Source organism: Mesorhizobium sp. P2_F8 (assembly GCF_056403655.1).
Genome location: NZ_JBFUFB010000016.1, coordinates 1 through 95,809 on the forward strand (window position 1 = coordinate 1; position 95,809 = coordinate 95,809).

At 62.4% G+C, this 95,809-nt stretch carries 92 protein-coding genes, 3 pseudogenes and 1 riboswitch; of the genes and pseudogenes, 38 read left to right on the top strand and 57 right to left on the bottom strand.

Annotation, left to right across the window (positions count from 1 at the left end; translation table 11 throughout):
* The 5 genes from AC1DZP_RS29665 to AC1DZP_RS29685 form a co-directional block, all read right to left on the bottom strand.
* Window positions 1-137, bottom strand: a 137-nt coding sequence (locus AC1DZP_RS29665) for a helix-turn-helix domain-containing protein (RefSeq protein ID WP_477307430.1), incomplete at its 3' end; no start/stop codon positions are given.
* Window positions 138-225: 88 nt separating this feature from the next.
* Window positions 226-1,842 carry an AAA family ATPase gene (locus tag AC1DZP_RS29670; protein WP_477307305.1) on the bottom strand — a complete coding sequence of 539 codons (1,617 nt, stop codon included), beginning with the start codon at window positions 1,840-1,842 and terminating at the stop codon, window positions 226-228.
* Complete coding sequence (locus AC1DZP_RS29675) at window positions 1,839-2,426, bottom strand: hypothetical protein (protein WP_477307307.1); 588 nt, start codon at window positions 2,424-2,426, stop codon at window positions 1,839-1,841. The genes AC1DZP_RS29670 and AC1DZP_RS29675 overlap by 4 nt, the downstream gene beginning before the upstream one ends.
* Window positions 2,423-4,126, bottom strand: coding sequence for an SIR2 family protein (locus tag AC1DZP_RS29680; RefSeq protein ID WP_477307309.1), 1,704 nt, complete (start codon window positions 4,124-4,126; stop codon window positions 2,423-2,425). The genes AC1DZP_RS29675 and AC1DZP_RS29680 overlap by 4 nt, the downstream gene beginning before the upstream one ends.
* 315 nt (window positions 4,127-4,441) lie before the next feature.
* Entirely contained in the window at window positions 4,442-5,284 is an 843-nt protein-coding gene (locus AC1DZP_RS29685; RefSeq protein WP_477307311.1) for a thermonuclease family protein, read from the bottom strand.
* 398 nt (window positions 5,285-5,682) lie between these two features.
* On the opposite strand from AC1DZP_RS29685, the gene AC1DZP_RS29690 reads away from it, so the two are divergent.
* The 7 genes from AC1DZP_RS29690 (at window position 5,683) to AC1DZP_RS29720 (ending at window position 9,676) form a co-directional block, all read left to right on the top strand.
* Window positions 5,683-6,015 carry a hypothetical protein gene (locus AC1DZP_RS29690; protein ID WP_477307313.1) on the top strand — a complete coding sequence of 111 codons (333 nt, stop codon included), beginning with the start codon at window positions 5,683-5,685 and terminating at the stop codon, window positions 6,013-6,015.
* A gap of 121 nt (window positions 6,016-6,136) precedes the next feature.
* A complete protein-coding gene (locus AC1DZP_RS29695; protein WP_477307315.1) occupies window positions 6,137-6,997 on the top strand; it encodes an ATP-dependent DNA ligase in 861 nt (286 codons plus the stop codon).
* A gap of 231 nt (window positions 6,998-7,228) precedes the next feature.
* Window positions 7,229-7,450 (top strand): DUF768 domain-containing protein, encoded by a 222-nt coding sequence (locus AC1DZP_RS29700; protein ID WP_477307317.1) that lies wholly within the window; start codon window positions 7,229-7,231, stop codon window positions 7,448-7,450.
* A 74-nt stretch (window positions 7,451-7,524) separates the two neighbouring features.
* Window positions 7,525-7,767: a hypothetical protein gene (locus AC1DZP_RS29705; RefSeq protein ID WP_477307319.1), complete on the top strand. Its 243-nt coding sequence runs from the start codon at window positions 7,525-7,527 to the stop codon at window positions 7,765-7,767.
* 451 nt (window positions 7,768-8,218) lie between these two features.
* Complete coding sequence (locus AC1DZP_RS29710; RefSeq protein WP_477307321.1) at window positions 8,219-8,416, top strand: hypothetical protein; 198 nt, start codon at window positions 8,219-8,221, stop codon at window positions 8,414-8,416.
* Window positions 8,417-8,813: 397 nt separating this feature from the next.
* Window positions 8,814-9,275 carry a GFA family protein gene (locus AC1DZP_RS29715; RefSeq protein ID WP_477307323.1) on the top strand — a complete coding sequence of 154 codons (462 nt, stop codon included), beginning with the start codon at window positions 8,814-8,816 and terminating at the stop codon, window positions 9,273-9,275.
* A gap of 32 nt (window positions 9,276-9,307) precedes the next feature.
* Window positions 9,308-9,676 carry a YybH family protein gene (locus AC1DZP_RS29720; protein WP_477307325.1) on the top strand — a complete coding sequence of 123 codons (369 nt, stop codon included), beginning with the start codon at window positions 9,308-9,310 and terminating at the stop codon, window positions 9,674-9,676.
* A 208-nt stretch (window positions 9,677-9,884) separates the two neighbouring features.
* Here AC1DZP_RS29720 and AC1DZP_RS29725 read toward each other — a convergent pair whose 3' ends face one another.
* Window positions 9,885-10,685, bottom strand: a complete 801-nt coding sequence (locus AC1DZP_RS29725; RefSeq protein WP_477307326.1) for a hypothetical protein — start codon at window positions 10,683-10,685, stop codon at window positions 9,885-9,887.
* Window positions 10,686-11,330: 645 nt separating this feature from the next.
* Window positions 11,331-12,605 carry an FAD-dependent oxidoreductase gene (locus AC1DZP_RS29730; RefSeq protein WP_477307328.1) on the bottom strand — a complete coding sequence of 425 codons (1,275 nt, stop codon included), beginning with the start codon at window positions 12,603-12,605 and terminating at the stop codon, window positions 11,331-11,333.
* A gap of 1,407 nt (window positions 12,606-14,012) precedes the next feature.
* Here AC1DZP_RS29730 and AC1DZP_RS29735 point away from each other — a divergent pair.
* On the top strand, window positions 14,013-14,303 hold the full coding sequence (locus AC1DZP_RS29735; protein WP_477307330.1) for a hypothetical protein: 291 nt from the start codon (window positions 14,013-14,015) through the stop codon (window positions 14,301-14,303).
* Between the two features lie 445 nt (window positions 14,304-14,748).
* On the opposite strand, the gene AC1DZP_RS29740 is transcribed toward AC1DZP_RS29735, so the two are convergent.
* Window positions 14,749-15,180 carry an XRE family transcriptional regulator gene (locus tag AC1DZP_RS29740; protein ID WP_477307332.1) on the bottom strand — a complete coding sequence of 144 codons (432 nt, stop codon included), beginning with the start codon at window positions 15,178-15,180 and terminating at the stop codon, window positions 14,749-14,751.
* A 396-nt stretch (window positions 15,181-15,576) separates the two neighbouring features.
* A complete protein-coding gene (locus AC1DZP_RS29745) occupies window positions 15,577-17,259 on the bottom strand; it encodes a DUF6538 domain-containing protein (RefSeq protein WP_477307333.1) in 1,683 nt (560 codons plus the stop codon).
* Window positions 17,260-17,593: 334 nt separating this feature from the next.
* Here AC1DZP_RS29745 and AC1DZP_RS29750 point away from each other — a divergent pair, with 334 nt between their 5' ends.
* Together AC1DZP_RS29750 and AC1DZP_RS29755 are read left to right on the top strand one after the other, a co-directional pair.
* Entirely contained in the window at window positions 17,594-18,274 is a 681-nt protein-coding gene (locus AC1DZP_RS29750; RefSeq protein WP_477307334.1) for a Crp/Fnr family transcriptional regulator, read from the top strand.
* Window positions 18,275-18,738: 464 nt separating this feature from the next.
* Window positions 18,739-20,829, top strand: coding sequence for an O-antigen ligase family protein (locus tag AC1DZP_RS29755; RefSeq protein ID WP_477307336.1), 2,091 nt, complete (start codon window positions 18,739-18,741; stop codon window positions 20,827-20,829).
* Between the two features lie 127 nt (window positions 20,830-20,956).
* Here AC1DZP_RS29755 and smc read toward each other — a convergent pair whose 3' ends face one another.
* The 3 genes from smc to AC1DZP_RS29770 form a co-directional block, all read right to left on the bottom strand.
* Window positions 20,957-24,415: a chromosome segregation protein SMC gene (gene smc / locus AC1DZP_RS29760; protein WP_477307338.1), complete on the bottom strand. Its 3,459-nt coding sequence runs from the start codon at window positions 24,413-24,415 to the stop codon at window positions 20,957-20,959.
* 105 nt (window positions 24,416-24,520) lie between these two features.
* On the bottom strand, window positions 24,521-25,264 hold the full coding sequence (locus AC1DZP_RS29765; RefSeq protein ID WP_095091955.1) for a DsbA family protein: 744 nt from the start codon (window positions 25,262-25,264) through the stop codon (window positions 24,521-24,523).
* 142 nt (window positions 25,265-25,406) lie between these two features.
* Window positions 25,407-25,907, bottom strand: coding sequence for a DUF721 domain-containing protein (locus tag AC1DZP_RS29770; RefSeq protein WP_477307340.1), 501 nt, complete (start codon window positions 25,905-25,907; stop codon window positions 25,407-25,409).
* A 48-nt stretch (window positions 25,908-25,955) separates the two neighbouring features.
* Between AC1DZP_RS29770 and mutY the strand changes: the two genes are divergently transcribed.
* Both mutY and AC1DZP_RS29780 read left to right on the top strand, forming a co-directional pair.
* On the top strand, window positions 25,956-27,089 hold the full coding sequence (gene mutY / locus AC1DZP_RS29775) for an A/G-specific adenine glycosylase (RefSeq protein ID WP_477307342.1): 1,134 nt from the start codon (window positions 25,956-25,958) through the stop codon (window positions 27,087-27,089).
* Window positions 27,082-27,693: an HAD family hydrolase gene (locus tag AC1DZP_RS29780; RefSeq protein WP_477307344.1), complete on the top strand. Its 612-nt coding sequence runs from the start codon at window positions 27,082-27,084 to the stop codon at window positions 27,691-27,693. The genes mutY and AC1DZP_RS29780 overlap by 8 nt, the downstream gene beginning before the upstream one ends.
* Window positions 27,694-27,759: 66 nt before the next feature.
* Here the strand turns inward: AC1DZP_RS29780 and AC1DZP_RS29785 are convergent, their stop codons facing one another.
* Window positions 27,760-28,893 (bottom strand): DNA methyltransferase, encoded by a 1,134-nt coding sequence (locus AC1DZP_RS29785; RefSeq protein ID WP_477307346.1) that lies wholly within the window; start codon window positions 28,891-28,893, stop codon window positions 27,760-27,762.
* Between the two features lie 174 nt (window positions 28,894-29,067).
* On the opposite strand from AC1DZP_RS29785, the gene AC1DZP_RS29790 reads away from it, so the two are divergent.
* Window positions 29,068-29,757: an HAD family hydrolase gene (locus AC1DZP_RS29790; RefSeq protein WP_477307348.1), complete on the top strand. Its 690-nt coding sequence runs from the start codon at window positions 29,068-29,070 to the stop codon at window positions 29,755-29,757.
* A 23-nt stretch (window positions 29,758-29,780) separates the two neighbouring features.
* Here AC1DZP_RS29790 and AC1DZP_RS29795 read toward each other — a convergent pair whose 3' ends face one another.
* Window positions 29,781-30,521 carry a hypothetical protein gene (locus tag AC1DZP_RS29795; protein ID WP_477226035.1) on the bottom strand — a complete coding sequence of 247 codons (741 nt, stop codon included), beginning with the start codon at window positions 30,519-30,521 and terminating at the stop codon, window positions 29,781-29,783.
* Between the two features lie 127 nt (window positions 30,522-30,648).
* On the opposite strand from AC1DZP_RS29795, the gene thrC reads away from it, so the two are divergent.
* Genes thrC through AC1DZP_RS29815 form a run of 4 tightly spaced genes read left to right on the top strand, consistent with a single transcriptional unit; the run spans window position 30,649 to window position 36,856 of the window.
* Window positions 30,649-32,046, top strand: coding sequence for a threonine synthase (gene thrC / locus AC1DZP_RS29800; protein WP_477307350.1), 1,398 nt, complete (start codon window positions 30,649-30,651; stop codon window positions 32,044-32,046).
* Window positions 32,047-32,060: 14 nt separating this feature from the next.
* A complete protein-coding gene (locus tag AC1DZP_RS29805; RefSeq protein ID WP_095091948.1) occupies window positions 32,061-33,353 on the top strand; it encodes a M16 family metallopeptidase in 1,293 nt (430 codons plus the stop codon).
* Between the two features lie 15 nt (window positions 33,354-33,368).
* Entirely contained in the window at window positions 33,369-33,965 is a 597-nt protein-coding gene (locus tag AC1DZP_RS29810; RefSeq protein WP_457155230.1) for a GNAT family N-acetyltransferase, read from the top strand.
* A gap of 2 nt (window positions 33,966-33,967) precedes the next feature.
* Window positions 33,968-36,856 carry an EAL domain-containing protein gene (locus AC1DZP_RS29815; RefSeq protein ID WP_095091946.1) on the top strand — a complete coding sequence of 963 codons (2,889 nt, stop codon included), beginning with the start codon at window positions 33,968-33,970 and terminating at the stop codon, window positions 36,854-36,856.
* Window positions 36,857-36,873: 17 nt separating this feature from the next.
* Here AC1DZP_RS29815 and AC1DZP_RS29820 read toward each other — a convergent pair whose 3' ends face one another.
* The gene (locus AC1DZP_RS29820) at window positions 36,874-37,482 is read right to left on the bottom strand and encodes a YqgE/AlgH family protein (protein ID WP_091576862.1); all 609 of its coding nucleotides are present in this window, start codon (window positions 37,480-37,482) and stop codon (window positions 36,874-36,876) included.
* 169 nt (window positions 37,483-37,651) lie between these two features.
* Here AC1DZP_RS29820 and AC1DZP_RS29825 point away from each other — a divergent pair, with 169 nt between their 5' ends.
* From AC1DZP_RS29825 to AC1DZP_RS29835, 3 genes are all read left to right on the top strand, one after another.
* Window positions 37,652-38,458, top strand: coding sequence for a protein-disulfide reductase DsbD domain-containing protein (locus AC1DZP_RS29825; RefSeq protein ID WP_477307352.1), 807 nt, complete (start codon window positions 37,652-37,654; stop codon window positions 38,456-38,458).
* A 186-nt stretch (window positions 38,459-38,644) separates the two neighbouring features.
* Window positions 38,645-39,127, top strand: a complete 483-nt coding sequence (locus AC1DZP_RS29830; RefSeq protein WP_477307354.1) for a redoxin family protein — start codon at window positions 38,645-38,647, stop codon at window positions 39,125-39,127.
* 72 nt (window positions 39,128-39,199) lie between these two features.
* Entirely contained in the window at window positions 39,200-39,679 is a 480-nt protein-coding gene (locus tag AC1DZP_RS29835) for a DUF2938 domain-containing protein (protein ID WP_477307356.1), read from the top strand.
* A gap of 7 nt (window positions 39,680-39,686) precedes the next feature.
* On the opposite strand, the gene AC1DZP_RS29840 is transcribed toward AC1DZP_RS29835, so the two are convergent.
* From AC1DZP_RS29840 to coxB, 13 genes are all read right to left on the bottom strand, one after another.
* Complete coding sequence (locus AC1DZP_RS29840; protein WP_477307358.1) at window positions 39,687-40,280, bottom strand: histidine phosphatase family protein; 594 nt, start codon at window positions 40,278-40,280, stop codon at window positions 39,687-39,689.
* A gap of 42 nt (window positions 40,281-40,322) precedes the next feature.
* Window positions 40,323-40,853 (bottom strand): ribonuclease HI, encoded by a 531-nt coding sequence (gene rnhA, locus AC1DZP_RS29845; RefSeq protein ID WP_477307360.1) that lies wholly within the window; start codon window positions 40,851-40,853, stop codon window positions 40,323-40,325.
* Window positions 40,854-40,864: 11 nt separating this feature from the next.
* Window positions 40,865-41,827: a homoserine kinase gene (locus tag AC1DZP_RS29850; protein WP_477307362.1), complete on the bottom strand. Its 963-nt coding sequence runs from the start codon at window positions 41,825-41,827 to the stop codon at window positions 40,865-40,867.
* Between the two features lie 5 nt (window positions 41,828-41,832).
* Window positions 41,833-42,843, bottom strand: a complete 1,011-nt coding sequence (gene ispH, locus AC1DZP_RS29855) for a 4-hydroxy-3-methylbut-2-enyl diphosphate reductase (protein WP_457154415.1) — start codon at window positions 42,841-42,843, stop codon at window positions 41,833-41,835.
* A gap of 79 nt (window positions 42,844-42,922) precedes the next feature.
* Entirely contained in the window at window positions 42,923-43,678 is a 756-nt protein-coding gene (locus AC1DZP_RS29860; protein ID WP_167392429.1) for an SURF1 family protein, read from the bottom strand.
* Window positions 43,675-44,061 carry a DUF983 domain-containing protein gene (locus AC1DZP_RS29865; RefSeq protein ID WP_477307364.1) on the bottom strand — a complete coding sequence of 129 codons (387 nt, stop codon included), beginning with the start codon at window positions 44,059-44,061 and terminating at the stop codon, window positions 43,675-43,677. The genes AC1DZP_RS29860 and AC1DZP_RS29865 overlap by 4 nt, the downstream gene beginning before the upstream one ends.
* A gap of 3 nt (window positions 44,062-44,064) precedes the next feature.
* Window positions 44,065-44,556 (bottom strand): L,D-transpeptidase family protein, encoded by a 492-nt coding sequence (locus AC1DZP_RS29870; protein ID WP_477307366.1) that lies wholly within the window; start codon window positions 44,554-44,556, stop codon window positions 44,065-44,067.
* Between the two features lie 140 nt (window positions 44,557-44,696).
* Window positions 44,697-45,578: a cytochrome c oxidase subunit 3 gene (locus AC1DZP_RS29875; protein WP_095091935.1), complete on the bottom strand. Its 882-nt coding sequence runs from the start codon at window positions 45,576-45,578 to the stop codon at window positions 44,697-44,699.
* A gap of 1 nt (window position 45,579) precedes the next feature.
* Entirely contained in the window at window positions 45,580-46,203 is a 624-nt protein-coding gene (locus tag AC1DZP_RS29880; protein WP_477307368.1) for a cytochrome c oxidase assembly protein, read from the bottom strand.
* Between the two features lie 7 nt (window positions 46,204-46,210).
* Window positions 46,211-46,369 (bottom strand): hypothetical protein, encoded by a 159-nt coding sequence (locus AC1DZP_RS29885; RefSeq protein WP_095091991.1) that lies wholly within the window; start codon window positions 46,367-46,369, stop codon window positions 46,211-46,213.
* A gap of 2 nt (window positions 46,370-46,371) precedes the next feature.
* Window positions 46,372-47,316: a heme o synthase gene (locus AC1DZP_RS29890; protein WP_457154103.1), complete on the bottom strand. Its 945-nt coding sequence runs from the start codon at window positions 47,314-47,316 to the stop codon at window positions 46,372-46,374.
* Window positions 47,317-47,393: 77 nt separating this feature from the next.
* Window positions 47,394-49,046, bottom strand: a complete 1,653-nt coding sequence (ctaD, locus tag AC1DZP_RS29895; RefSeq protein ID WP_095091932.1) for a cytochrome c oxidase subunit I — start codon at window positions 49,044-49,046, stop codon at window positions 47,394-47,396.
* A gap of 38 nt (window positions 49,047-49,084) precedes the next feature.
* Entirely contained in the window at window positions 49,085-49,951 is an 867-nt protein-coding gene (gene coxB / locus AC1DZP_RS29900; RefSeq protein ID WP_477307370.1) for a cytochrome c oxidase subunit II, read from the bottom strand.
* A gap of 375 nt (window positions 49,952-50,326) precedes the next feature.
* On the opposite strand from coxB, the gene AC1DZP_RS29905 reads away from it, so the two are divergent.
* From AC1DZP_RS29905 to AC1DZP_RS29920, 4 genes are all read left to right on the top strand, one after another.
* Window positions 50,327-50,932, top strand: a complete 606-nt coding sequence (locus AC1DZP_RS29905) for an invasion associated locus B family protein (protein WP_477307372.1) — start codon at window positions 50,327-50,329, stop codon at window positions 50,930-50,932.
* Window positions 50,933-51,189: 257 nt separating this feature from the next.
* A complete protein-coding gene (tldD, locus tag AC1DZP_RS29910) occupies window positions 51,190-52,602 on the top strand; it encodes a metalloprotease TldD (RefSeq protein ID WP_477307374.1) in 1,413 nt (470 codons plus the stop codon).
* 301 nt (window positions 52,603-52,903) lie between these two features.
* Window positions 52,904-53,197, top strand: coding sequence for a hypothetical protein (locus tag AC1DZP_RS29915; RefSeq protein ID WP_477307436.1), 294 nt, complete (start codon window positions 52,904-52,906; stop codon window positions 53,195-53,197).
* Window positions 53,125-53,595: a transglutaminase-like cysteine peptidase gene (locus AC1DZP_RS29920; RefSeq protein WP_477307376.1), complete on the top strand. Its 471-nt coding sequence runs from the start codon at window positions 53,125-53,127 to the stop codon at window positions 53,593-53,595. Before AC1DZP_RS29915 ends, AC1DZP_RS29920 begins: the two co-directional genes overlap by 73 nt.
* Before the next feature lie 82 nt (window positions 53,596-53,677).
* Here the strand turns inward: AC1DZP_RS29920 and AC1DZP_RS29925 are convergent, their stop codons facing one another.
* From AC1DZP_RS29925 to AC1DZP_RS29935, 3 genes are all read right to left on the bottom strand, one after another.
* Window positions 53,678-56,083: a caspase family protein gene (locus AC1DZP_RS29925; protein ID WP_477307378.1), complete on the bottom strand. Its 2,406-nt coding sequence runs from the start codon at window positions 56,081-56,083 to the stop codon at window positions 53,678-53,680.
* Window positions 56,084-56,268: 185 nt separating this feature from the next.
* Window positions 56,269-57,510, bottom strand: coding sequence for a class I SAM-dependent RNA methyltransferase (locus AC1DZP_RS29930; RefSeq protein ID WP_477226027.1), 1,242 nt, complete (start codon window positions 57,508-57,510; stop codon window positions 56,269-56,271).
* Entirely contained in the window at window positions 57,507-58,271 is a 765-nt protein-coding gene (locus AC1DZP_RS29935; protein WP_477307380.1) for a TlyA family RNA methyltransferase, read from the bottom strand. The genes AC1DZP_RS29930 and AC1DZP_RS29935 overlap by 4 nt, the downstream gene beginning before the upstream one ends.
* A 169-nt stretch (window positions 58,272-58,440) precedes the next feature.
* On the opposite strand from AC1DZP_RS29935, the gene AC1DZP_RS29940 reads away from it, so the two are divergent.
* A complete protein-coding gene (locus AC1DZP_RS29940; protein ID WP_477307382.1) occupies window positions 58,441-58,842 on the top strand; it encodes a GFA family protein in 402 nt (133 codons plus the stop codon).
* A gap of 29 nt (window positions 58,843-58,871) precedes the next feature.
* Here AC1DZP_RS29940 and AC1DZP_RS29945 read toward each other — a convergent pair whose 3' ends face one another.
* From AC1DZP_RS29945 to AC1DZP_RS29970, 6 genes are all read right to left on the bottom strand, one after another.
* Window positions 58,872-59,165, bottom strand: coding sequence for a hypothetical protein (locus tag AC1DZP_RS29945; protein ID WP_477307384.1), 294 nt, complete (start codon window positions 59,163-59,165; stop codon window positions 58,872-58,874).
* Window positions 59,166-59,313: 148 nt separating this feature from the next.
* Complete coding sequence (dxs, locus tag AC1DZP_RS29950; RefSeq protein WP_477307386.1) at window positions 59,314-61,227, bottom strand: 1-deoxy-D-xylulose-5-phosphate synthase; 1,914 nt, start codon at window positions 61,225-61,227, stop codon at window positions 59,314-59,316.
* 149 nt (window positions 61,228-61,376) lie between these two features.
* Window positions 61,377-62,297, bottom strand: coding sequence for a pirin family protein (locus AC1DZP_RS29955; protein WP_477307388.1), 921 nt, complete (start codon window positions 62,295-62,297; stop codon window positions 61,377-61,379).
* 37 nt (window positions 62,298-62,334) lie between these two features.
* Window positions 62,335-62,601 carry a DUF2277 domain-containing protein gene (locus AC1DZP_RS29960; RefSeq protein WP_095091923.1) on the bottom strand — a complete coding sequence of 89 codons (267 nt, stop codon included), beginning with the start codon at window positions 62,599-62,601 and terminating at the stop codon, window positions 62,335-62,337.
* A 113-nt stretch (window positions 62,602-62,714) separates the two neighbouring features.
* Entirely contained in the window at window positions 62,715-62,966 is a 252-nt protein-coding gene (locus tag AC1DZP_RS29965) for an exodeoxyribonuclease VII small subunit (protein ID WP_013532792.1), read from the bottom strand.
* A gap of 3 nt (window positions 62,967-62,969) precedes the next feature.
* The gene (locus AC1DZP_RS29970; RefSeq protein ID WP_477307390.1) at window positions 62,970-63,896 is read right to left on the bottom strand and encodes a histone deacetylase family protein; all 927 of its coding nucleotides are present in this window, start codon (window positions 63,894-63,896) and stop codon (window positions 62,970-62,972) included.
* A gap of 121 nt (window positions 63,897-64,017) precedes the next feature.
* A riboswitch (cobalamin riboswitch) is annotated at window positions 64,018-64,197 on the top strand.
* Window positions 64,198-64,257: 60 nt separating this feature from the next.
* Here AC1DZP_RS29970 and bluB point away from each other — a divergent pair.
* A pseudogene (bluB, locus tag AC1DZP_RS29975) lies at window positions 64,258-64,875 on the top strand (5,6-dimethylbenzimidazole synthase); the annotation flags it as partial.
* 116 nt (window positions 64,876-64,991) lie between these two features.
* Here the strand turns inward: bluB and AC1DZP_RS29980 are convergent.
* Window positions 64,992-65,975, bottom strand: coding sequence for a hypothetical protein (locus tag AC1DZP_RS29980; RefSeq protein WP_477307392.1), 984 nt, complete (start codon window positions 65,973-65,975; stop codon window positions 64,992-64,994).
* 97 nt (window positions 65,976-66,072) lie between these two features.
* A complete protein-coding gene (locus AC1DZP_RS29985) occupies window positions 66,073-66,681 on the bottom strand; it encodes a TetR/AcrR family transcriptional regulator (RefSeq protein ID WP_477307395.1) in 609 nt (202 codons plus the stop codon).
* Window positions 66,682-66,802: 121 nt separating this feature from the next.
* Here AC1DZP_RS29985 and AC1DZP_RS29990 point away from each other — a divergent pair, with 121 nt between their 5' ends.
* Window positions 66,803-68,026 (top strand): MFS transporter, encoded by a 1,224-nt coding sequence (locus tag AC1DZP_RS29990; protein ID WP_477307397.1) that lies wholly within the window; start codon window positions 66,803-66,805, stop codon window positions 68,024-68,026.
* Between the two features lie 54 nt (window positions 68,027-68,080).
* Here AC1DZP_RS29990 and ribB read toward each other — a convergent pair whose 3' ends face one another.
* On the bottom strand, window positions 68,081-69,181 hold the full coding sequence (gene ribB / locus AC1DZP_RS29995; protein ID WP_095091919.1) for a 3,4-dihydroxy-2-butanone-4-phosphate synthase: 1,101 nt from the start codon (window positions 69,179-69,181) through the stop codon (window positions 68,081-68,083).
* A gap of 109 nt (window positions 69,182-69,290) precedes the next feature.
* Window positions 69,291-70,400, bottom strand: a complete 1,110-nt coding sequence (aroC, locus tag AC1DZP_RS30000) for a chorismate synthase (RefSeq protein ID WP_477307399.1) — start codon at window positions 70,398-70,400, stop codon at window positions 69,291-69,293.
* Window positions 70,401-70,673: 273 nt separating this feature from the next.
* Between aroC and AC1DZP_RS30005 the strand changes: the two genes are divergently transcribed.
* Window positions 70,674-70,928 (top strand): DUF1344 domain-containing protein, encoded by a 255-nt coding sequence (locus AC1DZP_RS30005; RefSeq protein WP_095091917.1) that lies wholly within the window; start codon window positions 70,674-70,676, stop codon window positions 70,926-70,928.
* 105 nt (window positions 70,929-71,033) lie between these two features.
* Window positions 71,034-71,756 carry a carbonic anhydrase gene (locus AC1DZP_RS30010; protein WP_477226015.1) on the top strand — a complete coding sequence of 241 codons (723 nt, stop codon included), beginning with the start codon at window positions 71,034-71,036 and terminating at the stop codon, window positions 71,754-71,756.
* A gap of 69 nt (window positions 71,757-71,825) precedes the next feature.
* Here AC1DZP_RS30010 and AC1DZP_RS30015 read toward each other — a convergent pair whose 3' ends face one another.
* The 4 genes from AC1DZP_RS30015 to AC1DZP_RS30030 form a co-directional block, all read right to left on the bottom strand.
* A complete protein-coding gene (locus AC1DZP_RS30015) occupies window positions 71,826-72,422 on the bottom strand; it encodes a histidine phosphatase family protein (RefSeq protein ID WP_477226014.1) in 597 nt (198 codons plus the stop codon).
* A gap of 44 nt (window positions 72,423-72,466) precedes the next feature.
* Window positions 72,467-73,285: an enoyl-ACP reductase FabI gene (fabI, locus tag AC1DZP_RS30020; RefSeq protein WP_477307401.1), complete on the bottom strand. Its 819-nt coding sequence runs from the start codon at window positions 73,283-73,285 to the stop codon at window positions 72,467-72,469.
* A gap of 108 nt (window positions 73,286-73,393) precedes the next feature.
* Window positions 73,394-74,323, bottom strand: coding sequence for a DnaJ C-terminal domain-containing protein (locus tag AC1DZP_RS30025; protein WP_477307403.1), 930 nt, complete (start codon window positions 74,321-74,323; stop codon window positions 73,394-73,396).
* Between the two features lie 100 nt (window positions 74,324-74,423).
* Complete coding sequence (locus AC1DZP_RS30030; protein ID WP_457151485.1) at window positions 74,424-74,885, bottom strand: RT0821/Lpp0805 family surface protein; 462 nt, start codon at window positions 74,883-74,885, stop codon at window positions 74,424-74,426.
* A gap of 40 nt (window positions 74,886-74,925) precedes the next feature.
* Here AC1DZP_RS30030 and pdxH point away from each other — a divergent pair, with 40 nt between their 5' ends.
* Window positions 74,926-75,543, top strand: a complete 618-nt coding sequence (pdxH, locus tag AC1DZP_RS30035; RefSeq protein WP_477307404.1) for a pyridoxamine 5'-phosphate oxidase — start codon at window positions 74,926-74,928, stop codon at window positions 75,541-75,543.
* Window positions 75,544-75,547: 4 nt separating this feature from the next.
* Here pdxH and AC1DZP_RS30040 read toward each other — a convergent pair whose 3' ends face one another.
* Both AC1DZP_RS30040 and AC1DZP_RS30045 read right to left on the bottom strand, forming a co-directional pair.
* Entirely contained in the window at window positions 75,548-76,300 is a 753-nt protein-coding gene (locus tag AC1DZP_RS30040; RefSeq protein ID WP_477307406.1) for a crotonase/enoyl-CoA hydratase family protein, read from the bottom strand.
* Between the two features lie 19 nt (window positions 76,301-76,319).
* On the bottom strand, window positions 76,320-78,089 hold the full coding sequence (locus AC1DZP_RS30045; protein ID WP_477307408.1) for an acyl-CoA dehydrogenase: 1,770 nt from the start codon (window positions 78,087-78,089) through the stop codon (window positions 76,320-76,322).
* 212 nt (window positions 78,090-78,301) lie between these two features.
* On the opposite strand from AC1DZP_RS30045, the gene AC1DZP_RS30050 reads away from it, so the two are divergent.
* Window positions 78,302-78,538, top strand: a complete 237-nt coding sequence (locus AC1DZP_RS30050; protein ID WP_457151481.1) for a hypothetical protein — start codon at window positions 78,302-78,304, stop codon at window positions 78,536-78,538.
* 133 nt (window positions 78,539-78,671) lie between these two features.
* Window positions 78,672-79,784: a glycoside hydrolase family 25 protein gene (locus AC1DZP_RS30055; protein ID WP_477307432.1), complete on the top strand. Its 1,113-nt coding sequence runs from the start codon at window positions 78,672-78,674 to the stop codon at window positions 79,782-79,784.
* Window positions 79,785-79,801: 17 nt separating this feature from the next.
* On the opposite strand, the gene purD is transcribed toward AC1DZP_RS30055, so the two are convergent.
* Together purD and AC1DZP_RS30065 are read right to left on the bottom strand one after the other, a co-directional pair.
* Complete coding sequence (purD, locus tag AC1DZP_RS30060; RefSeq protein ID WP_477307411.1) at window positions 79,802-81,079, bottom strand: phosphoribosylamine--glycine ligase; 1,278 nt, start codon at window positions 81,077-81,079, stop codon at window positions 79,802-79,804.
* Between the two features lie 157 nt (window positions 81,080-81,236).
* Window positions 81,237-82,058 (bottom strand): phytanoyl-CoA dioxygenase family protein, encoded by an 822-nt coding sequence (locus tag AC1DZP_RS30065; protein ID WP_477307413.1) that lies wholly within the window; start codon window positions 82,056-82,058, stop codon window positions 81,237-81,239.
* Between the two features lie 88 nt (window positions 82,059-82,146).
* On the opposite strand from AC1DZP_RS30065, the gene AC1DZP_RS30070 reads away from it, so the two are divergent.
* Both AC1DZP_RS30070 and ubiA read left to right on the top strand, forming a co-directional pair.
* On the top strand, window positions 82,147-83,073 hold the full coding sequence (locus tag AC1DZP_RS30070) for a LysR family transcriptional regulator (RefSeq protein WP_477307415.1): 927 nt from the start codon (window positions 82,147-82,149) through the stop codon (window positions 83,071-83,073).
* A 31-nt stretch (window positions 83,074-83,104) separates the two neighbouring features.
* A complete protein-coding gene (ubiA, locus tag AC1DZP_RS30075) occupies window positions 83,105-84,088 on the top strand; it encodes a 4-hydroxybenzoate octaprenyltransferase (protein WP_184871429.1) in 984 nt (327 codons plus the stop codon).
* Between the two features lie 51 nt (window positions 84,089-84,139).
* On the opposite strand, the gene AC1DZP_RS30080 is transcribed toward ubiA, so the two are convergent.
* The 3 genes from AC1DZP_RS30080 to AC1DZP_RS30090 all read right to left on the bottom strand — a co-directional run bounded on the left by AC1DZP_RS30080 (window position 84,140) and on the right by AC1DZP_RS30090 (window position 87,311).
* A complete protein-coding gene (locus AC1DZP_RS30080) occupies window positions 84,140-84,706 on the bottom strand; it encodes a DUF6101 family protein (RefSeq protein ID WP_095091904.1) in 567 nt (188 codons plus the stop codon).
* 185 nt (window positions 84,707-84,891) lie between these two features.
* The gene (locus AC1DZP_RS30085) at window positions 84,892-86,322 is read right to left on the bottom strand and encodes an FAD-binding oxidoreductase (RefSeq protein WP_477307417.1); all 1,431 of its coding nucleotides are present in this window, start codon (window positions 86,320-86,322) and stop codon (window positions 84,892-84,894) included.
* An 8-nt stretch (window positions 86,323-86,330) separates the two neighbouring features.
* Complete coding sequence (locus AC1DZP_RS30090; RefSeq protein WP_477307419.1) at window positions 86,331-87,311, bottom strand: L-threonylcarbamoyladenylate synthase; 981 nt, start codon at window positions 87,309-87,311, stop codon at window positions 86,331-86,333.
* Window positions 87,312-87,498: 187 nt separating this feature from the next.
* Between AC1DZP_RS30090 and AC1DZP_RS30095 the strand changes: the two genes are divergently transcribed.
* Both AC1DZP_RS30095 and AC1DZP_RS30100 read left to right on the top strand, forming a co-directional pair.
* Entirely contained in the window at window positions 87,499-88,059 is a 561-nt protein-coding gene (locus tag AC1DZP_RS30095; protein ID WP_477307421.1) for a hypothetical protein, read from the top strand.
* 153 nt (window positions 88,060-88,212) lie between these two features.
* Window positions 88,213-88,602 carry a hypothetical protein gene (locus tag AC1DZP_RS30100; protein WP_477307423.1) on the top strand — a complete coding sequence of 130 codons (390 nt, stop codon included), beginning with the start codon at window positions 88,213-88,215 and terminating at the stop codon, window positions 88,600-88,602.
* Between the two features lie 123 nt (window positions 88,603-88,725).
* On the opposite strand, the gene AC1DZP_RS30105 is transcribed toward AC1DZP_RS30100, so the two are convergent.
* Together AC1DZP_RS30105 and glyS are read right to left on the bottom strand one after the other, a co-directional pair.
* Window positions 88,726-89,067: an ATPase gene (locus AC1DZP_RS30105; protein WP_477307425.1), complete on the bottom strand. Its 342-nt coding sequence runs from the start codon at window positions 89,065-89,067 to the stop codon at window positions 88,726-88,728.
* 104 nt (window positions 89,068-89,171) lie between these two features.
* Window positions 89,172-91,292: a glycine--tRNA ligase subunit beta gene (gene glyS, locus AC1DZP_RS30110; RefSeq protein WP_477307426.1), complete on the bottom strand. Its 2,121-nt coding sequence runs from the start codon at window positions 91,290-91,292 to the stop codon at window positions 89,172-89,174.
* Window positions 91,293-91,486: 194 nt separating this feature from the next.
* Here glyS and AC1DZP_RS30115 point away from each other — a divergent pair, with 194 nt between their 5' ends.
* Window positions 91,487-91,663 (top strand): hypothetical protein, encoded by a 177-nt coding sequence (locus tag AC1DZP_RS30115; RefSeq protein ID WP_477307428.1) that lies wholly within the window; start codon window positions 91,487-91,489, stop codon window positions 91,661-91,663.
* 2 nt (window positions 91,664-91,665) lie between these two features.
* On the opposite strand, the gene AC1DZP_RS30120 is transcribed toward AC1DZP_RS30115, so the two are convergent.
* A complete protein-coding gene (locus AC1DZP_RS30120) occupies window positions 91,666-92,586 on the bottom strand; it encodes a glycine--tRNA ligase subunit alpha (RefSeq protein ID WP_477307434.1) in 921 nt (306 codons plus the stop codon).
* A 229-nt stretch (window positions 92,587-92,815) separates the two neighbouring features.
* Here AC1DZP_RS30120 and AC1DZP_RS30125 point away from each other — a divergent pair.
* Window positions 92,816-93,253 (top strand): annotated as a pseudogene (locus AC1DZP_RS30125) (N-acetyltransferase family protein); the annotation flags it as partial.
* An 87-nt stretch (window positions 93,254-93,340) separates the two neighbouring features.
* Here AC1DZP_RS30125 and AC1DZP_RS30130 read toward each other — a convergent pair.
* Together AC1DZP_RS30130 and AC1DZP_RS30135 are read right to left on the bottom strand one after the other, a co-directional pair.
* Complete coding sequence (locus tag AC1DZP_RS30130) at window positions 93,341-95,116, bottom strand: tetratricopeptide repeat protein (RefSeq protein ID WP_457153151.1); 1,776 nt, start codon at window positions 95,114-95,116, stop codon at window positions 93,341-93,343.
* Window positions 95,117-95,529: 413 nt separating this feature from the next.
* Window positions 95,530-95,809 (bottom strand): annotated as a pseudogene (locus AC1DZP_RS30135) (hypothetical protein); the annotation flags it as partial.

Here is a 95,809-nt window from a genome sequence, read left to right on the forward strand (position 1 = left end):
TTGAACTTTGGCTCAACACCGTCAGAACGCAGATATCTGCGAATAGTATTCCGCGACAGGCCGGTCCTGCGGCTGATCTCACGGATCGATAAATGCTCTCGAAAATGCCAGCGTCGGATCACGCTCAATAATGCCATGTCGATCACTCCGTAGCCCCCGCTGCAACACGCAGGGCAAGGTTCAAACATGGGTCAATTCTCGATGGAAATATCCTTCAATGCCGGGTCACTTCTCAGTGGCAATCAACAGCGAGACCGACTGCTCGTCCCGCCGGCGGGCTGTCACCACCCCCTGTCGGGCGGTTGCCGCGTCGGCCATCAACTTGCTTCCCTCTGCGGCGGTTTCCTTCAGGGCGGATAGGCGTTGCGCCAGATCGGTCATCTGGGCCTGGCGCACGGTGAGCTCGGAGAAGTCGTCGGCAGAAAGCTGTGCGTTGGCGGCGCTGAGCAGGTCGCGCTGAGCGGCGGCCAGACGCGAACTCTCTTCGGCCCGTGCTGTCGCCAGCGACTGGAGACGCCCGGCTTCGCTTGTGAGCGATGCGATACTGGCAGCGACATGGGCCGAAAGCGACCCAGCGTCCATTTCGGCGTAGTTGCGGCTGCAGACCGGACACATATCGCCGTCGATATGCGGAACGATGCCGGCGAGTGCGTTCGCGAGCGTCTTTGCGTCTTCAGCCGCGCCGGAAAGGTCTCGGTTGAGCTCGTCGATCCGGGTAGAAGCGCGTTGCACGGTCGCATTCAAGGTCTCGACCTGTGCGCTTGCCGTCGCGTTGGCCGCGAGCAGCCTTCCGCAACGCTCGGCTTCTGCTTGCGCGCGACGCAGCGCCTCTGATCTGCCTTGCTCGGGGCCGTCCTCCAATGAGGGGATGTCGGAGAAATAGGCGCGAACCGCGTTGATCGCGTAATCGAGGGCATCGCCGCTAGTCGACCGCCAGGTGGTGAGCGCGTCGCCCGCCGCCAGATCAGTCCTTTCCCTGCCGGCCTGGTCGCGGCTCAACTCTCGCGACGGGAGCGATCGCCAGCGTTCTTGCAGCCCGCGCAATTCTGAGCGGGTCCGGGTGAGGTCTGTGAGCTGACGATCGCCGTCTCGAGCGGCTTCCAGCCTGGCCTTGAGCTGGCTGAGGTCGGTGGCCTCCGTCACCACCAACGACGCGTCGGCGCCGGCGATTGCGGAGAGGATCTCATTGAGGCGGGCGAGCTGTTCGGCGGCGGTCTTCGCCGCCTCATCAATCGCTTTGTCCTTCCGGCGGCGCTCGTCGTCCAACGAGGCTTTGAGCGCTTCGAGGCGACGAAACTCCGGCACCAGCTTGCGCACGCGCGCGACGTTGAATGCGTGATCGAGCCCATCGACAAGAGCATCGAGCGGATCGAGGCCGAGCAGTTCCTTGACGAACAAGGTCAGCGGCGACGCCGTTCCCGTTTTTTGGTCGTCATAGATTTCTAGCAGCCGCCCGAGTGTCGCCTGCGGCAGATAGCACCGCTCCGCGAAGAAGCGGGCGTTGTCGGTCTCGAGGAGTGGCTTGGGGAGGAAGGTGTCATCAGAATAAGCTAGCGTGCCGCCAATGGCCGCTTTCTCGGCGAGAGGAGCGGTTGTGGTCAACGAGATTGAGCCGCCGCCGGTGTCGAGCGTAGTGAGATACGACTGATATCTCGGCCCCTCAGCCGCAAGATGCGCGATCTTGCCTGTGAGCCCGAGTTCCAGCGCCGACAGCACGCTCGTCTTTCCCATGCCGTTGGTGCCGTGGATCAGCACCACCTGGGCGTCGAGCGGGATGACTACCTTGCCGCGAAGGCTGCGAAAATTTTCGACGACGAGGTTCTTCAGCCGAACGCCGGTCATTCCTCGTCTCCTTTATCGCCGATCGCGACATCGACGGCTTTGGTGATCGCGTCAGCAAGCACAGTTTCAACTGCTTCCTTGCCGCCAGATGCTGCGTTGATTAGGTTGTCCATGAGTTCGCCGTTGGCGGACGCCGCCGTAGCGGTGCGCAGGTCGGTTTCCCAATCGAGCAGCATTTCGACGGCAGGCGGCTGGGTCAGCGGCAACAGGACGGAAAGCCAGTCGCGCACAGCGCTGATCGCGTTAGGTCCAGTTGGTGCGCCGACCGGCAAGACGCGACATACCTTGCTGATAGATTGGACGGTTTCGGTGCGCGGCTGCCCAGAAGTAAGAACCACCGTTACGGGCCGTTTCGACTGCATCACGTCAAGCGCGCGCGTAAGTGCCATAACCTTTCGGACCACCCCGTCATCGACGGTATCACCCTTGATTTCGATGACGATGACGAGGTCATTGGCCCGTTCGCCGGCGACGAGCGCATGCGTGAAGTCGAAGGAAATCGAGCCCACTTTGAAGGGCTTGGGAAGCTGGCGGTAGCCGCCCTCCCGAACGAGAATATCCAGGACGCGGTCGGTAGTGCTCATAGCCCCACCTCGCCGCGAAACTGGTCACGCAACTCGTTCAGGTCGGTAGCGCTGCCGAGCATCGGACCGAATGCGACATATCGCGGCCCAAGGGCGCCACTGCGCATAGCGGCGCTCGGACTGCGCTGCTGCCGCTCCGAAACGCGCCCAGAGCAGATCACCACGGCGTCTTCATCCGTCTCATCGATTGCGCCTGCGTCGAGCAGGCTGGTGACGGTGTCGTCATTCGCGGCGAAAAAGATGCGCGTGCTGGCGTTCGGCGAGGTGAGCCGCAGGGCGCCAGTTCGCGGATCGGCAGGATCGTCAATCGAACTGACCCAATTCGCTGCCTGTTCCTCCAATCCGATAAGACCCAAGGCCACAGCGGCCTCTCGCTGGCCCGAACTTTTCAGGGCCAGCTTATTCTTCATGCGATGCGTCGGTTCGCCGTCGAGCGGAAAATAGGCCTGCACACCTGCGGCACTAACGCCATTCTGTAATTGGTGGCGTGCGCGAGCGAGCCCAGCCGCTATCGCGCGGGCAAGCGCCGGCCGGTCGGCGTCACCTGCATCGGCCACGCGGTCGCGGAGCGCCCGGATCCCCTCGGCAATCGCCGCCCGGGCCGGTTGGTCGAGATTGGCGGCTTGGGCATCACTGGCAAGGACCTCAAGCTTGGCGGCGAGAACATGAAGAAGCAGCCCCAGCAGTAACGGCTTGGCATAGGCTTGGAGCCGCGCCGCTTCGCAGATCTGGTCGCGATGCGCCTCGTAATCAGCCTCACCGTAGGCCCCGATGAGGACGTTCTTCTGATCGTCGCCAAGTTCCTGCGCGGAGAACACGATGGGGGTCGGTTCGTCGGTCCATTTCCAGCCTTTCTGGGCATTCATCGAGGCGAAAAGATGCTTTATGTTTTCATCCTGCGCGGACATGCCGATCATGAGCGTTCGGCTGCGTTGAACGAGGGCGCCAAGTTGATCGCGGACGATCTTAAATGTCTCGTTGCTCTTCCAGCCTGTGATCTGAGCTGTGCGCGCGACAAGTAGAGGGCGATAAGCAGCCTCGTCAGCGATCGCGCGCAAGGCGCAGCCGTGAAACTTGTAGAGGATGGCGGCTGCAGCAGGATTGCGGAGGTCCTCGCCGGTCACGGTGATCCGATAGAAAGTCTCGTCATAGCCGAGCTCTTGCATCGCCGCTTCGAGCAAGCCGTCCCAATTGGCGGTTGCCAGTTCTGTCACGACGCCTTCCAGGGCGAGCATGCCGATGGCTAGATGCTCGGCGTCGGCGGGCTGTGCGCCGAAGGTGTGGGGAAAGTCGACGCCCTCCCACAGCAGGTAGTCGAGTCTCTCGCCCGGTATCTCCACCGACAGCACGGCCGAATATTGCTTCCACAACCGTTTGAGAATGTTCTTCAGGCTGGGCCAGGTCGACGCCTGCTGCGCCATGTCGATCCCGGCGCGTTCGTCTGCGGAGGGAGCCGCCATGTTGATGATCTTCTCGAGCGCCAGGCGATATCCGCAGTTCGCTGCCGCAGTAGCGTGGACACGAAGGAATTCGAGGAGCTTGGCGAGGACTCCGTCAAGCCCGACGACCCGATCGCGAGATATGCCAGACCCCAGCCAGAAGGTGTATTCGCCTTGCGAGGCGCCTTTGCTCAGCCCCGCGAATTCGCCGTCGAAGAGCACGAGCGTTTCCTTGACTGAAATAGAAGCAGCGTCCGGCAAATAGAATCTCCCCTCATTACGTGTTCGCGATGTTATGCAAACACGCGATATTTAGCGATGTCTTCTTGCGCCAGGCTGTAAGGCGGCCACCACAATAACTGTGTCTCTCTGCTGACTGTTGTCCGATGCGTCAAGACCTATATCGGACTGCAGCGAAACGGCACCGTTCGACGTCTCACGCCAACCGCCAAGAAATTGCCGCTATGGTTGCAGGAAATGGTGTGGTCATCTTACCGCCCCTATCGCCTTCGCATATCGTCCGGACGGCTATAGACCACGCACTGCCGTCCCCGCACCGGCACCGTTTCAGGATCGTCATCGTTTCGATCGCCGCCAACCTGCGGCCAGGGCTTCGCCTTCAGAGCAAAACCACCTTTCGCCCTTGGCCTCAGTGATCTTCGTCACGCCATAAAATTTCTGCCCAGGAATGTGATGGATCCGCTCGCCGTCGACCGAAATGTTGCCCTTGATGTTGCACCCACCGTTGCCCGCCGCGAAGAGAGGTGCGCTGGTCGACTGTCCACTGTCGCGATGCTCGGCGCGCCAATCCCACGGCGCCTGAAATGTTCCGACCCATAGTCCGACCTTCCTCGCTTCAGCCTTTAACTGCTGCCCCGCATAGGCGCCATGGCTGTAGCGGGGCCAGTCGAGCGCCTGGCCGTGCTCAACCATCCACGCGGCGACGCTGACGCCATCTGCGCGCCGGCAGTCGCCGACAAAGCGGCCATAGCGATCCCAAGTGATGAATGTGCATTGGACCGGCCTCGAGGCCGCCAGGAAGCCGTCCAGCGCATCGGCAGCCCGGCGTCCGCAGGGATATTCAAAGCCTTTGGCGTCATCGCAATACTGCCGGCTCTCCGGTGCGTCGATGCCGTTAAAGCGGATCCGCTGCCCGTGGATTTCTATCGTATCGCCGTCGATGACTGAGGCGACGCCACCAATCGGCGCGGGCTTCGATCCGATCCAGCTCGCCAGGTTAGTTTCAGGAAGGCGGTCGGTGTGCTGAAGGACGAACTGCGTCATGTAGGCCGCCGTCGCCGCGAGCGTAACGAAGATCAGCCGCTTCGGAATGCCGGCTAGCAGGCGTGCACGCCGCATCTTGGCGCCAGTGCGCCTGCGCCACTGGTCAGACCGATTATCGTATCGGTGTTTGTCCAAGCCCCTCACTCCCCGAAGCAAGGATGCGACTGTTTGGGCTTGGAGTCCAGAAGCGCGCATAGCGATGCGAGCGGTGGAACAAGGTCGGGCTATCCGGTCTGGTTCTGCACTTGCGGCCGCACCCCGACCCGTGCCGGCCATTCCCTACCGTGCGGCTCTCAAAATACCGCTGACGTCCGAATCCAGCCTTAGCCGTATCGTGTTGATGGCATCAATGATGGCGCGGCGGCCTACCCGTCCGCCTATGCTGCGGAGCAGCATAGGCCCCTCGACCGAGGCGGCAGACCGCTTGGTTAAGATCGATTTCCTAAACGACCGACGCGCCGTGGCAACGGAACCAAAGCGGTCGCGCCTTGTTTTACCCCGCGAGGGCAACACATCTTTTTGGAGAATTCGAAATGAAAGTCATGATCCTGAGCGCGTTGGCACTCTGCTTGGCCGCGCCTGCTGTGGCCTCAGCAGACGAAGCCATCGTCATCCAGACCCACCGACATCATCGCCATCACTGGAACGACAACAACAACGACGGTATGGTCATCTATCGGGACGGACAGCGTCTCCATCACCGCCATCATGGCGAGCAGGCGTTTTACGACAATGGCCAGCGCGCCTGGCAGCGCCGGCATCACGGCGGCCGCGATGCGGTCGTCATCACGGGCTCGACCGACCGTCCGATGCATCGGCATCGCCACGTCATCATCCAGCAGGACGACAACAACAACGACTACTGATCTTAGCCCTATGGCCCGGCTGCTCGATCGCGAGAGCCGGGTCATCTCATTCAATTTGCCTAAATTGTTCCGGAACCATTTTAGCGCATGCTAATTGACTCGCGGGCTTGCGAGACAGTTCATGCGTTTGAAGTTCATCCCGCCGTTGATGCCAACTATGGTGGAGAAGCCACCCGAAGGCGAGGGATGGATTCACGAGGTTAAATTCGACGGCTACCGCTCCCAGATCGTTCTGGAAGGCAATATCGTCCGCATCTTCACCCGCCGCGGTCTCGACTGGACGTCGGAGTATCGCGACCTAGCCGCCGCTGCCGCCTTGCTCGAGGTGGAAAGCGCCATCATCGACGGTGAGATCATCGTTTTGAACGACGCCGGCCTGTCCGACTTCGCCGCGCTACGGACGGCGATCACTCGGCGCCAGCAAGACCTCTATTTCGTCGCCTTCGATCTTCTGCACCTGAACGGCCACGACCTACGCGACATGCCTCTTGAAGACCGGCGCGAGAGCCTGGCCGAGATGATACCGCCGGACCTCCACATCCAGTTCAGCCAGGCCCTACCGGGCGCCGCAGCGTCGATCTTTCATCTGGTCGATCAAGCGGGGCTCGAGGGGATGGTGTCGAAGCGCCGCGATAGCAAATACCGAAGCGGCCCTTCGGCCAACTGGCTGAAGGCGAAATGCTACACGGTCGAAGAATATGAACTGCTCGGCGTTGAGCGCGAGCCCGGCAAGCCAGCCTTCGCACTGATGGCCGATCGAGCAACCGGCAAGTATGTCGGTTCTGCCTTCATCAACTCCAGCCGCGCCATCCGCGAACGGCTATGGAAGCGCGTCCAGGAGCACGCAGGACCGCCTCCCAAGGGCATGAAGCGGCCGGCCACGCAATGGGTCAAGCCGGGCATCATCGGCCGAGTGAAGCACTTGCGCGGCGAGGACGATCTGCGGCATGCCTCGCTGCAGGACTTCCGCGAGGAGGATTAATGGTGGTGGACCAAAAAACGATAGCTCAGGCCATCGACCTACTGAAGCAATATCGCCGCATCCTGGTGACGAGCTTTGCGCCCGTCGACGCTGACCCAGGACTCTAGCGCAGAGCGGCGACCCCATGGAAATAGTGGCGTGAAGGACATCGAATTGCTCGATGCGGTGATCGCCGCCATGTCAGACCAACCGCCTGCTGGAACCTAACCGCTTGGCCGAGCTTATGGCTCAGTGAGCACACGCGGCATCAACTTCCTGCATCGGTGGATCCAGAACAACGTTCCGGAGAAGGCAAAGGCCGATGTCATCTCGGTTGACGAACTCACCCACAAGCTGATCGCCGACGCGGCGGTGGTCGGAATTCGGGGGATCGAGATCGGCGAAGAGGTCGACAGCCTCTATCGAACGATTCTCGATGCCATCGTCCACTATGACGCTGGCGTGCCGGAGTGAAACCGCTTGCCGGTCTCATCGAGATCAGGAATATAATCCTCTCGTTGCGGCGACCCTTCAAATGGAGTTCGCCAATGGCTAGATCAAAACCGTCCAAGCAATTATCGCAGGCTGAAATCGAGCGCTTTCTGGTGGCAGCGGAAGCGCTGCACTGGAGCATTGTGAAGCCGTTCATATCGCCGCATTGCCAGCACTACCGGCAGACGCGCGTCTTGCATGAAGTGCTTTTGAAGGCCGTGCGCGAAGTGACAGGGAAGGAAGTCGAATTTATCCCATGGAACACCACGGGACCGGTGCGGCCTCCTACGGCTGGGTAGCGCGCGGGATTGGGACTTCAGTCTTGGTCCCGCCATTAGGCTTAGTTGCTCAGTTGCTAATATGCCCATAGTTTAGGCAGCGCGGGGGACGTCCAAACAAAACCCGCAGTGGCCGGTGCGGCCCGCCACCCAAAGAGCCCAACAGCGGCCATTCACCCCTTAAAGAACGCTGGGAGCCAAGATCCCAACATCTTGATCGAGACATACGACAACAAGTAGATGATCGCGATGGTCCCCGTAGCGAATACGACCCATAAGCCTAAGTTGCTCATGCTCCCTCACTTACCGCCCGGCGCGCTGTTGGGCAAATTGTAGGGGTTGAGAACGCTGGCCCAGGTGGAAAAGTTCCACAAGCACAAGCTAATATAATAGAGATGCGGACGCCCATGGTGTGATCGCGTAACATTAGCGATCTCTACAAGTTTCTGGGTTGCGGCAGGTGGGGGAAGCGATGACCGACAAGCCGGTAACCACCTACGTCGTGAGCGTTTTCGAGGCGCCGCACTGGCGCACAGTGCTGACTACGGAGGCCAAAGCCATCGCTATGGCAAAGGAGATCGGCGACAAGGTGCGGGTCGAGGAGATCACGTCGAAGCTAGAAGCTTCTCGTTTCGCTTTCTGGGCTGGCTTGCGGCAACTCAATAGATGACTGGCGCTTATCTGAACTCTGCAGTTGGCCGGCTCGTAGCTCCATAACACGGAATAGACGCCCGGCTTTGAATATTAGTCATTTCTGATATAAGGCTTCCCCGTAGAGTGGGGAGTAAGGCGTATGTCTGACAAGTCTGTGTTCCCGGATAAGGAAGTTCAGGACTATCTCAAGAGACGCAACGCGGCGACGAGCGGGCGATATGGCCCCGTTGGCAAGATCGAATGCATCCATTGTGGCCAGCCATTCGACCCTATGTTGGCAACTGCTAGCCACCTTGGCCTTTGTAACTACTGCTTCGACAACAAGGACTAGCCTTTCACCGGTCCTAGGTTCAGCAAATTGCGGCTAGGCAGCGCCAGGACGCGCTTGATGAACCGTTCACAGGGGGCAACAGGTGACGCACGAACCAACGAAAGTCACTGGAGGATGTCTTTGTGGCAGCGTTCGATATGAGGCTGAGGTCTATCTTCACAACGGCTATATCTGCCACTGCACCATTTGCCAGCGCAGCACAGGCCAACCGGCCGAGATTACGGTCTTAATTAAGGCCGGCACTCTTAAATATCTGAAGGACGAACCGAAATACTATGTTTCGTCAGATGACGGGAAACGTGGGTTTTGTGGGCATTGCGGGTCTCGGATCGTATGGCAGGCATCTAGGTTGAAGGATGACTGGTTGACGAATATCACGGTGGGCACCTTGGACAGACCGGCCGAGGCCAGGGTCACCAGGCATATCTACGCGGACACTCAGTTGCCTTGGTATCGTGTGTGTGAGGATCTGCCGAAGCTAACTGAGAAAGATGCTGGGAGGCTGATCGAACTTCTCAGGGATGAGTTACGGCCGGAACTGTAAAGTAAGCCTGGCAACGACGGAGAACTCTACGGATGTCGATCCGCGATGAATTGCAGGCACTTTGGGAGGGCTATGTCGCTGCCTACCGTGCCGGAGATGCCGCCGGTTGTGCAGCCATTTTCACGCCTGACGGGGAAGTGCATTCTCCCTACGCGCCTCCGGCTCGAGGTCGCGCGGCTATTGAGGCACTCCACAGCATCTGGACTCAAGGCGAGGTCGGGGACAAAACCCTTGCCGTCGTGGAAGCGAACTCGTCCGGCGACCTGGCTTGGTGCCTCGCTGCCTATTCAGAAGGTGAGGCGACGGGAAACGGAACATCCCTCAGCGTTTTGGAGCGGCAAGCCGGCGGAGGCTGGTTGATACGCATGTGCAGCCTCAACACCACCGACGTTGGCGAGTGAGCGACAAGCCGCTAACGACCTATGTGGTGAGCGTGTTCGAGAAGCCACACTGGCGCACGGTGCTGACCACGATGGTCAAGATCGAGGAGATCACGCCGAAGCAGAAGGGTCGTCCTAGGCGCCCCGCTGGCCGGAGCCAACGAGGCGCGATGAATTGCGATTCTGTTACTCGCCAAAATCCAGCGCCGCTTAGGATGGACTACGATCACTATCCGGCCTGCTTCAATGCGAAGCTGAACATCGATGAGGCCTTTTCGTAGAGTTCGCAGAATAACGGAAACTCGTCGCCAAGACATTTCTTGAGGAGCGCAACCGCGTCAGTAGCTGCAAGTTCAAGGTCGCCCTGCTCGCGCTTTTGTTTTTCTACATCAGCAAACCGTTTCGCTTCAACCTGGGACTGGTTCGTTTTACGTTGCGTGACCTGGTTCGGCGTCTTGCCTGCGTTCTTCAGGACTCGACCCGTCGCTGCCGCCCTCTTTTCCTTCTCGTCGCTAATTCGTCTCAAGACGCTTTTCGCAGTAGGAACGTTTCCTCTTTCGCTTTCAGCAATCACGCTCTCTATGATTTCCGTAGGCGTGCTGGGAGCGGCGAGCAAATAAATTACCGTTGGCGGCAAAAACGAAACGCTTTCGTTTTTCTCCAAGGCCAGAGTCGCGTTCATATAGTTCTGCGCAGTTCGGTCCGTCATGCCAAACTCTGCGGTGATCCACTTGCCGAATGCCCCGTGGGGTAGGTTGGCCTTGATCGCCAGCAGATCGCGGCCGATGGCGAACAAGCTTTTATCGGACGCTTCCTGGTTTGCTTTTATGCGGTCTGCCGCCGCTTTAGCCTGGCCAGCGAGTGCCGGCTCAAGTGCACCGTAGGCGAAGCCAGGCGCGGTAGCGGCCGGGACGATCGCCAACTCCGTCGTGGCTGGCTCCCAGGCAGGAGCGGGAGGCAATGAAGCCGATGTATTCGCGCCGTCAAGATCGAGTTCGTCGATCTCGCGATGAGCATCTGGTCTGGACAAATGTGAGTTTCCCAATTTGATCGTCTCCTTGTCGCCGACAGGAGCGCCGGTCGCTGCTCTATAGCGTTTTGATTTCGCTCATTCTCGAACAGACTGTTCATGATTTGTTTACAGTCTCCAGAAGGATCTTGGCGGCATAGATCGGCTGCGTCGCGCGGGGAGAAGCGTGATCGCGTCGCAGTGCAGGTTGGCTTGCACGATCGTTGCATCGGATTCACCTACATGAAGCGCAAGAGCCAATGCTGGCTCAAAGGGCGCAGTCGGCGCGCCTCGATATGGCGAGGGCAAGCAGATGGCGACCTTTACGGCTGCGTCGATAATCAGCTTCGAATGAAATCTACGCGAGCGTCGCAATAGAAAATTTTTACTCTGTGTAGGCATGATGATAAGTCATCGATTACTAATCTTTTATCTGCTCCTATCGGCAACATTCCTATATGTGAACCGAGTCTGTGGATTTTTCAATTGACAAACAGTTGAAAAATGCTACGACCCATCTGTGGCTCTAGCCACATAGCATTACCTCCAAGACTACGGACTTTAAAGGGCCCAGGACTGACCAGCTTCCTGGGCCCTTGCCACTTAGCGAGCGTAACCATTGACGCTCCCGGATGTTTCCCGACGCTGTCAGCGTTCTTGCCGATCTCAAATTTCTCCGAAATAACGGGCACGAGCCCGCTCATCCGACGGGGCCTCGGGCCCAAGGCCGACTACATCGGGAACACGTGTTGGGTCGGCAGCAAAAAGCGCAAAAGCATGCTCGCGTCGCTGGTCAGCCGCCTCTCCGCGTTCGAACAGCAGGGTTGTTTCCATCGCTTCCAACTGTCGCATCCGACCGTAGAACTCATCATGGTCGCGGCCATACGCCTCCGCTGCCGAACGCCAGTCGACATTCTCCAGCAATCGGTCCCTCAACAGCCGGACGTCGCGTAATGTCCTCGACAGCCCCCTGCCCCAGGCGGGATCGGAGGCAGCGGCCGCATCGCCAATCAACACAACTCCATCGCGATAGGGCCTGTCGACCCATCGGTGCGATCCATCGAAGCTGGCGAAAGGACCTGCCTGCCGTCCCTGGTCAAACCAGTGCCCCGGCGCGCCTACCGCTTGAAGCTGGCGCACCATTTCAGCGACCGAACCGGGACCGGACAGACGCTTCGGCAGGACGTCCTTGTGGTAGATCAGATAGATGCGGTTACGCCCGGGCGCAATTCGCATGGCGATGACCATCCGTGCGGCCCTGGGATCATAGAAGAGGTTGATCGTATTTGCCGGCTGCTGAGCATTGCCCTCGAGCAGCTCCGAGCAATCGACGTCGCCCTCCAGTATCATACCGGCCGTAATGAGTTGCTCCGGGTCGCGCCTGACGTCGAAGCCAAGGAGCGAACGCAGCCGTGAATCCCGACCGTCTGCCAGGACCACCAAGCGGGCTGAGACACCTTTGGTATCGCTCCCGATATGAACGCGTGGCATATTTCCAAATGTCACCGCAGAGACGGGGCTTCCGCGCCTGACCTCGCTTCCCAGGATCTCAGCGTGATTCAAGAGAACCGTTTGCATCTCGGGATGGGGGAATGTCACGCAGCAGGTCTTGCCTGGTGTTGTGGCGAGCAAATCCCGCACTGCGGGCGGTGAGCCAGCCCTGAATCTGGTATAGTAGCCCGCTTCGATGGCGCAGCGTTTGATAAGCAGATCATAGATGCCCAGCCGCTGCGCCTCAAGACTTCCCCATGGCATAAGAACTTCGCCACGGATGCGATCCCTGAACGGGTCCTGCTGTTCAACAATGAGTATCCTGGCCCCGCGACCTGCAAGGGCGATGGCCAGGGAAGAACCTGCAAGACCACCACCAACGATGATCAGGTCGTAGTCAGCCCCACCACGGCCGGACAACGAAGTTTCGCCGCTTTTCCTGTCCGCCATGGCCTACGCCCAAAGGGAAATATTCTAATTAGCTAATATACTGAGCTTGCGCCACCTTTGAGTCAAACGGCGAAGACCATCGCTCCCACTGGTGTCCTAGATAGTGATTTCTCCAACTAGTTATTTACAGAGCTGAGAGTCCCAGGCGGGCTCACTGGAGAGCTCGGGCAACGAATGCTGCTACCTGACACGGCACACCACGGCGCTCTCTGACGGCCGCCCCTGGCAGCGTGGTGAGTGAATTTCGGGGCCTTGCCACTTAATGCACTCTTGCGACACCCCGCTGATCTCCAAGACATCGGATCGTTTACGGACTTCCGTCGACACTGAAAGGCGATGCGGGTGAATGAACGGCCATCGAGATCGAAATTGAATGAGAGAACCACAGGGCATAGATCGCAGCACCCGGCACTCCCTATCGGGGAAACGAAACGGTGAAGTCGCTGCGCCGAGGTCCCGCCTGTCTCTCGACCACGGTTCATACATCTACGCAAATCCGGCTATTTAGGTATGGCCTATCAGAGCCTTAGCGCATCAGCGATCTCGGAACCGGGCAGGACATGAAATAGATTCCCCAAGGTATCGAAGGTCACAGCATGCGAACACCCGGCCTTCAGTCCCGACAGCGCAGCCTCCCTAGGCACGGCCCAGCTCTTGGATCCCGCCGTAGTTGACAAAATTCCAAAAAATCGGATTTCGGCTGGTTCTGTCAACTTAGGGTAAACTTAGTGTAAAGCGTTCTCTTACCGGCCTAAGAGAACGCACGTATTCTGGTTGACAGATTTGCTCCCTTTTAAGGGGTGGCAAGGCCATTCGGTTGACGTTTGTCGTTTCGGACGTTCCGGCGCGACACCCCACACAAAGCGGAGCATTGGCCGAAATATTGCTCCGGGCAACAAAAGGCATCCCCTCGCTCTCACCATGGAAAACCTAGGACTTCCATCTGTGGGGTTCATCCAGTCTCGCGAATAAAGTCGATCGGTTCCTAGGAAACCAGGCAATCGTCGTTAGCCTCCTCTTATGGCATCCAGAACCGAGACCCGATTGCCGTAGTGGTGCACTCGCTGTTGTGCGCCTGCTTCGCGGACCCCACTGGATTAGCGGGACAGACCGAATGTGGTCCATGCTCGCGGTGGGCAGTCGAGCTCGACGCAGTAGGCTCGAAGTCAGCTGACCGCCGCCGATCGCTCAGATGGATGGAGCGTTGCCAGCGGCAAGTCAGAGGACCCAGGCGAAGCTCTTCGCTACTTCTGTGCTTTCCGCACCCTGTGAAATCCCGCCAAGTCAGTTTGCAAATGACGCCCATCGCCCTCGAGGAACTCGCGCATATTTCGTTATATGAGGAATCGCTAATGCATTCGCGATGGCTTACAAAGGAAACCGATAAACGTCACAACGGAGGAAGAGATGCCTTATGGTATAGTTCATCACTTTGCAGGGGGAACGAAGTCACAATATGAGGCATCGGTCGCTGCGGTGCATCCAGCAGGCGGTGGTCTGCCGAAGGGCCAGACCTTCCATGCCGCCGGACCGTCCGCGGGGGGCTGGACGATCGTTGCCATCCATGACTCCAAGGAAAGCTGGGAGAAGTTTCGAGACGGGATCCTGATGCCCACGATGAGCAAGGGGATCAAGGGCGGCTTCACCTCACCGCCCCAGGAGACAGCGTTCGATGTTCAGAGCGTTCACAAGACCTAGCATAAGAACCGCGGAGCGCTCGCAAGGCTGAAGCCCATGCCGGGGCCTCGGCGTCGTTGAGCATGCGCTGGTTCGCCGACGGGCGCATCCCTGCCGGCTCATCGAGGCCAACCGGCCTTCGAACAGCGCACTCGTCGGCGATCTGCACGACCTCGTTGCGGCGGCGAGAAATAGGGCATTTAGCTGCTGGCGTCGGTGGCCAAATCTGCGCCACCGCGTCGGCCTTGGGTCATAGGCGTGAATTTCGGCGGAGGGCGAACGAGCTTCCGCTCAGGGTGGCGAACTCGGTCGGTCACGGTGATCGGGCTTCGAAAGGTTGCGCCTGTGGTCATTGGCACCACGGTTCGCATTTGTTCGCATGCTATAGACAAGGCCTCTCCCGGAACATCGACCAACGGTGTGGGGGCGACCGCCAGTGGGCGAGGTCGGATCGCTCACACAGCTGTCATTGACCCGGGTATGGTCCGATCTTCCCAAAAATCGCGCGCAAGATCTTTGCTCGCTTCGCGGTTAAGGGGGGGTCAGTGTTGTCGGAGGCTTTGCGAAGCGCCTCAATCCATGAAACCTCGTTCTCGCTCACGACAGTTCCGAAAATCTGCTTGATCGCCACCAACGCGCTGCTCTCAAAGTATTGCTCGAGCGCCAGGAGGAAAAGTCTCGCTGGGTCGCACTCCAGCGCTTTCGCAAGTCCAGGGACGCGGTCGAATGGAATCTTAATAGTGCCAGATTTCATCATTGAGAGGACGTTGACGTTAGTGAACCCTGCTTCGACCGCGACGTCTTTCTGGCTTTTCCTGCCCTTTAGTTGGTCGATCCGACCGTTCATGAACTTCGCGATTTTCGTATTCGCATTTGGGCGGCCCGAAGTTATCTTCATGTTAATTTCTCGCTTTGTTTTACACAAGATCATTCATGTCTTATGTATAGCGAGATTATGACGGGATATTCATTATCGTATCGCCTTACGCGCTTATTTACACCAGTATATATATGATAATCTACTTCAAGTTAGCGACTTCGATTGGCGCATCGAGACAGCCGCATCCCCAAGTGGGACGCGCCGCCGCGCGTCGCTTACCGCAGAGAGCGCGTATCGGTGCCTGACGAGTCGATCGTGAGATCGTCCTTCATGCATCGCGCTTTCAACACCCGAGCGTGTTCTCATGGTGAAGGAACGACCCGTGGGTCGCGGGGATTACCAGCGGAAGCGGTAGGGTCGAGCCCATCGGGTGGAGATTGGCTTCGCTCTTGAGCCTACTTGGTGTCGGCATAGCTAGTGGCAGAGATGTTTGATGTTCAAACCTTGATACGAAACCGCCTCAATCATTTCGACACGCTGGCGCAACATGCCTTGGGGCAAGCTGCCATATTGTTCGGTCATGGAATGGGCTTTGTGGCCGATCAGAAACCCGAACTGTTCATCGAGATACTCGGCCCGGCGGAGAGCATCGACGAAGCCGTGCCGGAAGCTGTAGAGCGAGAGCCCTCGCCCGACCTTGACGCCAATCCGCGTCAGGTAGCGGCCGAAGTCGCGTGAGAAGTCGGCGACCATCTGACCACGTTGGTTTCTGAGGGCGTTTGGGAATATGCGTGTCTCACCGTTCGCCTTCATGCCTTCGCAGTAGGCAACGAAGCCGAGCGCGATCAGTTGCGGGTGGACTGGCACGACGCGCATCGAGCCCTTTGTCTTGGTCGATTTGCCGCCGCCGCCTTCGGTGGTGATATGGATTATCCATGAGCGGTGATGCTCGCGCACGTCCTCAACATGAAGCTGTGCGATCTCTGCCGGCCGAGCGCCGCTGTAGAGCATGACAAGCGGTAACCAGTAGCGATGATCGCGGATTTGATAGTCGCCCGGCTCGTGCCAGTCGTCATCGTTTCGGCACCCGGTGAACAGCGGCGATGCAAACAGGGTGTTCATTTGATCAGCGGAAAACGGCTTTTGCGATCGATTCGTCTTGTCGACCTTTTGGGAGAAACCATCGACAGGGTTGCGGTCGAGATAGTCGTTATGAGCGAGCCAATCGCAGAAAGCGCCAAGCGATGAGAGATAACGATTTACCGTGCGATCGGTGATCGTCGGCTTTTTGATCGCGACGTTTGCCTCGATAATCTGCTTCATCGTCATAGCACGGAATACCGCGATCTCGGCGGCCTTGACTGGATAGTCCATCAAGAGCGCCTTCCAGTTGCGAACCGACTTCTTATCGATCTTGGAAGCGGGAATGCTGCCTGTCGTATCGGCAAACAGCTTCACGTCGCGCCGGGCTTGCGTCAGCGTGTCCTGGCTAATGCCCTTAGCGTTCTCCCGCGCGTAGCGGTCATAGAGCTCAATGATGCCCTCACCCGCTTCAGCGGCCTTCGCTTCTGGCTCTACGGCGATCAATAGCGGGTGCGTGGGCTGTCCGGTGAAATCGCCGCCGTCTCGTTCATCTTGTCTGCTCCGGGCTTCGTAGGTGGACGCACAGAGGGCTTGCGCGATGGTCCGCCACTCGGCGCTGCCTTTTGCTGACTGTTTGGCTAGCCCGGCCATGTGATGGCTAACGCGAGCGCCGACGATCTCTTCAAGCTGGTCGTCGGAAAGGATGCCGGAATAGCCATCACGGAAGCGACGGGCTTCGTCATAGTCTACGCCTATTTGGGCGTAGCGGTGGTCCGCGTCCCGTATTTCAGCGTCGAAGGCGATCTGTGATTTGTAGTCGCGCATCGCTATTTGAGCGATAGACAGCGGTTGGCGCTGTTCCTTAGCTATCGCCACCTGTCGGAGCGCTTCGTCGAAAAGGCGGTCCCATTCGTCTAAGACCGGTCGCACAAGGCGCTTGGCTTCGCGTGGGTCTTTCGTGCGCAGGGACCTGTCCATGGTTTTTCTGTTCATGACAGGCTGCAAATCGAGCGGCACGGCGACCTGTGCATAGTAGGTCGAGCCGCGTTTTTTGATGTGCGAAGTTTGGGCCAATTCGTCCGATCTGACGGTGCAACTCAGGTCACCTGCCTAGGTCAGTTATTTGACCAAAACGGAAGAAAAAGCAATAGCTTATTGAAAATCAGCGGGTTATCAGCGACTGGATTAATGTCCTGGCGCCCCAGCCATATTTTTCCGGGTCCATGCTGGAACATCATCATCTCTCGGATAGGGCCGCAGCGATTTATGATCTGTCTGGCCAATGACCAGGGCCAGTTCACACGTGTGGCATGATAGCCGCCGAAGCGGGCTGCCCTCATTAATCCAGGTGATTTTCCGAACGCGCGACCTGCGCTAAAATATCACCTTACCGAAGTTGAGACCCGTCGTGGCCAGGACCGACAAGCGCCCATTCAACGTGAACGTCTTCCTCAATACGGTCGACGGCGGAAGGACTGTGGCGACGTATCGCAAGAATGAGACTGTCTATTCGCAGGGCGACCTGGCGGATGCCGTCTTCTACATCCAGAAGGGCAAGGTCAAAGTCTGCATCGTATCGGAGCAGGGCAAAGAAGCGATCGTCGCTCTCCATGAGAGCGGGGATTTCTTCGGCGAAGGCTGCTTGTCCGGCCAGCCGCTGCGGTTGGCTACAGTTTCCGCGATGTTGGACAGCGTCATTACGCGGCTTGATAAAGCATCAATCACGCGGGTGCTGCGGGAGGAGCCGAAGTTCTCAGAGATGTTCATGTCCTATTTGCTGGCGAGGAACGCCCGCGTCGAAGAGGACCTGGTAGACCAGCTTTTCAATTCGAGTGAGAAGCGTCTGGCGAGATTGCTCCTTCTGATGGCAAACTTTGGCAGGGAGGGGAACCCTCAGCCTGTCATCCCGAAGATAAGCCAGGAGACGCTCGCGGAGATGGTTGGCACCACCAGGTCGCGCGTCAGCACGTTCATGAACAAGTTCCGCAAGCTCGGGTTCATCCATTACAATGGAGATCTGGAGGTTCATAACTCCCTCCTGAACGTGGTCCTGCACGACAATCCTCACCTAAGGGACAGGGACCGTTGAGGACTGTTCTGTGTGGAACAGCCAAGTCACCTGCGCGGATGTTATATTTTAGGGGCGGTCCCACCCTCCGGACCGGACCTACAACCTAAGACCATCTCGGCGAGGCAACGGCATGACTGCCGGCGTACCGACCGCGGTCGTGCGAGTCAGAAAGATGGCTCGGCGTTGTTGGTGACGTCGGCGCGTCCGTCCCGCACCCCCCGCAAGCGGACGCGCCGGCCCCCGTATTTCATAGTCATGCACGGAGGGCTTGTGCATCGTCCGCCCCACTCAGCACCGCCTTTCGGCGACCATGATGCGTGGTGGCCATGTGATGGCTCAAGCGAACTCGGACGATCTCTTCAAGCTGGCCGTCCGAAAGCATGCACATGGCCTCAACAGTATAGCCTTGAACATCTCCCTCTTTTCCATACAAGGTCATCGAAGATTCCACCAAGACGGGTGGCGGTCAAAATGGAACTTCAATGAACCTTCCCATCTTCGCCATCAACCTCGATCGCGAGACCGGTCGCTGGAGCGAATTGCTCGCCAGCGCCGAAGCGGCCGGCCTGACCTTGCAGCGCATTGCGGCTATCGACGGCCGCGCGCTTGCCAAGGCGGACTGGACGGAGATCGATCTTCCAACCGCGCGCAAGTTGAGCGGGCGCGACATTCTGCCCGGCGAATATGCCTGTTACCGCAGCCATATCCACGCGCTGGAAACGTTCCTGGCCGGTGGCAGCGCCTATGGCCTGATTGTCGAGGACGACGTCCTCTTCAGCGAAAACACCATGCGGCGCATCGAGGCCATCATCGCCGCGGTGCCGGATTTCGACGTCATCAAGCTAAACAACCATCGCATGAGCTTCTTCATGCGCGCCGTCGAGACGACGGAAGGCGACGAGATCGGTCGCGCGCTGCATGGCCCGCAGGGCTCGGCCGCGGCCTATCTGGTGACGCGGGAGGGCGCGCAAGGGCTGTTGTCGGCGCTCGCGGTGATGAAAATGCCGTGGGACGTCGCACTCGAACGATTTTGGGATACCGGCCTGAAAGTCTATTCGGTCCGCAAAAACGTGCTCGGCTTCGCCGCCAGCAGCAAGATTTCCGGCATAGCCGGCCCCTCGGGCAGCTACAAATTCGCGCGGCTTGCCTGGCCGAGCCGGCTGGACGCTGGGGCGTTCCGGGCCAAGGACGAGTTGAGCCGCCTGCATCACGTCCTGCTGCGGCCGCCCTTGCCGCGCGAAATTCCGGATTATGCCAGGGCCGACGCGCCGCGCTACACAGTGCTTCTGGTCCTTGCGGTATTCGCCATTCTCGCCATGGCCTCCGCGGTCTGGCGCGAGGCTGACACTTACCGCTTCGCGGGGATAGCGCTCGCCGCGGTCGCAGCCATCCGCTGGTTCAGGCAGGACCTGTGGACCTACAGCAAGCCACTGATCGGATGGGTCGGCGGTCTCTGCCTGGGCTGGTCGCTCTATGTCTTCATCCGACTGGCGATCGTCTATTTCGGCACCCACCAGTTGGGTGCCGCCGAAGGCATCTACCTGTTTCCGCTGTTTTATGCGACGACCGGCTTCGCCCTCTTGCTGTTTGTCAGGCGGCCTGGGCAGCTCGTCCTCTGGTTCATGGTCCTCAGTCTTGTCTTCCTGGCGGCGGACACCGGCTATTCGGACATCCTTCACGGAACCAGACCGGAGCCTTGGCTGTTCAACAATCCCATTCACGCGTCGGTGGCGGCTGGTTTCATCTTCCTTTGCACGCTGCAATTCATGGCATACACGGCCCAAAGAACGGACCTGAACAAGGTATCCAGGATCCTGCACTGGGCGCTGTCGACAGCCGTTCTGCTGTTTGCCTTCGCCAACATCGTTGCGCTGCGGTCGAAGGGCGTCTGGCTTGCGCTCGCGCTCGTCCTGCTCCTGCTGGCGATCATGACGCTGGCGAGAGGTCATCGCCGCGAGCTGATGATCGGAGGCGGCGTGCTGGCAATCGTTGCAGCCAGCGTTGTCGCCATGCACAACATCTTCTGGTCCACCGCCGGCGACACCATGATCTTCGTCAAGAACCTGGTTTCGGATGCTTTGAGCCATGGCGTCCTCCCGGCCTTCGACCGCGCCATCGCGAGCAATACGGTTCCAGTTGCGGCCAGGGAACGGCTGATGCTGTGGGCCGATGCGATCGAGGTCTGGAAACGCCACCCGATCTTCGGAGCCAGTTCCAGCTGGCTCACCGAATGGCAGAACAGAACCTACCACCCCATGATCTTCAACGTCTTCCACAACGGCTATCTGGAGATAGCCGTGCGCTACGGCGTGGTCGGGCTGGCGTTCTTCGGCTTTCTCTACGCCTGGTCGTCCAGGCAGGTCCTGCTGGCCGTGCGGTCCAAGCTTGTCGCTCCGGCCGTATGGCCCTGCTACATCTCAACGTTGGTCTTCTTCGCCCTCACCGTCCTCAGCAATTCGAACAACCGGCTGGCTATCGGCGAGGCCTTCATGTGGCTCGCTGCCGCATTCGGCTTCTATTGTTTCTATCTTCGCCAGCAGAAGAACCTTGTCGAGCCGAGAACCTATTTTTGATGCATGTCGCCCAAAGGCGGCCCCGAGCTTGGGGCAACGACATGCATAAAAACAAAGACTTGAAGCGCGGCGCCTGAATCCGTTTCAACGCGACGCGCTTTAGATCGCCGGCGCGTCGCGCGGCGGCTCAGCTTGCTTCGCGCATCGCTTCGGCGGCCTGCAGGTCGACCGACACGAGCTGGCTGACGCCCTGCTCGGCCATCGTGACGCCGAACAGCCGGTTCATGCGCGCCATGGTGATCGGGTTGTGGGTGATGATGACGAAACGAGTCTCGGTGGTGGCGGCCATCTCGTCCATCAGATTGCAGAAACGCTCGACATTGTGATCGTCGAGCGGTGCGTCGACTTCGTCGAGCACGCAGATCGGCGCCGGATTGGTCAGGAACACGGCAAAGATCAGCGACATCGCCGTCAACGCCTGCTCGCCACCGGACAGCAGCGTCATGGTCTGCGGCTTTTTGCCGGGCGGGCGGGCCAGGATTTCAAGCCCGGCCTCGAGCGGATCGTCGGATTCGATCAGCTGCAATTCCGCCGTGCCGCCGCCGAACAGATGCGAGAACAGCCGCTGGAAATGGCTGTTGACCACGTCGAAGGCGGCAAGCAACCGCTCGCGGCCTTCGCGGTTCAGGCTCTGGATCGCTTGCCGGAGCTTGCGGATCGCCTCGATGATGTCTTCGCGCTCCGACACGATCGTCTCCAGCCGGTCGGAAAGCTCTTTCTGTTCCTCCTCGGCACGCAGATTGACGGCGCCGAGCCGTTCGCGCTCGATCTTCAGCCGGTCGAGCTGACGCTCGATCTCGGCCATTTCGGGCATCGGGCTGTCGGCCTCCAGACCGGTGTGGCGGATGACCAGGTGCGGTGGCGTGTTCAGCGTTTCCTGGATGCGCGCCTCGACCTCCAGCCGGCGTTCGTCGGCCGCGGTCAGCCGTTCTTCGGTGCGGACGCGGGTCTCGCGCGCCTCGGCCAGCGACTGGATGGCGCCGGTGGCCGCCTTGTCCATTTCGGATTGCCGGTTTTCCGCTTCCTGCAGACGGTCGGCCGCCGCCTTGCGCAAGGTCTCGGCCTCCGTCAGCTGTGACAGCAAGGCGCGCCGCTTGGCGTCGATTTCATCGGGCGCATCGGCCAGCCGCTCGCGTTCGGCCTCGGCCTCGGCCTTGCGTTCGCCAAGCGATGCGATCTGCGTCGAGGCGTTCTCGGCCCGCTCCAGCCAGTTGCTGCGCTCGGCGCCAATGGCATTGAGCCGGCGCGTGCGCGCCTCGGCTTCGCGGCGCAGCCCCTCATGCACGGCACGCGCATCGGCAAGCGTGGCGCGATCGCGGGCGACATTGGCCGCGGACTGTTCGAGCTGCAATTGCAAATCGCCTAGATCGGGCGCGTCCTGCAGCAGCATTTCGGCTTCGGCGAAGGCCGCCGAAGTCTCCTCATGGCTGTCGACGATACGGGCGCGCGCCTCATCCAGGGCCGCGCGCCGGCTCGCCAATTCGCCGCCGGCCTTTTCAGCCTCGGCCAGTGCGTTGCGGGCGGCGTCCAGCCGATGCTGGGCGTCACGCCCGGCCTGGCGCGCGTTGCGCTCGGTCTCGCTCGCCAGGCGAAGCGCGTGTTCGGCCTGGGCCAGTGCCTCCTCGGCCTGGCGCAGGACGAGCGTCGCCTGCACCGCTTCGGCATCAAGTTCGGCCAGCCGGTTCTTCTGCGCCAGCCTTTGCGCGGCCGCGGTGGGCGCATCGGCACTGGCGGTAAAGCCGTCCCAGCGCCAGAGCGCGCCCTCGCGGCTGACCAGCCGCTGGCCGGGAGCAAGAAGCGCCTGCAGCCGGCGGCCATCGCCTGATACAACGATACCGATCTGCGCCAGGCGGCGGGCAAGCTGTGCCGGCGCGTGAACGACGCTGGCAAGGCTCCTGACGCCTTCAGGCAGAGCCGCGTCGCCGGGCTGGATCTCGCTTTCGCCCCAATGCACCGGTGCGCTGCGGTCGAGCGGCACGTCGAGGTCTTCGCCAAGCGCAGCACCTAGTGCCGTCTCGAAGCCACGCTCGACGCTGATCTGCTCCAATACCGCCGGGAAGAGATCGCCGCTGGCGGCATTCAGTATCTTGGCCAGCGTGCGTGCTTCGGTCTCGATCCGTGCCAGCTCGGCCCTGGCGTCCTGCAGCGGCGGCCGGGCCGCGCTTTCGGTGGCACGGGCATCGATGACCGATTGCTCGGCCTGCGCCACGGCAGCCTCGGCCTCATCCAGCAGCGCCATCGCCTGTTCGACCAGCATGCGCTTCTCGGCCGGATCCGGCAGGCCGGCGACCTTGGAGAGGATATCAGACAGTTCCCGGTCGACATCGGCAAGCTGACGGCCGAAACGGTCGCGGCGCTCGGCGGTGTCGCGCAGCGTCCGTTCGATCTGGTTGCGCGAGGCGGCGGCCTCGGCCCGCTCGGCGGTCAGCGCGGCGAGTTTGGCTTCGCTTGCCGAAAGCGTCGATGCTGCCTGTTCGAAAGCCGCGCGGGTGCTGGCTTCGCGCTCGGCAGCACCGGCATTTTCGGAATTGAGCGCGGCTTCTTCGGTGCGAAGGCGCTCAAGAATATCCGCATTGTCGCGGACCATGCGTTCCTCGCGCGCAATGTCGCCGTCGAGTTGTTGCAGCCGGCGCTCGAGTTCGCCCTGACGGGCGCGGATGCGGCCGGCTTCCTCCTCGATCTGCGACTTGGCGATCGACAGGCGCTGGAAGGCGGCGGCAGCGGCGGCTTCCGCGTCGCGCAGCTCCGGCAGGCGGTGGGCGCCAATGCCTTGCTCCCTTGCGGCGGCCATCTGGGCTGCGGCGCGGTCACCGACCAGGGCGGTGGCAACAGCCAGCGCCGAGCGCGCCTCGCCTTCCTGTGTCTTGGCCAGTGTCCAGCGCAGATGCAGCAGCGTCGCTTCCGCCTTGCGGATATCGGCCGACAGGTTCTTGAAGCGTGACGCCTGGCGCGCCTGGCGCTTCAGACTTTCGATCTGGCTTTCCAGCTCGCCGACGACGTCGTCCAGGCGCTCCAGGTTCTGCTCGGCCGCCTTCAGCCGCAACTCGGCCTCGTGGCGACGGGTGTGCAGGCCGGAAATGCCGGCAGCCTCTTCGAGCAAGGCGCGGCGCGCCTGCGGCTTGGCCTGGATCAGCTCGCCGATGCGGCCCTGCCCGACCATCGATGGCGACCGCGCGCCGGTCGACTGGTCGGCAAACAGGAGCTGGACATCTTTGGCGCGCGCTTCCTTGCCGTTGATGCGATAGAGCGAGCCCGCCTCGCGTTCGATCCGGCGCGACACCTGCAACTCGTCGGCATCGTTGAAGGCAGCGGGCGCCGAGCGGTCGCTGTTGTCGAGGAAAAGCGTGACTTCGGCGGTGTTGCGTGCCGGGCGCGTGCCCGAGCCGGAAAAGATGACGTCGTCCATCCCGGACGCGCGCATGTTCTTGTAGGAGCTTTCGCCCATTACCCAGCGCAGCGCCTCGACCAGGTTCGACTTGCCGCAGCCATTCGGCCCGACAATGCCCGTCAGGCCGCGTTCGATGACGAACTCGCCGGGCTCGACGAAGGACTTGAAACCAAGGAGGCGAAGGCGCGAAAACTTCATTCGCGCCGCCCGCTAAGCGGATTCAGCAAAAGTGTGCCGCGGTTTCCACGGCAAGGCAAATGGGCGACCGGCGTCGGGCGCGGCCGCTTCGATGCTGCCTGAGCGTCAGAGCAGAGGGTCGATGATGGCCGACATTTCCGCAATCGACATCGCCCCCTTGTAGGTCTTACCGTTGATGAAGAAGGTCGGTGTCGAGTCGACCTTGAATTCATTGGCGCCGCGCTTTTGGACCGATCTCACATCGTCCAGAAGTTTCTGGTCCGTCAAGCAGGCCTCGAAGGACTCCTGTGTAAAACCGGCCAGCTTGGAGATCTGCAGCAGCGCATCCTTGGTATTAGGCACTCCAACCCAGTTCGCCTGCTGCCTGAACAGCACGTCCACCATGGGGAAATAGTTATCCTTGGCGCAACGCGCCAGCATGAATCCGGCTTCCGCGCTCGGATCGAACGGGAATTCGCGCAGGATGTAGCGGGCCTTGCCGGTGTCGATGTACTTGGTCTTCAGGTCCGGAAAAGTGGTCTCGGCGAAATGCGCGCAATGCGGGCAGGTCATCGAGGCGTATTCGACGATGGTCACCTTGGCGTCGTCCTTGCCAAGCTGCTTGTCGGGCAGCGCACCCGGCTTCAGCAGTTCAGCCATATCCACGGTACCCTGGGCTTCCGGTGCAGTCGCGGCGGCCGGCGTGGCCGGCTTCGCAGGCGCGGCCGGGTCCGCGGGCTTTACATCCGCCGCCTTGGCTTGCTCGTCAGAGTCGCTGCAGGCGGCGAGCAGGGCGACCGCCGGAATGGCGGCCAGCGAAGTCAGGACGTTTCTGCGAGACAAGCTTTGGCCAAACGGGGGACGGTTCATACGAATCACCTGACAAGAGTTGGATTTTGCAATGCAAAGGCACGAAAAGGCGAGAGTTGGCGCGAATTAAGGCATCTCCATCCCCAATCCAATCGCCAAACCTGACAGGGGCGATCACGAATGCGAGATATTGACGACAAATCTATGACTTCCTTTCGCCCAGAATGGTGGCGCCAAGCCTTTCCAGCGAAGCGCGCAGCCCATCATCGTCGACCAGGCCGACGGTCGAGGACAATTTCGTCTTCTCGGCCGCGGTCAGCGGCCTGAAGGTCGGTCTGCGCTTTCCTTGGTCCGCTGTCACCGGCTTCTGCAGGATCCTGATCCGGCTGATGGCGGTGAAACCGAGGAAGGCATTGACCCGGTTGATGATCTCGCCGGTCTCGTGCTGTAGGTGCAGCGCCGCCATGCCTTCGCAAGCTATGACCAGCACCGCCGGCTCGAACGGATCGTCTTCATGCATGCGGCGCGGCCACTGGATCTTTTCGGGACGCGAGCGGCTGGCAAGGCGTGGCCCGGCGATCTCTTCCCACGACTGGACGAGACCGATCGAAATGCCGGCCCGCTTGCGCAGCACCGGGTCGAGGATTTTGGTCGCAAGATCGCTGACCGGGACGGGATTGCCGTAGGGCGTTCTCCCTGCCATGTACGTTCTCCAGCCTCACCAGCATCGGCCAAGGCCAATTCCCGATCAATGGCACCAGCAGACCTGACCCGCAAGACCACACCCCCATTCGGTGCCGACATCGCGCCCCGCCTGCTCGGCTGGTACGATGTGCATCATCGCGAGTTGCCGTGGCGCATCACGCCGCGTGAGCATGCGCGCGGCGTGAGGCCCGATCCCTACCGTATCTGGCTGTCTGAAGTCATGCTGCAGCAAACCACTGTCGAAGCGGTGAAGGCCTATTTTCGCGTCTTCGTCGAGAAATGGCCTGATGTCGGGGCGCTTGCCGCGGCACCGACCGAGGACGTGATGAAGGCCTGGGCCGGACTCGGCTACTATTCCCGCGCGCGCAATCTGAAGGCCTGTGCCGACCTGGTGGCCCAGCGTGGCGGCCGGTTTCCCGACACGGAGGCCGGCCTCAGGGAACTGCCCGGCATCGGTGCCTATACATCGGCGGCGATCACGGCGATCGCCTTCGACCGCCCCGCCGCCGTCGTCGACGGTAATGTCGAACGCGTCATCTCCCGGCTGTTTTCGATCACAACGCCGCTGAGCGAAGCCAAGGCCGAGATACGCGCCCATGTCGAGCGTATGGTGCCCGGGACAAGGCCGGGCGATTTCGCGCAGGCGATGATGGATCTCGGCGCCACGATCTGCACGCCACGCCGGCCGCGCTGCATGCTGTGCCCGCTGCGCGAAGATTGCAGCGCGGTGGGTTCAGGGGACCCCGAACATTTCCCGGTGCGGCTGCCCAAGGCCGACAAGCCCCTGCGGCGCGGTGCGGCCTTCGTCGCCGTGCGGGGCGACGGCGCCGTTCTCCTGCGCAAACGGGCGGAGAAAGGCCTGCTTGGCGGCATGACCGAAGTGCCGACGACCGCCTGGACAGCGCGGATCGACGGCGCCACCACGCAAGCGGCGGCACCCTTTCCCGGCAACTGGAAGCCCACGGGGCGGATCGCCCATGTTTTCACGCACTTCGCGCTCGAGCTCGACGTGTTCCTCGCCCACACGAATGGCGAGACGCCGGCCGGCCATTTCTGGTCGCTGCCATCAGACATTTCGGGCGAAGCGCTGCCCACTGTCATGAAAAAGGCAATCGAGGCTGCGATACCCGGCGCGACGAAAAAACCGTCGCCACACAGTGCAAAGAGGCCCCATGACTGAAATCCGCCACATCGTTTTCGACATCGGCAGGGTGCTGATCCACTACGATCCGAATATTCCGTTCAGCCGCCTCATTCCGGATGCCGAAGAGAGAAAGTGGTTCTTCGACAATGTCTGCACGCATGACTGGAACATCGAGCAGGATCGCGGCCGGACATGGCAAGAGGCCGAGGCGCTGCTGATTGCGGAGCATCCCGATCACGCGGAAAACATCCGCAATTTCCGCCGCCACTGGCACGACATGGTTCCGCACGCCTATGACGACAGTGTCGCCATCATGGTCGGCCTTATCGAGAGCGGCCACGACGTGACCATGCTGACCAATTTCGCCACCGACACGCTGGCCGAGGCGCGCAAACGCTTCGATTTTCTCGAACGGCCACGCGGCGTCACCATCTCCGGCGAAGTCGGGATGATCAAGCCGGATCGCGGCATCTACGATCATCACGTCGCCGCGTTCGGGCTCGAGCCGTCGGCCACGCTGTTCATCGACGACAGCCAGAAGAACGTCGACGGCGCCAAGGCGGCCGGCTGGCAAGCGGTGCTGTTCACCGATGCCAAGACGCTTCAGGCAGACCTTGAACGCCTCGGAATCATGGCGTGATTTGAATCGCTTCCGGCGATCCGTTGATACCTTGAGTCAGCGAGAATGGTGGCAATTGGCAGGGGTTCAGGCCCCTGCCCGCTCCATGCCGAGCCGGGCAATGCGGCGAAGCTCGTCGATCGGGGTCAGGCCGCCGCTGCGCTCATAGTGCCAGAAGGTCCAGCCGTTGCAGGCATCCAGGCCCTGCACTTCGGCGCCGATCTTGTGGATCGAGCCGGCACTGTCGCCGATCGCCACGGTGCCGTCGGCGCGCACCTTGGCCGCCCAGCGCTTCTTGGCGTCGTAGAGCGTGGCGCCCGGAGCCATTAGCCCGGTGTCGATGAGGCTGACGAAGGCGACGCGCGGCTCGGCGCGCTTGCCGGTGAGCACGGTCAGGTCGGCGCCGTCCAGCGGCCGCACCGCGTCGATGCGCTCGTTGGCGGCATCGATATAGGCCTGCTCGCGCTCGATGCCGACGAAATGGCGGCCAAGCCGCTTGGCCACCGCGCCGGTGGTGCCTGAGCCGAAGAACGGGTCGAGCACGATGTCGCCCGGTTTGGTCGAGGCCATCATGATGCGAGCGAGCAGCGCTTCCGGCTTCTGCGTCGGATGCAGCTTGTCGCCATTGTCGTTCTTCAGCCGCTCGCCGCCGGTGCAGATCGGAAACAGCCAGTCGGAGCGCATCTGGATGTCGTCGTTCGAGGCCTTCATGGCTTCGTAGTTGAAGGTGTAGCCCTTGCCCTTCTGGTCGCGCGACGCCCAGATCATCGTCTCATGCGCATTCTGGAACCGGCGGCCACGGAAATTCGGCATCGGATTGGTCTTGCGCCAGACGACGTCGTTGAGGATCCAGAAGCCCAGGTCCTGCATCTTGGCGCCGACCCGGAAGATGTTGTGATAAGAGCCGATGACCCAGATGGTGCCATTGGGCTTCAGCACCCGCCGCGCCGCCAGCAGCCAGGCGCGGGTGAAGGCGTCGTAGGCCTCGAAGCTCTCGAACTGGTCCCAATCGTCGTCGACGGCATCGACCTTCGACTGGTCGGGCCGGTGCAGGTCACCATCGAGCTGAAGATTGTAGGGCGGATCGGCGAAAATGACGTCGATCGACTTTTCCGGCAGCCGATCGAGCGCGGCAACGCAGTCACCCTTGAGGATCGTGTCCAGCCATTCGGATTGCTGGGGGGCGTGGGATAGCTCGTCGAGAAGACGCACGGCAGACATTCTGACACCCAAGGCACGCGTTACAGTTTTACTCTCTGTTATGGTTACCGATCAGCGTAAATATTCGGTGAAGGCCACCGCGGATCTCCAAATTTGCGAAGACGGCCCTGTTGGTGTATGCCGCGCCGCCTGAGCCTTCCCAGGCCTCTTCATCCTACCATTGTCCGGATCACCATGCCCCAGCCAGACCTTGTCATCTTCGATTGCGACGGCGTGCTCGTCGATTCCGAAATCGTCGCCGCGCGGGTCGAGGCGGAACTGCTGACCTTGGCCGGCTACGAAATATCGCCTGAGGAACTCGCCGAGACCTACGCCGGACTGACCTTCAAGGACATCATGATGCGGGTCGAGGAGAAATCCAGCATCCCGTTCCAGGCCTCGCTGATCGACCGCGCCGAAGACCTCGTTGATCGCAAGTTGCGCAGCGACGTCCGCGCCATCGACGGCGCGCGCGAGGCGGTCGCCGCGGTCACCGTGCCGCACTGCGTCTGTTCGAATTCGCGTTCCGAGCGGATCGAATTCATGCTGGAGAAAGTGCTGCTGCTGCCGTATTTCGCCGGCCGGATCTTTTCGGCCCTGGAGATACCAAGCAAGAAGACCAAACCGGCGCCCGACGTGTTCCTGTTCGCGGCGGAGAAACTCAACGCCAACCCGGCGAACACATTCGTCATCGAGGATTCCGTGCACGGCGTCCATGGCGCCAGGACGGCCGGCATGCGCGTGATCGGCTTCACCGGCGCCGGCCACAGCTACCCCGGCCATGCCGACGCCTTGACGGAAGCCGGCGCCGAGACGGTCATTCGGCGCTGGGCGGAGCTGAAAAGCGTGATCGCCGCGCTGTCGGAGTGGTCGGCTGACGCCTGAGAGACGTGCGTCTCGACGCGAGACTAGTTCGTCGCGACAGCCTTCTTCTTGTGATTCTTCTTCGGCTTGTCCGTCGTCCCCTTTGGCGCGTTTTCATCATATCCGGCAAAGGCCTGATAGTCCTGCGCCGACGGTTCGGGCACGACGACATTGGAATCTGTGAAGACAAACTGCGTCGCGACCGACGGGTCGGTGACCTGGATCTGATACGGATGGATCTGCGAGTAGAGAACATCCGTGCCATGCATCACCGCGATACGGATCGGCATGGTGATGGTGCCGGGGGAAAATTTCGGTCCGGGCACAACCTTGCCGGCGACCGCGATCTTCATCGTCAACTGCCCGTTGGCGCGCAGGCAATCACGGGTCACGTCGCTGATCGACGCCTGGTAGATGATGTTCGCAGACTCGTCGGGCGCGGTCGCGGCCGCGTCGGCCGCGGCCTGCGCCTCCTGCGCCTGCTGCTCGGCCTCGGCCTGGTTCCTCGGCTTGCGCATGGGCTTCGACTTGGGCTTCTGCACGCCCTTGGCATAGGTGTTGAAGAAGGCCGTGCCGTCGCGCACCGTCACTCTGGGGCAATAGGCCTGCAACTGGCTAGACAGGACCTTGGGATCCTGTGGCGGCGGCGGCGCTGTCGGATCCTTCTTGCCGAAGCCGAGGTCCAGGATGCCATTGTCGCTCGATTGGCAGCCGGCGGCGGCGAGCATAAAGCCGGTAAGCGCAAGACCCGCCAAAAAGCGGCCACTGAATGTACGAAACGCCATCAAACTGCACTTCCCTCTCGCAAAGCTGGTGACGTATATCAACCGCGCGGCAAAAATGCGACTGAGCCAGCGCAGAAATTAACCACCTTGTGGTGAACGGAAAACCCAGCGGTAACGGATTTGTGACATGCACTATGTGAGTACCCGCGGCGAAGCGCCCGTGCTTGGATTTTCCGACGCTGTGCTGGCCGGACTGGCGCGCGACGGCGGGCTCTACGTGCCGCGCGAGTGGCCGCAGTTTTCCGCTGCCGAGATCCGCGCCATGCGCGGCCTTGCCTATCCTGATCTTGCAATCCGCGTGCTGTCGCCCTTCCTTGGCGACGAAATCCCGGCGCCCGTCTTCGAGCGCCTGGTTCGCGAAGCCTATGCCACCTTCCGCCACGAGGCCGTCTGCCCGTTGGTGCAGACCGGCCCCAACACCTTCATCCTGGAACTCTTCCACGGGCCGACTCTCGCCTTCAAGGACGTGGCGATGCAGCTTCTGGCCCGGCTGATGGACCATGTGCTTGCCGAACGCGACCAGCACGCCACCATCGTCGGCGCCACCTCGGGCGATACCGGCGGCGCCGCCATCGATGCCTTTGCCGGGCGCAGCCGCACCGACATCTTCATCCTTTTCCCGCATGGCCGCGTCTCGCCGGTGCAGCAGCGGCAGATGACGACGTCGACCGCGCAAAATGTTCATGCGCTGGCGATCGAAGGCAATTTCGACGATTGCCAGGGCCTGCTCAAGGACATGTTCAACGATCACGGCTTTCGCGACCGGGTTGCGCTGTCGGGCGTCAATTCGATCAACTGGGCCCGCATCATGGCCCAGATCGTCTATTATTTCTCCTCGGCGCTGTCGCTGGGCGCGCCGGACAGGCCGGTCTCCTTCACGGTGCCGACAGGTAATTTCGGCGATATCTTCGCCGGCTATGCCGCCAAGAAGATGGGCCTGCCGATCGAGCGGCTGATCATCGCCACCAACGACAACGACATCCTGGCGCGCACTTTCGCAACCGGCGAATACCGCACCAAAGGCGTCTTTGCGACCACTTCGCCGTCGATGGACATCCAGGTGTCGTCGAATTTCGAACGCCTGCTGTTCGAGGCTTCCAACCGTGACGCCGCGACCGTGCGGCGCTACATGGACGGTCTCAAGCAGTCGGGCGCTTTCACCATCGAAACCCAGCAAATCTCTGGGATGCGGTCGGAATTCGATGCCGGCCGCGCAACCATGGACGAGGTCGCCGCCACCATCCGTTCGACGCTCGCCGGCAGCAACTACCTGCTCGATCCGCACACCGCGGCAGCCGTGCATGTCGCGGCGGGCAAGGCTTCAGGCGCGGTGCCGATGGTGGTGCTTGGGACCGCCCATCCGGCAAAGTTCCCGGCCGCAGTCGAAGCCGCCAGCGGCGTCTCGCCCGCACTGCCCGCATGGCTAGGTGGGTTGATGACATCGGAGGAAAAATACACGGTACTTCCATCCGACCTGAAAATGGTGGAAGATTACGTCGGCCGCCGCGCGCGGGCGGCGCGTTAGGGAGTAGTAGCCATATGGGTGTTGAGGTAAGCCGTCTGTCGAACGGCCTGACAGTCGCCACCGAAACCCTTCAAAGCATCGAATCGGTTGCCCTTGGTGCCTGGGTCAAGTCAGGTGCCCGCAATGAACGTGACGAAGAGCATGGCATGGCCCATCTGCTCGAGCACATGGCGTTCAAGGGCACGAAAAGGCGAAGCGCTTTCGAAATCGCCTCGGAGATCGAGGACGTCGGCGGCGAGATCAACGCCGCCACCAGCGTCGAGACCACCTCCTACTATGCCAGGGTGCTGTCCGACGACGTGCCGCTGGCCGTCGACATTCTTGCCGACATCCTGCAGGAGTCCGAGTTCGACCCGCAGGAGCTCGAACGCGAGCAGCATGTGATCCTGCAGGAGATCGGCGCCGCACACGACACGCCCGACGACATCGTCTTCGACCGTTTCACCGAGACAGCCTTCCGCCACCAGACGATCGGCCGCTCGATCCTGGGCACGCCGGAAACTGTCAAATCCTTCACCTCGAAGCAGTTGCACGATTTCATCGAGCGGCAATACGGCGCAGAGCGCATGGTGATCGTCGCTGCCGGCGACATCAAGCACGACAACTTCGTGCGCGAGGTCGAAAAACAACTGGGCGGCTTCCGCAGCAAGGCCGACAGCACCATCCCGCAATATGCGCAATATGTCGGCGGCGACTTCCGTGAGGACCGCGACCTGATGGACGCGCAGATCGTGCTGGGCTTCGAGGGCCGCGCCTATCATGTGCGCGACTTCTATGCCTCGCAGGTGCTGTCGATGATCCTCGGCGGCGGCATGTCGTCGCGTCTTTTCCAGGAAGTCCGCGAAAAGCGCGGCCTGTGCTACTCGGTCTATGCCTTCCACTGGGGCTTTTCCGACACCGGCGTCTTCGGCGTCCATGCCGCGACCGGCCAGAGCGACATCGCCGAACTGGTGCCGGTCATCATCGACGAACTGCAGAAGGCCGGCGAGAAGATCCTGCAGGAAGAACTCGACCGGGCGCGCGCCCAATATCGCGCCGGGCTGATCATGTCCGCCGAAAGCCCGGCCAGCCGAGCCTCGCAGATCGCACGGCAGCTGCTTCTGTTCGGCCGGCCGATCGCCAAGGAGGAACTGATGGAACGGCTGTCGGCGCTCACGATCGAGCGGCTGACCGACCTGTCGTCGCGGCTGTTCTCGACCAAGCCGACGCTTACAGCTGTCGGGCCTGTGGGTACGCTGGCGCCATACGAGGCGATCCTCGATTCGCTTGCAGGCACGCAGACCGCGACCCGCAAGCTCGCCGTCTAAGCCCCTCAAAGCGTCGTGTTCGCGCTCCCTTTCTTTCGCCGTGACCTGCCGGCGCTGAAGGGTGACTACGTCATGCTGCGCGTGCCCTTCACGAATGACTATCGCGAATGGGCGGCGGTGCGTGGCGAAAGCCGTGCCTTTCTCGAGCCATGGGAGCCACGCTGGACTCCCGACGAACTCGACCGCACCGCCTGGCGGCTGCGCATCAGCCGCTACCGCGAAGACTATGCGCAGGGAACCGCGATCGCCTTCTTCATCTTCGAAAAGAGCAGCGGCAAGCTGGCGGGCGGCATCACGCTCGGCAACATACGCCATGGCGTCTCGCAAAGCGGCCATGTCGGCTATTGGATCGGCGAGCGCTTTGGCGGTCGTGGCCTGATGACCGACGCGGTCAAGGTGGTGACGCGCTTCGCCTTCGATACGCTGAGGTTGCACCGGATCGAAGCGGCCTGTATTCCCGACAACGCCCGGTCGATCCGCGTGCTTGAAAAAGCCGGATTCCGGCGCGAAGGACTTCTGCGATCCTATCTCAGGATCAACGGCATCTGGCAGGACCACTACCTCTACGCCCGGATCTCGGACGATCCGCCGGGCGCTGGAACGAAGGACTGATCTTGACGAATTTCCTGCGAAACGGGCCGCTGTTCGCCTTTGTCCTCGCGACAATCCTGACGCTGTGCGCGGCATCGTCGGCCTTCGCCGTCGAACCGATCAAGATTGCCCGCGACGACGTCGCGCTCGACCTTTCGGGCGCCGTCGAGATCTACCGGAACCAGGGCGAGAATTTCCAGGTGTCGACCGCTCCCGGACCGGACGGCATCGTGCGGCGCATCGAGGTCGAGGCCAATGATGCGCGTTCGACCGGCGACTGGGCGGTGTTCGCGCTGGCCAACACCACCGACCAGCAGCTCGACCGGCTGATCGTCGCGCCGCATTTCCGACTGGTGAATTCCGGCATCTTCTGGCCCGATCTCGGCTCGACCCGCATCGCCGCCATCACGCCCAGCGAGGGCTTCGCTCTCGACCGCCAGACCAGCCCTGATGCCGACGTATTCCGGGTGACGCTGAACCCGGGCACGGTGATCACCTTCATCGCCGAACTGGCTTCGCCGAAACTGCCGCAGGTCTATTTGTGGGATCCGGAATCCTACAAGGACTCGGTCAATTCCTACACGCTGTTTCGCGGCATCGTCATCGGCATCGCCGGCCTGCTGGCGCTGTTCCTGACCATCCTTTTCGTGGTCAAGGGAACCTCGATGTTCCCGGCGACCGCGGCGCTCGCCTGGGCGGTGCTGGCCTATATCTGCGTCGATTTCGGCTTCCTCAACAAGATCATCGAGATCTCGCCCGGCAACGAGCAGATGTGGCGAGCGGGAACGGAGGTGGCACTGGCGGGAACCTTCGTGGTGTTCCTGTTCGCCTATCTCAACCTCAACCGATGGCACGGCCATTTCAGCTATGGCGCGCTGGTCTGGATCCTTGGACTGCTGCTGATCGCCGGCGTCGCCATCGTCGATCCGGCGGTCGCCGCCGGCATCGCCAGGCTGTCCTTCGCCGCCACCGCGCTGACCGGGCTCGGCCTGATCATCTTCCTCGGCATACGCGGCTACGACCGCGCCATCATGCTGGTGCCCAGTTGGGTCATGGTGCTGTTGTGGCTGTGCGGGTCATGGATGGCGATCACCGGCATGCTCGACAACGACATCGCCCAGCCGGCATTGGGTGGCGGGCTGATCCTGATCATCCTTCTGATCGGCTTCACCGTCATGCAGCACGCCTTTGCCGGCGGCGCGCTGCACCAGGGCCTGTTCTCCGACCTCGAGCGGCAGGCGCTGGCAGTGGCCGGATCGGGCGATACGGTGTGGGACTGGGACGTGCTGCGCGACCGCGTCGTCACCAAGCCCGATGTCAGCATCCAGCTCGGCCTGGCGCCAAACAGCCTTGGCGGTGCCGCGCGCAACTGGCTGCCGGTGCTGCATGCCGACGACCGCGACACCTTCCGCACGACGCTTGACGTGGTGCTGGAACACCGGCGCGGCCGGGTGTCGCAGAACTTCCGCCTGCGTGGTGCCGACGGCCACTATCACTGGTTCTCGCTGCGCGCGCGGCCGGTGATCGGGTCGGACGGCGAAGTCATTCGCTGCGTCGGCACCATGGTCGACGTCACCGAGCAGAAGAAATCCGAGGAGCGCCTGCTGCACGACGCCGTGCACGACAATTTGACCGGGCTGCCGAACCGCGAACTGTTGATGAACCGGCTGGAAGCGGTCATCTCGATCGCCCGCACCGAAGAAAAAGTGCGCCCGACCGTCTTCGTCATCGACATCGACCGTTTCAAGCAGGTCAATGACGGGCTCGGCATCTCGGCCGGCGACACCATCCTTTTGACCATTGCGCGCCGGCTGCACCGGCTGCTCAAGCCGAAGGATTCGCTGTCGCGCTTTGCCGGCGACCAGTTCGCGCTGATGCTGTTGTCCGAGCAGGATCCGTCCCGCATCGCCGCCGTCGCCGACGCCATCAAGCATGCCATCAACAACCCGATCACCTTTGCCAAGCGCGAGATCGTGCTGACCGCATCGATCGGACTGATCACCTGGAACTCGACGCAGATGTCGGCCGAGGACATGGTCAAGGACGCCGAGCTTGCCATGCATCAGGCCAAGCGCTTCGGCGGCGACAGGATCGAGCCGTTCCGCCCGGCCTTCCGCACCGTCGGCACCGACAGGCTGCAGTTCGAATCCGACCTGCGCCGCGCCATCGAACGGCGCGAATTCACGCTCGCCTATCAGCCGATCGTGCGGCTGGAGGATGGCAGCGTCGCCGGCTTCGAGGCCTTGCTGCGCTGGGACCATCCGCGTCGCGGCATGATCCCGCCGGCAGATTTCATCCCGGTCGCTGAAAGCTGCGGGCTGATCGTGCAGCTCGGCCTGTTCGCCATGCAGCAGGCGGCCGAGGACCTTGCCGGATGGCAAAAGCAGATCGGCGACGCGCCGCTGTCGGTCTCGGTCAACCTGTCCAGCCGCCAGCTCATCCGCCGCGACCTGGTCAGCGACGTCCGCTCGGTCATCGCACGCGCCAATCTGAAGCCGCGCTGCTTCCGGCTCGAGCTCACTGAATCGCTGGTGATGGATAATCCCGAGCAGACGGCCCATGTGCTGACCAAGCTGAAACAGCTCGGCATCGGCCTGTCGCTGGACGATTTCGGCACCGGCTATTCCTCACTGGCTTATCTGACGCGTTTTCCCTTCGACACGATCAAGATCGACAAGAGCTTTGTCGACGACAACACCCCCAAACGCGCGGTGCTGCTCAAATCCATGGTCAACATGGCGCATGAACTCGGACTGTCCGTGGTCGCCGAGGGCATTTCGGACGAACGCGACGCGCTGGAACTGCGCCAGATGGGCTGCGAATATGTGCAAAGCTTCATGTTCGGCGCGCCGATGCCGGGCGACCAGGTGCTGAAGACGCTGAAGGAACAGTATCCGCTGACGCAAGCCTGAGACCTCTGTGATGAGGCTCAGGCGTGTCCGGCGGCGAGGCTGAGATGGGCGAGGTCGATGCCGATCGAGGCGAGGATGCGGTCGTATTTGCGCTCGATGTCGGTGTCGAACAGAAGCTCGGCGTTGGCCGGGCAAGTCAGCCAGCCATTCTCGGCGATTTCGGTCTCCAGCTGGCCGGCGCCCCAGCCYGAATAGCCGAGCGCCATCAGCGCGTGACGGGGCCCGCGGCCAGACGAAATGGCGCGCAATATGTCAACGGTCGCGGTCAGGCAGATGTCGTCCGAAACGGTCAGCGACGATTCCACCCGGTAGTCGCCCGAATGCAGCACGAAACCCCGGCTGCGATCGACGGGCCCGCCATTGCGCACGACGAAATCGCGAGCCTGCGCCGGCAAGCGGATCGCTTCCTGTTCGTTCATGATGCCCAGTTGCACGAGCAGATCCGGAAACAGCATCTGCTGTGTCTGGTTGATGATCAGGCCCATCGCGCCTTCATCGCTGTGCGCGCAGACGTAGATGACCGAGCGCGTGAAACGGTCGTCCTTCATGCCGGGCATGGCAATCAGGAACTGATCGTCGAGAAAACCGCGGCTGGCGGCTGTCTTCTTGTGGCGCAACAAGTCCATGACAGCAAAGGTAACGCGTTTCCAAAGCGCCGAAAAGATGCGCCGTGCGGGATTCGACCAAAGCCTATGTGACCAGGCAGAGCATTCTTCCCTCGAGGTCACGCAAATATGATACCGGCAAGGTCATGAAGACATTGCGCGGCCACGAACGGACGATCAAATCACCGCCATGCAAAGCTTGAAAATCCTGCTGCTCGCCGCTGCCACCGGATCGGCAACCGTTCTTCCCGCCGCCGCTTCATCATCGTCGTGGTACAACAGCGAAGGCGGCAAGGTCCGGCTGGTGACCAGCGGTAAGGCCGATGCCGCCGGCCGCATCCAGGGCGTTCTCGACATAGCGCTCAAGCCCGGCTGGAAGACCTACTGGCGTGATCCGGGCGACGCGGGCGTGCCGCCGCAGCTCGACATTTCAGCCAGCACGAATATCGCCGACGCCCAGCTTTCCTTCCCGGCGCCGCAGCGTCATGACGAAGGCTATGGCAAATGGGCAGGCTACGACTACCCGGTTTCGCTGCCGGTCGTCTTCACCCTGTCGGCGGCCAAAGATCCAGCCGTCATCGACGCCGACATCTTTCTCGGCATTTGCGAAACGATCTGCATTCCGGTGCAGACGCGGCTGACCGTCGACCCCGGCTCCGACCCGGACAATGCCGAAGACTCGGCGCTGGTGAAGGCGAGCTTCGCGGCGTTGCCCACACCCGCAAGGTCCGATTTCGGCATCAACGTGCTGCCGGGCGACCACGAGACGCTGGTTGTCGAGGCGAGCTTTCCCGGCGATCCGGAGGCGGCGGATTTCTTTGTCGCCGGCGAGCGAGACTACATGTTCGGCACCCCTGCCCGCAGCGAAAAGGACGGCAAGCTGATCTTCACCGTGCCGATCCTCGACCGCCCTTCGACAACGCCGACGGATGGCGGGCTTCACTATACGCTGACAAGTTCGGCCGGCGCCGTCGAAGGGCTGTTGCCGTTTCCCTAAAGCGCGCCGCATTGAATGGATCCATGCGACGCGCCTTAAGGTCTTCTCATTGTCCATGTCGTAGTCCCAAACCCGCTGCGCACTTTTGGGCGACATGGACTGATGCCGCTCCTTGACGGTTGCAGAGGGCCGTCGAGTTCGCTACGCAATCACACGACCTCCCCCATTTTCCCAGACGAGGAACTCATGACCATTTCCGTTGGCGACAAGCTGCCTGATGTGACCTTCAAGACGATGACCGCCGACGGCGCGAAGCCGATCACGTCGGCCGAGATTTTCACAGGCAAGAAGGTTGTGCTTTTCGGTGTTCCGGGCGCTTTCACGCCGACCTGCAGCAACAACCATTTGCCCGGCTATCTCGAGAACCATGACGCCATCCTGGCACGCGGCGTCGATACCATCGCCGTCGTTTCGGTCAACGACGTCCACGTCATGGGCGCCTGGGCGCGCTTCACAGGCGGGGAAGGCAAGATCCTGTTCCTCGCCGATGGCAGCGGTGACTTCGCCAAGGCGGTCGGCCTCGACAACGACCTTTCCGCAGCCGGCATGGGACTGCGCTCGAAGCGGTTTTCGATGATCGTCGATGACGGCAAGGTCACGGCGCTCAATGTCGAGACCAAGCCCGGCGTCGACGAGTCCGGCGCGGCTCATATTCTGGGACAGCTCTAGAAATATCAGCGACAGCGTTGGGCCAGGGACCGCAAAGTCCCCTCGCCGACAGCTTTGGGGGGACCGCGACCGATGTCTGACATCTTCTGGCGCAGTATCGCGATCGGCATCGGCGCCACGGCGCTGATGGACATCTGGGCGATTTTCCTGAACACGGTGTTTGCCCAGCCACGACCGAACTGGGGCCTGGTCGGCCGCTGGGTGTGGCATCTCAGGGAAGGCAAGGTCTTCCACGACGATATCGGCGATGCAAAGCCGTACGCGCAGGAAGTGGCGCTGGGCTGGGCCTTTCATTATCTTGTCGGCATCGTCTACGGCATCATCCTGGTCGCGCTGGCGGGAACGGCATGGCTGGCGGCGCCAACCTTCCTGCCGGCCTTCATCCTCGGCATCGTCACCGTCGGTGCCGGCTGGTTCCTGCTGGCGCCTGGCATGGGTGCCGGCTGGGCCGCCTCGAAACGGCCCAAACCGATGCAGATCCGCGCCCTCAACCTGGTGTCGCACACGGTGTTCGCGCTCGGGCTTTACGGCACGGCGTTGCTGATCCGCTGAAGCGAAGTTAATCGTCGCGACGCTGCACCGGTGCGTCGATCGGCTGCCATCCGTGGACAAGGCGACGTGCGCCGAGATCGTAGGCGAAGTGGTTGCCGCCGCCCGCCGGCTGATCCGCTTCGCGGCTGATCTGCCGACCGCTGAGGGCGAGCAGCAGCAGCGTTCCGACGCCGCCATGGCCCACGAAGGCAATGTCGCCCGCGTCGGCGGCGCCAAGCACGGCGTCGACCTCGCTCACGATGCGATGCTGCGCATCGATGGCCCGCTCCCATCCGCGAATGCTGTCATGCGGGTTGGCGAAGAACTGGTCCGCGACCGTTTCGAACTCCGGCGGCGGTAAAAACCCCGTCGCCGATCGGTCGTTCTCATGCATCCTTTCCCTCACCTCGATGGCAAGGCCGAGATGCGTTGCGAGGATTTCGGCGGTTTCCAGCGCCTTGCGTTCAGCCGACGACACGATGCGCCGGATTGAGCCGATCCAGGGCTGGTCGAGCATTGCAACCGCTCTCGCTCGTCCGATGTCGGACAACCCCCATTCCGGCACGGGAATGTTGGCATCGACCTGAACCTGGGGATGGGTGACATAGTGGAGGATCGGCACGATCGAGGATCCCTGCCTGAGAGTGCTGACCTGCTCCTGAGTTCAATAACTCTGGGTCGAGCGCCGCGCCTTCGCTGCTACCGGCTGTTTTGCCTGCGCAACTGGCTTCGGCGCAGCAGCGGGTTTGACCGGGCCTTTCTTGAACGGCGCCATGCCTTCACGCGCGAGTTCGTCGGCGCGCTCGTTCTCGGCATGGCCGGCGTGGCCCTTGACCCAGTTCCAGGTCACCTTGTGACGCCTGTTGGCCTCATCCAGCGCCTGCCAGAGCTCACCGTTCTTGACCGGCTTCTTGTCGGCGGTCTTCCAGCCGTTCTTCTTCCAGCCGTGGATCCATTTGGAAATGCCGTCCATGACGTATTTGCTGTCGGTGTGAAGGTCCACCGTGCAGGGTTCCTTCAACGCATTCAGCGCCGAGATGGCGGCGAGAAGCTCCATGCGATTGTTGGTGGTCTCCGCCTCGCCGCCGGAAAGCTCCTTGGTGGTGCCGTTGAAGCGCAGGATCGCGCCCCAGCCGCCAGGGCCGGGATTGCCCGAACAGGCGCCGTCGGTAAAGATCTCAATGTGTTTGCTCATGATACCCCATATCAGGCCAATCCATATTCCGAAGGAGACCTGATCGCCCGATGGAATCGCATCCTCCGGATATATTCGGTCGGATCGCGTTTCATCACCAGCCCGCCATTGGGAACGGTCAACCAGTCGTAGAGCCGGGTCAGCATGAAGCGTAGCGCCGAGCCGCGCGCCAGCATCGGCAGCGCCGCCTTTTCCTGGTCGCTCAGGGGACGCACGCTCTGATAGCCGGCCAACAATGCCTTGCCCTTGGTCAGGTTGAAGGAAAAATCCTTCTCGAAGCACCAGGCGTTGAGGCAGGTGGCGACATCGTAGGCGTAGAGGTCGTCGCAGGCGAAATAGAAGTCGATCAGGCCGGAAAGCTTCTCGCCGAGGAAGAAGACATTGTCCGGGAAAAGATCGGCATGGATGATGCCTTGGGGAAGGTCCTTCGGCCAGTTCCGCTCGAAGTCGCCAAAGTCGGCATCGACCTCGGCCGCAAGGCCCGGCTCAACCTCGTTGGCGCGGTCGCGGGCGGCGTTCCAAAGCTTGCGCCAGCCGTCGATGGCGAGCGCGTTCGGGCGCGTCATCGAGAAATCGGCTCCGGCCAGATGCAGGGCCGCCAGGGCCTTGCCGACCTCGCCGCAATGCGTCGATGTCGGCCGCCGGAGTGAAAGCCCTTCGAGGAATGTGATGATGACCGCCGGCCGGCCGGCGAGCGTGCCGATGACGCTGCCGTCATGCGCGGTCACCGGCAGCGGGCAAGAGACCCCTTTTTTGGCCAGATGACCCATCAGCCCGAGGAAAAACGGCAGATCCGCCTTGTCGACGCGCTTTTCATAGAGCGTCAGGATGTAGGAGCCGCTGGAGGTGTGCAGCAGGAAGTTCGAGTTCTCGGTGCCTTCGGCGATGCCCTTGTAAGACAGGAGATTACCGACCGGATATTGCTTCAGGAATGCGCCGAGTTCGCCTTCGGCAACGTCGGTATAGACCGCCATGTGCCTTACGCGGCTCCATTGACGAAAGCCATGTCGGCTCGCGTCAGTTCGACATCGCGCAGTACCCGCATGACCGGAAAATCCTCCGTTTCCGTGGCCGTGACGGCCAGGTCGATGGTGACGTCGAAGCGCTGGCGGAACGCGTCGATGATCTCGTCGACGATGATCTCCGGCGCCGACGCTCCAGCCGACAGGCCAAGCGTCGAGATGCCGGCGATGTCATTCCACGGAATCTCGGCGGCGCGCTGTACGAGAAGCGACATCGAGGCGCCGGCACGCTCCGCCACTTCGACTAGGCGTCGCGAATTGGAGGAATTGGGCGCGCCGACGATCAGGTAGAGATCAGCGCCGGCCGCGGTTTCCTTGACCGCCTCCTGGCGGTTGGTGGTGGCATAGCAGATCGATTCCGCCGCCGGAGCATGCAATTGCGGAAAACGATCCTGCAAGGCGCGGATGATGCCGGCGGTGTCCTCGACCGACAGTGTGGTCTGGGTAACGAAGCCGAGCGCCTGCGGATCGGCAGGCGAAAGCTTCGCGGCATCAGCCTCGGTCTCGATCAGCGTCACCGCGCCGTCCGGCAGCTGGCCCATGGTGCCGATCACCTCGGGATGTCCGGCATGGCCGATCAGCAGCACATGGCGGCCAAGCCGCTGGTGGCGCATCGCCTGCTTGTGGACCTTCGAGACCAGCGGGCAAGTGGCGTCGAGATAGAAGAGGTTGCGGGCCTGCGCGTCCGCCGGCACCGATTTTGGCACGCCGTGGGCCGAGAACACGACCGGCGACTGCCGATGTTCGGCGGGAATCTCGGAGAGTTCTTCGATGAAGACGGCGCCAAGGCTTTGCAGTCCCTCGACGACGTAACGATTGTGCACGATCTCATGACGGACATAGACCGGCGCGCCATATTTCTTCAGCGCCAGCACGACGATCTGGATGGCGCGGTCGACGCCGGCGCAAAAGCCGCGCGGCTGGCAGAGCCGGATCGTCAGGGGGGGCTTGGTGGTTGTCTGAAGCATTAAATCCTGGCCGGTTGATCAAAGCCGAAATGAGGTGCCTACCCCTGCCCTGTCAAGTGCAAGGGGACGGCGGTCGCCTTCATTCCTCTTTCAAGGGGCGGCGAAGCCGCAGAATGAGCACTGCGGCGAGTGCGGCGGCGAGGCCATACCAAGTCATCGCATATTGCAGGTGGCTGTTCGGCAGATCGATGATGGTGACGCCGCCGACCGGCAAGCCGCCCGGATTCGGCGTCTTGTCGGCGTCGATGAAGATCGGCACCAGCGTGGCGCCCGCCGGCAGCCCAGCGCTCGCTGCCATCGCGTCGCGGTCCTTCCAGTAGAAGATGTTCTTCGCCACGTCGTTGTCGGGAAGCATCATCGACGGCTTTGCCGGCAGCGGATTGCGGGCGAGGCCGGTGACCGTCACCTTGCCCGTCACCTGCCCCTTGGCGCGCTTGCCGGCATCCTTGAGATCGTAGGGTACAAAGCCGCGATTGATCAGCACGAAGCGACCGTCGTCGAGGGCCAGCGGCGTGTAGACGTTGAAGCCGGCTTCGCCTTCCCAGGTGGCGTAGAAATGCCGTTCGCCGGAATGCAGGAAGGTGCCGCTGACGGTCACCGGCGTATAGTCGACGTCGCCGGTCGAGGCGAACTCCCTTTCGACCTCGGCGAGCGGCTGCGGCGCCGAGTGCGTACGCTGGTCGATGGTCTGCAGCAGACCTTCCTTCCAGTGCAGACGCTGGACCTGCCAGGTGCCGAGCGCCAGCAGGATCAAAAACAGCACCAGGCCAAGGCCAAGCAGCAACGCCGTCCTTGGCCGCGAGCGGCCGCCAGCTCTAATGGAAGCCTCGCTCATTCGCCGCGATCCAGCCGGCCCTCGGCCGCCTTGTTGCTGTATTGCAGCGTCAGCAGCACGCCCTTGATCAGCCGAAGCGCCGTCAGGCACAGCGCAACAGCCAGCGGAATCCAGAGCAGCAGATGCAGCCAGAGCGGCGGGCTGAGCGTCACCTCCACCCAGAGCGCCAGGCCGACGATGATGAAACCGATGATCAGGATGACGAAGACCGCCGGTCCGTCGCCGGCATCGGCGTAGGAATAGTCGAGGCCGCAATTGGTGCAGCGCTTGCCAACGGTGAGGAAGCCGGAAAATAGCTGCCCCTCGCCGCAGCGAGGGCAGCGGCCGTGCAAGCCGGCCGAGATTGGATCGATCGGCGGCCAGATCGCCTTGTCGTCGCTCATTGCTTACCGCTCGATCTCGATCGGCGTCCCATCGGCCACCATTGCCCAGATTTCGTCCATGTCGGAGTCCGTAACCGCAATGCAGCCGTCGGTCCAGTCGACCAATTGAAGCAGCCAGCCCCACCAGCCGAAACCGTTTGGCTGGCCGCGGATCATGATCATGCCTCCCGCATCGACATTGCGAGTCTTCGCGGCGGCCAGATCGTCGGCATTGGGATAGGAGATATGGATCGACCTGTGGGCGATGCTGTTCGGGTTGCGCCAGTCGAGGACATAGCGCCCCTCCGGTGTGCGTTGATCGCCCTCCTGGTGCTTGTGCCCAAGCGGATCGCCGCCGAGCGCGATGCTGTAGCTTCGCAGGACCTTGCCGCCGCCAATCAACTCCAGCCGCCGGTCCGACTTGTCGACACGCACCAGATCGACTTTCTCGCCAGCAAGGGCCGGCGCTGTGGCGATCATGCACGCGTAAATGGCATAGAGAAGAGTTAGCCGCATCGGCCATCGATCGGCGATCTTTGCGCCGAAATGAAGAAGGCGGCCACGTCGCCGCGACCGCCTATATTGAGATCCCTGGAGCCTGTTCCATCCCGATGAATCGGGATGGGCTCTATCCCTTTGTTTTGCTCAGGTCGAAATCAGTGAGCTTCGATCACCGCGCCGGCCGATCCCCAGACATAGATCGCTGAGAACAGGAACAGCCAGACAACGTCGACGAAGTGCCAATACCAGGCGGCCGCCTCGAAACCGAAATGCTGCTTGGGGGTGAAATCACCCTTCATCGCCCTGAGCAGGCAGACCAAGAGGAAGATGGTGCCGATGATGACGTGGAAGCCATGGAAGCCGGTCGCCATGAAAAAGGTGGCGCCGTAAATGGAATCCTTGAAGGCGAACGGAGCATGAATGTACTCGTAGGCCTGCACCATGGTGAACAGCATGCCGAGGCCGACGGTCAGCACCAGGCCGTTGATCAGCCCCTTGCGATCGCCATGGATGAGCGAATGGTGCGCCCAGGTGACCGTGGTGCCCGACAGCAGCAGGATGATGGTGTTGTAGAGCGGCAGGTGGAAAGGATCGAGAACCTCCATGCCCTTCGGCGGCCAGACACCGCCGGTAAACGCGGTGCGGGCGTATTGCTGCACCTCGCCCGGAAACAGGCTGGCATCGAAGTAGGCCCAGAACCAGGCGACGAAGAACATCACCTCGGAGGCGATGAACATGATCATGCCATAGCGCAGATGCAGCGACACGACACGCGTGTGATGGCCCTCATGCGCTTCCTTGATCGTGTCCGACCACCAGGCGAACATGGTGTAAAGGACGATCGCAAGGCCGATGAAGAACAGCCACGGGTTGGCGATGTTGAAGCCGAAGATCGGGAAGTCGCCGGCCTTGAGATACTGCATCAGGCAGACACCGCCGATTGCGGTCACCAGCGCGCCGATGGACCCCAGGAACGGCCATGGGCTCGGGTCGACGAGATGGTAGTCATGGTGTGGTTTTGCGTGCGCGTCTGCCATATCAACCCCCGAGATTTGCTTCGGTATTCGAAATTGTCTTGCTGCTGCCTTGGACCGGCACTGATGACGCGACCGGCTTGCTCTTCTCGACCGGGAACATCGTATAGGACAGGGTGATTGTCTTCACGTCCTTCAGTTCCGGTACATTCACGATATCGGGATCCACATAGAACACGACCGGCATGTCCAGCGTCTCACCGGGCTTCAAAGTCGTATCGGTGAAGCAGAAACACTCGACCTTGTTGAAGTAGGGCCCCGCCAGTTCCGGCTGCACATTGAAGGTGGCGCGGCCGGTAACGGGGCGATCGAACTTGTTGGTGGCCTGATAGTGCGCCTGCACGGTCTCGCCGATCTTCATCGTCATCGAACGATCGACCGGCTGGAAATCCCAGGGCACGCCAGCGATGTTGGCGTCGAAACGGACAACGATGTCGCGGTCGAGCACCCGGTTCGCGTATTGTTGCGTGGCGCGCCGCGTGGTGCCGCCATAGCCCGTCGCCTGGCAGAACATCTTGTAGAGCGGCACTGCGGCATAGGCCATGCCGATCATGCCGCCGAAGAAGGCAACGCAGACAAACGCGACGACGCGGTTGGTGTTCTTCCTGCTGGCGGTCACCTGGCTCATCGTGTTCTCACATCGAGCCGGGGTGATGACCGAATTTCACGATCGTCGCGATGTAGAAAATGATCACCAGCACCGCCAGCGCCAGGCCGATGGCGACAGAACGATTGCGTCTGGCTTTCCTCTGCCTCTCGGTCAGCGTGACCAGCTCGAGCTTTTCTTCGATCATGGTCATGCTCCACCCATGGCAAGCGCGCGCTCGACGACGCTGTCGGCGAGATAGGCAGCGAAGATGGCGAAGAGATAGAGCAACGAATAGGCAAACAAGGCCTTAGCCGGCTTCATCACGCGGTCATCGTCGGTCATGCCAAGCACTTTCCACGCGTACCAGACAAAACCCAACCCAAGCAGCACGGCGGCCACGCCATAGACCGGCGTGGTGTAGCCCAGGATCCATGGCAGCACGCCGACCGGCGCCAGCAGCAGCGCATAGGCGAAGATCTGGCGGCGGGTCGAAGCCTGGCCGGCGACGTTCGGCATCATCGGAATGCCGGCGCGGGCATAGTCTTCGGACTTGAACAGCGCCAGCGCCCAGAAATGCGGCGGCGTCCACAGGAAGATGATCAGGAACAGGACAAAGCTTTCCAGGCTGACGCTTCCGGTTACCGCGGCCCAGCCGATAACAGGCGGAATGGCACCGGCGGCGCCGCCGATGACGATGTTTTGCGGCGTCCAGCGCTTGAGCCACATTGTATAGACGACGGCATAGAAGAAGATGGTGAAGGCCAAAAGCGTCGCCGACAGCCAGTTGACCAGCACGCCCAGCGTCATCACTGACAGGACTGACAGAACCAGCCCGAAACTCAGCGCTTCGCCAGGCCGGATGCGGCCTGCCGGCACCGGACGAGAGGCGGTGCGCGTCATCACCGCGTCGATGTCGGCATCGTACCACATGTTGAGCGCGCCGGAGGCCCCGGCGCCGATGGCGATCGACAGGATGGCGATCACCGCCAGCAACGGATTGATGGTCACCGGAGCCGCGACCAATCCGACGAAGGCGGTGAACACCACCAGCGACATGACGCGCGGCTTCAGCAGGGCGAAGAAATCGCCCGCCGTCGCTTCCGACATGCGGAAGCCCGCTTCGTCAATGCTGGTTTCGTCGACTAGGGCCATGCGTACTCAAATCCATCGTTCCGTTTGGCCAAAACCGCCGGCAGGCCGGCGGTTTCGATTCCATGGAGGCTGCCGCCTTACTTGATCTTCGGCAGCTGCTCCCACTGGTGGAAGGGCGGCGGCGAAGGCAGCTGCCATTCCAGTGTCGTGGCGCCTTCGCCCCACGGATTGGCACCGGCGACCCGCTTCTTCTGGAAAGCCTCGAACACGCCGTAGAGGAAGATCGCCACGCCGACGGCCGAGATATACGAGCCGTAGGACGACACCATGTTCCAGCCGGCAAACGCGTCGGGATAGTCGATGGTGCGGCGCGGCATGCCGGCAAGGCCGAGGAAATGCTGCGGGAAGAAGATCAGGTTGACGCCGACGAAGGTGACCCAGAAATGGGTGTTGGCGATGGCGAAGGAATACATGTAGCCGGTCATCTTCGGGAACCAGTAGTACCAGCCGGCGAAGATGGCGAAGACCGCGCCCAGCGACAGCACGTAGTGGAAGTGCGCGATCACGAAATAAGTGTCGTGCAGCGAGCGGTCGAGACCCGCATTGGCCAGCTGGACGCCGGTGACGCCGCCAATCGTGAACAGGAAGATGAAGCCCAGGGCCCACAGCATCGGCGGCTTCAACGAGATCGATCCGCCCCACATCGTGGCGATCCAGGAGAAGATCTTCACGCCGGTCGGCACCGCGATGACCATCGTGGCGAAGACGAAGTAGCGTTGCGTGTCGAGCGACAGGCCGGTTGTGTACATGTGGTGGGCCCAGACGATGAAGCCGACCGCGCCGATGGCGACCATCGCGTAAGCCATGCCGAGGTAGCCGAACACCGGCTTCTTCGAGAAGGTCGAGACGATGTGGCTGATGATGCCGAAGCCCGGCAGGATCAGGATGTAGACCTCAGGGTGACCGAAGAACCAGAACAGGTGCTGGAACAGGATCGGATCGCCGCCGCCGTCGGGCGCGAAGAAGGTCGTGCCGAAGTTGCGGTCGGTCAGGAGCATGGTGATGCCGCCGGCAAGCACCGGGAGTGACAACAGCAGCAGGAAAGCGGTGACCAGCACCGACCAGGCGAACAGCGGCATCTTGTGCATCGTCATGCCGGGCGCACGCATGTTGAAGATGGTGGTGATGAAGTTGATGGCGCCAAGGATCGACGAGGCACCGGCAATGTGGATCGACAGGATCGCCAGATCCATCGCCGGCCCGGGCTGGCCCGAAGTCGACAGCGGCGGATAAAGCGTCCAGCCGCCACCGACGCCAAAGGCGCCAGGCGCGCTCGGCATGAAGGCCGAGGCGATCAGAAGCAGGAAGGCCGGCGGCAGCAGCCAGAACGAGATGTTGTTCATGCGCGGGAAGGCCATGTCAGGCGCACCGATCATGATCGGCACCATCCAGTTGGCAAAACCGCCGATCAGGGCCGGCATGACCATGAAGAAGATCATGATCAGCGCGTGCGCGGTGGCGAAGGCGTTGTACATGCTCTTGCCGCCGTCGATCGCGGCGTCACCGTTCATGCCGTAGACCATTTGCGCGAGGCCGCTGAAAATCTGGATCCCCGGCTCCTGCAGCTCCATGCGGATGGCGACCGACAAGGCACCGCCGACGATGCCGGCGAAGATCGCGAAGATCAGATAGAGCGTGCCGATGTCCTTGTGGTTGGTGGAATACACCCACCGGACCCAGCCGTGATACGGCTTGTGGTCGTGGTCGTCGTGAGCTGCAGCGTCTGCCATGTTCCGCTCCGTTCCCTGATCTTTTATTGGCCGCGGCATCAGTTGCCGGCGGCCGCTACCTTGTTCTGGCCGTCGACCTCAGCCATCAGCGCCTTGTTGGCCCCGGGCAGGTTGGTCTTGGCTTCCGCCAGCCAGCTTTTGAATTGCGCATCGGAGACGACGCGGATGGCGATCGGCATGAAAGCATGATCCTTGCCGCAGAGCTGCGAGCACTGGCCATAGTAGAGGCCTTCCTTGTCGGCCTTGAACCAGGTCTCGTTGGTGCGACCGGGAACCGCGTCCATCTTGATGCCGAACGACGGCATGGCGAAGGAGTGGATCACGTCTGTTGCGGTCACCAGGACGCGGGTCATGGTGTTGACCGGCACAACCATCTCGTTGTCGACGGCGAGCAGGCGCGGATAGATCTTGCGATCTTCCTTGCCCGCAGCTGCCCGGTCGGCTTCCTGCAGGATCGCGGAGTTGAAGGAAATCGTGTTCTCGGTTTGGTATTCGTAGTCCCAGTTCCACTGGTTGCCGGTCGCCTTGACGGTCAGCTTTGCGTCTTCCGGCGGCGTGTATTGCGCCGTCAGCAGCTGGAACGAAGGAATGGCGATGCAGAGCAGGATGACGACCGGGCCGACGGTCCAGATCACCTCGATCAGCGTGTTGTGGCTGGTCTTGGAGGGAACAGGGTTCACGCTCGCGCGGAATTTGAGGATGCAATACGCAAGCAGGCACAGCACCAGTATGGTGATCGGGACGATGAACCACATCGTGTAGTTCCCGAACCACTCGATCTGCCGCATCATATCGGTCGCCGGCGCCTGGAAGCCGGTCTCCCAGTCCCTGGGCTGATCGGCATGGGCGGATGCGCCGGCGAAAAACGTGGCAGCGGCACTTGCGCCTGCTAGGAATTTTCTCATCGCCCTCATCGTCTCCCAGTTCCTCGAGGCTGTGCCCACGAGAATATCGAACAATGCCAGGACGGGAATCCCGACAGTCTCAAGGTGGTTCAAACCATACTCTTTTTCCCTCCGCAAGAAAGGAGCGGGCGAAACCGTGCGGCATTTTTGCGCGCAAGCCCGGATGTGCCTTTCAAGGCAACGGCAACGGTCCCGAATCGCATATGATCGACCATGGCCACATTCCTGCGGGCCGGGCGTGCCGACCGTCGCAATTCGGGCGAAATTGGCTAGGAAAAGCGCCGTATTGGCTGTTTCGGGACAGACCGGTTGCGGTCTCGTCCTTTACTTGGCTTTGGCGCGGCTTAAAGTGCCGTGATTCGCAATGGAGCCGTCATGAACTCTTGGCTTTCGAGACTTGCGCTTTTGGGAATCTTGGCGCTTTCGAGAATCTTGGCGCTTTCGAGAATCTTGGCAAAGGTCATCTTTCTCGCCGCGTTGTCCGCAATCGGCCCGTCCGTTATCGGCCAGCCCGTTGTCGGCTTGTCCAGCCAGGCCAATGCCGCGCAGCCGAGCGGCACCGTCCGCTCGACGCATGGCGCGTGGTCGATCATCTGCGACACGCCGGCCGGCGCCACCTCCGAGCAATGCGTGATGATGCAGAACGTCGTCGCCGAGGACCGTCCAGAGATGGGGCTGTCGGTGGTCGTGCTGCGCACAGCCGACAACAAGGCGGAGATCCTGCGCGTGCTGGCGCCGCTCGGCGTGCTTTTGCCCAACGGTCTTGGCCTCAACGTCGACGGCAAGGACATCGGCCGCGCCTATTTCGTGCGCTGCTTCCAGGATGGCTGCTATGCCGAAGTCATTCTCGAAAAGCCGCTGCTCGACACGCTGAAGACCGGCACATCGGCCACCTTCATCGTCTTCCAGACCCCGGAAGAAGGCATCGGCATCCCCGTCGACCTCAAGGGTTTCGCCGACGGTTTCGCCGCCCTGCCCTGAGACCTCGGCGCTTGCGACGGATCCAACGTCGACGTCACATTTGGTTGATGAAGTCGTCGATGTCACTGGCCATTGAACCCCAGTTCGAGAACTGTTCCTCAAGGTTGGCCGTGGTGATGCCGCCAAGAAGCTGACATCCATCCTGACGGGCTGTCGACAATCGCATTTGTCTTCACAATGCGGCCGGGCGATTGTCTCGGCGCCTCTTCGCGCCTACATCGTGGCAAAGAAGCATTCCTCCTGTGAACGGACGCGCCATGAACAGCCTGATCGGCCAATTCGACATTTCAGACGATCGCATCAAGCAGATCGTCACTGAGACCATCAATGGCGCCGACGACGGCGAACTGTTTCTCGAATACAGCGAGAGCGAAGCGCTGATGTTCGACAACGGCCGGCTGAAGACCGCCAACTTCAACACCGACCAAGGGTTTGGCCTGCGCGCCGTTGCTGGCGAAGCCAGCGGCTATGCCCATTCCAGCGACCTTTCCGAGGCCTCGCTGCTGCGCGCCGCCGACGCTGTTTCAACCGTCAAGGGCGGCTATTCCGGCACGCTGGCCGCGGCGCCGGCCCGCACCAACCGCCATCTCTATGGCGAAGAGAATCCGATCCCCTCCCCCTCCTTCGAGGTCAAGGCAAAGCTGCTGCAGGAAATCGACGCCTGGCTGCGCGCCGAGGATCCTCGCGTGCGCCAGGTTTCTGCCTCGCTGTCCTCATCCTGGCAGCATGTCGAGATCGTGCGCGCCGATGGCCAGGTTGTGCGCGACATCCGCCCGCAGGTCCGCGTCCACGTTTCTGTCGTCGTCGGCGATGGCGACCGCCAGGAGAGCGGCTCCTACGGCATGGGCGGACGCAAGGCCTTCGGCGACTTCCTTGTCGAGGACAGCTGGAAGCACGCCGCCAAGGAGGCGCTGAGGCAAGCGCTGGTCAATCTCGAGGCCATACCGGCGCCGGCTGGCACCTTCGACATCGTGCTGTCCAGCGGCTGGCCGGGCGTCATGCTGCACGAGGCCGTCGGCCATGGGCTCGAAGGTGACTTCAACCGCAAGAAGACCTCAGCCTTCGCCGGCCTGATGGGCCAGCAGGTCGCCGCCAAGGGGGTGACCGTCGTCGACGACGGCACCATGCCGGAGCGGCGCGGGTCGCTCACCGTCGACGATGAAGGAACCCCGACGGCCCGCAACGTGCTGATCGAGGACGGCAGACTGGTTGGCTACATGCAGGATCGCCAGAACGCACGGCTGATGGGCATGACTGCGACAGGCAACGGCCGGCGCGAAGGCTACGCCCACCAGCCGATGCCGCGCATGACCAACACCTTCATGACGGCGGGCGACAGGGAGCCGGGCGAAATCATCGCCTCGGTCAAGAACGGTATCTATGCCGTCTCCTTCGGCGGCGGTCAGGTCGACATCACCTCGGGCAAGTTCGTGTTCGGCTGCACCGAGGCCTACATGATCGAGAACGGCAAGGTGACGCAGCCGATCAAGGGCGCGATGCTGATCGGCAATGGGCCGGACGCCATGCACCGTGTTTCCATGATCGGCAACGACATGCAGCTCGATACCGGCATCGGCATGTGCGGCAAGGGCGGACAGGGCGTCCCGGTCGGCGTCGGCCAACCGCATCTCCGAATGAACCAGATGACGGTGGGCGGCACGCGGGTTTGAATGATCGGCATATCCCAGAAACATCGCCATCCAAGCGGTGTTTTCCGGGGTGCAGCCGACCATGCCCCAGAGCCAAGATCTTCATCCTGACAGGCGCCGGCATTTCGGCGGAATCGGGTGCCGCAATGTTGCTCGACTCTGTGGAGGTCTGGGCCAAAGACGGCCCATTCCAGCCGAATCCATGTCGGCACCTTGAAGCGAACACAATCCACGTTAAGAAATTATTAAGTCTCTAACTGCCTGGGCTGCCTTTTGCGCACGAACGCAGCACCAGCTTCCTGGTTGCGGCGGTGTTTTGGCAATGCGGCATGTCCCCGGCGTTCTCACTTCCTCTTTCCTACTTGGCTTCGTTTCATTGATTGGTGCGACATCGCTGCAGGCCAGTCCGGCGGAAGCACAGTCGACATTGTTCAAGTCGCGATCGACGCAATCTTCCCTGCAAGGGCTGCGCTCTGCCACCGTCGGTGCAAGCACCAGCGTCCCCTACGGTTGGGTCGATTTCTGCCATCGCCGACCAAAAGAGTGCAAGGTGCCCGCTCTGCCTGCCGCGAATGTCAAGCTGACCGCGCAGAACCTGCGCATCCTCAGCGGATAAATCAGAAGGCGAACAGCTTCATCAAACCGGTCAGCAATTTCGACCACTGGGGCACGATGGTGGACCATTGGGATTACCCCGTGGACGGCAAGGGCGACTGCAAGATCTACGCCCTCTACAAGCGCAAGCTTCTTCTGGAGGCGGGATTCCCCCGGCAGGCGCTGCTGATGACCGTGGTGCGCGACCTGGACAATGAAGGCCACACCATCCTGACGGTGAAAACCGACAAGGGCGATCTTGTCCTGGACAATCTGGTGGATGAGATCAGACCTTGGAATGCGACGGGCTATTACTTCCTCAAACGCCAGTCCCAACAGAACCCAAACACATGGGTGTCGATCAACCAACGGGGCGGCACGTCGAAAACCCTTACGAATGTTTCCAAGCTGGTAGACTGAGCGGCCTGCCAGACCAGAGCGCTTCAGCTTTTTGAAGGTTCGGTGCCCGGCGACCGGCGGGCAATCCCTGCCTCACTCCTGCCTACTGCTTGCATGGAGGCTCGCCCGGGTGTCCGCAGGCAGGCTTCTTGTTGCCTCGCGGCGGCTGCTGATTGGGCTGCTGTTGCGGCGGACGCCGCTCCTGGACCTGGGGCCTGGGCTGAGCATGGAACTCCGGCTTCTGCGGCTTGGAGAACACCCTCACGTTCGGCTTCTCCTGCAGCTTGAGTTGGCGCTGCGGATTCTCGTTCGGCTTGTTGACCTTGAAATTCCGCTGGACGTTGACTTGCGGGCCGGCGGAACCTCCACCGCCGTTCTGCGGCTTGCGGAACTTCTTGTTCCCGTTTCCCGGAGCCTGATCGCTCGGTCCGACAACGGCCTGGCCGGCGGACAGATCCTTGCGCGTCAACTTCTTCGGCTTGCCGCCACCCTGGTCGGAGAAGACAGCTGGATTGTTCTTCTTGATCCTCTCCTGCACGTTCGGGCGCTGCCCGGCCGGTGCACCGTTGACGGTCGGCAGCTTGTTGAGCTTGCCGTTCTTGCCCTGCCCATTGCCGGCTCCGTTCTGCCGGCCATTGCCCTGTCCGGTAACGGCAGCGCCGGCATTTCCCGTAGCCTGCTGGTTGCCGCCCGAGGTGCCTTGCTTGCCAAGCAGCTTCTTGGACTTGTTGTTGGGCAAATTTTTGTTGTTTGGCAAATTCTGGCCTTTGAGCACCGGCGGTTTGCCGTTGACGAGTGGCAGCGTCTTGCCGTTCGCTCCCGGCAGGGTGTGATCAGTTGAGAGCGTCTTCGAGACCGGCTTTGCGCCGGGAGGCTGCCGGCCTTGCGTCACACCCTGACCGAGTTTGCCCGGAGCGGCAGGGTTCTGGTTAGAGAGCACGGCCTTCTTATGCAGCAGCGGCGGCAGCGCCACCTTGGTCGCGAGCGCTGCGGCGCCCAGTCCAACAGCGGCGCCGGTCAGCTTCTGGCCGGTGGTGAGGCCGCCGCCCTGCCCTGCCTGATTGTTCTCGGTATTGATCGTCGTGTTGTTGATGACGGTCGTGTTGTGGATGTTGTTGAAGATGACGTTGTCGGGCGGCGGCGCAATGTTGTGCGGCGGGTTGACCCACACCGGCACCGGCACGAAGACCGGCACCGGCAGGACAAAGACATCGACTGCCGGCCGCGGCGGCGCCAACACGACAAAATCCGGCGGAGGCGGCGGCAGGAAGATCACCGCGACAGGCGGTGGTGGCTCGAAGTCGAAATCGGGATCGTCGAAATAGAGCACGGGCCGGTCGACATAGATGATCTCTTCCGGTGGCGGCGGCGGTATGTCGTAGTCATAGACKGCAAAATCCTCCGGCGGCTCCAGCGCTGCGTCGAAATGCTCCAGACGGCGGCGGGCATCCCAGGCATGCGGGCCGTGCGGATAGCGATCGAGGTAGGACCAGTAGGCTTCCGGGGTGTCCCGGAGCCAGGTTTCGCGCCAAGTAATTGCTTCGCGCCGAGCAGCGATGATGGCACGCACGCGCTTGGCCATTGGATCGCGCGGGTAGGCGCCGACGAAATCCTCGTAACCGCTGAGCGTGTCGCGGTCGAGGGCCGCGACATAGGCGTCGCGGGCGTCGAAGTCGCGGATCTCTCTGGTCCGGTTGGCTTGGGACTCAGCCTCCGAGACCCTGGGCGCGGGCGCGTCCGGAGCCCGGTCGAAGAAGACGAAGGGCGCCGTGATCTTTGAGGCGCTCCACGGAACTTCCGCGCCCTGGGTCACCTCGTTGACGCGCAGGCGCGTGCGATCGAAGACATCGTCAAGCGGCAGGCCGCCTTCGCGCATCATCTCCGCCAGCGCCTGGGCAAAGGCACCGTATGGACCTTTGCCTTCAGGCGCGACCGTACCCGGGGCGGCATTGAACGCAACAAGCATGTTCGGATCGGGATCGACCAGTGCGAGACCTCCGGCCAGCGGCCGGTTCGTCTGCGGGAATGCATTCGGCCGCGCCGCATCGAGCACGACGATATTGACCTTCGTCGGCAGTCCAGCCAGCGACTTGGTGACATCGGAGAGCCGCATCCCCTGAAGCGGGACGTCGGTTGGATTGGCGATCTGGGCATCGACAGGCAAGAAGTAATTCTCGCCTTCGAACTGTACGCCATGGCCGGCGAGATAGATGAAGACGACCGCGTCGGGACCGGCAGCAGAAACCTTGCCAAGGAAATCGCGCAGCGCGCCGCGCAGCGATTCCTGGTCGACGTCGCGGGCACCGACAACATCGAACCCTGCTGCCTGCAAGGTCTGGCCGATCAGCCCGGCATCATTGGCGGGCGTCGCTAGCGCACTAGACGGATAGGCCGCATTGCCGATGACGAAAGCGAGGCGTTTTTCGCCCTGCGCGAGGGCACCGGTCACCGAAGCGGCCACGAAAATGAAGAGGAGGAAGAAGCCTAGGAATTTCTGGAGCGTCCGCATTTCTGGCCACCAAGTATGGAAACGGTGATGGAGCAGGATGGTTCCTTCCTCCAGTGATTTCCAAAATAGACGGGCGCAAAGAGGCGGCTTCGCGGCGCGATTTCGGCAAACCCGCCCGACGCGGAAACCTCAAGAAAATGTGATCATTTTGGTTCGCGCTTGAGCCGAGGGAAATGCCAACAGCGCTACCGCCTTCGTTTGGGCTTCTCCAGTAGCGCCACGGCCTCGACGTGAGGCGACCACAGGAACTGGTCGATCGGCGTCACGCTTTTCAAGGTGTAGCCGCCGTCGAGCAGGATTCGCAGGTCGCGAGCCAGCGTGACCGGATTGCAGGATACGGCCGCGACAAACGGAACGTCCGAGCGTGCGATCTGCTTCGACTGGTCCTCGGCGCCGGCGCGGGGCGGGTCGAACACCAGGCCGTCGAAGCCATTCAATTCCTTGAAGGTCAGCGGCCGGCGGAACAGGTCGCGGCGCTCGCCTGTCACCCGCTTCAGGCCGGTCGCGAAGCGCGAGCCCCGGTCGAGCGCCGAAAGGGCTGGCGCATCGCCTTCGACCGCATGGACTTCCGACTTCTCTGCCAGCCGCAAGGCAAAGCTGCCGCAGCCGGCGAACAGATCGGCGACCTTCTTGGCGCGCTTCAGATGTCCGCCGACGATATCGGCCATGGTCTGTTCGGCGGCCTCGGTCGCTTGCAGGAAGGCGCCCGGCGGCACGGCGACCGCGACATTGCCGAACATGACCACAGGCTTCCTTGGCTCGATGATGATCTCGTCATCGATGGACAGCCTGGCAAATCCCTGAGCCAATACGAAGTTGGAGGCGATCCGACGCTGGTGTTCGCCCAGTTTGCCGGACTCGTAGACTGCGACGTCAAGGCCCGACCCGGTCACGGTGACCGCCAGCCGGAACGATTTGGTGGTGGCGCACACCAGTTCGGCGAGCGCCTTCAGCCGATCGAACGCGCTGACGATCTCGGGCAGCGAGATCGGGCATTCCGATATCGAGATGATTTCCGGCGACAGATGGCGATTGAAGCCGAGCAGCATGCCTGTGTCGGTGCGTCGCGCGGCGAGCACGACGCGGCGGCGCGTGTGCGGCGCGCAGGCGACCAGTTCGCCGATGTCGCAATCGATGCCCTTGCCCTTCAGCGCGTGCACCACCTTTTCGCGTTTCCATTGGCGATAGGCTGCGGCTTCGAAATGCTGGAGCGCGCAACCGCCGCATTCGGTGAAATGGCGGCAGGCGGGATCGATGCGCAGCGGCGAAGCCTCTAGCACCGCCATCAGCGTGGCACGGTCTTTTTCGCGCGCGGCGGTGACGACCTCCCCGGGTAGTGTGAAGGGAATGAACAGATCGCCGCTCTCGGTCTCGGCGATGCCGTCGCCCTGGGCGCCAAGTTTCCTGATGCTGAATCGCGCGCTCATCGATCCTTGATCCCACCGAGCAGGAATTCGCGATTACCGTCGCCGCCTTCGATCGGCGACAAATGCAGGCCCAGCGAACGCCAGCCTGGAACAGCGTCCAGCCAATCCTGCAGCAGGCCGGCGACACGGGCGGCGTCGTAGGGATCCTTCAACAGGCCGCCCTTGCCGATTGCTTCGCGGCCGGCCTCGAATTGCGGCTTGACCAGAAACATGGCACCGGCACCAGCCTTCGCAAGGCCAAGCGCCGGCGGCAGCGCCAGTTTCAGCGAAATGAAACTGACGTCGGAAACGACGAAATCCGGGATCCGGCCGGCCAGATCATCGGCTGTGAGATCGCGCGCGTTCAGGCCCTCGATGACAGTTACGCGCGGATCGCCGCCGATATCGGCATGCATCTGGCCATGCCCGACATCGATGGCGGTGACGTGGGCCGCGCCGCGCTCGAGCAGCACCTGGGTGAAGCCGCCGGTCGAGGCGCCGATGTCGAGCGCCTCGCGGCCGGCGGGATCGAGGCCGAAATGGTCGAGCCCACCGATCAGTTTCAGCGCCGCACGCGACACATAGCCCTGCGCCGGATCATCGATGGCGATCAGGCATTGCGGCGAAACGTTCTGGCCGGGCTTGCGGGCTATGACGCCGTCCACCATCACCGTGCCACGCTCGACCGCGTCGCGGGCGCGCGAACGGCTGGCAAAAAGGCCCCGCTGGACGAGCAGGTCGTCGAGCCGCTGGCGGGGGCTGGCTGGCAGAGGCGAGTTCATTGGCCTTCATGGCGAAAGCCGGTCGCGAAGGCAAGGATATTGGGGCGGGACAAGGAACATCGTTCGAAAGCATGCGAACACTTCAAGCCGCTGCGCCGCTTGCGAGCATCGCATCGGCCCGGCACAATACCAAGCAGGAGCGCCGTACTGTCCGAACGAGGAAGGACGAATGCTGACAGGAACCTGCCACTGTGGTGCGACCCACTGGACCCTGGAGGGTGATCCCGGTCCGGTCACCGCGTGCAGTTGCACGCTTTGCCGTCGCTATGGCGCGCTCTGGGCTTACGACTATGTCGACGAACGCATCCGCGTCGCGGGACCGATGAAAAGCTACACGCGCCCCGGAAAGGACACGCCCTCGCTTGAGATCCTGTTCTGTCCCACTTGCGCTTGCGTGCTCGCCTGGCGTGGCTTGGGCTCCAGCGCCACTGGCCGCACTCGAATCGCCGTCAATGTAAGGCTTGCGCCGCCGGAGGCCGTCGCCGACTTGCCGATCGACCATTTCGATGGCCTCGACACTTACGACGACCTGCCGCGCGATGGCCGCTGCGTGCGCGACATGTGGTTCTAAAGCGCGCCGCGCTTGGACGGCGGCATGCTCTAGAAAATGGTTCGCGAAACCCGGCGATCGACGGCTGGAGACAAACCGTCATCCCGATTTCCCGAAGCCTGCTCGCCCGGATGCTCGGTCGCAGGCGCCTGCGCTGGCACAGGGTCCGGCAGGACAACCAGTTGCGGCACCTGCTTGTAGGAAAAGCCGCCGCGAATATCGCCCATCTTGCCGGCGATGATGCCCATGGCCGCCTTTTCGAGACTGCGATCATAGCGCGTTTCGGCGGCGGCCGGCGCGACGATGACCGCTGAAAGCGCCACGCCGCACAGAAGCGTTCTCATTGTTTTTGTCTCCCTGCCTGGTCACGATCTAGCAGGGCGCCGTTGAAAAACGGCCAAGAGACACGGTAAGCAAAGCGCCAAACGGCAGCGTTAACAATGCGTTAAAGCATCAAGCCGGCAAACTGATTCAAGCCCTTGAGATATTGATTCAGGCGCGCTGGGCGCGGGCTGTATGGCCAAGCGCGACGAACACCGTGCGCACGATGCCGGCGGCATCAAGCCCGGCATCGGCATACATCTTTTCCGGCTTGGCGTGGTCGGTGAACGCGTCGGGCAGCACCAGCGGGCGTACCTTCAGGCCACTTTCAAGCAAGCCCTCATGGGCGAGGAACTGCAACACATGGCTGGCGAAGCCGCCGACGGCGCCCTCTTCCACCGTCACCAGAACCTCGTGCGAGCGGGCCAGCCGGCGGATCAGATCCTCATCGAGCGGCTTGGCGAAACGGGCATCGGCGACCGTGGTGGAAAGCCCGGCCGCGCCAAGCTCCTCGGCGGCGATCAGGCAATCCTGCAGCCGCGTGCCGAAGGACAGGAGTGCCACCTTGGTGCCTTCCCTGACGATACGGCCCTTGCCGATTTCGAGCACCGCGCCGCGCTCCGGCATGTCGACGCCGACGCCGTTGCCACGCGGATAGCGGAAGGCGATCGGGCCGTCATCATAGCTTGCCGCGGTGCGCACCATGTGGCGCAGTTCCGCCTCGTCTGCTGCTGCCATCACCACGAAACCGGGCAAGGTTGCCAGGAAGGTGGTGTCAAAGGCGCCGCAATGGGTGGCGCCATCGGCGCCGACGAAGCCGGCGCGGTCGATGGGAAAGCGCACCGGTAGTTTCTGGATCGCGACGTCGTGGACGACCTGGTCGTAGGCGCGCTGCAGGAAGGTCGAATAGATCGCGGCGAACGGCTTGTAACCTTCGGTGGCGAGGCCGGCGGCGAAGGTCACCGCGTGCTGTTCGGCGATGCCGACATCGAAGATCCGCGAGGGAAATGCTTCACCGAACAGGTCGAGGCCGGTGCCGCTCGGCATGGCTGCGGTGACGGCGACGATGCGGTCGTCCTCGCGGCCTTCCCTAACCAGGCTTTCGGCGAAGACCTTGGTGTAGGCCGGCGCGTTGGCCGGCGCCTTCGCCTGCGCTCCGGTGATGACATCGAACTTGTTGACGCCGTGATACTTGTCTGCGGCGGCTTCAGCCGGCGCGTAGCCCTTGCCCTTCTGGGTGACGACATGGATCAGCACCGGGCCTTCGCCATTGTCGCGGACGTTCTTCAGGACCGGGATCAGATGCTCGAGGTTGTGACCGTCGATCGGGCCGATGTGATAGAAGCCGAGTTCCTCGAAGAGCGTGCCGCCGGTGACGTAGCCGCGTGCATGCTCGACCGCCCGGGTGATCGCACGGTCGGCGCGCTTGCCGAGATAAGAGGTCAGTTTCTTACCGAAGTCGCGCAGGCCGACATAGGTCTTGCCCGAGGCCAGACGCGCCAGATAGGCGCTCATCGCGCCGGTCGGCGGCGCAATCGACATGTCGTTGTCGTTGAGGATGACGATCAGCCGGGCATCGAGCGCGCCGGCATTGTTCATCGCCTCGTATGCCATGCCGGCCGACATGGCACCATCGCCGATGACGGCGATGACGTTGTTGCGGCCGCCGGAGAGATCGCGGGCGGCGGCCATGCCGAGGCCGGCCGATATCGATGTCGAGGAGTGAGCGGCACCGAAGGGATCGTATTCGCTCTCGGCGCGGCGGGTGAAGCCGGACAGGCCCCCTTCCTGGCGCAAGGTGCGGATACGGTCGCGACGGCCGGTCAGGATCTTGTGCGGATAGGCCTGGTGGCCGACATCCCAGATCAGCCGGTCATCCGGGGTGTTGAAGACATAATGCAGCGCGACTGTCAGCTCGACCACGCCAAGGCCGGCGCCAAGATGGCCGCCGGTGTGGGACACCGCGTCGATCAGTTCGGCACGAAGCTCGGATGCCAGTTGCGGCAATTCGCTCTCGGCAAGCGTGCGCAGGTCGGCCGGGATGCGGACCTTGTCGAGAAGGGGCGTATGCGGCGTTGCGTTCAAGGGTAGGCCTACTCAGGCTTTCTGTTCATGGGCGAGATAGGCCGCCGGCCGGCGAAAGTAAATGCGTGTCAGTGACGCGGATCAGGCTTTAGGTCTTTGCCTTATGTATGTCGTTCTCCCAAAACCGGGTCACTTTTGGGCGACATGCATCAGCTTTCCGGCAGCGGGATGAATTCTTCCTCATCGCCAGGAACGATATCGAAGCGGCCCGTCTTCCATTCTTGCTTGGCCTGTTCGATGCGCTCCTTGGAGGACGAGACGAAATTCCACCAGATGTAACGCTTCGAGCCGAGCGAGGCGCCGCCGAACAGCATGAAATGGGCGCCGCCTTCCGACGATACGACGATCTCGTCGCCTGGCCGGAACACCAGCAGTCGCTCGGCTGGAAAAACATCGCCTGAAATCGAAACGTCGCCCTCCAGCGTGTAGATGGCGCGCTCTTCCGCATCGGCCGGGATTTTCACGCTGGCGCCCGGCGCCAGCCTGAGGTCGGCATAAAGCGTCTCGGAGTGAGCCCTCACCGGCGACCGCAGTCCCTGGAAGTCGCCGATGACGACGCGCCCGGTGACGCCTTCGGCATCGATCTCGGGGAGGCGCAAGGCAGCGGTGTTCTCGAAAACCGGTGCCACTTCCTCCTTGCCGTCCGGCAGTGCCAGCCATGTCTGCAGGCCGGAGACCGACATCGGCGCGCCACGCAATTCCTCCGGCGTGCGCTCGGAATGGACGATGCCGCGGCCAGCGGTCATCAAATTCACGTCGCCGGGCTGGATGACCATTTCGGTGCCGAGTGAATCGCGATGCCTGATCTTGCCGTCGAACAGATAGGTCACCGTCGACAGCCCGATATGCGGATGCGGACGGACATCGAGCGCCTGGCCCGCGCGCAGGATCGCCGGGCCCATGCGGTCGAAGAAGATGAAAGGCCCGACGAGCCGTCTTTTGGCGGTCGGCAATGCGCGGCGTACCTGGAAACCACCGATGTCCTTGGCGTTCGGAATGACCATCAGCTCGATCTGGTCGCTGGCAAAGGCGTCGCCGACTTCAGGGTCTTTCCCGGGGAAGAAGCTCATGGACTCTCCTTGTCAGCGGCCGTGCCTGCTTGTCGCATCAGGCAAAACGGATCGCTGATTTCGCGCGCGCCTTGGCGGCCACCTCTTCGCGATTGCGAGGATGCTGATGGGTTTCGAGGGAATCGAGAAGCTCACGCGCCGATGCCGCGATGGCTTCGACCGCATGATCGAAGGCGTGCTGGTTCTGCTTCGAAGGTCGCGTCGTTCCGCTCAATTTGCGGACAAACTGAAGTGCGGCGTCGCGCACCTCGTCATTGGTTGCCGGCGGATCAAAATTGAACAGGGTCTTGATGTTTCTGCACATCGTTTCCGAACCTCCTCTTGTCCTGAAGCCGTTTCAATCGGGACGGCTGCTATCCTCGACTATGATCATGTCCAAAAGCCGGTGAGGCAAGACCATCGTTCGGGAAGCATGACTCAGTCGGCGTCGAGCGGCTCGGTTCCAACCGGCTTGCCGTCGCGCGACAGCCTGATCTTCTCGACCTTGTCCTCGGCGGCCTTCAGCAGCCGGTCGCAATGCGCCTTCAGCGCCTCGCCGCGCTCATAGATCCTGATCGACTGGTCGAGCGGCACGTCGCCACGCTCCAGATCATCGACGATCTTTTCCAGCGCGTCGAGTGCCTGCTCGAAGCTCATCGCCTTGACGTCTTCGTTGGTCTCTCCAGCCATCATTCACCCTTTCATCAGTCGCCCGACATGGGCGGCGACCGAAAATGCCAGTCCCTGCAGATCGTAGCCACCCTCGAGCAGGCTGACGAGCCGGTTGCCGCTGTGGCGTGTGGCGCGCTGCATCAGCTGGCCGGTCGCCCAGTCGAAATCATCCTCGGTCAGATTGATCTCGGCCAGCGGATCGCGATGGTGCGCGTCGAACCCCGCCGAAATGATGATCAGGTCGGGCGCGAAATTGTCGAGCGCCGGCAGGATACGCGACAGCAAGGCATCGCGAAAAACCTCGCTGCCGGTCTGCGGCGCCAGCGGCGCGTTGACGATGTTGCCGGCGCCGGTCTCGCTCTTCGCCCCGGTGCCGGGATAAAGCGGCATCTGGTGCGTCGAGCAATAGAGCACCGACGGATCGTCCCAGAAAATGTCCTGCGTGCCGTTGCCGTGATGGACGTCCCAGTCGACGACCGCAACGCGCTCGACGCCATGTTTCTTCTGCGCATAGCGCGCGGCGATCGCCGCCGTGTTGAAGAGGCAGAAGCCCATGGCCGTGGTTTTTTCGGCATGGTGGCCGGGCGGCCGCGCGGCGACGAAGACGTTGTCGGCGCGGCCGGCAAAGACATCGTCTACGGCGGCGTTGGCGGCGCCGATCGCGGTTATCGCCGCTTGCCAGCTCTTCGGGCTGACTGACGTGTCGGCGTCGATGCGGGCGATGCCCTCGTCGGGAATGGCGGCGCGGACGCGGGCGACGAAATCGGCGGGATGCGCGTAGAGAATGGTGGCCTCGTCGCCTTCCGGCGCCTTGATGCGATCGAGCGCGACAAAAGCTTCATCGTCAAGCACCCGCTCGATGGCGCGCAAGCGATCCGGCCGCTCAGGGTGACCGGGGGGCGTGATGTGCTCAAGGAAGATCGGATGGGTATAGAGACGTGTGGTCATCTTCCCTATCTAGTGCCCCGACGTCGCGATGGCCATGCGTTGTGGCCTGATGGCTGGGGAAAATCACACATGCGTCCATTGGTGTCGCTGCAGGCATTGGCGTCGTCAGCGCTTCGGCGTAAGGTCGCCGCCACTGCCTGGTGCCCGCCGCAAGCGGGAGAATCGGGAACACGGTTGAACTCCGTGGCGTGCCCAACGCTGTAAGGGGGACCGCGCCGGTAAATGCCACTGTCGATGACGGGAAGGCACCGGACGCGGGTTGATCCCAAGCCAGAAGACCGGCCTGGCAGGCATCGTCATCCGCATGGTCAGGCGGAAGACATCCACAGCAATCGCAAGGGGACACGCGATGCCAACACACATGACCGCCTCTGTTGGCGACGGATTTGACCAGAGTGCGCGCGATGCGGTCTATCGCGCCATGTTCACGCGGCGCGACGTGCGCGGCCATTTCCTGCCAGCCCCGCTCGACGATGAGGTGCTGGCGCGGCTGCTGCTTGCCGCGCACCATGCGCCGTCGGTCGGCTTCATGCAGCCTTGGAATTTCATCGTCATTCGCGATGCCGAGCGACGGGAAAAAGTGCGTGACCTGTTCCTGGCGGCGCGAGAGCAGGAACTGCCGGCCATCGCGGAAGAACGACAGGCGCTCTACCGCAAGCTCAAGCTGGAAGGCATCTGCGAAAGCGCGCTCAACATCTGCATCACCTGCGACCGGCAGCGTTCGAAGGGTTCGCCGCTGGGGCGCTGGCACAATCCGGAGATGGACCTCTACAGCACGGTTTGCGCGGTGCAGAACTTCTGGCTGGCGGCGCGCGCCGAGGGTGTCGGGGTCGGCTGGGTCAGCATCATCGAGGCGCAGGCATTGAAAAGCCTGCTGTCAATTCCCGAGCATGTTACGCCGGTCGCCTATCTCTGCGTCGGCCGTGTTTCCGAGTTCGCGCCAAAGCCGGACCTCGAAGCGCATGGCTGGGGCCGCCGCTTGCCGCTGCCGGAACTGATCATGAGCGAGACCTTTTGCGGGCAAGGTGAAGCGTTGCTCAAATCGACCGTGGCGCGCCTCAACGGGGTCGATGCCGCGCCGGCGACCACTGCCGATCAGCGCGTCGCGCCGGCCGTGCCCCAGCGCGAACCGCCGAAGGAGGCCAGCGCCTTGTCCTTGAGTTCCCTGAACTTCGACGACGCTTCGGCTAGCCGGGCGTCCCAGGCGGGATCGGGCACCTGGCCCTCAATGGTCCTGAAATAGACCTGCATCAGGCAGGCGATGGCGAAGGGTTCGATGAACGCCGCCTTGAAGGCCCAGGCGAAGACGATGGCGAGCACGAAAGCCCAGCCGGCAAGCTGCCCGGGCATGAGGAAAAGAATGGCGCCGGCAGGCGCCAGCATCAGCAGGAAGATAACGAACGAGACGCCCCACATGATGACCGCCAGCCAAACGGCGTTCTTGACCATGATCTTGCCGTTCTGGGCATAGAGCACGACGCCTTGGCGGGCAGTCTCGAACGGCGAGGCTGAATTGATGCGGATGTTGTAGCCAAGGATGATCTCGTCGACAAAGGTCAGCGACAGGCGGATCACCGTGTTGATGAAGCTGACTAGGCCGCCCAGGCCCGGGATCGGCAGGAAAGCGGCGATGCCGCCGAGCAGCCCGGTGATGGCGCGAATGGCGCCCTTGACCAGCTGGTCGACGACGAAAAGGATGTTGGCCTCGGCAAAACGCTGGGTCACGATGTCCTTGGCATAGGCAATCTGGTTCTGGCCGTCGGGAATGTCGCGGCCGTCGACCAGGTGGACCATGACCGCGACATGGCCGGCCTTGACGACATAAAGGATGTATTCGCGGATCCAGTAGACGGCGATCGAGACGATGCCGAAGCCGACCACGCCGCCCCACAGGGCAAAGGACAGCGGCCCGTCCGGGTCGGTGGAGATATGGCCAACGCCGTAGCCAACGGAGGCGCCCGTGCCGGTCGCGACGATATAGGCCAGCGTGATGCCGAAATAGACGATCATGCGAAAGACAATGAAGGGCCAGGTCCGCATCATGATGGACACCGACCTGCCGATATTGAAATCCCACATGCCCCCGAATCTCCGCTCAGAGATGGCGCGAGAGGATGCGCTGAAACCGGCTGTTGTCAATCGTGGGCAGTGGCGCGCCAGACCAGCAATGGGGATTTCAGTTCGGCTGGGAATCCTGCTTCTTGAGCAAGCCTTCGAGCAACTGCTTAAAGGCCGCCACCACCTTCTTCGACGTCGCTTCGGGGTCGCTCGAATTGGCGATCCGCTGCGCTGCCTGGCTGCTCGCCCCGTTGATCAGCCGCGAGGCAGTCTCGGGGTCGAGGCTGGGAACGACCACGCCCTCCTCCTGCAGTCTGGTCAGATGATCGGTCATTGAACCGACACATGCATTGGCATTCGGCCATTGTGCAGGATCCCCCAGCACGGCCGGGCCATCCCGGAACATGATGCGCTGGATTTCCGGCTCCAACGCCATTTCGATATAGGTCGTGCATTCGTCGACGAAATGCTGCCAGCGGGTCGGTGCTTTCGACGCCACTTCGTTCACGCGCGCCGCCATCTCCCCGTCGATTTCGGCGATAACCGCCTGCAGCAAGCCCTTCTTGTCGCCGAAGTGATGATAGAGTGCGCCGCGCGTCAGTCCGGCCGATGCGGTGAAATCATCCATCGACGCCTGGGCATAGCCGATCGTGCCGAAGGCGTGGCGGGCCGCCGCGATCAGCTTGGCGCGCGTCTCGGCGATCATCTCCTTGCGAGGTTTGTGCATGGCTTCTGGACCTACTAACATACGCCTCGTATGCCAATTGACATACGCGGCGTATGATCTATCTAACACTCATACGCATCGTATGTAATTGTCGAATCCGTCTTTGTCGAGGAACCGGACCATGCAAAATCCCTATTCGGAGATCTTTCGCGCCCCTGGCKCCAAGGGCTTTGCAGCAGCGGGCTTCATGGCGCGGCTGCCAATCGCGATGGCGCCAATCGGCATCGTGGCGATGCTGTCGCAGACGCGTGGCGAATACTGGCTGGCCGGCGCGGTCTCGGCGACATTCGCGCTGGCCAACGCTTTCGTGGCGCCGCAAATATCAAGGCTTGTCGATCGCCTTGGCCAGACGCGGATCGTCGTGCCCACCACGATCATCTCGGTGCTCGCTTTCGCCGTCCTGATTGCGGCGGCCAACCAGGACTGGCCGGTATGGATGCTGTTCGTGTCGGCGCTGCTGGCGGCGGCGATGCCCAGCATCCCGGCAATGGTGCGCGCTCGCTGGACCGAGATTTTTCGCGGACGGCCCGAGATGAACACCGCATTCGCCTTCGAGTCGGCTGCGGATGAACTGGTCTACATTGCCGGCGCATCGCTGTCGGTCGGCCTGAGTGCCGCCCTGTTCCCGGAAGCAGGGATGCTGGTGAGCACGCTGTTTCTCGCCTTCGGCTCGACGGCGTTTATCCTGCAGCGCTCGACCGAGCCGCAAGTGCGGCCGGTGGAACATGGGTCGCGCGGCTCGGCAATCCGCCTGCGGCCGGTGCAGATCATCACCTTTGCCCTGATCTTCATCGGCGCGACCTTCGCGACGACGGAAGTGAGCACCGTGGCGATCACCAAGGAACTTGGCCAGCCAGGCGCCGCAAGCCTCGTCATTGGTGTCTACGCGCTGGGATCGTTCGTGCTCGGCATCATCGTCGGCGCGCTCAACCTGAAAGCACCGCTGCAACGCCAGCTTGCCATCGCAATCGCCATCATCGCGCTGAGCACCTTGCTGCCGCTCACCGCCGGCACGGTGCCGCTGCTGGCGTTGACCGTCTTCGTCAGCGGCGTGGCGATCTCGCCGACCTTCATCACGGCGTTCGGCCTGATCGAACGGCATGTGCCGGAGGCGATGCTGACCGAGGGCATCACCTGGGTGACCACCGGGATCGGCATCGGCATGGCGCTGGGCTCGTTCGCCGCCGGCTCGGTGGTGGATGCGTTCGGCGCCCAGAACGGGTTCTGGGTGTCGGTTGCGGCGGGCACGATCGCACTGGTCACCGTGTTGCTTGGTCAGCGCAGCCTGGCCACGCCTGAATGCGGCCTGGATGGCTGCGAAGCAGCCGTCGTTCCCGCCGGATGATCCCCGAAGCGCCCGGTTTCGAACGGACCGGGCTCTATCCCCAGCGGTTGCCCTTCAGAGAATCTCGGTCTTGGCGATGTGGATGCCAAAGCCCTCGAGACCTACGTAGTGGCGTTCGCGCGAGGCGATCAGATTGATCGAGGAAATGCCGAGATCCTTGAGGATCTGCGCACCGAGGCCGATTTCACGCCATTCATTCTCACGGCGGCGCGCCTCTTCGTGATCCTCGCGGTCGCCGCTCGCCGGCCGCTTGCGCTCCTGGTGGGCAACGCCGACCGAGCCCTCGCGCAGGTAGACGATGACGCCACGCCTGCGCTCGCCCATCGCCTTCATGATGCCGTCGAGCCGGTGGCTGGTGCCGAACACGTCGGTCACCACATCCTCGGAATGCAGGCGCACCGGCACCTCCTCGCCGTCGCGGATGTCGCCGAAGACAATGGCGACGTGATGCATGGGGTCCCAGGGCAGCGTGTAGGTGAAGACCTGCGCCTTGCCGCCGAGCGTGTCGATTTCCGAGCAAGCCACGCGTTCGACCAGCGTTTCCTTGCGTTGCCGGTAGGCAATGAGGTCGGCGACCGAAACCTGTTTGAGACCATGCTCTTCAGCAAAGGCCGAAACCTGCGGGCCACGCTTGACGGTGCCGTCGTCATTGACCAGTTCCGAAATGACGCCGACCGGTGCCAGGCCGGCGAGCTTGCACAGATCGACCGCGGCTTCGGTATGACCCGAGCGCATCAGCACGCCGCCTTCGCGCGCGATCAGCGGGAAAATGTGGCCGGGGCGGACGAAATCCGAGCCGCCGACATTGCCGTTGGCGAGATTGCGCACGGTGAGCGTGCGGTCCTCGGCCGAAATGCCTGTTGTCGTGCCGTGCTTGAAATCGACGCTGACGGTGAAGGCGGTGGTGTGGGCGGAATCATTGTCGGCCACCATCGGCGCCAGGTTGAGCCGCTTGGCCTCCTCGCGCGGCATCGGCGTGCAGACGATGCCGGAGGTGTGACGGATGATGAACGCCATCTTCTCCGGCGTGCAATGGACGGCGGCGACGATCAGGTCACCCTCGTTCTCACGTCCATCATCGTCCATGACAACAACGATCTCGCCGCGCTCGAAAGCGCGCAGGGCTTCGACGATTTTCTTCTGGTCGTAAGGCATAGGCGCTCGTTTCACTCGCAGGGAAATAAGGGAGTAGGGCAGTACGGGAGTAGGGAAAAGGAAAAAATGGCTGTCTCGGGTGGGTAGCGTAACATATTCCCCTACCGCCCTACTCCCCTACTCCCTTACCTGTCTGTCCCCGATGACGCAGATAATGATCGGCAATGGCGCAGGCAACCATCGCCTCGCCGATCGGCACGGCGCGGATGCCGACACAGGGATCGTGACGCCCCTTGGTCATGATCTCGACGTCGTTGCCGTCCTTGTCGATCGACTTTCGCGGCGTCAGGATCGACGAGGTCGGCTTGACGGCGAAACGGGCGATGATCGCCTGGCCGGTCGAGATGCCGCCGAGGATACCGCCGGCATTGTTGGACAGGAACACAGGCTTGCCGTCATTGCCCATCCGCATCTCGTCGGCATTCTGCTCGCCGGTGATGCGGGCGGCCTCGAAACCGTTGCCGATCTCGACGCCCTTGACCGCGTTGATCGACATCAGGCCGGAGGCAATGTCCTGATCGAGCTTGGCGTATATCGGCGCGCCGAGGCCGGCGGGAACGCCGTCAGCAACGATCTCGATCACCGCGCCGACCGAGGACCCTGCCTTGCGGATGCCATCGAGATACTGGGTAAAGACGGGAACGGACGCCGGATCGGGAGTGAAGAACGGATTTTCCGCGTCACCGATGAAGTTCCAGTTCCAGTTGGCGCGGTCGATGGACTTTTCGCCCATCGACACCAGCGCGCCGCGCACCACCATGCCGGGCACCACCTTGCGGGCGAGTGCGCCTGCTGCGACGCGTGCCGCAGTCTCGCGGGCCGAGGAGCGGCCGCCGCCGCGATAATCGCGCAGGCCGTATTTGACGTCATAGGTGTAGTCGGCATGGCCCGGCCTGTATTGGCGGGCGATCTCGCCATAGTCCTTCGAGCGCTGGTCGACGTTCTCGATCAGCATCGAGACCGGCGTGCCGGTGGTGATCATCGTCTCGCCGTCCTCGTCGAAGATGAAGCCCGACAGCACTTTCACTTCGTCGGGTTCGCGGCGCTGGGTGACGAAGCGTGACTGGCCAGGCCGGCGCTTGTCGAGCTCGGCCTGGATGTCTCGCAGAGTGAAGCGGATGCCGGGCGGACAGCCGTCGACCACACAGCCGAGTGCGGCGCCGTGGCTTTCGCCCCAGGTGGTGACGCGGAAAAGGTGGCCGAACGTGTTGTGAGACATGAAATGACCCTGCCCGGCATCGGAGCCAGCTTAGCACATGACCCGAAAAACGAAGCCGTTCTCGCAAGGGATCATACGCAAATCAAAAAGTGCCACAGCGTCCTCCGCGCACCCAGGAGGACGCTCGGCGCCGTGGCCTGCCTTCTATTGGCGTTTTTCACAGTGGTCAAACTGTGATCTGGCGGATTTAGTTTTGACACATTCGGTTGGTTTCTGCTCTCTTCCATTCGCCTGCCGCCGCCCACGCCGGTGCAATGATAACGAGGAACGATTATGCGTACCCTGATTGGCGCCGTAGCCGCTACGCTGCTGCTTTCCACCGCCGCTTTCGCCGGCCAGACCGAAGGCCTGATCAAGAAGATCGACAAGGACACGGCGACGCTGACGCTGGATGACGGCAAGTCCTACAAGCTGAATGCCGAGACAGATCTCGACTCGCTGAAGCCGGGCATGGATGTCGTCATCGCTTACGATGAGACCAATGGCGAAAACATCGTCACCGACATGCAATTGCCCGACACCGAATAAGCGCCTTCCGGCCCCGCACGGCGCGCTTGCCAACGCCGTCCGTTGGTAGCAATCTCAGCTCGCAGATCCAGCCATCAAGTGGAAGATGCGAGCGGGGACCGAACAATGTGCAGCGACTGCGAAGGCGAAGGGGTCGACCGGAGGGATTTCCTCAAGGTCGGCGCGGCGGGGCTCGTTGCGATCGGTCTCGGTGGAGCTTCGTGGTCCGCGCGTGCGGCAGAGAGTGCTGCGCCGGCATTGTCCCCTGATGCAGCGCTCGCCGCGCTGAAATCCGGCAACGAGCGCTATGTCAGCCACCCGGAACTGTGCTCGATCGACCTTGCCGCGCAGCGGAAGGCTGTCGCCGGGCATCAGGCGCCTTGGGCTACCATCATCAGTTGCGCCGACAGTCGCGTTCCGCCCGAGTTGATCTTCGGCGGCCAAGGCGTTGGAGAGCTATTCGTCGCCCGGAATGCCGGCAACCTCGCCGACACTGCGACGCTCGGCACGGTCGAATACGGCGCGGCGGTGCTCGGCTCGCCATTGATCGTTGTCCTCGCGCACACAAGCTGCGGTGCCGTTAAGGCGGCTTGCGACGTGGTCACCAAGAACGCGACCTATCCGGGCGCGATCGGCCCGATGATCGAACCGATCCTGCCTGCGGCGATCGCGGCGCGGAGCGAGGCAGGCGATTTCGTCGACAACACCGCCAAGGAGAGCGCGCGCAGGACTGTGCGGCGCCTGGCTGCTTCAAGCAAGCTCCTGGCCGATCTCACCGGGGCCGGGAAGCTGAAGATCGTCGCGGCAATCTATAATCTTGAAACGGGTGTGGTGACCTACATCGAATGACACGTTCATCGGAACGACCGGGTCAAATGTTGGGAGCCTTCCAAACCCTGGGATGAACAAGCGTCCTGGCTAGGACTGCGACAGCCACTCAAGGCGGTCACCCTGCAGCCTGAGCACGCGGTCCTGTGGTATCTCCAGGTTGGCTGCCTCGTCCTCCGCCACCCCAAGCACGAAGCGAAACAGAGCCCGCATGACCCCGCCGTGCGTCACGCAGATCGTCTGGCGTTGGATCGCGTCGAACCAGGGCTTCACCCGTTCGAGCAGCATCTGGTAACTCTCCGCGCCCTCGCCGGGCGGCTGGAAGTTCCATTTGTCCAGCGCGCGTGTACGGCGCGCGCCAGGATACCGCGTCTTGAGCTCGGCATAGGTAAAACCCTGCCAATCGCCGAAATTCACTTCCACCAGGCGAGGATCGGTTCGATAGGCATTCGGATCGAGCTTCATCGCGGCGCGGATGCGCTGCATCGTTTCGCGCGTCCGCTTCATTGGGCTGGCAACGAAATCGAAATCCGCGGGATTTTGCACCACCTCGGCCAACCGATGACCGTTTCCGGTCGCCTGCTCGCGGCCAAGCGCATTGAGGTCGGTGTCGGCCTGCCCCTGAAGCCGGGATTCGGCGTTCCACGCGGTCTGGCCGTGGCGCACGATATAAACCAGCGGGTACATCAGGTCTTCCGGTACGGGATCGGGACGGACGACGGTGGTGGATGTTAGTCCTTGACCGTCGAAATATCCGGCGCGTCGACCGCCTTCATGCCAACGACGTGGTAGCCTGAATCGACGTGATGCACTTCACCCGTGACGCCGCGCGACAGATCGGACAGGAAATAGACGCCGGAATCGCCGACTTCCTCCTGCGTCACCGTCTGCTTCAGCGGCGAATTGTATTCGTTCCACTTCAGGATGTAGCGGAAGTCGCCGATGCCTGATGCGGCAAGCGTCTTAATCGGGCCGGCCGAAATGGCGTTGACGCGGATCTTCTTGGCGCCGAGGTCGACCGCGAGATAACGCACGCTGGCCTCAAGCGCCGCCTTGGCGACACCCATGACGTTGTAGTGCGGCATGACCTTTTCGGCGCCGTAATAGGTCAGCGTCAGCAGCGAGCCACCATTGCTCATCAACGCCTCGGCGCGCTTGGCGATGGTGGTGAAGGAATAAACCGAAATGTCCATGGTGCGCAGGAAATTGTCGCGCGTCGTCTCGACGTAGCGGCCGGTCAACTCGTCCTTGTCGGAAAAAGCGATGGCGTGGACGAGGAAATCAAGCTTGCCCCAATGCCTGGCGACACTGGCGAAAACCTCGTCCAGGCTGGCCGGATCGGTGACGTCGCAATGGCCGGCGACAAAGGCGCCGAGTTCCGCCGCCAGCGGCTCGACACGCTTCTTGAACGCCTCGCCCTGGTAGGTGAGCGCGATCTCGGCGCCATGGTCGACACTGGCCTTGGCGATGCCATAGGCGATCGATCTGTTGTTGGCGACGCCAAGAATAAGGCCGCGCTTGCCGGCCATAAGGCCCTGTCCACCCGCCATGTCAGCGCTCTCCGCAAGATTTTTCAGCTTTGTGGAGTGCCCTATCGCACAGGCACACTGCCCCTTCAAGCGTTCAAACCGGACAGTTCGGGGGACAAAAGCCGCCAATCAGCCATTTTGGCTGCGCAGCAGCGCTTCGAGCGCGCTATCGCCGCCTTCCGGCAGCATGATCCGCACATGGGCGTAGAGATCGCCATGGCCGCCGGCTTTCTCCGGCAGGCCCCTGCCCTTCAGCCGCAGCACCTTGTCCGAGTTCGACCAGGCGGGAACGTTGACCGCGAGCTTGCCGGTCGGCGTCTCGACCGGCACCTTGGCGCCGAGCACCGCATCCGCCAGCGTCACCGGCAGATCGGCATGCAGGTCGCGGCCCTCGATGCGGTAGCGCGGATGCCGGCGCAGATGGACCTTGACCAGCGCATCGCCCGGCTGGCCCGGCCCTTGCTCGCCCTGCCCCTTTAGCCGGATGGTCTGGCCATCCTCGACATAGGCCGGCAGCTTGACTGCCACCTTGCGGCCGTCGGGGAACATCGCCGTCACCTTTTCGGCGGTTGCCGCCTCCTCGATGGTGACGTCGAGTGTCACATTCAGGTCGGCAGCGGTCGCCGGCTGGCGGCGGTCGCCCGCGCCGGGGCCGCGCGCGCCCGAAAAGGCGTCGCCGAAAATCTGGCTGAAAATATCGCTGTTACCGTCGAACGGATCACCGCCAGGACGGCCGGAGCGGAATTCGAAGCGCGAGCCGCCGGCTCCTTGCTGCCGGCGAAACCCGCCAAAGGGATCACCGCCACCAGCGGCGCCCTCAAAGCCCTGGAAACGCGGCTTGCCGTCGGCATCGATCTCGCCGCGATCGAACGCGGCCCGATTCTTCTCGTCGCCGACGATCTCGTAGGCCTGGTTGGCCGCGGCAAAACGGTCCTTCGCCTTGGGATCATTCGGATTCTGGTCCGGATGATGCTTCTTGGCGAGCTTCCGGTACGCCGATTTTATGTCCTTGGCCGATGCGTTCTTGGCAACGCCCAGCACCTCATAGGGGTCGCGCATGCTTACTGCCCTGGAAAAGGAGTGAGTCTCTGGTTGCCCCCTATATGCGCTCGCATAGGAAGAAATTCCAGTGGCCGAGCACCATATCAAAAACGGAAAATCAGAGCGCCTTGAAGTCCTGCATGTGCCAGCCGCCGGCGCTGGCCAGGCAAAGTTCGCCTTCGAACATGGCAACGCCATCAAAGCTCTCGCGCGAGGCCCTGAAACGGCGGCATGTCTGGCCCTTGTCCTTCAATTCCGCCAGTTCGGTGATGGAGCCTCGCGACCCGGTGCCTGCATTCGCCCACGGCACGGCCTGTCCGCCGAGCTGCTCGATATCGGCCGAGGACACTGCATTGCCGATCGTCGTCTGGTCGGAGTCGCGATCCGAACTCACCGGCGCGGAGGGGACGGACGTGCTGCTGGTCAGGATCGAGCGGTCGACTTCTGCTTTTTCCAGGCTGAAGCCACCAGCGCCGCAGGCGGCAAGCGGCAGAGCGATCATCATGATCGCGGCTTTGGCGCTGGCTGAAGCAATTAGGCCGCTTTGCCTGCTGTCAAAAGCTTGCGCGATACGCGACAATCTGCAACCTCCCCCGCCTCGTAACGATTTGAGAAAAACTATGAGTGACACAGAGTTAACAAGCAGTGACTTTACCGAGGCGGCGGAGCCGTTTCGGCTCTTTGCCGCATGGCTGGAGGACGCCACCAAGAGCGAAATGAACGACCCAAACGGCGTGGCGCTGGCGACCGTCGATGCCGACGGCATGCCGGATGTGCGAATGGTTCTGCTCAAGGGGTTCGATGAAGGCGGGTTTGTGTTCTACACGAATTTCGAGAGCGCCAAAGGCCAGGAGATTCTTGGCAGCATGAAGGCGGCGATGTGCTTCCATTGGAAATCGCTGCGCCGCCAGGTGCGCATTCGCGGTCCGGTGGAGATCGTCAGCGACGCCGAAGCCGACGCCTACTACGCGACGCGACCGCGTGGCAGCCGCATCGGCGCCTGGGCCTCGAAACAGTCGCGGCCGCTGGAAAGCCGCTTTGCTCTGGAAAAGGCGGTGGCCGAATACACGGCGCGCTATCCGATCGGCGAAATTCCACGGCCAAAGCATTGGTCGGGCTTCCGCATCGTGCCCACAACCATCGAGTTCTGGCATGACCGGCCGTTCCGGCTGCATGACCGGGTGGTCTTTTCCAGAGACGCCAATGGCGATTGGGACAAGACGAGGCTTTATCCCTAAAAGCTCAGCCTTTCTTCCTGGTCATGAACGCCGTGAGCGCAGCGCGCGCCTCGTCCGATTTCAGCCGCGCGCGAAAATGTTCGCTTTCCTCGCCTATGCGGGCGAGGAGGTCGTCGCGCGAGCCGCGCATCAGGTCGCGCGCGATCTTCAAGGCCTGCGGTGGCTTGGCCGCGATCTGGCCGGCCGCCGTCAGCACCGAGGCCTCCAGCGCGTCTTCCTCGACCACATCGTAGATCAGGCCGGCGGTTTTCGCCCGTTCGGCCGAAAAACCCTCGCCGAGGCCGAGCAGTGCGAAAGCAGCCTGCTGCCCCAGGATGCGCGGCGCCAACAGGCTGGAGCCCGCCTCGGGCACCAGTCCGAGATCGACAAAAGGCGTCCTGAACACGGTGCGCGGCGTGGCGAAGGTCAAGTCGCAATGCAGGTTGAGCGTCGTGCCGATGCCCACCGCGATGCCGTCGACGCCGGAGACAATGGGTTTCTCGACCTTGGCCAGCGCCATCAGGAAGTCCCAGACCTCGGTGCCGCCGTCGCCACCGGTGGCGACGACCATGAAATCGGCAAGGTCGTTGCCGGAGGAGAAGGCGCCGGGCACGCCCAGGAAGACATGGACGCGGATCGCCGGGTCGGCATCACCTTCGGCCAGAGCAGCCGACATTTTCGCATACATGGCGCGCGTCAAGGCGTTCTTCTTGTCCGGGCGGTTCATGCGGATGATCTGGATGGCGCCCTGGCGCTCGACGAGGATATGGTCTGTCACGGGTTTTTCCTTGTGAACGTCAGGCAGAGATGAGCGCCTTGCCGGCAGCGGCGAGGCTTTCGGCGCCATCGACAACGCGGTCCTTCAGGGCACTGACCTCACCGAGCAGGTTTTCGGCGAAGAAGCGGCAAAGCGCGATACGGCCCTGATCGGCAAGCGCGCCCTGCGCCAGATAGGCCCCGCCGGCAGCCAGCGAGATCAGCTTGAGATAGGGCGTAGCACCCGCCAGCGCCTCGTCCGACCGGCCATCGACGGACCGTTCTTGCAGGAAGCGGGTCGCTTCGCTGAGCTCACCGAGGGCCTTGTCGAGAGCATCGGCGGTGCGGCCGAAACCCTCAAGATTCGATGTCCGCACGGCATTGGCGACCGCCGCCAGTTCGTCGATGAAGCCATGCACGTGTTGGCCGCCGCCGAGCGGCAGCTTGCGCGTGACCAGATCGATCGCCTGGATGCCGTTGGTGCCCTCATAGATCGGTGCGATGCGCGCATCACGATAGAATGCCGCCGCGCCGGTCTCCTCGATGAAGCCCATTCCGCCATGCACCTGGAGGCCGAGCGAGGCAACCTCTACGCCGACATCCGTCGAAAAAGCCTTGGCGAGCGGCGTCAACAGATTGGCACGGTCGCGCCAATGCGCCGCCTCATCGCCGGCCGATACGCGCGTCAGGTCGATGGCATGGGCGCAGCAGTAGCTGATGGCACGGGCCGTCTGCGTCAGCGCCTTCATGGTCAGGAGAGTGCGCTGCACATCGGGATGATGGACGATCGGCGCCATGCCGGCGCCGGCGTAGCTTGCCGCCTTGCCTTGCCGGCGCTCATTGGCATAAGCGATCGCCTTCTGCGTGGCGGCTTCCGCGACCGCGACACCCTGCATGCCGACGGAAAGGCGGGCGTTGTTCATCATGGTGAACATGCAGGCCAGGCCCTTGTTCTCCTCGCCGATCAGCCAGCCGATGGCGCCAGGCGCAGCGCCCCCGAAGCCATCGCCATAGATCATGGTGCAGGTCGGCGAGGCGTGGATGCCGAGCTTGTGCTCCAGGCCGGAGCAGAAGACGTCGTTGCGCGCGCCCAGCGATCCATCGTCGCCGACCAGGAATTTCGGCACCAGGAACAGCGATATGCCGCGCGTGCCGGCCGGCGCATCGGGCAGCCGTGCCAAAACCAGATGGATGATGTTGTCGGTAAAGTCGTGCTCGCCATAGGTGATGAAGATTTTCTGGCCGAAGATGCGGTAGGTGCCGTCACCCACCGGCTCGGCGCGGGCGCGCAAGGCAGCGAGATCCGAGCCGGCCTGCGGCTCGGTCAGGTTCATCGTGCCCATCCATTCGCCGGAGACGAGCTTTTCAAGATATTTCGACTTGAGTGCCTCAGAGGCGTGCTTGTCGAGCGCCTCGACAGCGCCCATGGACAGCGTCGGGCCGATGCCGAAGGCCATGGCGGCTGAGTTCCACATTTCGAGCGCTGCGACGCCAAGCATGGTCGGCAACGCCTGGCCGCCATACTCCTCGGGCCCGGACAGCGCATTCCAGCCGCCGTCGATCCAACGGCGATAGAGTTCCTTCCAGCCGCGCGGCGTGGTGACGATAGCGTCCTTCAGCACCGCACCTTGCTCATCGCCGATCTTGTAGAGCGGCGCGACTTCGTCGGTGGCGAAGCGGCCGGCCTCGCCAAGAACGGCATCGACCAGATCCTCGCCGAGATCGCCGAACATGCCGGCATCAAGGGCGGACTTGAGACCAGCCACGTGCTTGAGCGTGAAAGCGATATCCTCGACCGGTGCCCGATACATGCCGCTCCCTCCTCCTGATATAGGCCCACCGATCCTAGGACCCGCACTGCCGCAAAACCATCCACCTTTCAGCGGCGGCCTCCCATCTTCTTTTTACGTAAACGTCAAACTTTGTCACGTGGATTTTGCAATCGCGCCGACACGTATTAGATTCTATCGACGCCGGATCAAGTCGACCGGCGACAGACCGAACCAACAGACCGGAACCACCCATGCTTGCCAGACCTGATGCCTATCGATGCATCGAATGCGGCCTGCCCTATCGCGCGGCAGGGTTCTCGTACCATCAGGGCAGATTGGAAAACGGCGCCGCCTACTGGTCGGATCGCGGCATATTATGCTCGCCGCAATGCTCCCTCGCCCACCACCGCAAACGCGCCGCCGAGGGCACTCTGCCGCAAGAGCCGGCGCCAGACCCGTTTGAATTTCAGCCACTCATCAGGCGATAGCTTTGCCGGCGCCAGCCCTGCGGAAGCACTTCCTTAACCATGACGGTCCAGGATTTGTCTTTGGTTAACGGGGATTCCCTGTTTGAAAACGCCGGCGCATCTTCTACGCCGCTCAGCGATCGCTCTCGCGGCGATGATGGCGCTGATTTCAGCGGCAAAAGCCTCGGATTTTTCCGAGCCGTGGAAGAACGCCGACCGTGCCCTGGTCGTCGACGCCTACGAGTACAATTCCATCGACTGGGCCCAACTTGCCACCGACAAGCGGATCGTCGGCTTCATCAACAAGGCATCCGACGGCATGCCGCCACCCTATTTCTGTTTCGGCGACGACACCGAGGTGAAGCTCTGCAAGGCGCTGTGGAAACGCCACGCGGTGACGCGCGAACTGTTCCAGACACGCAAGGTGGTCGCCAAGGCGCTCGGCCTGAAATGGGGAGCCTATCACCTCGCCCGCCCCGGCAATCCGGTCGAACAGGCCAATAATTTCCTCGATTTCGCCGAACCCGCGCCTGACGACCTGCTGGCTCTCGACATCGAGGGCAATGATCCTTCGCAGTGGATGTCGCTCGAAGATGCCGAGGAGTTCGTGCGCCAGGTGCATCGGCGCATCGGCCGCTTCCCGGTGCTCTACTCCAATGGCAAGACGGCCCAGTACATTGCCGACAACAGCTACAGGTACCGGCTCTTGTCGCGGCTGCCGCTCTGGTATGCCCGCTACAAGCCCGACATCGACGTGCATTTTCCGATGGGCAACTGGCAGGGCTACGCGCTGTGGCAGTTCTCGGCGCAAGCCAATTGCGGCCGGCTCCGCTGCCCTTACAGGGTCGCCGGCACGCCCAAGGACATCGACGTCAATGTCGCGCCGACGGACGCCGCCACGCTGCGCGCGCAATGGCCTTTCGGTGGTCTCATCGATGTGCCGCCTGACTATCTCGCCTCGATACCGTTGCCGGTGTCACGCGAAGCCGGCCTCGCCGGCAATGTCACGATCACCTACGCCTCGGTGGCGGCGCCGCCGACCTTCGAGGATATGGTCGCGGCGCTGGGCACGCGCTGGACGAAGTTCCGCGACGGCTTCCGCATGCCTGTCGTGAAGACCGTGCCGCGGCGGCCGACTTTCGGCATTGTCCAATATGTCGCCTGGAAGCGGACCGAACAGCGTTCGCCGTTGCAACTCGACGCCGCCTTTGCCGCCGCCGATCCGCTCAGCACCGCTTCGACCGAGATCGATCGCGGTTTGCGATAAGCTACCGTCGCAGAATTTTAGTCTGCCTGCTCGCGTGCCACGGCCTGCCAGCCAATGTCGCGGCGACAGAATCCATCCGGCCAATCGATCCGGTCGAGCGCGGCGTAGGCGCGTTTCTGCGCCTCGCCGACCGTTGCGCCTGATGCCGTGACGTTGAGGACGCGGCCGCCATTGGCAACCAGCGCGCCGCCGTTTATGGCCGTGCCGGCGTGGAATATCTGGACGCCTTCGGCCGCCGCGTCTTCGACGCTGCGGATGACCGATCCCTTTTCCGGCGTGCCTGGATAGCCCCTGGCCGCCATCACCACGGTGAGTGCGGCCTCGTCGCGCCAGCGCACCGAGGTGTGTGCAAGCTGGCCGTCGGTTGCCGCGTTGAGCAGGACCAGCAGATCGTCCTTCAGCCGCATCATCAGCACCTGGCATTCCGGGTCACCGAAACGGGTGTTGTATTCGATCAGCTTTGGCCCCTTGTCAGTGATCATCAGCCCGGCGAAGAGAATGCCGGCGAAAGGCGCGCCCAGTTCAGCCATGCCGCGCATGGTTGGCTCGATGATCTCGCGCATGGTGCGTTCGATCATCTGCGGCGTCATCACCGGGGCCGGTGAATAGGCGCCCATGCCGCCGGTGTTGGGGCCGACATCGCCGTCGCCGACGCGCTTATGGTCCTGCGCGGTGCCGAAGGGCAGCGCTGTGGTGCCGTCGCAGAGGCAGAAGAAACTTGCCTCCTCGCCAGTCATGAATTCCTCGACCACCACTTCCGCGCCTGCGGCGCCGAAGGACCCCTCGAAACAGGCATCGAGCGCCGCCAGTGCTTCGTCCAGCGTCATGGCGACGGTAACGCCCTTGCCTGCCGCAAGGCCATCGGCCTTGATGACGATCGGTGCGCCGGTCTTTTCGACATGGGCCTTGGCGGACGCCAGATCGCCAAAACGGCCATAGGCGGCGGTGGGGATGTCGTATCTGGCGCAGAGATCCTTGGTGAACCCCTTCGAGCCCTCCAGCCGAGCGGCAGCCCTGGAAGGTCCGAAGACGCGAATGCCTTGCGCACGCAGATCGTCGGCGATGCCGGCGACCAACGGCCCTTCCGGGCCAACCACGACGAGGTCGATCTTCTTGTCCTTGCAGAAGGCGGCAACGGCTTCGTGATCGGAAATGTCCAGCTTCACCAACTCGGCCTCGCCGCCGATGCCCGGATTGCCGGGAGCCGCATAGAGCTTTGTCAACAACGGCGACGCGGCGATCTTCCAGGCGAGCGCATGTTCGCGGCCGCCGGAGCCGAGAAGAAGAACGTTCATGGCCACCTCGTGATGCCTATTAACCTGCAGAGCACCCGCTATTGCTCTCTGCACGATGGGTCAAGGCATCAGGGTGCTTTGATCGGATTTGCGCACGGGAACGTTACCCCTGCCGAAAATCGGCGGCCCACACCGCCGACGATTTTCTGGCTGCCGCTCAGCCCTGGAAGATGACCGGGAACCAGTCCTCGCGCAGCCTCTGTCCCGGCTGCATGCCATGGCCGTGGTAGGGGGGCGAGGTGCGTCCCGGCCGCTCGACATAACGCGCATCGTCGCCGACCCAGCGCAGCGACAGCGCCCGGCGCCGTGCCGAGGTCATGTTGCCACGCGCGCCATGCGCGGTCCTGAAGTCGAACAGGATGGCGTCGCCCGGCTCCATTTCCCATTCGAGCACCTTCATCGACGGGTCCTTGTCCGGGTCCGGCACCGGCCGATAGTCGCCCTCGCCGGCATAGAAATTGCTGTCGTCGAGCCAGCGCACCGGCAGGATCATCTTGTCCCATTTGTGCGAGCCGGCGATCAGGCGCAGCGTCGCCTCCTTCACCGGATCGATGGGGATCCAGAAGCTCACCGTCTGCTGGCCATCAACGAAGTAGTAGGGGATGTCCTGGTGCCAGGGCGTCGGCTTCTGCGTGCCGGGTTCCTTGACCAGAACGTGATCGTGGAAGAACTGCGCGGTGCGCGACTGCATTACCGCCGCTGCCAGTTCGGCGGCGGGCGAGTTCCGCACCACGCTGACGAATTCGGGAATGCGCTCCCAGTTGCAATAGTCATCAAAGAAACTGCCGCGGCCATTGGCGATATCGGACGCGGTGGCGCTGCGGTTCTGCATGTTGCGCTCGACCCCGGCGGCAATTGTGTCGACCCAACCCTTGAAAGCACCGCGGATGCAAACGGCACCGTCGCGCTGGTAGTCGGCGATCGTCTTTGCGTCGATGACCTGGGTGTCGATTGTCTGGGTCTCAGTCTTGGAAGACATGGCTTTCTCCTCTTGGAATGACCGACTATCGCAATCCGCTTTCATTCAGTAAAATAATAGCTTCTCATTCTGCACATAGGATTACCCTATGAATGTGACCCTCACGCAGCTGCGTTATCTGGTTGCCGTTGCGCGTCATGGCAGCGTCACCGGCGCCGCGAAAATGCTGAACGTCTCGCAGCCTTCGGTTTCGGTGGCCATTGACGCTGTCGAAAAGAATTTCGGCCAGAAGCTGTTCGTCCGCCAGCGAGGCAGCGGCGTGTCGCCGACGTCGTTCGGCCGCGCTGTCGTGGCGAAGGCAAGACAGGTTCTCACCGAAACGGACGAACTCGTCGGCCTGGGTTCAAGCAAATCGGCCGTCGGCGGTGAACTGGTGCTGGGATGTTTCGAGGACCTGGCGCCTTTCTTTGCGCCGGCCCTGATCCGCGCCTTCTCCGAACGCTATCCGGCCGTGAAAATTGTCGTTCGCGACGAGACATTCGAAACGCTCGGGCGGCGGCTCGGTGACGCCGCCATCGATCTCGGCCTTACCTACGACCTCAGCCTGCCGACACATTTCGCCCGCATCCTGCTGCGCGAACTTCGGCCGCATGCGCTGTTGCCGGCAGGCCATGCCCTGGCGGATCGTTCCGAGGTCAGCCTTGCGGATCTGGCTGCCTATCCGCTGATCACGACAGACCAGCCGCACAGTTGGCAGCACATGCTCGACCTGTTCCGCAGCCGTGGCCTCTCCCCGGTCGCGGACACAACGACGGGTTCGTTCGAACTCCAGCGCAGCATAGTCGCCAATGGCTTCGGCGTCGCCGTCAGCTACACCCGCCCGCATGGCGACCGCAGCTATGACGGCCTGCCGCTCCTCTGCAAACGGTTGTCCGATCCGCTGCCCATGCAGCGGATCCTGCTCACCTATGACACGCACCAGCGCGTCTCCAATGCGGCGCTGGCGTTCATCGAGGTCGCGAAGGATTGGTTCGCCTCTCATGACATCTTCGCGTCCGCAAGCGAGACTGCTTGACGGCCTTCCAGTCTGCTGCCAATCCAGCAGCATGGAACCGATCCAGTCGAAAGCGGCCCAGGGCCGTGTCGCCGATGCACCGAACGGCCATTGGGTCTATCGCGTGCTGCCGCGCTCGATATGGCCCTATGCGCAGCTTGCCCGGTGGGACAGGCCGATCGGCTGGCAATTGCTTTTGTGGCCGTGCTGGTGGTCGGCAGCACTTGCGGCGAGCGCCTATCCGCGTCCCGGCGATCCGCTGCTCTCGCTGCTGCCGGCGCCATTGTATCTCGTGCTTTTCCTGATCGGCGCCATCGCCATGCGCGGCGCCGGCTGCACCTACAACGACCTCGTCGACGAGGACATCGACAACAAGGTCGAGCGGACGCGGTCACGGCCGCTGCCGTCGGGCAAGACCACGCGCCGGCGGGCATGGGTGTTTCTTGTCCTGCAGGCGCTGGTTGGCCTGGTGGTGCTCATACAGTTCAACAGTTTCGCCATTCTGCTCGGCATCTGCTCGCTGGCCATCGTCGCCGTCTATCCGTTCATGAAGCGGATAACCAACTGGCCGCAACTGGTTCTCGGCCTTGCTTTTTCCTGGGGTGCCCTGATGGGATGGGCGGTCGAGTTCGGCGACCTCGATGGGCCCGCCATCATGCTCTATATCGGCTCTATCCTGTGGGTGATCGGCTACGACACGATCTATGCGCATCAGGACAAGGAAGATGACGCCATTGTCGGCGTGCGCTCGACGGCACGCCTGTTCGGCGACAACACCAAGTCATGGCTTGTCGGGCTCTATGGCGGCACGCTTGTGTGCTTCGCCATCGCCTTCGCGTCGGCACAGGCTCCGGTGGTTGCGCTGGCCGGGCTGATCGCCGCCGGCGCCCATATGGCGCGGCAGATCGCCGTGCTGGATATCGACAATCCGGACCAATGCCTGCGGCTGTTCCGTTCGAACAACCAGGTCGGCTGGCTGATCTTCCTTGGCCTGATCGGCGGCGCGGTGTGGGTGGCACTGAAGCCGCTGGTGTAGCGGCTTTTTCCTTCTCCCCTTGTGGAGAAGGAAGGACGCGCCAAGCTCTTCCTATTCGCGCGAAATGATCTCCTGGCCGTCGATGACCAGCCTGAGACCGAGATCGCCGGCCCTGCGGCGGGCGAGGAAGCGCGGGCGGCGCATGTGCGAAACGCGGCCCTTGCGACGATCCTGCGGCGGCAGCGTCTTGATGGCGGCGCCGAGCGATTCTTCCAGGGTACGGGCGACGCCGTCCGATTCGATCAAGAGCATCGGCAGACGGTAGGCGTCGGCCCAGGCGCGCCAGTCGGCGGCGACGTCTTCGAGATCATCGGCCACCAGCAGCGGCACCGACAGCATCGGATCGTTATGCAGGAGTTCCAGCGTCACCGTAACATTGCCGTCCGGATCCTCCATCGCACGGGCGGCGACGCCGCGAAACGCATTGGCTGGCAGCGCGATGATCGCCGGCAAACCGCTCATCTCGAGCATGCGGCGGATCACTGCGCCCCGCTTGTCGATGGTAAAGGTCACGTCGCCGTAGTCGTCGCGTGTGGCGTAGCTGACCACTTGCGGCAGGCGGAATGGGTCGAGACGCATGTTGCGTCCGGCCCAGACTGGCTTCAGTCCGGTGTTCATAGAGTGCCTTCCTGTCTGTCTCCTGAGAGCCGGTGTCCGGTTCTCTCCGGGCCGGTTTTTCCAGCCTCGTTTGTGAGCAGACAGTAGCGCGGGCACCTTACCGCCCCGCTTAAGAAAGTCGGTTAAATTTTGCTGATCTGCGGGATGGTTATCGGAATGCCACCAGCCACAAGATGCCGAAAGGATCAGATAACCTTACCGGGATTCATGATGCCGGCTGGGTCGAAGGCAGCCTTCACCCGGCGCATCAGCTCGATCGCCATCGGTGGCGCTGTGGCGATCAGTTCGTCCCGCTTCAACTGGCCGATGCCATGCTCGGCCGAGATCGAGCCATGCAGGCTGCGCACCACGTCATGCACGGCCGTGTTCATCGGATGATAGAGAGCGAGAAACGCCTCGTCGTCGCCGTCGACGGGCCGCGAGATGTTATAGTGCAGATTGCCGTCACCCATATGGCCGAAGCAGACCACGCGGGCGCCGGCACTCACCGACGCCACCGCCCCGGCGGCCTCCTCGATGAAGCGCGGGATCGAAGCGATCGGCACGGAAATGTCGTGCTTGATCGAAGCGCCCTCCGGCTTCTGCGCCTCGGGCAGCAGCTCGCGGAAGTTCCAGAAGGCATCGCCCTGCCCAAGACTTGCGGCAATGACTGCGTCGCCGACGAACTCCTGTTCGAGACCAGTCGAGAGCACCTCCTCGATCAATGCCCGCGAATCCTCCGATGAGCGGCCGGACGAAATCTGCATCAGCACATACCACGGCCAATCTTCGATCAGCGGCCGCACCACGCTCTGGGTATGCGCCAGGGTGAAGTCGTACGGGCGCTTGCCGATCAGTTCGAAGGCGGTGAGCGCTGCTCCGGCGCGGTCCATCGCCAGGCTGAACAGGGAGAGCGCTGCTTGCGGCGATGACAGGCCGACGAAAGCCACCTCGCGCCCTTTCGGTTTCGGGAACAGCTTGAGCACGGCGGCTGTGATGACGCCTAGCGTGCCCTCGGCGCCGACGAACAGGTTCTTCAGGTCGTAGCCGGTATTATCCTTTTTCAGCTTGCGCAAATCATCGAACACCTCGCCCGTCGGCAGCACCACTTCAACCCCAAGGCAGAGTTCGCGCGCATTGCCATAGGCAAGCACGCCGGTGCCGCCGGCATTGGACGACAGGTTGCCGCCGATCTGGCAGGAGCCCTGCGCAGCCAGCGACAGCGGAAACAGCCGGTCGACGCCATCGGCCGCTTCCTGCAGCGTCTGCAGGATGACGCCGGCTTCGACCGTCACCGTGTTGGACAAGACATCGATCTCGCGGATGCGGTTCAGCCGCGACAGCGACAGCACGATCTCGCGGCCGGATCTGTCCGGCACCTGGGCGCCGACCAGTCCGGTGTTGCCGCTTTGCGGGACGACTGGCGTTCCCGTCTCGGTCGCCAGCCGCATGATCTGGCTGACTTCCTCGACGCTGCCCGGCCGCAGCACCAGCGACGTCGCGCCATGCCAGAGCCCGCGCCGCTCGGTGAGGTAAGGCGCGATGTCCTGCTCGTCGCGCAACGCGTATTTGTCACCGACGATCGCCGCGAAGCGATCGATGAGAGCGGGATCGAGTTTCTCTGATATTTCGGTCATGGGGAAAACTACGTTGCTGCCAAGATGTTGTCACGAGGGGCGGCGGCGCGCGAGAGCCGATCGTTGATCGCCTCGCCAAGCCCGTCGAAGGGAACCGGCTCGACGGCGATAATCCGTGCGCCGCTGCTGTCGAGTGCCTGCATATAAGCGAAAAGATTGCTCGCCGCTTCGCGCAGGTCGCCTGTCTCGGACAGGTTGACGAACGCGGCGGCGTGTCGCCAGCCTTCGGCTCGCCGGCTGCCGAAGCCGAGCAGGGCTTCGCCCTCACCGACTGTTCCGGCGTTGAGCCGCATCGCGGCGTCAGGCGCATAGTGCGAGGCAAGCATACCCGGCGCCTCGACGCCGGCGGCGCCGCCGCGCAAGAGCTCCATGCCGATGGCCGCCTCGATGTCTTCGGCGGCAATGCCGCCGGGCCGGAGCAGCCGCAATCTTTCCCCTTCGGCCTTGACGATGGTCGACTCCAGCCCGACCGGCGTCGCTCCGCCATCGACCACCAGCTTTATGCGTGCGCCGAGATCCGCCGCCACCGCTTGCGCCGTGGTAGCGCTGATCTTGCCGGATGAATTGGCGCTGGGCGCGGCAAGCGGGCGGCCGAGGCGGGCGATGAGGTCGCCGCCAAAGCCTCTTGGCATGCGCAAGGCAATCGTATCGAGCCCGGCCGTGACCAGCGGGTGGATGCCATTGCCGGGTCGCTGCGGCAGCACCAGCGTCAGCGGACCCGGCCAGAACGCAAGCGCCAGTTTCTTCGACAGCGGATCAAACAGCGCAATGCGCTCGGCCATCGCCAAGTCGGCGACATGGGCAATCAGCGGGTTGAAGCGGGGCCGCCCCTTGGCTTCAAAAATGCGCGCCACGCCGACGCCGTTGGTGGCGTCGCCGGCAAGCCCGTAGACGGTTTCGGTCGGGATGGCGACGACATCGCCGTCCCGGAGCAGGGCCAGCGCCCGCTCCAGCGCCTCGCTGACGGCAAGTATTTCAGCCACTCTCATCACCTCGCAGATGCCGGCTGCGTAGTACGATGGCGGCTGTTGGGCAAGTCGGCTGTTGCGACAAGTCGCTGTCGGGCAATCTGGGCATTGGCGATTTATCAATCGCTAAAATGCTACGTTCCCGCGAAAGCCGGCATCAATTCCGGCCCGCTACTGTGCGGCTTCTGGGCAAAGGGGAGCGATCATCGTGTCTGTGCGTATGCTGCTGGGTATTGTCGTTGTGGTGACGGCTGGCGGGGCACAGGCCTCGTCGCTGGTTTTCCCCGGCGTGCCCTCCTCGACGCCATCCATCATCAAGCTCGATGCCGCCAAACCGCTGAAGACCGCCGAAACCGCCAAGGCCAGCAATGTGCAATCGATGGTGGGGCTCGGCGAAGCGCAGCCCGACGTCACTTATGAAAAGGTGTCGGCGATCACCGACAAGCCGGAGGCCAGGCGTGGGTTTGAGCAGAACCCGATGGTCATTCGCGGCGGCGTCGTTGGTCCCGCCTTCTCGGCGCCGGCGCCAAGCGCCGCCTCGGCGAAAGCCACCGCACCAGAGGCGGGCACCACGCCGGCGACGGGCACCACGCCGGCGACGGGCACCACGCCGGCGACAGGTACTGCGCCGGCGACAGGTACTGCGCCGGCAACGGCTACAGCCTCCGCCGCGCCTGCGGGAGATGCCGGCACAAACTCGGCCTCGCCACCGAAAGCACCCGCACGAGCAACAACCCAGCCCGTTCGCGGGGTCAGCAAAGCCAATTAGAGGCTGGACTGCGACTTGACTGGGGTCTGGCGCCCGGCGCACCATTGGCAGGCAAACCCGTCCTGGTTCTTCGCCGCTGGGTGCCACTGTCCGAATTTCGTCAAGCGGCCATGGTAGACGGGTTTTTGTCATTTGGGGTAAGGGGGGCTGATCATGAGAAAATTCAAAACCGTCACTGCGGCCGGGCTTCTGCTGGCGTCCTTGTTTGGCGCCGGCGCGGCCCAAGCCGATGACATGCTGGGATCCTATGTCGCGCGCATTTCCGATCGGGATCATCGGGCGAGTGACGGCTATGCACTGGAGACTGCGGCGCAGATCGTACGGCAGGACCGCGCCAACTGGCACAAATTCCACCGTCGCGACCGCGATGACGAGGGTGATGGCTGGTTCAGGACCAACGACCAGCGCGCCGATTTGCAGCGCATGCTGGAGCGCTCCGGCGCGATGAGCTCCTCGACCAAGCGCGCCATCGTCAATGGCGAGCCGCTGATCCAGGTCGACGTCTACGAAAACAGCGTGCGCGTCAGCATTCTGGAAGACTGACCCGTCAGCTTCCGGGAAGCCTGACCCAGTCAGCTTCCGGGAAGACTGACAGGTTGGCATCTGACAGAAAGGGCGGCGCGTCAGCGCCGCCCTGTTATCAATCGATAGATCGGCAGCCTAAAATCAGGCGGCTTCTTCCTTGTCGTCGTCTTCTTCGGACTCGTCGTCTTCGGATTCTTCTTCTTCGGATTTCTCGTCGTCGCCTTCAGCCTTCACGCTGTCATCGGCGTCGTCTTCGTCCTCATCGTCTTCTTCATCTTCGTCGTCATCCGAGAGCGTGGCGGCTTCGTCTTCGTCAGACTCTTCGCCTTCTTCATCGTCGCCGTCTTCGTCATCATCCGACAGATCGGCCGCTTCGACCGTGCCGGCGGCAGCGTGATCGAGGGCGGTTTCGGAAGCGGATTCAAGCGCCTCGGCGGGAGCCGGGGTTTCTTCTGTCACTTCGATTTCGTGATCGGAATTCATGGAAGCCTCCGTGGGTTGGGGAACATGTCCCTTTTGCCACGGAGAGATCATCGTCATATGACTGTAAGCCGGCTCGAAGGGCCTATCTTCAGAATTTTCAGGCCTCAACCCGCGATCTTCGAGAAGTCCGCGACCTGACCGGTAGCCGCCCGGATGCGGGCGAGGAGCGCCAGTCGGTTGGCGCGCACGGCCTCGTCCTCATCATTCACGAGAACATGCTCAAAGAATGAATCAACGGGTTCGCGCAACACGCTAAGCGCCAGCAAAGCGCCGGAAAAGTCTTCGTTTTGAATCGCTTCGCCGGCTTGCTTCTCAGCCTGATTCACCGCCGCAAACAGCGATTTCTCGGCGTCCTCGCGAAACAGCGCCGGCTCAACAGTCTTGGCGACCACCGTTTTCTTCTTCTCCTCGGCGGCCAGGATGTTGGCCGCGCGCTTGGTGCCGGCGAGCAGATTCCTGCCGTCCTCGGTGTCGAGGAAAGAACCAAGCGCCTCGACACGGCGCACGATCTGCAGCAGGTCGTCCGACTGCGGTGTGATGACCGCGTCGATCAGATCATGCCGCGCACCCTGGTCGCGGAGGTAGACTTTGAGGCGATCATGGAAGAAGGCGAGGAGGTCGGAAACCCTCCCCACGATGGGTGCCAGCGCCAGTCGAATATCATTTTCGATCAATATTCTAACCACCCCGAGCGCTGCCCGACGCAACGCATAGGGGTCCTTCGATCCCGTCGGCTTTTCGTCGATGGCCCAGAAGCCGATAAGCGTATCCAGCTTGTCGGCTAGCGCGACAGCGACCGATACCGGATCGCTCGGCACACGGTCGGAAGGACCTTGCGGCTTGTAGTGTTCTTCCGCCGCCGCGGCGACCGAAGCATGCTCGCCCTGCAGCAGCGCGTATTTGCGGCCCATGGCGCCTTGCAGTTCGGGAAATTCTCCGACGACTTCGGTGGTGAGATCGGCCTTCGCCAGGACAGCGGCGCGGCGCGCCAGCACAAAATCGGCGCCGACGATCGGCGCCAATTCCTCGGCAAGCCGGGCAATCCGCTCCACCCGCTCACCTTGCGTGCCGAGCTTGGCGTGGAAGGTGACGCCGAGATGATCGAGGCGCGCCATGCGCTGGTCGAGCGGCTTCTTCAGATCGAGCCCGAATTTTTCCGCCGATGCCGCGAGCTGATAGAGGTCCGGCAAATCGCCCTGGTCGGTCGTCCAGAAATAGAGCGCATCGGACAGCCGGGCGCGCACCACCTTGCCGTTGCCGTGGGCGATCTCCTTGCCGCCATCCTTGGCCTCGATGTTGGCGGTGAGGATGAAGCGATTGGAAAGACCCTCGGCAGCACCCTGCGGCCGCGTGACAAAGCATTTCTGGTTGGCGCGGATGGTCAACCGGATCACTTCGGCCGGAATGGCCAGGAAAGCCTCCTCGAACTCGCCCATCAGCACGACCGGCCATTCGACCAGCCCGGAGACTTCCTCCAGCAGCCCTTCGTCCTCGACAAGATCGAGCCCGTTGGCGAAGGCGAGATTGCGCGCGTCGGCAAGGATGATCTCCTTGCGCCGGTCGGCGTCGAGCACGACCTTGGCCGCCTCCAGCTTTGAGACATAGTCGTCGAAGCGGCGCACCGTAATGCCGCCAGGCGCGTGGAAGCGGTGGCCATAGGTGATGTTGCCCGAGCGGATGCCGTCGATCTCGAAATCGACCACCACCGGTTCCTCGGTCTCCGGGCCGAAGGTGCACAGGATCGATTGCAGCGGCCGCACCCAGCGCAGCGAACCGGGCTTGGCCGAGGCCGGCCCCCAGCGCATCGATTTCGGCCAGGCGAAGCCGCGGATGATGCCCGGCACCAACTCGGCGATGATCTCTTCCGATGCCCTGCCCGGCTTCGAGATGTGGGCGACGTAGAAATCGCCTTTCTTAGGATCGGAATGGACATGCGCCTCGGCGATCGACGAAAGCCCGGCCTTGCGCAGGAAACCTTGCACCGCCTGTTCGGGCGCCGTCGTAGACGGTCCCTTGATCTCCTCGCTTATATCCTTCGAGCGCGCGGTCAGGCCCCTGATATCGACCGCCAGACGCCGCGGGGTCCAGTACTCGCGCGCCGCCTCATAGGTCAGGCCCGCCTCGACCAGACCGTCGGTCAACATCTTCCTGAGATCACCCGCCGCCTTACGCTGCATGCGCGCGGGGATTTCCTCTGAGCGAAGTTCGAGAAGCAGGTCAGGCATGGATGAGGCTCACGCGGCAAGATGGTCCGCGCGGGGCATAGCAACTCGGCTGGCCGCTGTCACCCTTTCCGGAAATTTTGGCCGCCCTGTCGGGACGAGGCGACCCCGCCCGTCCTTGGATCAAAGATTTCCATGAACCGAACGCAGCGCTGAAGCGACCCACGCTCAGGTAGGGAACTATTGGCTGAACGACCATGAAAACGGCATCCAGACTTCTGCAGATTGTAGCACTCACCGCCTGCTTCACCGCGCAGGCTCACGGTGCCTTCTCGATGCCGGGCGTTCGGCAGGCATTGCGCACGATCGACGGTGCCACTGGTCAGAACGTGCTGCCGATCAACGCTTGCCTCGAGGTGATGAAGCGTGCCTGAACTCAGGCCGCCAGTCCACCGGCCTGCGTCTTCAAAAACGCCTCGCCGCAGGCCTTCGCCAGATTGCGCACCCGCAAGATGTAGCTCTGCCGTTCCGTGACCGAAATCACGCCACGCGCGTCGAGCAGGTTGAAGACATGGCTGGCCTTGATGCACTGGTCGTAGGCCGGGAAAACCATGCGGTGCATCGGCAGATTGTCGTTCGACGCCGGTGCACCGGCATCGAGCAGCGCCTTGCATTCGGCCTCGGCGTCCTCGAAATGGCGCAGCAGCATCGCCGTGTTGGCGTATTCGAAATTGTGGCGCGAATACTCCTGCTCGGCCTGCAGGAAGACATCGCCGTAGGTGACCTTGTCGGCCCCTCCGCGGCCGTTGAAGTTGAGGTCGTAGACATTGTCGACGCCCTGCACATACATGGCCAAGCGCTCCAGCCCATAGGTCAGTTCGCCCGCCACTGGGGCGCACTCAATGCCGCAGACCTGCTGGAAATAGGTGAACTGCGACACTTCCATACCGTCGCACCAGCACTCCCAGCCCAGCCCCCAGGCGCCCAGCGTCGGGCTTTCCCAATCGTCCTCGACGAAGCGGATGTCGTGTAGCAGCGGATCGACGCCGATCGCCGCCAGCGAGCCGAGATAGAGCTCTTGCAGGTTCGGCGGATTCGGCTTCAGGATCACCTGGTACTGGTAGTAATGCTGCAGCCGGTTCGGGTTCTCGCCATAGCGGCCATCCTTGGGGCGGCGCGACGGCTGGACATAGGCGGCGTTCCAGCGTTTTGGCCCGAGCGCGCGCAGCGTCGTCGCCGGATGAAAGGTGCCGGCGCCGACCTCCATGTCGTAGGGCTGCAGGATGACGCAACCATAGTTCGCCCAGTAATTGTGCAAGGTCAGGATCAGCCCCTGGAACGAGCGGCTGGGATGCATATGGGCGGGGATTTCAATCGTCGGAATCGTCACGGGGGCCTCGGCAGCAAAGGCTAGCTTGCCGGCACGTCCTAGAGACACGGCGGCGTAGCGTCAAGCAAGGCGCACCTGTGCGGACCTAGCGAGCCCGCCGATGATGTTGAAAGCTTTGCGAGCGACTGGCCCATTGCCGGCCATGGGCGCCTGCGGTCTGCTCATGCCGCAAAGTGTCAGGACAACAGGTTCAATCATGCCCAGTTCCACCATCATCCGTCCCATCGCCCGGCAGGATTTCGACCAATGGATGCCGCTGTGGGACGGTTACAATGCATTTTACGGCCGCTCGGGCGAGACGGCGCTGGCAAGCGAGATCACCGCGATGACATGGTCGCGCTTCTTCGATGCCTATGAGCCGATGCATGCGCTGGTTGCCGAGAGCGAGGGACAGCTTTTCGGCCTCGTGCATTACCTCTTTCACCGCAGCACCACGGCGATCTCGCCGAATTGCTACCTGCAGGACCTTTTCACCACAGAGGCCTCGCGCGGCAAAGGCATCGGCCTGGCCCTGATAGAGGGCGTCTACGAGCGTGCCCAGGCCGCCGGTTCGGGGCGGGTGTACTGGCTGACGCATGAGACCAATCACACGGCGATGAAGCTCTATGACAAGGTCGGCGAGCGCTCCGGGTACTGGTGCGTGTTGAGTTTTAGGACGGATGGACGTCCAAACGAAAACGGGGCTCCGAAAGAGCCCCGTTTGCATTTCAAGAAACCGATTTCACCCCTTCGGGGCTGGCACCGGCTCGGGCTTGACCTTCGGGGTTTCCTGCGCGGTGTTGGACTCGATGGGCGGCAGGCCCTTCATCAGCTTCTGCTGCAAGGTGGCCAGTACATCGGGGTCCGGCTTCAAGTCGCGCGCCTGGTTCCACTGGAAGGTGGCTTCCAGCTTGCGGCCGACACGCCAGTAGGCGTCGCCGAGATGATCGTTGAGAACCGGATCTTCCGGCTTCAGCGACACCGCGCGTTCCATCTCGCGCACCGCGTCATCGAACCGGCCGAGGCGGAAATAGGCCCAGCCCAGGGAATCGACGATGTAACCGTCGCTCGGCCTGAGATCGACGGCCTTCTGGATCATCGCCAGGCCTTCCTTGAGGTTCGTATTCATGTCGACCCAGGAATAGCCGAGATAGTTCAGCACCTGCGGCTGGTCGGGGAACAGTTCCAGCGCCTTGCGGAAGCTCGGTTCGGCCTTGGGCCATTCCTTTAGCCGCTCATAGGCGATGCCGCGTTGGTAGAAGATGTTCCAGTTGGCGGCAGTCGGCGTCTTCAGCACCGTGACTGCCTTGTCGTAGAGATTGGCCGCCGAGCGGAAATCATCCTTCGACGAGTAGACGCCGCCGAGCGCCAGATAGGCGCGCATGTCGTCGGGATGCGCGTCGACGAAAGCCTTCAGATGGGTGATCGCCTCGTCCTGGCGATTGAGATCGGCAAGGTTGAGGCCGAGTTGCAGGTCCGAAAGCTCTTTCAACGGCGAAGAGTCGGGGATGCGCCGATAGAGCGCGATGGCGCCCTCGCCGTCCTTCAACTGCTCGGAAACGGCCGCGAGTTGCACCAGGGCTGCGTCGCTGTCAGGCTTCAGGGCCAAGGCATACTGCAGGTAAAGACGGACGAATGGCTCGCCACCGCCGCGATTGAGCGCCGTGGCGAGATTAAGCAGGATCTCCGACGCGCCGTCCGATGGGCCGGCAGCGAAAGGCGCAATCTTGTCACCCTTGCTGATCTTGTCGCGCAAGGCGACGATTTCCAGCTTGCCCGGCGCAAACGCCTCGGCCTGATCGAGCACCGACAGTGCCTTGTCCTTGTCGCCCTTGCGGGCCAGGAACGACGCGTAGGCCTGGGCGTTGCGCATCCAGGTTTCGGGAGCCGCACCACCGGCGGCCGTATCCTGCATCGTCGCGGCGTAGATCGCCTCGGCCTTTTCGGGCATGCCCGACGCGTCGGCGATCAGCGCGCGATGGAAGGACTTGAACAGGCCGAACCAGTCCGGCCCCTGCAACTTGTCGATGGACGCCATCGCATCGCTGGCTTGGCCGGCGCCTTGTTGGGCCCAGCCGGACATGACGCCGGATATCAGTCGGTCGAGATCGGATTCCAGCGACAGCTTGAGCCAGTACTGTGCTTTGGCGAAATCCTTCTTGTGGAAGGAATCGACCGCGAGCGCCAGGCGCGAGAAGCGCTCGACATCGGGAACTTCCTTGAGCTTGTCGGCATAGACCAGGGATTCGTCGAAGCGCCCTTGAGCGATCAGCGACAGCATCAGGCTCTGCTGCAGGCCGGTGTCGCTCGGATTGAAGGCCAATGCCTGCTTGTAATAGGCGATGGCGCTGTCGAGGTCGTTGTCGCCTTCGGCGATCCTGGCGGCCAGATAGGCACCCGAGAACGACGTGATCTTGACCGGTTCGGCGGTTTGCTTGGCATAGGCCGGCAAAGCCGAGATCGCCATGCCTGTCACAATTGCCAGCCTTGTCAGCCAGCGCGCACGTCCTTGCTGCATCGTATCCCTTTCAGCCAGGCGCCATCTCCGCGTCAGCGGGATTGGCGTAGACTCGATCTTTCCGGGCAAAGCATGGCCTTTTTGGGGTCACGCTTCAATCCGCCTCGAATTCACAATCCGGGCACCCGATTAACAAACCATGGCGACCAGGGACAGTTTTCCGTTTTCGAGTTCCGGTCATGGCCCCGCGCGGAGCCGATCATATCACATCTTCGGTCCGCTGGGACTCCGATATCAGCGCTTGCCCGGCAAGGCAGGCCGCTGCACCTGCGTGTCGCGATAACCGAAGGCGTTCACGGCATGGAGGATGTTGAAGGCGAGGATTGAGAGCGCCGCTTCGACTTCACCGCCTAAGCCCCCTGGTGAGGAACCTTCCACCGCCCGACATGCGCTTGATCGTCCCGAAGAGGTGCTCAACGGTACATCGTCGGATCGTCATCAAGCCGGGGTCGGCGTAAGTTCTCGCCTCCATTCAGCCCCGCGAGAAGCGGAGCGTACGCGGCGAGCCTGCGGGATACGAACTCGGTAAAGAGCCGCACGCGCTTCGTCTTGCGTGTCTCCCCCTGCGTGAGAAGCCAGAGCGTTCCGTACATGTGCAGGTCGGTACCCGGCACCCTCACCAGTAGGGGGTCGGCATCGCCAACGAAGCACGGCAGTGTCGTCATCCCGAGCCCTTGCCGTGCAGCAACGATC

Excerpts from the sequence above, each read along its gene's own strand:
- AC1DZP_RS29695 (WP_477307315.1), top strand. The coding sequence starts at position 6,137 with ATGCGTTTGAAGTTCATCCCGCCGTTGATGCCAACTATGGTGGAGAAG.
- AC1DZP_RS29905 (WP_477307372.1), top strand. The coding sequence starts at position 50,327 with ATGAACTCTTGGCTTTCGAGACTTGCGCTTTTGGGAATCTTGGCGCTT.
- AC1DZP_RS29835 (WP_477307356.1), top strand. The coding sequence starts at position 39,200 with ATGTCTGACATCTTCTGGCGCAGTATCGCGATCGGCATCGGCGCCACG.
- AC1DZP_RS29705 (WP_477307319.1), top strand. The coding sequence starts at position 7,525 with ATGGCTAGATCAAAACCGTCCAAGCAATTATCGCAGGCTGAAATCGAG.
- smc (WP_477307338.1), bottom strand. The coding sequence starts at position 24,415 with ATGAAGTTTTCGCGCCTTCGCCTCCTTGGTTTCAAGTCCTTCGTCGAG.
- rnhA (WP_477307360.1), bottom strand. The coding sequence starts at position 40,853 with ATGAGCAAACACATTGAGATCTTTACCGACGGCGCCTGTTCGGGCAAT.
- AC1DZP_RS29765 (WP_095091955.1), bottom strand. The coding sequence starts at position 25,264 with ATGAACCGTCCCCCGTTTGGCCAAAGCTTGTCTCGCAGAAACGTCCTG.
- AC1DZP_RS29720 (WP_477307325.1), top strand. The coding sequence starts at position 9,308 with ATGTCGATCCGCGATGAATTGCAGGCACTTTGGGAGGGCTATGTCGCT.
- AC1DZP_RS29940 (WP_477307382.1), top strand. The coding sequence starts at position 58,441 with ATGCTGACAGGAACCTGCCACTGTGGTGCGACCCACTGGACCCTGGAG.
- AC1DZP_RS29730 (WP_477307328.1), bottom strand. The coding sequence starts at position 12,605 with ATGGCGGACAGGAAAAGCGGCGAAACTTCGTTGTCCGGCCGTGGTGGG.
- pdxH (WP_477307404.1), top strand. The coding sequence starts at position 74,926 with ATGAGTGACACAGAGTTAACAAGCAGTGACTTTACCGAGGCGGCGGAG.
- AC1DZP_RS29805 (WP_095091948.1), top strand. The coding sequence starts at position 32,061 with ATGGGTGTTGAGGTAAGCCGTCTGTCGAACGGCCTGACAGTCGCCACC.
- AC1DZP_RS30045 (WP_477307408.1), bottom strand. The coding sequence starts at position 78,089 with ATGTATCGGGCACCGGTCGAGGATATCGCTTTCACGCTCAAGCACGTG.
- purD (WP_477307411.1), bottom strand. The coding sequence starts at position 81,079 with ATGAACGTTCTTCTTCTCGGCTCCGGCGGCCGCGAACATGCGCTCGCC.
- AC1DZP_RS30015 (WP_477226014.1), bottom strand. The coding sequence starts at position 72,422 with ATGTACCCGCTGGTTTATATCGTGCGCCACGGCCAGACCGCGTGGAAC.
- AC1DZP_RS30010 (WP_477226015.1), top strand. The coding sequence starts at position 71,034 with ATGTGCAGCGACTGCGAAGGCGAAGGGGTCGACCGGAGGGATTTCCTC.
- AC1DZP_RS30130 (WP_457153151.1), bottom strand. The coding sequence starts at position 95,116 with ATGCAGCAAGGACGTGCGCGCTGGCTGACAAGGCTGGCAATTGTGACA.
- AC1DZP_RS29710 (WP_477307321.1), top strand. The coding sequence starts at position 8,219 with ATGACCGACAAGCCGGTAACCACCTACGTCGTGAGCGTTTTCGAGGCG.
- ispH (WP_457154415.1), bottom strand. The coding sequence starts at position 42,843 with ATGCTTCAGACAACCACCAAGCCCCCCCTGACGATCCGGCTCTGCCAG.
- AC1DZP_RS30105 (WP_477307425.1), bottom strand. The coding sequence starts at position 89,067 with ATGAATTCCGATCACGAAATCGAAGTGACAGAAGAAACCCCGGCTCCC.
- tldD (WP_477307374.1), top strand. The coding sequence starts at position 51,190 with ATGAACAGCCTGATCGGCCAATTCGACATTTCAGACGATCGCATCAAG.
- AC1DZP_RS30055 (WP_477307432.1), top strand. The coding sequence starts at position 78,672 with ATGATGGCGCTGATTTCAGCGGCAAAAGCCTCGGATTTTTCCGAGCCG.
- AC1DZP_RS29890 (WP_457154103.1), bottom strand. The coding sequence starts at position 47,316 with ATGGCCCTAGTCGACGAAACCAGCATTGACGAAGCGGGCTTCCGCATG.
- AC1DZP_RS29870 (WP_477307366.1), bottom strand. The coding sequence starts at position 44,556 with ATGCGGCTAACTCTTCTCTATGCCATTTACGCGTGCATGATCGCCACA.
- AC1DZP_RS30100 (WP_477307423.1), top strand. The coding sequence starts at position 88,213 with ATGAGAAAATTCAAAACCGTCACTGCGGCCGGGCTTCTGCTGGCGTCC.
- thrC (WP_477307350.1), top strand. The coding sequence starts at position 30,649 with ATGCACTATGTGAGTACCCGCGGCGAAGCGCCCGTGCTTGGATTTTCC.
- AC1DZP_RS29970 (WP_477307390.1), bottom strand. The coding sequence starts at position 63,896 with ATGACCACACGTCTCTATACCCATCCGATCTTCCTTGAGCACATCACG.
- ctaD (WP_095091932.1), bottom strand. The coding sequence starts at position 49,046 with ATGGCAGACGCTGCAGCTCACGACGACCACGACCACAAGCCGTATCAC.
- glyS (WP_477307426.1), bottom strand. The coding sequence starts at position 91,292 with ATGCCTGACCTGCTTCTCGAACTTCGCTCAGAGGAAATCCCCGCGCGC.
- AC1DZP_RS29850 (WP_477307362.1), bottom strand. The coding sequence starts at position 41,827 with ATGGCGGTCTATACCGACGTTGCCGAAGGCGAACTCGGCGCATTCCTG.
- AC1DZP_RS30085 (WP_477307417.1), bottom strand. The coding sequence starts at position 86,322 with ATGACCGAAATATCAGAGAAACTCGATCCCGCTCTCATCGATCGCTTC.
- AC1DZP_RS29670 (WP_477307305.1), bottom strand. The coding sequence starts at position 1,842 with ATGACCGGCGTTCGGCTGAAGAACCTCGTCGTCGAAAATTTTCGCAGC.
- AC1DZP_RS29735 (WP_477307330.1), top strand. The coding sequence starts at position 14,013 with ATGCCTTATGGTATAGTTCATCACTTTGCAGGGGGAACGAAGTCACAA.
- AC1DZP_RS30080 (WP_095091904.1), bottom strand. The coding sequence starts at position 84,706 with ATGAACACCGGACTGAAGCCAGTCTGGGCCGGACGCAACATGCGTCTC.
- AC1DZP_RS29785 (WP_477307346.1), bottom strand. The coding sequence starts at position 28,893 with ATGTCTGCCGTGCGTCTTCTCGACGAGCTATCCCACGCCCCCCAGCAA.
- AC1DZP_RS29825 (WP_477307352.1), top strand. The coding sequence starts at position 37,652 with ATGCAAAGCTTGAAAATCCTGCTGCTCGCCGCTGCCACCGGATCGGCA.
- coxB (WP_477307370.1), bottom strand. The coding sequence starts at position 49,951 with ATGAGAAAATTCCTAGCAGGCGCAAGTGCCGCTGCCACGTTTTTCGCC.
- AC1DZP_RS29965 (WP_013532792.1), bottom strand. The coding sequence starts at position 62,966 with ATGGCTGGAGAGACCAACGAAGACGTCAAGGCGATGAGCTTCGAGCAG.
- AC1DZP_RS29945 (WP_477307384.1), bottom strand. The coding sequence starts at position 59,165 with ATGAGAACGCTTCTGTGCGGCGTGGCGCTTTCAGCGGTCATCGTCGCG.
- AC1DZP_RS29675 (WP_477307307.1), bottom strand. The coding sequence starts at position 2,426 with ATGAGCACTACCGACCGCGTCCTGGATATTCTCGTTCGGGAGGGCGGC.
- AC1DZP_RS29885 (WP_095091991.1), bottom strand. The coding sequence starts at position 46,369 with ATGATCGAAGAAAAGCTCGAGCTGGTCACGCTGACCGAGAGGCAGAGG.
- AC1DZP_RS30005 (WP_095091917.1), top strand. The coding sequence starts at position 70,674 with ATGCGTACCCTGATTGGCGCCGTAGCCGCTACGCTGCTGCTTTCCACC.
- AC1DZP_RS29865 (WP_477307364.1), bottom strand. The coding sequence starts at position 44,061 with ATGAGCGACGACAAGGCGATCTGGCCGCCGATCGATCCAATCTCGGCC.
- AC1DZP_RS30070 (WP_477307415.1), top strand. The coding sequence starts at position 82,147 with ATGAATGTGACCCTCACGCAGCTGCGTTATCTGGTTGCCGTTGCGCGT.
- AC1DZP_RS29830 (WP_477307354.1), top strand. The coding sequence starts at position 38,645 with ATGACCATTTCCGTTGGCGACAAGCTGCCTGATGTGACCTTCAAGACG.
- ubiA (WP_184871429.1), top strand. The coding sequence starts at position 83,105 with ATGGAACCGATCCAGTCGAAAGCGGCCCAGGGCCGTGTCGCCGATGCA.
- AC1DZP_RS29780 (WP_477307344.1), top strand. The coding sequence starts at position 27,082 with ATGACTGAAATCCGCCACATCGTTTTCGACATCGGCAGGGTGCTGATC.
- AC1DZP_RS29790 (WP_477307348.1), top strand. The coding sequence starts at position 29,068 with ATGCCCCAGCCAGACCTTGTCATCTTCGATTGCGACGGCGTGCTCGTC.
- AC1DZP_RS29980 (WP_477307392.1), bottom strand. The coding sequence starts at position 65,975 with ATGTGGGATTTCAATATCGGCAGGTCGGTGTCCATCATGATGCGGACC.
- AC1DZP_RS29755 (WP_477307336.1), top strand. The coding sequence starts at position 18,739 with ATGAACCTTCCCATCTTCGCCATCAACCTCGATCGCGAGACCGGTCGC.
- AC1DZP_RS30090 (WP_477307419.1), bottom strand. The coding sequence starts at position 87,311 with ATGAGAGTGGCTGAAATACTTGCCGTCAGCGAGGCGCTGGAGCGGGCG.
- AC1DZP_RS29795 (WP_477226035.1), bottom strand. The coding sequence starts at position 30,521 with ATGGCGTTTCGTACATTCAGTGGCCGCTTTTTGGCGGGTCTTGCGCTT.
- AC1DZP_RS30050 (WP_457151481.1), top strand. The coding sequence starts at position 78,302 with ATGCTTGCCAGACCTGATGCCTATCGATGCATCGAATGCGGCCTGCCC.
- AC1DZP_RS29955 (WP_477307388.1), bottom strand. The coding sequence starts at position 62,297 with ATGAGCTTCTTCCCCGGGAAAGACCCTGAAGTCGGCGACGCCTTTGCC.
- fabI (WP_477307401.1), bottom strand. The coding sequence starts at position 73,285 with ATGGCGGGTGGACAGGGCCTTATGGCCGGCAAGCGCGGCCTTATTCTT.
- AC1DZP_RS30025 (WP_477307403.1), bottom strand. The coding sequence starts at position 74,323 with ATGCGCGACCCCTATGAGGTGCTGGGCGTTGCCAAGAACGCATCGGCC.
- AC1DZP_RS30065 (WP_477307413.1), bottom strand. The coding sequence starts at position 82,058 with ATGTCTTCCAAGACTGAGACCCAGACAATCGACACCCAGGTCATCGAC.
- ribB (WP_095091919.1), bottom strand. The coding sequence starts at position 69,181 with ATGCCTTACGACCAGAAGAAAATCGTCGAAGCCCTGCGCGCTTTCGAG.
- AC1DZP_RS29930 (WP_477226027.1), bottom strand. The coding sequence starts at position 57,510 with ATGAGCGCGCGATTCAGCATCAGGAAACTTGGCGCCCAGGGCGACGGC.
- AC1DZP_RS29740 (WP_477307332.1), bottom strand. The coding sequence starts at position 15,180 with ATGAAGATAACTTCGGGCCGCCCAAATGCGAATACGAAAATCGCGAAG.
- AC1DZP_RS29880 (WP_477307368.1), bottom strand. The coding sequence starts at position 46,203 with ATGAGCCAGGTGACCGCCAGCAGGAAGAACACCAACCGCGTCGTCGCG.
- AC1DZP_RS29875 (WP_095091935.1), bottom strand. The coding sequence starts at position 45,578 with ATGGCAGACGCGCACGCAAAACCACACCATGACTACCATCTCGTCGAC.
- aroC (WP_477307399.1), bottom strand. The coding sequence starts at position 70,400 with ATGTCTCACAACACGTTCGGCCACCTTTTCCGCGTCACCACCTGGGGC.
- AC1DZP_RS29770 (WP_477307340.1), bottom strand. The coding sequence starts at position 25,907 with ATGGCAGGGAGAACGCCCTACGGCAATCCCGTCCCGGTCAGCGATCTT.
- AC1DZP_RS29935 (WP_477307380.1), bottom strand. The coding sequence starts at position 58,271 with ATGAACTCGCCTCTGCCAGCCAGCCCCCGCCAGCGGCTCGACGACCTG.
- AC1DZP_RS29985 (WP_477307395.1), bottom strand. The coding sequence starts at position 66,681 with ATGCACAAACCTCGCAAGGAGATGATCGCCGAGACGCGCGCCAAGCTG.
- AC1DZP_RS29860 (WP_167392429.1), bottom strand. The coding sequence starts at position 43,678 with ATGAGCGAGGCTTCCATTAGAGCTGGCGGCCGCTCGCGGCCAAGGACG.
- AC1DZP_RS29690 (WP_477307313.1), top strand. The coding sequence starts at position 5,683 with ATGAAAGTCATGATCCTGAGCGCGTTGGCACTCTGCTTGGCCGCGCCT.
- AC1DZP_RS29915 (WP_477307436.1), top strand. The coding sequence starts at position 52,904 with ATGCGGCATGTCCCCGGCGTTCTCACTTCCTCTTTCCTACTTGGCTTC.
- AC1DZP_RS30120 (WP_477307434.1), bottom strand. The coding sequence starts at position 92,586 with ATGCATCCCAGCCGCTCGTTCCAGGGGCTGATCCTGACCTTGCACAAT.
- AC1DZP_RS30115 (WP_477307428.1), top strand. The coding sequence starts at position 91,487 with ATGAAAACGGCATCCAGACTTCTGCAGATTGTAGCACTCACCGCCTGC.
- AC1DZP_RS29960 (WP_095091923.1), bottom strand. The coding sequence starts at position 62,601 with ATGTGCAGAAACATCAAGACCCTGTTCAATTTTGATCCGCCGGCAACC.
- mutY (WP_477307342.1), top strand. The coding sequence starts at position 25,956 with ATGGCACCAGCAGACCTGACCCGCAAGACCACACCCCCATTCGGTGCC.